Raw genomic sequence first — 113164 nt, 5'->3', positions numbered from 1 at the left:
TCCAGCGCCTCGCCAAATCCAGGAGGTCGGGTTCCAAGATCCTCGGCAATGACGACGGAGGCTGCGCGCCAGGCCTCAAGCCTGACAAGGCGCAGCATGTCGTTAAAGGGATAGGAGAGATAGGCGCCCTCGGTTGCCGGACGACCTTGGGGAATGATCCAAAGACGCTGCAGTCCAAAGCCATGGTCGATCCGGATGCCTCCGCCGCGGGGCATATTGGTCCGCAGCAAAGCGATGAAGGGGGCAAATCCGCGATCTGCCAGGCCCTGAGGGCTGTAGCTTGTAAGGCCCCAGTCCTGACCCTGAGGTCCCAGCGGGTCGGGCGGCGCGCCTATGTGCAGGCCTTGGAGAAAGGCACCCGGATCTTTGCGTGCTTCCTCTCCCTGCGGATCGACGCCGACAGCAAGGTCTGTGATGACGCCGATCGCCATGCCCGCATTCTTTGCCTCACGCTGGACATCATCAAGCTTGGCACGGGCCTGCGCCTGTGTGAAAGCCTCGAAACTGTCGACTTGAGCGTCAGCGTTGCCCTTTGCCGCAGAACGCCTGAACGCTTCTTCAAGCGCCTTGAGCTTGGCCGGACCAGCGACGTCCCATTCAATCAGCGTGGCTGACGGCGCCACGCCCCGCCTGTGCACTGGTAGCAGCAGCGCGTTGAGTTCAACGCGGCTCGAGGGTGAGTAAGGCGCGAAGCGGCCGGGTGCGAGAAGCGATTGGGCATGGACCGGGCTGAGGGCTACTGCATCCGCGCCGCAGGCGCCCAGCCGTGTGACGGCCTCGATAAGAGTGTCAAAATCACCAAAATCCTTCTCTTCTTCGCGAAGCGAGGGAATCTGAACAGTGACGCCCCACCCTCGAGTCCTGATAGCAGGACAGGTGAGAGGCGCGACCGCCAGCATGACGCTGCCGTCATCCAGATCAGCGCGATAATAGCCAGGAACGGACAAGCCGCATTCGGAATCGATTTTCAGGACGGCATCCGTCTCGTCCCGGAGGGTGAATTTTCCGCCAGGCAGCGGGAGAGGCTCGCCGCAATCAACGGTCACCAATCCGGGGCGGGCAGAGCGTCGCTGGTGGAGCGCGGCGCGTGACACTGTAACAGCAGCGTCATTGTCGGCCGGAAGGCCGAGCGAGGCCAGGATCGCGCGCAGGCTATCATCGCTTACAACCTGCTCCATACCGTCCGCATCGGTCCACAGGCGCGCGATGCCGGCCTCCTGCGCGAGCTGGTGAAGCAGTATCATTGCGGTTGCCCGATCCAGATGGTGCAACTGGCCGGCGCGCCCGGATCCCCTGTCGAGAAGCAGGGCTGCGTGCTTTCAGAAAGGTCGACCGCCACGCCGCCAAGGTTGATGAGGATGGTAAGCAGGCGACCATTGCCAAGCATCCATCTCGCCTTGACAGCGCCGCTGGAGAGCGCAGTTGCGCCAAGCGCCCGTGCGCCAGCAATCCCCGGCATGACCGCCTGGCGGCGGAGGGTTAAAAGCGTGGCATAGAAGGATCGCCAGTCCGCGGCGTCCTGGCCTTGCATAACCCTTGCCATGTTGAAGGTTTCGAGCGCGTTGGGATCGGGAATGCGTTCCCTGGCATCGCTGCTCGAGAAGCTGGCAAAGCCCTTGAACTCAAGACGCCGGCCCTCACGGACGGCATCGGCAAGATCATCGCGAAAATCCGTAAAAAACAGGAAGGGACTTTTGGCGCCCACCTCCTCGCCCATGAACAGCAGGGGGATGTGCGGCATGAGGAGCAGCAGGCTCGTCGCGGCCCTGAGCCGTTCTACAGATACAAGATGGATCAGCCGCTCGCCCAGCGCGCGGTTGCCGGTCTGGTCGTGGTTCTGCAGAAATGCGATGAAGGCGTGAGGGGGCAGGTGCGTACTGGGGCTCCCACGCGGCGCACCTTTGTGATGCAGTGAGGGATCCCCCTGGTAGATGAACCCTTCGCTGAGGCAGCGTGCCAACTTCTGTGCGGGTTGGTCGGCAAAATCCTCGTAATAGGCATCATGTTCCCCCGTCAGAAGAACATGCATGACATTGTGGAAATCGTCATTCCACTGCGCATCATAGGTGTGGGGGGTTAGTCTGGCAGCATCGTTTCGCTCATTTTCGAGCATCAGATATATGCGGCGGCCCGGCGTGGCTGCGCGGATATCGCGCGCCAGACCGTCAAGAAAATCATCGTTGCCGATCGCATGGACCGCGTCGAAGCGAAGTCCGTCAAAGCCATAATCGTTCAACCACATCAACGCATTTTCGCGAAAATAGGCCGCGACCTGCGGTCGGTCGACCGCCACCGCTCCGCCCCATGGTGTATGGCGCTGGGCGTGAAAAAAGGGCGTGGCATAGTTGCCGAGATAGTTTCCATCGGGCCCGAAATGATTGTAGACGACGTCAAGGAAGATCATCATCTCCAGGCGATGAGCAGCGTCGATCAGCGCGCGCAGGTCCGCCGGGCCACCATAGGCTTCGGCCGGCGCGAAGGGGAGCACGCCATCATAGCCCCAGTTGCGAGAGCCGCTGAAAGCATTGATCGGCATGAGCTCGATCGCTGTCACGCCAATTTCTGACAGAGCAGGCAGTCTTGCCGCTACGCCTGCAAATCCTCCACACAGTCCGACATGCAGCTCATAGATGACAGCCTCCTCCCAGGGGCGCCCCTGCCAGCCGCTAGCGGGCGCGGCGATCGGAGTGACGACGCTCCAGCCATGAACGCCGCCACATTGTCGGCGCGATGCAGGGTCCGGGACGGCGAGGTCGGCGGTAAGGCGAAAACGATAGCGGTCTCCCGCTGTCGCTTCAGTCTCGAGATAGAACCAGCCTCCATCAGACGGTGCCATCGGCAGCGCCTGGGCTCCATCAATTTCCAGAGTGACATTGTCCCGGTTCGGCGCCCAAAGCGCAAAGCGCCATCGCCCCTCGCCAAGATCGCTCGGGCCCCATTGCGTCATATGGCTGGCCTTTCGCCAAGCCAGCATATCAACACTGCCGCATGTGCCTCCACCTTGTAGACGTCGCCGATAGCAAAGGGCGCTCGCTCGGGCTGCGCACTGTCGATGAGCACCTGTCGCGGAGCGGAGGGTGAAGGAAGCGTGAAGTCGATTGCATCCTCGCTTGCGTTGAGCAGCAGCGTCAGAGCCTCGACGCGCCCATCCTCCAGCAGGCTTGCCCGTCGCATGACAAGGGCGCGCCCTTCGGGATTGTGCCAGTCGTCGTGCGTCAACTTTTCTCCGCGCTCATCCCACCATTCGATGTCGTTGATGCCGAAGCCTGGCGAGTCCTGACCATAGAGGAAGGTTGGGGCACGCAGCACCGGATGGGCCTTGCGCAACGCGATCAATCTGGCGGTGAAATCGAAAAGCGCCTTCCCTTCCTCGCTTTCCATCATCGACCAGTCGAGCCAGCTGATTGCATTATCCTGGCAATAGGCGTTGTTATTACCGCCCTGCGTACGACCAAATTCATCGCCTGCTACCAGCATCGGAGTGCCAAGAGACGCAAGAAGGGTCGTGAGCATGGCGCGACGAACATTGTGTCGTCGGGCAATGATCCTCGGGTCATCCGTCGATCCCTCCGCGCCCCAGTTGCGCGAGAGATTATTATCGTGGCCGTCGCGATTATCCTCGCCATTGACCTCATTATGTCGCTCCTCATAGGAAACGACGTCGGCAAGCGTGTAGCCGTCATGGCTGGCCAGAAAATTCACGCTGGCCCAGGGGCGCCGCGCGCGGCGATCGAAAATGTCGCCAGAGCCTGACAGCCGCGCCGCCAGATCGGCTCTCTGCAGAGGATCCCCTCGCCAGAACCGACGCGCGGTATCACGATATTTGTCGTTCCATTCGGCAAAGCCGGGCGGAAAATTACCGAGCTGATAGCCGCCCATGCCCACGTCCCATGGTTCGGTGATGAGCTTGAGCCTTCCAAGTACCGGATCCTGTCGCAGGACGTCAAAAAGGCCTGCATTGGGATCGAACCCATATTCTGTACGCCCAAGCGTCAAACCGAGGTCGAACCGAAAGCCATCCACACCAAAACTGTTCGCCCAATAGCGCAGCGAGTCAGCTACCATCTGTATCACCCTGGCATGGGTCAGGTTGAAACTGTTGCCTGTGCCGGTATCGTTGAGACAATAACGCCGATCTTCGGGCAGGAGCCTGTAATAGGTTGCATTGTCGATACCGCGCCAGGAGAGGGTTGGCCCCAGCTCGCTTCCCTCGCAACTATGATTGTAGACGACATCCAGGATGACCTCGATACCGGCCGCGTGAAGCCGCCGCACGGCCACGCGCAACTCGTCATGCGTATCGCTCGCAAAATAGCTTGGCTCGGGCGCGAAGAAGCTCAGGCTGTTATAGCCCCAATAGTTACGCAGGCCCTTTTCCAACAGAAAGCGATCTTGGGTGAAAGCGTGGATGGGCATCAGTTCGAGCGCGGTGACGCCGAGGCGCTTCATATGGTCGATCACTTTGGGATGCGCGAGCGCGGCGAATGTACCACGTTCCTGTGCTGGCGCAGCCTCCAGGAGCTTGGTCAGGCCCTTGCTATGGGCCTCGTAGATGATGGTCTGCGACCAGGGAATATTGGGGCGTATATCGCGGGACCAGTCAAAGCTGTCATGTGTCACTACGGCCTTGGGCATGGCGCGTGCGCTGTCCCGGCGATCAAAACCCAGATCCTCTTGCCTGCCGCGGACCCGATAACCATGCAGCACGTCATTCCATCGAATATTGCCCGACAGGCGGCGGGCATAGGGATCGAGCAGCAACTTGTTGGGATTGAAACGATGGCCCTCCTTTGGCGCGTAGCGACCGTGCACACGATAGCCGTAAAGCAGACCCGGGCGCGCATCTGGCAGGTAGCCATGCCATACTTCATCCGTGCATTCAGGAAGGGTAAGGCGCGCCATTTCCTTTCGCCCGCCAGGATCAAACAGGCATAATTCTATCCGGTCGGCATTGGCGGAGAAAATGGCGAAATTGACGCCAAGGCCATCGAAGCTGGCGCCGAGGGGATAGGGCGACCCGCCCTCGAGACGATCAGCATAAAGGCTCAAGGGCGGTGTTGTCCTGTAGCTAAGTCAGGCAAAGGGTTTCAGCCCCGGGCTTTGGTTGATCTCTTTCCGGTAAGCGCTTGGGCTGCAGCGCCGCTTGCCAGGGGGTTTGGCAGTTGAACTGCCGCTTGTGCCTGGGCAATTTCGGCTTCCGCCTGGCGCCAATGTTCGGTTGCCAGGCCTTCAGGGTGACCCTGCGCTTCCCAGATGGCATGCGCGCGCTGGCGAACTCTCGCTTCATTTTCCTCTGTCATGATGGCTTCCTGGTTCGGGATCTGGAACAAAACCCAAATGCATCAGAGGAAGTTTGGATGCGCCTACTGATGTAGATCAGGCAGTTTGCGAGGCTGTACCGAAATAGGCTCAAGCGGTGGGGAACGCTGGAGCCATGGGGATGCTGGCATGTCGATGAGGTGGGGAGGCGATGACAGGTCAGTGCGGCGGACATGGTCGTGTCGAACAAGGCTCTCGGTTCATGCGGACGATAGGCTTCGCGCGGGCGGCCCGCCCATACGGCCCGGCCGCATCTTCCTCTTGTTTTTCTCACTGCATTTTGCCGCGCTGCCTATTGATTAAGGTAGGCCGCGACAGCCGCGACATCATCGCCTACTGCATCGACAGCCTCTTCCAACTGCACTTGATCAACGCCGAAATGGCTGGTCCAATATTGGATCTGGTCTTCGTTGCCCAAAGCAACATGATCTCGATCCACTGGATAAGCACGGTTGTCGTTCTCAGGCATGCATGACCCTCCATGGAGATGAAGGTCAACGCTGGTCCATGAACAATGTTGCGAGATCAGGGAAGGCTACCGATTTTGGATACAGCATCCAGGAGGGAAGCTTTGGCCTTAGCCCGGATGAAATTCCAAAAGCCGCGTTATCATCCAGGTGAAAAGGTGATGCGTGCATCGCAGTGCCACGAGAAGGTGATTTAATGCGACGCAGAGGCGCATGGTTGCCGCTGCGCGCAAAAAATTAGCCGGACTGGGCAGCCCGCTACATTCAGGCTGCGACTGCACCCGGAAAGGTTTGGAGAAGCATTTCGCGCGCCGCCTTGAGGCAAAGTTCGAATGTGGGGGCACCAATATGTGTTTGCGAGCCATCGAGATGTCGGACGCTTAGTTCCCACAAGCTGTTCGACCGTACCGCGCATCGGCGCATGTCGGCATCAACAAATGAAATCGGTTCCTGGATATGTTCGCGATGCAGCAGGTATCGCTCCACGCTTATGGCGCTTTCCCGGTGCGCATTATGCCAGAGCCGGAAATTTTCGGTGTTCGACGACAGCCATTCCAGTATCCGGCAATCTGACATCCCAGTCTCCACGAAATGCAACTTTTTTACGCCAGTTGCTGCTGGGAGACGCGCTGAAGTCATCAATGTTCCGGAAAAAATCCATAGATTAACCTGGCTCAATAAGAAAGCTCCGGACTTCGTCCGGAATGTGACGGCGGAGGAAAATCGCGGCGAGGTGCTCGACTTTGGACCTGGCTCGATCGAGCCGCAATTGTCAGCCTGAACCAACCATCACGTCTTGAATGTGGGATCGATGCGGTGAAGCCCCGGCCGTCAGGCGCGTGTTGGCGACGGCAACGCGAAAAGCTGGTGCTGTTCGGGCAACCGCGGCCCGTGCTGACCGTTTAGCGGCTGCTTCAATCTCTTGAGGAACCGCCATGTCGCAACGCACCCTGCTTCAATTCTTCCACTGGTATTATCCGGCAGGGGGCGGATTATGGAATGATGTGGCCGAGCAGGCTCGGCATCTTGCCGAGCTCGGCATTACCGATGTCTGGTTGCCTCCTGCATATAAAGGGGCGTCGGGAGGATTGTCTGTAGGCTATGACAGCTATGATCTTTTTGATCTGGGCGAGTTCGATCAAAAAGGAGGCGTCGCGACCAAATATGGAGATCGGGCTGCGCTCGAACGCGCCACCACCATGTTACGAAATGAGGGGCTGCGAATAATCCATGATGTCGTCTTCAATCACAAGATTGGAGCTGACGAGACAGAGTCGGTATCCGTGCGCCGGGCAAATCCAGACGATCGCACCCAATTGGATGACCAGATCATCAAGGCCAGGGCCTGGACGAAATTCACATTCCCCGGACGACGGGGGAAACATTCCCGTTTCATCTGGGATGCCCGCTGCTTCACCGGCATCGACCATATTGAGGATCCAGTGGAAGATGGCGTGTTTCGCATCGCAAATGAATATGGCGAAGGCGAATGGCACGATGAGGTCGATGATGAACTTGGTAACTACGACTATCTCATGGGTGCCGATGTCGAGTTTCGAAATCATGCAGTGTATGAGGAACTGAAATATTGGGGAAGATGGCTGGCAGATCAGGTCGCCTGCGATGGATTCCGCCTCGACGCTGCCAAACATATACCCGCCTGGTTCTTCCGAGACTGGGTTGGTCATATGCGCGATACGGTCAGGCAGGATCTGTTCGTAGTCGCTGAATATTGGCACCCCGATATGGATAACCTGCATCGCTATCTCGACCAGGTCGACAAGCAGCTGATGCTCTTTGATGTTGCACTGTGCCACCGCTTCCATGAGGCTTCCCTAGCCGGTGAGAGTTTCGACTTGCGCACGCTGTTCGACGAGACGCTGGTCGCGCATTCCCCCGATCATGCCGTGACCCTTGTCGGCAACCATGACACTCAGCCTCTACAGGCGCTGGAAGCTCCTGTAGAAGACTGGTTCAAACCGCTGGCCTACGCGCTGATCCTCATCCGCGAGCAGGGCGTTCCATGCATATTCCATCCGGACCTTTACGGGGCTTCATACACCGACACTGGTGGTGATGGTGACGAACATCAGATCGACATTTCCCCGGTAAAATGCCTGCCTCGATTGATCGAAGCGCGTCAGCGCTTTGCTCACGGCGCCCAATCAGATCTGTTTGACGATCCTCATTGCATTGCAGTGGTGCGTCACGGAACGGAAGATCATCCCGGCGCAATCCTTGTGCTTTCAAACGCAACAGCCACAGAAAAGAAGGTGGCTCTGGGAAAGGAACATTCAGGCGCATGTTTTCGCGACTTCCTGGGACATGTCGAAGGTGAAATCTTTGCTGACGAAGAGGGTAATGTTGAGGTTGCTTCACCCGCCGGATCCCTTAGCCTCTGGGTAAGGTCAGACAGTTTGTGAGCCCTGGATCTCGCTGCCGAGAGAGGGCGCAACACGCCGGGCGCGGACATTTGACAAGCGCTTTCCCAGCCAGGACGGGAGATGTTCGAGCATGGTCGTTTTCCCGGTTCCCCCGGCAGAAGCGCTGCATTGCATGAAGCCGTTCGCTCACGGAGAGGGACGTGCGCAAAGAAAAGTCGCGCATAGCTGTTATGGAATGATGCCCTTGTTGCGGGACAAGCGCAGCTGCCTGATCGAGGTCGGACGGGTCTTCAAGGGTAGCCCGGCCGAGGCTTATCTGATCCGCCTGTCCACGCCATGAAGATCGCAACCTACAACGTCAATGGTATCAACGGGCGGCTTGCGGTGCTGTTGCGCTGGCTCGCGCTTGCCGAGCCGGACCTGGTATGTTTGCAGGAGCTCAAGGCACCTGATGAGCGCTTCCCCGAAGCCGCCCTCCGCGACCTTGGCTATGAGGCGATCTGGCTAGGGCAGAAGAGCTGGAATGGGGTGGCGATTTTGAGCCGCGTCGGCGAGATCCACGAGACGCGCCGGGGGCTTCCGGGGGAGCCGGCGGATGTGCAGAGCCGCTACATCGAGGCTGCAGTAAACGGTGTGCTGATCGCCGGCCTCTATCTTCCCAACGGCAACCCGAGACCCGGCCCCAAGTTCGATTACAAGCTGCGATGGTTCGACAGGCTGCATGATCATCTTTCGACGCTTCTGGCTCTCGATGCGCCGGTGGTGATCGCTGGCGACTTCAACGTCATGCCGACCGATCTCGACGTCTATGTCCCTGACCGCTGGCGCGACGATGCGCTGTTCGCGCCGGAAGTTCGCGAGGCTTATGCGCGGCTGCTCGAGCTGGGCTGGACCGATGCCCTGCGGCATCTTCACCCTGACGAGCGCGTCTACACCTTTTGGAAATATTGGCGCAATTCGTTCGAGCGCAACGCGGGCCTGCGGATCGACCATATCCTTTTGAACGACAGGGCCGTAGCGCGGCTGATTTCGGCCGAGGTCGATCGCCGTCCGCGCGGCTGGGACAGGACCAGCGACCATGCCCCGGTTGTCGTGGAATTGGTCGACAAGCTCAAGCGCAAGCGAATGCCCTAGCCCTCCCCTTCAGGAAGGCCGGCATACCATTGTGCATAGGGGCCTGTGCGCGCGAGATGGCGATTAAGGTCGGGTGCGCCATCGCACCACCAGGCCGAGCCACGTTCGCCAAGCGCCACCTTGGCGCGATGGACCGCATCATGCGCGATTGCCTCGGCGGCAGCATCGGCTGCGCGCCGCGCCGCGCCGACGGCACGGCGAGCGTCCATCAGTTCCTTCACCAGGCGTTCACGCTCGTCAGGCTCGAGAGCAGGGTTGCTCATGCGCCAGAGCCGCCCGCGCACCGCGAAATACCGTCCGTCCGGCGTGATGGGATAGGAGCGGCTGCTCACAGCGTTCGGACCTTGTCAGAAATGCTGCGGAAGGTGATCGACCAGCGCGGCACCTCGATAGGGGCAATGCTATGTTCCCAAGCGTGACGTACTTCACCAGACAAATGATAGATGGAGCGCGGTGGCAGCGAGACTTTGGCGCGATCGAACCCGGCGGTCGTTCGACGGCGCAGGCGCAGAACAGCGTCATTGCCAAGCGAAATGCCCACGACATGCTCGAACACCGGCCTGTCCTTGTGCCAGCCGATGCCGGCACCTGGATCGTAGCGGATCAGCAGAGCCTGAGCGAGTTCGTCTGCTGCAAGCCCGGAAAAAGCAGCAGCGCGGCTTCGCACTTCGAGGAGCCAGTCCGGCATTGGTTCGGCTGGCGCGAAGCGGAGATGCTCGAAGTCATAGTTCCAGCCATAGCTATGGGTCAGGCGCTTCCCAGTCCATTGCTGGAACCGAAAGGGGGTGAGATTACTGCCATTGATATTAGCGATGAGCTCAGCTTCCTCCATTTTGGTCAGCAGATCGTCCCGCGCCGCAAGGCCAGGAACCACCGGCATGTCGAATAAATCTGACATCATCGTCATCCAGGCCATCGCGTGGTGGTGCATGAGGCGGTTGGGCTCATTTTGCTGATTGCGATATAGGATCGCTGGTTGCCGATTACAGTGGCGCAGCTATTTGCGACAGGCCACCGGTCCGAACGTGGCGAACACCCCCGCGGTGGGCAGCGTTCATCCCCATGGCGCGCGCCGATTTCCTGATCCAATGCAGTCACTGGCTGTCATTCGTGATCGGTCCCGCTGATTTCGCCTTGATCCTGTCTAATGAACGGAGAGGTTCCGCTCGTTGCTGCGCCCGGCTGGCTGTTCGAATTGCAGATATATGAGGAGAAATGACGATGCACCGTCAAGACGATGCCGCCTATTTTCGCAGGCGTGAGATTCAGGAGCTTGCCACGGCCGAGAAAATCGCAGGCCCTCTCGCCAAGCGGCTCCATTGTGAAATGGCGCAGCAATATGCGATGCGTGCGCGTTTGTCCGAGGACATGCCCCGCGCTCAGGGACCGCTATCGCAAAATGAGTAGGAAAGATCCGCCGATCGCTGCGGGGTTAACTCGACGACAGTTCCTACGGTAATATGGGGCCATGGAGGTCCATGTCGACGTCGCATTCGGGACGTTCGATTATATCATGGCTTTTGACTGTAGGATGGGCCGGTATGCGCGGTGGCGGCATTGTTGCCCGCTGCCTGATCTTCATTCATCTCCTCTGCTTGCCAGAAATTGTGGCACATGAAGATCGATAGTAAGAGAGAAATCACGATTCCCGCTATCAGCAAGACGGCCCTTCCCTTCTTGCGCGGCGACGAGGGGGCGGCCATCCATATCAAATCCTTCGGAAATGGCCTTTCTGCTCAAGCCCGTCCCTTGGTAACAGCCTGAGCTTTGTGCGCAGCACGCTTGCTTGTGTTCGTCTTGACAATGAATTGCGGGTTATCGCGGGAGGCTGCTACCTTGTGACCCTTGATATGGGTTGGGACCGTAACTTTCTTCGCCACAGTGCCATGCGCATCACCGCCAGGGCTTTTCCATGAAACCGCATCTCCAGCCTTCAGGGGCTTTTTCACCACGCCACCCGTGGATGCGATGATGATGAGATGTCCCGCTTGGCCATTGCCTCGATGACGGCCCGCATGAAGGGGGAAGCATTTTCGATCTCCTTCCCGGAGGCCGCCTCCCAAGTGTCGATCAGTTCCTTGTCAGTCATGAGCCCGACATCGTCCTCGTGCGTCTTTCGTACCGTGTCCGTCATGTTCCAATCCTTAGCTTCGCCTGGCTGTCAGCCGTCGTCCATGATGGCCCCCGCCATCCTGTTCCTCTTCGAGCAGGATGGCGGAATCGGCATTAGCCGACAGGCGCACCTGATCGTTTTCCACCGCAGCCACCAGGCCGGTCGAGATGAAGTGATGATGGTCACCATGAGAACCGCTATCGGCCTTCACCATTTTGATCCTGTGACCTTCAAGCCGGTGCACGGTCCCGATGTGGACGCCATCAGCGCCGATTATGTTCATACGCTCAACTATGGCGGTCAGATCTGCCATGATCGTCTCCTGCATTTCAGATGTGCAAAGCGGTTTTGCCGGGGGCAACCGCGGCTGCGCGTGCGCTTAAACCTTCGGGTACCAACCTGCTAACGACGCGACTGTTCCGATAAAATCGGTTCAGGTGCCTCCCGCTTAACTTGTGTTGGATGGATTCGCCCTATTTTGCTTTTCGATCATCCTGAATTGGGGGCATCTCAATCGGGGCGCGCACCCATGCAGGCTAACCAGGGGCAATCGATCACCGGCAGAAGCAAGCGCCATTTCTCCGCCCGGGAACGCCTTTGTGCCAGCATGGTTGAGAAGGAAAGATATCAGGAGAGTATGATGGCAACGCACAGCTATTTGTCACCACTCGCCAAAACATCGAAACCCATATGCGGGGCGAGGAGCATGATCTCTTTCCTCGTCTCGAGTTGGCCCTAAAAAAAGGCAGATGGCGATGATCCTATGCGCCAGATGTATCGGGAAAGGCTCAAGCTGGCCTGACCCAGGCGGAGATTCTCTCGCTGGCGCCAGGTCGGTTCTTCAACTGCTATTTCTGCACAGCAAAAGGCGAAACTCGAGGACGTGGCGATGACACAGTGGATTACCGAGCTTGTTGGCCGGCTTGGTTATTTGGCTATCGCTCTATTGATGATGTTGGAAAATATCTTTCCACCGATACCATCCGAGGTGATCATGCCGCTTGCGGGATATTCGGCGGCAGACGGCAAACTCAATATCATTTTCGTCATCCTCTCTGGCACGGTCGGCACAAGCGCCGGCGCTTTCTTTTGGTGGTGGATAGCCAGCAAATTGGGCGAGCGGAGATTGAAAGGCTGGGCCGGCAGTCATGGTCGTTGGCTCACGCTCTCACCGGCAGAAATCGATCATATTGACGGGTGGTTCGAGCGACATCGTATCTGGGCGATCCCGATTGCCCATGTCATTCCGGGTTTTCGCACCCTCATATCCATACCTGCTGGCCTGTTCGGCACAAAATTGCCGCGTTTCCTGATGCTGACGATCATTGGCGCAACCGCGTGGAACAGCGTGCTTGCTGGGATGGGATATTGGCTTGAAGGCAAATCGGGAGCCGTAGATCAGTATCTGGGGACCGCCGGCATGGTAATCATGGGGGGTATCCTCCTCTACTATCTCTACCGCGTCTTCACTTTCCAGGCTCGAACCGACAATGCTTGAAGACGATCTCATGACGACGCTCGCAAGGCTCGGCCTGGCCACTGCACTGGGTCTGGCACTCGGTTTCGAGCGTGAGCGCCGCGGCCATGATGCCGGTCTTCGCACGCACGGGCTGGTTTCGCTCAGCTCCAGCATGCTGACCTTGTCGGCGCTCGAACTAGTGGAAAATCACGGTGAAGGTGACCCCGTAAGGGTGATACAGGGGCTTGCTCAGGCGATCGGCTTTATCGCCGGCGGCCTCATATTCGTGCGCGGCGGCGATGTCCGGAACATGACGACAGCCGCGAGTTTGTGGATGGCAGCAGCCATAGGAATCACTGCAGGTGCAGGTCAGTATCTCCTCGTGCTGGCTGGGACGGTTCTGGCCCTTTTGTTGCTCGTAGCAGCAACCCTGGTTGAACGCCTGTTTCCCCATCGCGACCCGGTGCCAGATCACGCTGACGATGACATTCAGATGCCCAACCGTCGTGGCACTGTTTCGCGCGGCAAAGCTCGGGACCCCCGCGACGCACGAGACAAGGCCAACAGCGCGGAGTAATCGGCGCTTCATGCGTCATGCAATTCAGCGGCTGCGTAGCAGGGTCGAGCTTGGCGGCGATGCATCTGGCCGAAAGAAGCTTAAGGCCGATAATGGCGATCGCGTGGATAGGCGCGGCAAACGCGCGATCAGCTATTGTCTCCCCATCCAATTTCTTAGTGAAGCAGATCAGTGATGCGCTGCTTCATGGCTTCCATCGAAAAGGGCTTGGTGAGGATGTGCATACCGGGATCAAGATGCCCATGGCTTAATACCGCATTCTCCGCATAACCGGTGATGAAGAGGATTTTAAGGTCCGGCCTTTTCACGCGGGCTGCGTCTGCCACCTGCCTGCCGTTCATTCCACCAGGCAAGCCGACATCCGTGATGAGCAGGTCCACTCGTGCATCGCTCTCCAGAATTTTTAGTCCTGCCGCGCCGTCTACGGCTTCAATCGCACCATAGCCAAGACCTTCCAGAATCTCGACGACCAGCATCCGCACGGTGGGTTCGTCGTCAATCACCAGAACGGTTTCGCCTTCCCGTGCTTGAAGCGCCAGCGCCGGCTCGGCTTCCGGTGTTACAGGGCTGCCCGCTTCCCCCAGATGGCGTGGAAGGTAGAGGCATACCGTCGAGCCGCGACCGAGCTCGGAATAGATCCGGGTTTGCCCACCGGACTGGCGCGTGAATCCATAGATCATCGAGAGGCCGAGCCCCGTTCCCATCCCTATGGGTTTCGTCGTGAAAAATGGATCGAAAGCCTTGGAGATTGTCTCCTTGCTCATCCCTGTGCCGGTTTCCGATACGCAGAGGGATACATTTTGCCCTGGCTCCATGTCCCGCTCGACAGCAGTCCGGCGATCCAGCCATCGGTTTCCTGTTTCGATCGTGATCTTCCCGCCATCGGGCATGGCGTCACGCGCATTGATGCACAGATTGAGAAGAGCATTCTCCAGCTGGCTCGGATCCACAAGGACCGGCCAAAGCCCTACGCCGTTGACCGCCTCCACCTCAATGGAGGGCCCCACGGTGCGCATGACGAGGTCGGCCATGCCATTCACGAGGTCGACAACGCAGGTTGGTTTTGGCGCGAGAGTCTGGCGGCGGGAAAAGGCCAACAGCCTGTGTGTCAGCGCGGCCGCGCGACGCGCGGCACCTTGCGCTGCGTATACATAGCGGTCCACATCCTCATGCCGACCCTGCGCCCGACGCATCTGGATCATCTCGAGCCCGCCCGTGATCCCGGTGAGCAGGTTGTTGAAGTCATGCGCCAGTCCACCCGTCAACTGCCCGACCGCCTCCATTTTTTGCGATGGGCGCAACGCTTCTCCGGCGGCTATCAGGTCTCGCGTTCTCTGCTCGACCTGTTGCTCGAGTGAGGCCGCCAGCTCGCGAAGTTCGATTTCAGCCCGTCGCCGTTCGGTAGCGATTCGGGTTCGTTCCGCGACTTCCCGGACGAAAGCGATCTCGTCGTCGAGCCATTCGCGCGCGGTGGCATGGTTAAGGTAGAGCAACGCGACGAGGCCGCCCTGCTCGGTGAGCGGCATATTGACCACTGCCTGCGCGCTTATGGCCTTGAGTGCATCAGCCCCCTCCACCGACCGCGGATCAAGGTCAGCGTCGGCGATGATGACGTCTTTTCCGCGCTTGAGATCCTCGATGTAGGATCCATAGTCCCGGAACTGCAGCACCCCGGCCAGGGACGATATGCCCTCGGCATTCCAATCGCGCTTGATCGTGATCGTCTCAAGAGCCGGATCAATGACGCCATAGCCTGCCCTGCTGACTTCCAGTGCCTCGCCCAATATCCGGGCTGCCGCAAAGGAGATGTCTGCAGGGTCCTGCACGTCGCGCACGACATCGCTCAGTGCGACCAGCGCGATGCGCATTCGCTCAGCGCGCCTCTGCTCTGTAACATCGGAAGATATGCCTGCAAGCCGCAAGGGTTTGCCGTCGGCGTTGAGAAACGGCTGACCGCGAGACGTCAGCCAGCGAATTTCACCCTCCGGGGTAACGATCCGGTAGGTGACGTCGAAATCCCCTCCCGTACGCCGTGTCAGGTCGATCGCATCGATGTTAGCCGCGCGATCGGCGGAATGAATGGCCGCGAGGCGGTCATCAAATGTAAACGGCTTTTCCGTGTCTACGCCAAACAGCGCCCGGCACGCAGGAGAGGTTGTGAGCTCTCCGGTTTCGAAATTGATACTCCAAGTCCCGAACTTTCCGGCGCGAAGGGCAAAATCGAGCTCGCGTTCCTGCTCGTTCTGGCGTTGGAGCCGGCTGGTGATTTCAGCCATGAGGGCAGCGTTCGAATTTTCGAGCCCCTCAAGGCGTTCGCGCTCCAGCGTCACGTCGACCTGGCTGGCGAAGAAATATGCGAGCGTTCCTGCTTCGTCGAATACGGGGGCAAGAAGGAGCCGGTTCCAAAATGGCTCCCCGGACTTACGATGATTGCGAATGTCGATCTCGATAGGGCGTATCGCCTCCACCGCATCGTGAATGGCCTGGACATCCGCCCGATCCGTCTCTGGTCCCTGTAAAAATCGGCAGTTGCGACCCAGAATTTCTTCGCGCTCGTAACCCGTCAGCCGACAGAAGGAGTCATTGGCGAACACCACCGGATTATCGTGCAGACGCGGATTGGTTATGATCATCGGCATGCGCGTGGCCCGCACCGCAGCTACGAAGGGATCCGTCCCTTTGTCGAGGCCCAGAACTTCAGCTTCAATCCTTTGCGCGTCGGCGGTGCCGTGTCCATTCGTCACTGTCTCGCTCATTCTTATGTCGATCCCGCCTACGCTTTTCGTTTTTGCCAGAAGCGAGGGAAGTAGAGTGCGGTTCCATCTCCATGGCATTGGAAAGCTTGAGGGCGTGACAGATTGAGGCGCTCGTAATCCCTGCAGGCAGCGCCTTTGGCTTTTCCTCTATCGAGATGGGTTGCGGTGGAGTGGCCCTTTTTGGAAGAAACGCTGGCACGCTGATTTCATAGTTAAGCGCATACGGTCGAACATAGGCAAAATTGTCGTTCACCACTGTATAGATCGGCGGTCGCTTATTGCCCGTCAGCTTGGTCAGGAACCCCATGACTGCGTCAATGGGCACACAACTGGAACTTAGCGCGCCGGAGCTCCATTTAGGATATGGAGGTCAAGGCGATGGCAAATGGTTGGGCGCCCGATGGCGCAGTGCAAGGCCAGATTGACGATACGATCAAGGACGCGGTGCAGCGTGCGCGGACGATGATGCCTGCCGGCGAGAGCGCGGTATATTGCGATGATTGCGGCGAGGAGATTCCCGAGCGACGCCGGCAGGCCTTACCTGGCACCCGGACCTGTGTTGCGTGCCAGTCCAAACGTGATAGGGCTGCCCGTTCTGTCGGGATCAATCGCCGTGGCAGCAAGGACAGTCAGCTGAAATAATTCACCGCAGACTTTGTCAGCCAGACAGTGGTTCAAGTGCAGATGAGTCGGAACACAGGGGGCACGCCCTGGCACATCATGACTTTGCGGTTCGGCATCGAACCTTCTTGTCGCCAAGCTCGACCCACACCGGCGCATGGTCGCTCGATATCTCCCAACCCCGCATATGAGCATCAACCGGCGCATCAATGCGCTGAGGATCGCGAAGCTCTTCTGGCCATGCCAGATGGAAGGATAGCCAAGATCGCAAAGCGCGCTCTGCAGGAACCTCTCCTCCGGCGCCTTGAGTTCCTGGAGCATGACGATGGCTGGCCCGGCTTCTGCTAGTCAGCGAAGCGGGACCGGCAAACGGCCGTTCACGCCTTTTACATTGCAGGTGGCGATCTTCACAAATCTGGCAGGACCTGGTCGGCACGGCCCCATTGCGCGAGTGCCTTGGACCGTGCTCGCTTCACCATCTCCATGGCATCGCCGATATGCCAGTGGGCCGGACTGTCCAGATCGCGCAACTCCTCCCAGCTGAGCGGCACGGCGATCGGCGCAAAGGGGCGCGAACGCGCGCTGTACGGCATGACGGCCGTGGCGCCGCGCTGGTTGCGAAGATAGTCGATGAAGATGCGTCCGGTACGCTTGGCCTTGGCCAGGGCCGCAGTGAACCGGTCGGGATCGGCCTGCGCAAGGGCCATGGCAAAGCGGTGCGCAAAATCCTTGACCACTGGCCATTGGGCGGTCGGCGTGAGCGGCGCGATGACATGAACTCCCTTGCCGCCGGTCACCATCGGGAAAGTTGCGAGACCCATCTGACCCAGCACGTCCTGAAGATGGGCAGCCGCCGAGACCACATCCTTGAACTCCACCCCCTCGTCGGGGTCGAGATCGAACACCAGTCGGTCGGCCATCTCGACGTCCTCGATCCGAGCGCCCCAGCCATGGAACTCGATCGTGCCCATCTGGACGCAGGTCAGAAGTCCGGCAGGCGTGTCCACGAACAGATAGGGCTCGTCATGCCCATCCTTCTCGCGGATCGCGACATGCCTGACTGCATCGCCGAAGCTGCCTGCATCATGTTTCTGGAAAAAGCATTTCTTGTCTCGGCCTTGCGGGCAGCGCACCAGGCTGAGCGGCCGGCTGCCGCTCCAGGGCAGCATGATCTCCGCAACAGCTTCATAATATTCGGCGAGCTGCCCCTTGGTGAGCTTGCCCTCGGGAAAGATGACGCGGTCGCGATTGCTGATCTTGACGGCACTGGTAGCGCCCGGAGCGGTGAGTTCGCCGACCAGCGCTTCGGTTTCGACCACCACCGCTTCGGGCTTTTTGTCCTCTCGAAGCCCCAAATAACTCGAATGGCGCAGCACGCCTTCGTCGGTGAATTCGATGAAGGCGACCTCGGCGACGAGTTTGGGCTTGATCCAGTGAGCGCCGCGCACGGCTGCTCGCGGTGCCTCCACCGTCGCAGTCTTCTGTTCTAGCGGCGCCATCAACGCCATCAGGCGCTCGATCTCGTCACCGGTGAACCCGGTCCCAACCTTGCCTGCGTATCGCAGCACGCCCTTCTCGTTCACCCCCAGCAGCAAGGCGCGAAAGCCCCGCTGCTTGTCGGAGGGGGTCCATCCGACGACGACAAACTCCTGCCGACGGATGCACTTGGTCTTCACCCAGCCCCCTGAGCGCGAGCCTGAATAGCGTGCGTCGATGCGCTTTGAGATGACCCCCTCCAGCCCCGCGTCGCAGAATCTGTCGAAGAGCTGCTCGCCGCGCCCGACGATATGGTCGGAATAGCGCAAATGCCCCCGACCCTCGCCAATCAACGCGGAGAGAAGCGCCTTGCGCTCCAGCAAGGGCCGTTGCGTCAGATCTTCCCCGTCAAGTTCGAGCAAATCAAATGCGAAATAATCGATCGCGTTTGGGTCGTCCTTGAGCGCTGCCTGCAAAGCCTGGAAACTGGTCCTGCCGTCGGGCAACACCACGACCGCTTCACCGTCGATCAGGGCGCTTTCAGCATCAAGCGTGACGGCGTCGCCGATCAGTCCGGCGAACCGGTCCGACCAGTCCAACCCCGAGCGCGTATAGGCGCGGCCTTCGCCATTTCCGATCGCCAGCAGCGTGCGGTATCCGTCATATTTGAGCTCGTGCAGCCAGCGATCACCCGGCGGCACATGGTCGACAAGAGTCGCCAGCTGCACGGGCTGGAACGGCGGCAGGATACGGGCTGCTTTCCTACGCTTCGTTGCCCTGGCAGGCTTCCTGGCTTGCGCCTCTACTGAGGCTGAGGCCGACGGCGATGCCTTGGACTTCAATCTTGCAATCGGTTTGCCCGCAGCGATCTCCTCCATCGTGCGCCCGCTATCTATGCTGGTCAGGTGGAGCCCGACCAGATCGTCCGAGCCGCCGGCAAAGGCATCCTTTACCTTGCGCAATATCCAATTCTCCCCCTTTCCCCTGCCGCGCGGTTTCATGCGAAAAAGGATCCATTCGCCCTGCATCCGGCGCCCATGAAGGATGAAATGGAGATGGCCTTCGGTCAGGGTCGCGCGCGGATCCTTGCCCGCGATCGGTTCCCACGTTCCGTTGTCCCACAGCATGACGGTTCCGCCACCATATTCACCCTTGGGGATGGTGCCCTCGAACCGGGCATAGTCGAGCGGATGGTCCTCGGTCCGCACAGCCAGCCTCTTGTCATCCGGGTTGGTACTGGGCCCGCGCGTGACGGCCCAGCTGAGAAGAACACCGTCCAGCTCCAGTCTGAAATCATAGTGTAGACGGGACGCGGCATGTTTCTGGACGACAAAGCCATTACCGGCGGCGGGCTGTGTCGCCCCGGAGGGTTCGGCGGTGCGCGCGAAATCACGCTTGGCGCGATAGGTGGCGAGCCTGTCCTCCTTCCTGGTCTGTACGTTCGGCATGTCGATTCCGGATCCCTTCGCTCCCTTAATCCCCGGATGCCATGACTCGTTCCTGCGCGGCTCAGGTCTGACAAGCGCGGCGAAACCGGACAGCGATCATTAGCGGTCGATTGACCGCGCGAACCGGTAGCTGGTCTGCTCGAACTTCAACGTGCGAAAGAAATTGTGGGCATTCCTCACCTCGATGTCGCTCATCGCTTCAAGCCGCGTGCAACCTGCCTTGCGGAGCGACTTCACGGCCTCATCGACCAGAGCGGTGGCAATGCCCTTTCTTCGGTATGCTTGCGCAACGAGGAGCAACGTCAGTCTGCCGACCAGCCCGTGCTGGATCGTGGGTATGACGGCCCAGGCGCAGCAACCGACGACTTCTCCGAATTCAGCGACAGCCATGTCGGCCTCCGCCTTGAGCGCTGCTTTCAGATTCCGGGCGACACCGAGTTCGTCCAGCTTTACTCTGGACAGCTGTCGCACCAACGGGACAAGCGCTTCCGCGTCGGCTGCCTTTGCGGGGCGGATGAGCAGTTTCGGTTGGGGCACCGGCGCAGGGTCGGAGCTGCGGTCGTTTGGACGCGATGCTGACCTGACAGTCGCAGCCGCTTTGGCCTCGTGTTTGCACCGATCTATTGGCGGTCCTTCGGCTTTTTTGCGACCTTGCGAATATCCTCTGTCGGGATTTTTTGGCTGTTTCTTAGACCTGCGTGTCGAGCGCGGCCGAATGGCCGATTCCATATCCTGGCCGTCGTCGTTATTGCTGCCTGCGGGTCGGGCTGTCGATACTGGTCTGGCCGGGGTGCTTTCCGCCGATGCCTTCCAGGTGCTGGCGGCACCGGCCCGCAGATAGGCCTCGATATCTTGCGCCGTCGCTTCCAGCCCTTGTGCGCCAATGCCGAACAACGGATTGCCGGCTGCATCGGTAAGCCCGAACTTGCCATAGTCGCCGACACCCGGTTTGCGCCTGCGTGATTTCACGAGCTTGAGGCCACGATGCTCGGCCATGTCGCGCAGTTTTTGGTCGATCGCCTCTTCTGCCATCTTGAGATAACCCTTGAGCCGGCGCCCGGTTCACGGGGCCCCGCCCCCGTCTGGGCGAGACCATCATCCGGCCTTGTTTCTGATTCGGCTCGTCGGCCGGCAGGGAACGCGACATCGGTAATTTCGCTGATTGCTGATGCGCGCCTGCCGTTTCAAAAACTCTTCGATGATCGAGCGGGTCACGTTCGATGATGAGGAGCACACGCTTTACATCTCGTTCCGTCAGACCGGCAAATATCTCTACTATCACGTGCCTGCCATCATCTTCGACGAGCTGTGCAAGGCCGGCTCGGCGGGAGCCTTTTTCAACGAAAGGATCAAGGGTCACTTCGCGTGCCGTCGCGACCCCGAGCGCCGACGTTTCGGGCCGACAGATTAAGGGCGCTCAAGCCTCTCCGAGCACCCGGTAGACCGACATCAGATGCTGTCCTGCAATGGCGCGCGCGCGAGGCGATCGCACAGTTTCCTCATTGGTTTCGTGGAGCATCGTCAGCATGTCGAGAACCTCCTGGCGCGGCATACCAGTTTCGAGCAAATGCGTGCCGATCAGCGCCAGCAAATTGCTCCAGAGTGTGATGGCACCCTCCGCGAAAGCATCATCACCGTCATCGTCGCTGCCGGATGCGTTTGGGTCTTTACCGGGCATGAGGTCACGCCCGCTTGCGCGTCGTCTTCGCTGGAGCCTTCACTGCTGGCTTCTTATCGGCGCTCTTCGCTGCCGTTTTGGCTGGCGCCTTCTTCCCAGCAGGCTTGGAATCGCCACTGCCCAGCGATTTTTTAAGTGCGGCCATCAAATCGACGACGTTGCTGCCGCGCGGGTCGCCTTCGCTATCGTCCGCATCGATATTGAGGGTCTTTCCTTTCTTCTTGCGTTCGATCAGATCCTTGAGCGCATCGACATAGCGGTCATGAAAATCGCTGGCATCGAACTTGCCGGTTTTCTTGTCGATCAGGGTCGTGGCAAGATCGAGGAGTTCATCATCAGGATCGCCATCGCCGATTTCGCGGAAATAGCTCGCTGCCTTGTTGACCTCATCGGCATAACGCAGGGTTTCCATGACCATTCCGCGACCGCAGGCCTTGATGCTGACGACATATTCCCGCCCGCGCATCGCTAGCTGGCCAAGTCCGATCTTTCGGCTGCGGCGGAGCGCCTCCCGCAGCACGATGAAGGCTTCCTCGGCCAGGTCGTCGGCCGGCACGACATAATAGGGCTTTTCGAAATAGATCGCGTCGATCTCGTGGCTATCGACAAACTGCGTCAGTTCGAGAGTTTTCTTGCTCTCGAGCTTGACGCCCTCGATCTCCTTCTCATCGAGCAGGACATATTCGCCCTTGGCATATTCAAAGCCTTTGACGATCTCATCCAGATCTACCGGGCCGATGCCGGGCACGACTTTCTCATATTTGATGCGCTTTCCCGACGGCTCATGAATTTGATTGAATGCAATGGTCGCGCCGCTCTTGGTCGCCGAATAGATTTCGACAGGGATCGAAACCAAGGCCAGTCTTATCTGGCCTTTCCAATAAGGTCGTGCAGCCATGATCGTCTCCAACTCGTTCTTCCGATAACTTTCTCCGATGGAGAGCGTTCCCACGCTCGAGGGCGACTTCGTTTACCGCCGTCAACGTCGAGTTTTGGTCGATGAAAGTCTTGCGGACTGGGACTGACTGACATTGCAGGAGTTCCTATACCTCGCTCGCCTTCCGCCCTCGTCTAAGCGGCCTGCTCGGCCTTACACTGTCTGGCATCACTCCGGCCCTTTGGCGGGCTTCTCGTCGCTTTTAACATCCCTTGCCGAAATGTCAGTGCAGCATTCGGCGCAAGGTGGGCACTAGCCGCCGAACGAGGTCGGACTTTGAAATCAGGGGCGCGGCAGGATGCGCGTGGACGGCTTGATGATCGAATGCGCCCGCGCAGAAAACATAGGGGATGTCATACAGATCCAGGTCATCCGCCAGTAAACCGGAGTCGCCTTCACCAAGCCGCACATCGAGCACCGCGCCGTCGGGCATCTCATCCGCTACTGCGCTAATGCCATCGGCCAGAGTGGTGTGGGGGCCGTCGACGACATAATGCGCGTCTTCCAGGAGTTCAGCGATCATCGCCGCGACGGCCGGGTCGTCCTCGACCAGTAAGATTTTGCGGTCCTCGGGATATTTCTCGGGCATGTCGCCTTACTCTATTCCAAAATAGGCGCGGTAGCGCTCGAAGCAGCGTGCTCCGCATCGCAATCGGATCAGCGCGCCCTCGGCCATGGCCGTGGCGCGCCGGGGTTCTTCTGCGACCAGAGGCGCGATCGCTTCATCATTCCAATCTCGGCTATGCTTAATGTCGAGTACGGCATGAAGGTCGAAATAGCGCCGCTCACTTCCTGAAAGCCCAATCCTCCGCAGGCCGCGGGCGGTAAGGGCCGAGCGGTCGGGCGCGGTCAGTTCGATAACGCCCAAGGCTCCTACGCTATGCCATGTATAGGCACGTAAAGACGCCATGGCAGTCATGGCGTTCGCCAACGCTAGGCTTTCCCAAACCGTGCTCTCGATGCGCGTATCAAGGTCGAGAATTTCGACCAGTTGGTCAAGCATGGGTCCATGCATGCCCTTGGCATTACCCCGGCCCATCTCATCCCAATAATTACGGGCCAATTCCAGCTTCGCGCGCGCGGGCAATTTCACCTGCGTCATCGCTACGAGGTCGTCGAAACCAGCCTCTCCAGCGGCTTCCTGTGACAGGAACCAACGCAACTGATTCCGATCTGCCTTATCCGCAAGCCAAGGGAAAAGGCGATCCTGCTGCCCGGGCCCGATCGCCTTGAGTTGCTCGAACCACCCGATAAAGCCGTCGGGATCGGTTGGCGCATCCGCGGCTTCATCGATCACCTCAGCCCGCAGTTTTTCCAGAAAGGCTTGCTGCAGCCGTTGCATGGTCATATCGTCGCCAAACGACGCTACAGACACATCCTGTGGAAATGCCGGCGCCAGCCGCCGTCTATTCCAGCGGCTCAGTTCTTCCTGAAAGTCTTGATCGAGAAATTGCGGGACATGATGTTTAAGCTGGGTAGCCACGAGGATGCCTTCCGATAGGATATCCCATAGAAAGCCGAGAACCTGACATCCGTTCCAGAAAATCCCATTGATCAAGATTAAGCCAGGCCCTTGGTATCGGCACTGGCTTCCAGAATTCTTCTGTGGATATCGCCGACCTCAAGTAAGCATCGCCCCTTCTCGGACTCTCAGCTGCAAATTTCCCGTTCCCAGGTGCGGCCCGTCCGCTTTGCCGATCAGGACGCTCGAGACCGGCCGTTAGTGGAATGTCCGCTTCGGTGCCGCGTTGCGGCTATAGCTGAATCTCATCCGGCATGGCGCACCGACCAGATCACGTCGTTCCGAACGTGTATCGGAACGGTCCAGTTAGGCGAGAGCATTTCAATCGCTGCGTTTTTGATTGTCTACACCTTCAACTGCGGTTCGGGATTCTAGCGTCAAAGGCCATCATGGCTATCACGGCCGCAATCGCGGGCTCATCTTCCGTCCCCTAGTAGCCAAGCGGCCTAAGCTCGCGGATCAAATCGACCAGCAGCCGCAGACCCGTCGGCACGTTCCTGCGCGATGAATAATACAGGTGGAACGCTGGCCCGGTCGATGCCCAATCCGGCAGCGCGATCTCAAGTTGCCCCGCCGCGACCAAAGGCCTGACCAGTGGTTCGGAAAGATAGGTAAGGCCCGCGCCGGCCAGGACGGCGGGCAGCGCAGCGTCGGCATTGTTCACGGTGATCATGCCAGGCACGTCGATCGCCACGCTCTCGTCGGCCTTGTCCAGTTCCCACTTGTAGATGCTGTCGTCCCCCAGCCTGATGCGCAGGCAGCGATGTTCGGCGAGGTCGTTGGGATGCTGGGGTCTTCCGAACCGTTCAAAATAGGACGGAGCACCAACGATCACCCAGTCTATTTCGCCTGATAGTCGTTGCGCTATCATGTCCTCAGGAACAGTCCCGCCATACCTGATACCCGCATCAAAGCCGCTGTCGATGACATCGACGATGTGATTGTCGACCGAGATTTCGAGTTCGACGTCCGGGTAGCGCTCCATGAATACCGGCAGGATCGGGCTGACGAGAAGGGCGGCCGCATCCGCCATCATATTGATCCTGATGCGACCTGCCGGGGCGTCACGGAACCGGTTGAGAGTCTCGAAGGCATCGCCGATCACGTTGACCGGATCCGAGATGGCTTGCAGCAGTTGTTCGCCCGCGGCTGTGAGCGTCACCGATCGGTTCGTCCGGTTGAGAAGGCGCAGGCCCAAACGAGTCTCGAAGGCTTTTAGCGCATGGCTCAGCGCCGAGGAACTTACGCCAAGTTCCAAACCCGCCCGCCGGAAACTGCGGTGGCGAGCAATAGCGATGAAATACGCGCAGTCCGCCAGATCGGATCGATTGATTTGCACAGTGGGCTGCCGACCTCCAATTTACCGTCGAAAAGCCCTGCTGTTGTCTCGCCGGACCGACGAGCATCGAAACGTCGGTGTGAGCGGAGCTGCAGGGCACGGCAAACCTTACGCCACGTGCAGCCGCTTTGACGATGAGAATTTCTCACGTTGGCATCGCGAGATCCACCCCTAATCCTTTTTCGGTTCGTGCGTTAAATCCACCATGACGATGCGACGGCCGTGAGAGGCCAAGTCCCATCGCTGGCAACATCGCAGAGACAGGTAGCGCGCCGTGCTTCGTGGGCGCGGGCGGTCGTCTGCGCGCGTCGGGAGACGGTCAATGGACGACACGCAGAACGCAGGTATCGACGGCGCGACAGCGTCGGCGCTCAGCACCCCAAAGCTTACGATTGTGTCGGCAACTTCAGCTTTGCTTTTGACGAGCTTGCTCCTGGCGCTCGCCTCAAGCCTGTCCGCACTAGCGCCCTATCCCTATGCGCTGAACGCGTCCGCCCCGGTCCTGTTTGGCAGCATCTCGCTGGCGCTCCTGATCGGCGCAGGCGTCGCAATCGCACTAAGGAACTCGGTCGGCACCCCGATGATCGCGATTACCAGCGCGGTGTTGAGCGTCATCGCAGTCGTCATCGTCAACGGCAACCCGCAGTGGGGTCTTGCTGGCCTGTTTCTGCTTGTTTTGCTCTCAGGATTGGCATTCCTCTCCGGCGCACTTCGCGCGCTGGAAGCGTCGGCGTTAAACTCACTGATTGGTATGTTCCTCCCGCTGATAATTGCGGCGGCGGCCTTCACGGTCATCGCCCCTATTGCCGCGAAATCGAACGCGCTTGCCCTTTGTAGCGTCGCCACCTCCGCTCTTTCTGTGGTCACGGCTGCATTCACACTGCGTGTCCGTCATCGCGCCGTTCAAGACGGCTGAGGCAAATGTATCAAGAACATCAAGTGCTCGGCGCCGGAGGCGTGTTTGCCGCCAACGCCAGCGAGCAAAACACTAGATGGGGCGCTGTTTACGCGGTCGCTTTGAGTGTCGCCGGCATCATCACGGCTGAGCTTCTGCCAGCCAGCCTGCTCACCCCGATTGCGTCAGACCTCGCAATTAGCGCGGGTATGGCAGGTCAGTCGATCAGTGCAACCGCTGTGGCCGCGTTGTTTGCCAGCCTGTTCACCTCAAGGGTGATAGCGAAGGTCGATCGCCGGGTCGTGTTGTTATCCTTCTCTGTCCTTATGGCCCTGTCGAGCGCGCTGACGGCGATAGCCACCAGCTTTGCTGTGCTGATGATCGCTCGCGTAATATTAGGTGTCGCGCTGGGTGGATTCTGGTCGATGGCCGCAGCCGTCGCAGCACGGCTAGTCCCACCACAGGCGTTGCCGAAAGCGCTGTCGATCATCTTCGGCGGGGTCTCTGTCGCCCTCGTCGCATCAGCGCCGCTTGGTAGCTTTCTTGGCGGTATGCTTGGCTGGAGGGCTATATTCGCTGCTGCCGCAGTTCTTGGCAGCTTGTGCTGGCTCTGGCAGTGGGCGGCACTTCCACAGATGCTGCCAGGTGAGCAGGCTCAGAACAGCAGCATCGTCGCCGTGGCAAAGCGCCCACAGGTCGGCACGGCGCTCCTCGCTATCACGACAGTGTTCGCCGCGCAGTTCGCCTTCTTCACCTACATGCGACCGTTTTTTGAGGGCGTGACCCATCTCAGCCACACGTCGTTGTCCGCGATCCTATTGCTTTTCGGACTGGGCAATCTGGCCGGGACAGCCGCGTCTGGGCCGGCACTTTCCCGTAGCCTCAGGGGAACGCTGCTGTTTGCGCCAATAGCGCTGTCGCTATCCGCGGCGGGCTTGATCCTCCTGGGTGCCGCAGCCGTGGAAGCCAGCATACTCACGGCGATTTGGGGCTTCGCATTCGGCATGGTCCCAGTCGCTTGGTCGACCTGGATTGCGCGCAATCTCCCCGACGCCTCGGAGGCCGCAGGTGGCCTTCAGGTCGCGGTGATCCAACTCGCAAACACGGGCGGCGCTGTCGCGGGAGGGATGCTGCTCGATCGCAGTGGCCCGCTGGCCCCGCTCATCGTCTCCGCCACGCTTTTCGCCCTTACCGCATTGATCGTCGGACTGGGCCTCTACCGGACGCCACGTCCGGCAACCGCCAAAGGAATCTTGTAAGTGTTCTCGTTCAAGGATCAGGTTGCAATCGTCACCGGTGCAGCGTCTGGCATCGGCCTACAAACTGCACGCGCTTTCGCGGAGGCTGGAGCCAGCGTCACTATCGCCGATCTGGACGGTCAGGCGGCTGAACGCGCCGCTGCTGAACTTCGGCAAAACGGCCACAACGCGATCGGCATAGCTTGCGACGTTTCGGACGAGGCCTCCGTCGAGACGATGGTGCAGGCTAACCAACAGGCGTTTGGTCGCTTGGACTTCGCCTTCAATAATGCCGGCATCCACGTCGGGATTGCTGAGACGGCCGATTTGGAGGCCGTGGATTTCGACCGCATCATCGGCGTGAACCTGCGCGGCGTGTTCAACTGCATGAAGCATGAGCTTCGTCAGATGCGCGAACAGGGAAGCGGCGCGATCGTGAATTGCTCTTCGCAGAGCGGCACGGTCGGCATTCCTGGCCTGAGCGCATATACGGCGTCAAAGCATGGTGTGATCGGGCTGACGCGCGCGGCTGCGCTGGAATATGCCCCTAAGGGCATCCGCATCAATGCGATCTGCCCCGGCACCACGGAGACACCTCTGGTGCAGGGCTTGATGGAGCGCGAGCCGGGTCGGCTTGATGCAGTGATCGCGGACATTCCCGTTGGCCGCATGGGCAGCCAGGCCGAGATTTCCTCCGCCGTCCTTTGGCTGTGCAGCCCCGGCGCCGGTTTCATGATCGGCCAGATCGTCGCGCCCGACGGTGGTTACACCGCGCGCTGATCGCTTCCCACAATCTCATCTCAGAAGGAACTCGCCATGAATGATCAGCCTCATCTTCGCCTGAACACAGGCGCCAACATGCCAGCGCTTGGCTTCGGCACGTTCGCGATCAAACCAGAAGATACACGCGCTGCCGTGCGGACCGCTATCGAGACCGGCTACCGGCTGATCGACACCGCTGCCAACTACAAGAACGAGGCCGAGGTCGGCCAAGCCATCGCCGACAGCGGCCTTGATCGTGGCGAGCTTTTTGTGACCACGAAGCTCTGGATTGAGGATTATGGTCACGAACATGCGCTGCGCGGGTTCGAGGCGAGCATGGAGGCGCTGAGCCTCGAATACATCGACCTGTATCTTCTGCACTGGCCGCTTCCGATGGATTTTGAGCGGACGATTGCCGCTTTCAACGCGCTTGAGCCTGCGCTCATCAGTGGGCGCATCCGCGCGCTCGGGGTGAGCAATTTCAACCCTGAGCATCTCGACGAGCTATCGCATCACACGGACGTGGTGCCGGCGGTAAACCAGGTCGAGCTAAGCCCTCTGCTGAGCCAGCGCGTGGTCAAGGCTGCAAATGCTTCGCGCGGCATCATCACGGAGGCCTGGTCGCCTATCGGCGGTCAGAAGCGCGTCGGTGATGTGCTGAGAAACTCATCGATAGCGTCGATCGCCGAGAAGCATGGCAAGACACCCATTCAGGTCGTGCTCCGCTGGCACATTCAGCAGGGCAACGTCGTCATCCCCCGCTCGATCAATCCCGACCATATCGCCAGCAACTTCGACGTCTTTGGGTTCGCACTCACTGACAGCGAGATGCGCGCGATCGACGGCATGAACATCAACGAGCGTGGCGGCCCTGACCCCGAGACGTTCGACGTGGCAGCCTACCAGAAGATCCTCGCAAGCCGATCGTAAGCGCTGAAGTTCGACCAACCGGTCGCCTCTCCAAACGTAATCAAGAAGCGGAGTTCCCATGACCACGAGACGCAGCTTTTTGGCCGCCGCAACCGCGGCCTCCCTCACTCCCGCTATCTTGTCGGCACAGGCCCGGCATGGCCAGTCTCAGGGTGCGAATGGCACAGTTCCGCTGGTCACGCTCAACAACGGCGTGAAGATGCCGATCCTGGGTTTCGGCACCTTCCACGTAAAGCCGGTAGAGGCGGCGCAGATGGTTCAAACCGCCATGGGTGCGGGCTTTCGGCTGATCGACACGGCAAAAAACTACGGCAACGAGGCTGAGGTTGGCGACGGCATCGCTCGCAGCGGCGTCGCCCGCAACGAACTCTTCATCACCACCAAGCTCTGGATCGAGGACTTTGGCTACGATCAGGCGATGCGGGCATTCGACCTCAGCATAAGCAAGCTGAAGCTCGACTACCTCGATCTTTATCTACTGCATTGGCCCGTGCCGATGGATTTCGGCAAGACGATTGCCGCCTATAAGGCGCTCGAGAAGCTGAATGCGGACGGTTGCATCCGGGCAATCGGCGTGAGCAATTTCAACGAAAACCACCTCGACAACCTGAAGGCGGCGACCTCTGTGGTCCCGGCAGTCAATCAGATCGAAATCAATCCGTCGCTCAGCCAACAGCCTATGCGAGCCGCTAATGCCCGGCGCGGCATCGCGACCGAAAGCTGGTCGCCACTGGGCGGCGAAAAGAATGTCGGTCGGCATATTGCGAACTCGACCATCCGTGAGATCGCAACGAAGCACGGAAAGTCTCCCGTTCAGGTCATCATCCGCTGGCATATCGAACGTGGCCTGATCGTCATCCCACGTTCCACGAATCCTTCTCATATCGCTGAGAATTTCGACGTTCTCGATTTCACGCTCAGCGAGAGCGAGTTGGCGTCCATCGATCGGATCAACGTTAACGAGCGCAGTGGTCCCAATCCCGACACGTTCGACGTGGAAGCCTATCGGAAACTCATCGCAGGTCGCGCGCAACAGGCTCGCTGAACATCAATTTGAAAGCCGGAGATCATCTCATGCCAAAAGCAATAGGCGCGGTGCTCATTTCGTTGGGACTTCTGACGGCTGGTAATGCCGCAGCAAAAGGGCGTTCGGAAATGCAGATCAATCGAAAGTTAGAGATGCAGGCGACGAGCGCGCCTGCTCAGAACTTCACCGGGACGGTGACCATCACGGGACAGTTCAAGCGGGATCAACCCTCTCGCATCACCGGCGCGGTCGTCGAGTTCAAGCCGGGTGCCCGAACCGCGTGGCACTCCCACCCGCTTGGCCAAACCCTGATAGTTACCGAGGGTGTGGGCTGGACGCAGGTTGAAGGTGAGCCAATCGTCGAATTTCAGGCGGGAGACATCCTGCTTTGCCCGGCCGATAAGAAGCACTGGCATGGTGCAACGCCGACGCAAGGGATGACCCATGTCGCTGTTCAGGAAGCGCTCGACGGGAAAAATGTGACCTGGATGGAGAAGGTGACGGACGCTCAGTACCTGATCGGGCCGCCGAACGGCTGAGGCGTAGCCTCTCGGGCCTTCGCTCTTTACGATCTTGGCAGGCATGCTCGACGACATGATACTGCATGATTGATCTCGTAGCGGCGCGACGAGGCATCATCCCATGAGTTTCCGGCTGCAGCTGCGGATTTTCCCGGAAGCTGCCATTTATTGCGATCGACAGATTGCGCCTGCTGGTAGACCTACCCCTGCTGGATGAAGGTGACGACCTCGCTGATCGGCGGGCGCGCCACCGAGAGATCGGCCTCGACTCCCGCAGATTGGCGACGTTCTTCGTTCTAGCAGAAATCTGCGAGAATGTATCGAAGCTACAAGACCTTCAGCCCGCATGCTGCTACTCACCCCCAAAGGGAGGCCGCAAAAAGGTCTGCCAAAGGCTTATGAGGGTTTCCCGTGACGCAACATCTTCCCCGCCTTTCGACCGGGATCTCGGGTTTGGATACCATCTTCGGAGGCGGGTTTGTCGAGGGCTCATCTTATATTGTCCAAGGGCAGCCGGGCGCTGGTAAGACAATCCTGGGCAACCAAATCGCCTTTGCGTGCGCGAAGGAAGGCAAGAAGGTGCTTTACATCACGCTGCTTGCCGAAACGCATGACCGATTGTTCCAATCGCTATCCACGCTGACCTTTTTTGAGAAGGAACAGCTGGGCGGCAATGTCGTCTATCTGAGTGTCTTCCAGACTTTGAAGAATGAAGGGCTGGACGCGGTGGTCGACCTGTTGCGCAAGGAGACCAAGCGTCACGGCGCCTCGCTCATTGTTTTCGACGGCCTCCTCAATGCGCGAGATCGCGCCGAGTCTCAGCTCGACGTCAAGACTTTCGTCGCGGAGGTGCAGAGCCAGGCGGCCTTTGTCGGTTGCACGGTCCTTTTTCTTACGAGCGCGCGAGTTGAGGACGACAGCCCCGAGCATACGATGGTCGATGGCGTTCTTGAGCTGCATGAGGAGCTGGTCGGTGTTCGCACGGTCCGACGTGCCCGCTTGCGCAAAAGCCGTGGTAGTGCCGCGCTAGGTGGCTATCACCAATATGAGATAACCGACATCGGGCTCTCGGTATTCCCGCGGCTCGAGGCGGCGTTCCGCACACCGTCGGTCATAGATAGCCCAAACCCACAGCCGCTGTCATCCGGCGTCGAAGGGCTCGATCCGCTGACCGGGGGTGGCTTACCTCGCGGTTCGACCACCTTGTTGATAGGCCCTTCCGGGTCAGGGAAGACGTCTTTTGGCATCAACTTCCTTGCACAATCGACTGAGGCAGAGCCAGGCCTTCATTTTGGTTTCTATGAGACGCCCGATCGTCTCTTGCTCAAGGCCAAAGCACTAGGGCTTGATCTCAAGGCCAAAACCGAGGCCGGGCAAGTCGAAATCTTGTGGCAACCGCTCACCGAAAATCTGCTCGACAAGCTTGCTTACCGCCTCCTCGACGCCGTCACCGCACGGGGCGTGAAACGCCTTTTCCTCGACTCACTAGGCGGGTTCGAGCGTGCCGCGATCCAACGCGCGCGCTTGGTGGAATTTTTTGCGGCCCTGACGAACGAACTTAGGGCTTTGGGCGTTACAACGATCGGTACGTGGGAATTGCGTGACCTTTTCGCCTCCGAGGTAGCAGCCCCCGGACCCGAGATATCCAGTCTGCTCGATAATCTGATCATGATGCGACAAGTCGAAATCCGGTCCGAGTATAAGCGGGTCCTTTCCGTTCTGAAGATTCGCGACCAGTCCTATGAGGCGGCGCCGCAGGAGGTGATCATCGACGGGCATGGCCTGGCCATTAAAGGCCCGTTCGAGCTTGCTACCGGCATCTCGACCGGCCTCGCACGGCCACTCGAGGTTTGACCCATTTCCTCAATCTGAGCCGATTGGGGCGCAATTCATGAAAATTGTGGTAGCCGAAGACGAATTCCTGATCGCCGACATGCTGGTCGTATGCCTCGAGGACGCGGGTCATGAGGTGCGTGACGCGGCTCATGGAGCAGCCGCTCTGGAGCTCGTGCGACAGCAACGTCCCGATCTTATCATCACCGACTTCATGATGCCGTTGATGACCGGCCTTGAGCTCGCCGAGGTCGTACGCGCCGACGAAGCGCTACGTCGCATTCCCATATTGCTGGTGAGCGGCGCGCAAGGCGCTATCGCGCGTGATCGGACCGACCTGTTCGACCTCGTGCTCGACAAGCCCTATGATATTGAGCGACTGCTAGAAGCGGTGGAACAACTCGGCAGCTGTTAGGCTGGTCGCACTATAGGGACGCCGCTTTATGACGCTGAACGCCAAAATCTCAGAAGACGAGGTTCCATCGGCCGCGGCCAGCAGACTCGTTGCCATCGTAGAATCATCCTCTGACGCGATCATCGGCAAGACCCTCGAGGGCGTGATCACAAACTGGAATGCCGCTGCTGAGCGCATCTTCGGCTATTCGGCGGAGGAGATTATTGGCAAATCCATTCTCACCCTCATTCCGGACGATCGCCGCGCGGAAGAGGACGAGATCATCAGCCGCCTTAAAAGAGGCGAGCGGCTCGAGCATTTCGAAACGGTGCGGCGGCGCAAGGATGGGACTCTTTTCCATATCTCACTCACCGTCTCGCCGATCAAGGACGCCGACGGGACCGTGGTAGGCGCTTCGAAAATCGCCCGGGACATCACCGATCGCAAGGCGGCGGAAGCGCTAATCGCTCGCCAAGCGGAACGCCTCGAGACGCTTAACCGCGTAGCAAATGTCATTGCCCGGGACCTTGATCTCGATCGCATTGTCGAAGAGGTCACCGATATCGCCACTGAACTGACCGGTGCGAAATTCGGAGCCTTCTTCTACAACGTTATTAACGCTGCTGGAGAAGCCTACTATCTCTACACCCTATCCGGGGCGCCCCGCGAAGCTTTCGAAACGTTCGGCATGCCGCGTAATACGGCGGTCTTTGCGCCGACCTTCGCCGGCGAGGGCGTCGTGCGCTCCGATGACATCCGCCAAGATCCACGATACGGCCACAGTGCCCCGCATCACGGCATGCCTGCTGGGCATTTGCCTGTAGTGAGCTATCTGGCAGTGCCGGTCACCTCCGTTTCTGGCGAGGTGCTGGGCGGGCTCTTCTTCGCTCACGATCAGCCGGGCAAGTTTTCGGGCGACGCTGAGACTCTCGTCTCGGCTATAGCGGCCCAGACGGCCGTCGCCATGGACAATGCCCGCCTACACAAGGCCGCGCAACTGGAAATCGAACAGCGCCGACGTGCCGAAGACGCCAAAGAGCTGTTGCTTCATGAGCTCAAGCATCGCGTAAAGAACACGCTCGCCACGATCCAGGCCATCGCTGTGCAAACCTTCCGAGAGGCCCCGCCGGCTGAAGTGCGGGCATTTGTTTCGCGTTTGCTGGCGCTATCGGGCGCACACGATCTGCTCACCCAGCAGAACTGGGAGTTGGTCGATGTAGGGCATGTCGTGCACCGTGCGCTAAGTCCGTTCATCGAGGGCGATCGTCCCCGCATCACAATCGCCGGGCCCGAGGTCGCGGTATCGTCTGACAAGGCTCTGCAACTGGCGATGGTTCTTCACGAACTAGGGACCAACGCAGTCAAATATGGCGCCCTTTCCAACGAGGCTGGCAAGATTGATGTTGCTTGGTCGCGCACGGCCGAAAGTTCAGATAAGGCGATCATATTAGTTTGGTCGGAAGTGGGGGGACCGCCTACCTCAGCACCAGCCCGAAAAGGATTCGGTTCCCGAATGATCGACCGAGCGTTGCGCGGTGAAAGTAGCGGCGCTGACTTCGATTTCAGGCCCGAGGGACTGAAAGTGACGTTGCGTTTGGCGCTAGATGACATATTCGGTGCGAAACAGTGACGCTGAACCGGCTTCGACCCAGCCAAGAGCATCCATGGGAGTACAAGCACTGCGTATTAGGACCGAACGGGTCCCCAACCGTCGGACCCGTTCAACGGACCTGTAGCATGTCAGCGCGGTTAGTTTTTGTCGCTCCGGTTAAAACGACGGTGGGTTCAACGGGTGGCGGCAACACAAGCTTGAAAACGCTCAGCGGGCGTTTGATATTCGAGCGTTTTCCTTGGCCGTTCGTTGAGTTGGCGAGCGACGGCACTCAGCTTGGCCTGGCTGTATAGCGACAGATCGGTTCCTCTGGGGAAATATTGTCGCAGCAGGCGATTGGTGTTTTCGTTGGAGCCTCGCTGCCAGGGCGATTGCGGATCACAGAAATAGATTTCGACATCGGTAGCCAGCGATAGGCGCGGATGATCGGCCAGTTCCTTGCCGCGGTCCCACGTAAGCGACTTGTAGAGTTCGCGCGGCAGGCGCTGCGTCTGCCTGATCAGCGCCGACACGACGCTTCTTGTATCCTTGTTGGCGACCTTGATCAGCATCACATAACGCGAATGCCGTTCGACCAGCGTGGCGATGTAGCTGTTCTTCGTGCCGCCGATCAGATCGCCTTCCCAGTGGCCGGGAATGGCGCGATCCTCGACCGACGCGGGACGCTCGCTGATCGACACGGCATCCTTGATCTGTCCGAGGCCATTGCGCTTGAGGCTGGCGTGCCGCGACCTGCGAATGGTGCGTCGGGCGCGCAGATGCTCCAGCAGTTCCTTCTTCAGAACCCCGCGCGCCTGTATGTACAAACTTCTGTAGATGGTCTCGTGCGACACCTGCCTGTGCGGCTCCTTGGGAAAGCTGCGCCTGAGCCACCCCGCAATCTGTTCCGGTGACCATTTGCGACGCAGCTTGGCCGATACTGCCCGGGCCAGTGGCTGCGAGCAAGCCAGCTTGCAGGGCTTGGGCCGCAAGGCACGATCCCATGCCGCCTGATCGGACGCGGTCGCCCGATACCGTGCAATACCGCCGTTACGCCTAACTTCCCGACTGATCGTCGAGGGCGCGCGGCCCAGCCGACGGGCTATCGCACGCAACGGTTCGCTGACGCTCAGACCCCGCGATATCTCCTCCCGCTCCGCAAGGCTCAGCGCACGGCTGCCGCGCTTGCGATCGGCAGGCCGGATGCCCCCGGTCGGCGCGATCACCGAAAATACCGACGATGACGCTCGATCAAACCTGCGCCCAATCGAACTCATCGACTCCCCGCGCTGCCAACGATCCCATATCTCCGCTCGCTGGCTGGCCGTGTAATATATCCGACGACGCTGCTTCATCGCGACACTCCATCTTCCTCAAAAGATTAAAGTGTTGTCGCCACCCGTTGAACCCACCGTCGATGGGCGACAGACAGCTATCTCCGCCTGCGGTCGTGTCGACTGCCCGAAAGAGGTCCGGCGGCTATCGCCGGTTACCCGCCGGTAAGCCGACATTCCGAAGTCGGCCAGTCTGGTGCGTTTCTAGAGCGATCTTCGAGGCTTAGGGAATGGCGGGTGTTGGGATGGAACCCGCCAGTCCCGGCCAGGACGGCGTGATCTGCCCCCCGCTGAGTGGCCCAGATACTATCATAGTCTGGACCACGAAGGGACATTGAATGCCAAGCCAGAAGCACAAGTCGGAAGAGATTATCGGCAGGCTGCGAGAAGTTGAGATCGTGCTGGCGCAGGAGCCCTCGACGGCCGAGGCATGTCGACGGATCGCGGTCAGCGAGCAGACCTATTATCGCTGGCGGAAGGAATATGGCGGCCTAAAAACCGACCAGGCACGGCGGGTGAAGGATCTGGAGAAGGAGAACCAGCGGTTGCGCCGGGCGATCTCGGACCTGACGCTGGACAAGCTGATCCTGCAGGAGGCAGTCAAGGGAAACTTCTGAGCCCCGCGCGACGGCGACGCTGCATTGATCACGTGCGACGAGAGTTTCCGATATCCGAGCGACGGATATGCCGGGTTCTGGGCCAGCATCGATCGACGCAGCGCAAGGCGCCACGCGGGGGCGGATGACGAACAAGCGCTGACAGAGGATATCATCGCTTTGGCGAAGCAATATGGTCGTTATGGCTATCGCCGGGTGACGGCATTGCTGTGCCAGGCGGGATGGACGGTGAACCATCAACGGGTTGAGCGGATCTGGCGGCGTGAGGGGCTGAAGGTTCCGCTGCGCCAGCCAAAGCGGGGACGCCTGTGGCTCAATGACGGTTCATGCATCCGCTTGCGGCCTGAATATCCGGGGCATGTATGGGCCTACGATTTCGTCGAGGGGCGCACACATGATGGGCGCAAGTTCCGAATCCTGACCATCGCCGATGAGGCCAGCAGGGAGTGCCTGGCGCTCATCGTGGCGAGTCAGCTGAAACACGAGGATGTTCTGGCGGCTTGGCCGATCTGTTCATCTCGCGCGGTCCTCCGGCACATATACGGTCTGATAACGGAAGCGAATTTATCGCGACCGCCGTCCAGAAATGGCTGCGTCAGATCGGCGTGAAGACGCTCTACATCACCCCGGGATCACCATGGGAGAATGGATATAACGAAAGCTTCAACGGGGCGCTTTGCGACGAACTGCTCAATGGTGGATCTTCTACAGCCTCGCCGAAGCCAGCTTGCTGATCGAAGCCTGGCGGCGGCATTACAACACCGTCCGCCCTCATAGCAGCCTGGGATACCGACGACCGGCACCAGAAACGGCGACACCGCCATATCCGGCCTCCGGTTCCGCTTCGCTCCACCTCCGGCCGGATATGGCGGCGATCAGCTTAATGCACTAACAAACCTATCGGTCCACTCGGCGGGGGCAGATCAATTTTACGCGATGAGCATCAAACATCATCTATTTTGCTCACCAGCCGCAACCGTATCCTAAGTCGCAGGTTTGAAGTGGTCGGAGGCACGGCTTGTTTAATAGAGCGCGCGCCACCACCGTTTCACAAAAGGGAGCTTCTCATGGTCAAGAAACCAGCTGCACCTCGGAAAGGCGTTATTCCAGCCGACATCGCTCCCGGTGCACCGCTGTCAGGCGAATCTCCCCAGAAGGCCTCTCTCATTCCCGCTGACGCGACCGTTTCCGAAAGCTTTGCCGAGCCACAGAGTGATGGTGGCGAAACGCACCAGGCAGCGGAAGGCGACATTGCGGTACTCACCACGCAGCAGGGCGTCCCGGTCGCGGACGACCAGAACAGCCTCAAGCAAGGGGCACGCGGGCCAGTGCTGCTGGAGGATCCGCACTTCCGCGAGAAAATCTTCCACTTCGATCATGAGCGCATCCCTGAGCGCGTGGTCCATGCCCGCGGCTATGGCGCGCACGGCTTTTTCGAGCTCACCGACAGCCTAGCCGACGTCACCCGCGCAGACGTCTTCCAGCGTGTCGGTGAACGCACCCCCGCCTTCGTGCGCTTCTCGACGGTCGCCGGATCGAAGGGATCATTCGATCTCGCCCGTGATGTTCGAGGTTTCGCCGTCAAGCTATACACCAATGAGGGCAATTGGGATCTAGTTGGCAACAACATTCCCGTCTTCTTCATTCAGGACGCGATCAAATTCCCGGACCTCATTCACGCAGCCAAGCCCGAGCCCGATCGCGCCTTTCCGCAGGCGCAGACGGCGCATGACAATTTCTGGGACTTTATCACCCTGACCCCGGAAAGCATGCACATGGTCATGTGGATTATGTCGGACCGTACGATCCCCCGTTCCTTTCGCACGATGGAGGGGTTCGGCGTGCACACCTTCCGCCTCGTCGACGTCGAGGGCAACTCAACCTTCGTCAAGTTTCACTGGAAGCCCAAACAGGGACTGCAGTCGGTGCTCTGGAACGAGGCCGTCAAGATCAATGGGGCGGATCCGGACTTCCATCGTCGCGACCTCTGGGATGCCATCAACGGCGGCGATTTCCCTGAGTGGGAGCTTGGCGTACAATTGTTCGATCAGGCGTTCGCGGACAGCTTTCCGTTCGATGTTCTTGATGCGACGAAGATCATCCCAGAAGACATCCTGCCGGTGCGCGTGGTCGGCCGACTCGTTCTCGACCGCGTCGTCGATAATTTCTTCGCGGAGACCGAGCAGGTCGCCTTCTGCACCCAGAACGTCGTGCCCGGGATCGACTTCACAAACGACCCGCTGCTGCAGGGCCGCAACTTCTCGTATCTTGACACCCAGCTCAAGCGGCTAGGTGGACCTAATTTTACGCACATCCCGATCAACGCGCCTAAATGCCCGGTCGCCCACTTCCAGCAGGACGGGCACATGGCGATGACCAATCCACGTGGGCGGGTGAACTACGAGCCCAACAGCTGGGGTGCCACGATCGGTGGCCCACGCGAGGATCCGGTCCGCGGATTCACAAGCTTCGCGGCGACTGAGGATGGCGCCAAACTGCGGATCCGGCCGGAAAGCTTCGCTGACCATTACAGCCAGGCGCGCCTCTTCTATATCAGCCAGCTGCCGATCGAGCAGAAGCATATCGCCGATGCGCTCGTCTTCGAGCTGAGCAAGGTCGAACGACCCGACATCCGCGCCCGGATGGTCTCCCACCTGCTCAACATCGACGATGGCCTTGCCGCCACGGTGGCAGATGGCCTTGGCCTGTCGCAACTTCCTGTGCCGGCTCAGGCGGCCCGGCCAACCCTTACCGATCTGCCGCCCTCCGACGCCCTCTCCATCGTCAAGAACGGGCCGCCCAGTTTCAAAGGCCGTAAGCTGGGCATTCTGCTGAGCGACGGGGCCGATGCGGGCGTGTTCAACGGCCTGGTGAAAGCAATCGATAAGGTCGGCGCGATCTATGAAGTGATTGCTCCAAAGATCGGCGGGGTTACCCTTTCGGACGGCACGAAGGTGGCCGCCAAGCAGAAAATCGACGGCGGGCCCTCCACTCTGTTCGACGCGGTGGCGGTTGTCGTTTCGGGCGAAGGCGCTGCATTGCTCGCGACCGACGCTGCCACGCAGGACTTCGTGCGCGATGCCTTTGGTCACTGCAAATATATCGGCCTGACCAAAGAAGCCCAGCCGATCTTCGACAAGGGTGGCATCGCTGACGATCTTGACGAAGCCTGCCTCGCGCTTGCGACCGCCAAGGACGCGGCTGCCTTCGTGGAGGCGATCGCTGGTTTGCGCTACTGGCCGCGGGAGCTGAGGGTCGATCTCGATGCCAAGTGAGGCAATAGGCGGCCCAGCCAACGACGATCAGGCGCCTCCGTCACTGCCCTCGCCAGAGCGCATCCAGGAGTTGCTGTTCGATGCGGCGCGGCTAGGTCGCGACGACGTGATTGCTGCGCTACTTCAAGCAGGCGCAGACATCACGGCGCTGGACCCGAAGGGTTACACGCCCTTGATTCTGGCAAGCTATCACGGGCGTGAAGCCGCGACCGCGGCGCTTCTAGAGCGGCGCGCCGGTCGATCAACAGGATCGCGTTCGCGGTAACACGGCGCTCATGGGCGTTGCATTTAAGGGATATACGCAGATTGCCAAACTGCTGCTCGACGCCGGTGCCAACCCCCACGTCGCCAATTCGGCACGTCAGACGGCATTGATGATGGCGGCACTCTTCGGCCATAGCGCGATTGTCGACCTGTTAATCGATCGTGGCGGCGATCCTCATGTTCAGGATGCCGCAGGCAACAGCGCGATCTCGATGGCGGAGACACAAAGCAACGAATTGATGGTCGCGCGGCTTAAGGCCAGGCGCCCCGTACTCGCGTGAAGTGAGGCGACCACCAATGTGTAAGCAGCGCGTCACGCATAAGATGATCGACGTGGCGGTCCTCCGTCAGCGCAGTAAGAACCCGTCATGAAAGGCCACGGGTCCGGTGCCGCCAGCGCGGTACCGTTGCCCTGCAAGTCGAACCGAGAAAGGGCTTGCGGCCGATTGCGATGCTGAGCCTTGGCGATCAATCCGTTGATGTCAGAGCCGGTCATGATTTCCTCTGGCCGATAATCCGGCGTAGCAGCGGTCCCGACAGCGGAGGCATTGCCTTACGGCTGGCCCACTGCTGGGGCGGTTGCGCGTGCATCCGCCGGAGCTGCAAGCGATAGGGTGCCCCACTCGCCCTGGGCGTTGGAAGTGCGATCGGATCGCAGCAAGTGGCGCTCACTCCAACCGCGACGCTCTCGAAATGGTGCGCGTTACCAAGGTGCTGACGCCGTCCCAGCCGCTGCTCATTCCGTATCTTCCACGCGACCTCTCTGCATCGGGCACTCGCGACGCTCCACTCCATGCCCGGTCCGCGCCGACCCGCGCCAGCCGATGGTCGTGTCGAGGCCGCGCAGCGCATGCTGTTAACCTGTCGCCACCCCAACGTGCACAGGCATCACCCGCTTCACTCCTGGACAATGCTTACCGCCCGGTCTTGGGTCTAGCTTGGCATCGAACGGAATCTTGTCCAGCCTCGCCATAAGGTCGGCGAACATGTCGTTCCTCGCGATGGGAAAGTGGCGTCGAAACCAGTCCCCCAACTTTACCAAGTCCCGCTCAGTCAGGACCCTATCGGCACAATCCTTTCGGACATTTTGCGCTCTCCTCAATTCACCCAACAGCCGACATTGACGGACGTGCCCAGAATTTTCGTCTGCGATACTATCGGCACCGAGCTCCAGCACACCGATCCATTTTGATGCGCGCTCAGGCCCCCCCTCGCAGACGCCTGGACAAGCTTGATTCTGTTTGAGCTCAGCCAACGGCACCTGCGCTGGCGTCGGACGAGGCACCTGATGGGGACTCCCGGCCCGGCGGACGCGCGATGCGCAAGCTCAAGCCGCAGAGCACCGACGAGCACAGGGTCAGCGATTCCAAGCGTGGCCAACGCGTGTGCGGGAATGCCCCGCGAGACCGCGGCGTTACGTCGACGAAGACCCTGGAGGAAGGTCGACGTCTTCTCCCGCGCCGCCTTTCTTATTTTTAATGTCAGGCAGCGCCCTATGCCCTTTGCCGGCATCGAGTGGCGGACCGCCCCCCCCCTGCACTATCCGCGTCATAGTCTTCGGTGCCGATCGCAGTGCCGCCAGCACCCGCGCCGCTACCGGCAACAGCGCCGGATCCTTCCCGGGCTCTGCGCCCTCTGTCAGGTCCATCAACGTCAATAAGAGGAGTGATCTTCAACTGTTCCCCGGTCGTCTTCTCGTCCCCGTCATATCCCGGAGGCAAGAATGGCTTGCTGTCGTCCTTGGTCATGGCCATGAGTCCTTTGCAGGTCGAAAGGTCAATCTCGAGCCGTCGGACCATGGCGCTCAACTGGCATGCAGGGCGACGGATCGCTGATGGAAATTCCAGATCGCAGTGAGGCTGGAAGTCCCTGCCCGCTGCTTACGAGACTGGTGATCAGGATGCGACCGGGAACGCTCGCTCCCGGCCGCACAGTATCACAGAATGGCAGCCCGTGCCCGCGCAGCATTATGCCCGCCGTTGCGATAAAGAACGTCCCGGACGAGGTCCTGGTCAATCCCTGCATCGTTCACAGTGACCAATACTCTGCCATCCTTGAGGCCGCTGTTATAATAGGCTGCGTCTTCTTCCTCTATGCCATGCTTGGTCAGCACTTCGTTCAGGCTGCCCCCGACAGCTCCAAGAACAGCGCCGAGGCCGATCGCTTCGGGAACAGCCGAAGCGGCGATGGCGCCGGCGGCGGCCAGCGGACCCACACCAGGAATTGCGAGTGCCGCGACCCCCAGACCAGCTCCGAGTGCACCGCCTCCCAGGATGCCGCGAAGGATGTTTCGATGGTGCTCATCGGTGATCTCGCCATCCCCCGAGCGCGTCGTCGTGGTGCCACCATGGTGGGCAATGACCGATAGGTCGGTGTCGGTCACGCCTAGCGCGCGCAGGTCGGAAACCGCGCGTTCGGCTTCAGCATGGGTATCAAAAAGCGCTGATGCTTGAACCATTTCCTCGATCCTCTTCTAAAGTCTGGCCATCAGTGTGGCTGAGACCTAACGGAGCGGGCGCATGAGTGTTCCGCTGGGCACCATGGAGCGTGCAAATCTGCTGTCAAAGGGGAACGCGGCACTGTCAGACCATGCCCTTGAGTGGAAAGGCGAGGTGCGCAGCGCAGACTATGTGACTCTCCCTCCGATACACGCAATCAAACAGACGTTGAGATTGGCCGCATGCCAAATTCCCTACAGGCAGGCCAGTTGCCGACCGGAAGCTGCTGAACGCCCAATGTCGCTAGTCTTGGAAGGGCCGCCACGCCGCCGGGACGTCCCAAAGGGCCCGGGCGGAGGGACGTGGAGTTCCTTGCGACTATGTCTCGAGCGCAGGTCAGCCAGACGGATAGATGCCATGCAGAACGGTATCGAAATCAAATTCGATCGGGGTAGTGCATGCGCAGGCCGTCCGCCACAGCAAATCTTCATCCTTCACCGTGAAAACGCAGCGGGGCGTTGCGATCGTGCCTTCGTCACGAAGCTTCTTGACGACACGAGTTACAAAAGTACGCCCAATACCGAGCATTGGCCGGCTTGCCCTGAGCACGCGGATCCGGCGCGCAATATGTTCAGTCATTGTCCGATCATCCATAGACCCTCATGCGATCATCAGGGGTAGCATGGCTCGCTCAGGCAAGCTTTAATCCTTCCTGGTTCATTCGGCGGGTGCCGATGCTAAATTGTACGACGTGGAGGCGGTCGCTGCGCAGCCTGGGCCTGGACATACCCCAAGCCTTCGCCGAAACGACGCGCCCGCGGCGGATCACCGCGACTGACGCGCTTTCAACATGCTGTTCTTTCAGGATGGCAGTCATGTTCGGGAGAATGGGCCCCGCCTTTGCCGCCGCAGGCGATGCGCCTGCGAGGAAACCCACCATCGCAGTGCGTACATGTACTAGCCATGCCATCTGTGTTGGTTATGCAACACAGCTATCAAGCAAGAGGCGCCGTGGCAAGGTCTGCCATCCAGAACACGCTCGCCGAGCGTTTCAAAGGGTCAATCATTTCCTGATCAACGATGCTGCACTTGCTCTGGAATGCCGGCCGCTGTGCGAATGAGGCGATCGATATAAAGGCTATGGTGACGGTTCTTTGCTCCGCTAGGCGATGGAGCAGCGTCTTAGCGAATAATGTGATTCGGGAGGGCCATGCGGTAAAATCAGACGCTTGGTCGGCAGTCGACCCAAATTAGCCGTTCAAGGGACGATCTTTGGTCCCCAGAAGCAGACGGTCGGGTTTTCCGTTCCAATCGCGCGTCGAGCCAATCTCGAAATGCCAGCTTCCATTGGCAGTTGGTCCCAAGCTGCCCTCAAGCCTGACGATTAAAGCATCGGGAATATTCGATCTATTGTTGACGGTCCATATCGCATCGGATAATTACGATGCATGGACACCGATGACGCCCTTTCCATTCTCTCCGCTCTTGGCCATCCCACGCGGCTCGATGCGTTTCGGCTGCTGATCCGACATGAGCCGGATGGCTTGTCGACCGGCGAACTGGTCCAAGCGTCAGGACTGACCCAGAGCACATTTTCGACGCATCTGGCCGTGATGGTGAAGGCCGGCCTAGTGCTTTCCGAGAAGCGTGGTCGGCAACAAATCCAGCGCGCCGACCTCGACGCGCTGCGCGGACTGATGATCTATCTAGCCAAGGATTGCTGCCAGGGGCGCGCTGAACTGTGCGAGCCGCTGCTGGCCGAACTGACCTGCTGCTGAAGAGGCGATAATGACCGATATCGTGATCTACCATAACCCGCTTTGCGGGACCTCTCGCAATGCCCTGGCCATGATCCGCAATGCGGGCATCGAACCCCACATTGTCGAATATCTGAAGACGCCGCCAAGTCGTGCGCTGCTGGTTGAGCTCATCGAGCGGGTCGGCATTACTCCGCGCGCTCTGCTGCGCGAGAAGGGAACGCCTTATGCCGAACTGGGCCTCGGCGACAAGACCTTGACGGACGAGGCATTGGTCGACGCGATGATGGAGCATCCCATCCTCATCAACCGGCCGCTTGTGGTGTCGCCGCTGGGCGTGAAGCTCTGCCGTCCTTCCGAAGAAGTGTTGGATTTGCTGCCGACCGAGCAGCGCAGCACGTTCGTCAAGGAAGACGGCGAAGTCGTGGAAGCGCCCCGGCGATGACCCTTTCGGTTCGCAGCGCAACGATCGGCGATGCTAAGGCCATTGCCGCCATCTATGCGCATCATGTCCTAAATGGCACGGCGACATACGAGGTGGTGCCACCGACCGAGTCCGATACCTTAGATAAGATACAGATGGTGACCATGCGGGGCTGGCCGTTTCTTGTTGCCTGTGATGGATCTGCGGTGGTGGGCTACGCTTACGCCACGCAGTTCCGCGATCGACCAGCTTACGCCTATGCCTGCGAGAACAGCATCTACGTGGCGCACGACCGGCGCGGCGGCGGCATCGGCAAGCTGCTGCTCAAGGCTTTGCTGCAGGCAGCTGAAGCCTATGGCTTTCGGCAGATGGTCGCCGTTATCGGCGGCGGCGAACCTGGCTCGGTAGCGCTCCACGAATCCTGCGGTTTCGAGCATGTCGGCCGCCTGACCGGCATGGGCTGGAAGGCCGGGCGTTGGCTCGACACGGTTTACATGCAGGTCGCCTTGGGCGGCGGTACAGCGACCGCGCCTGTCGCTTCCGGGAAGGACTGACGGCCATGTCACTGTTCGAACGCTACCTCTCGCTGTGGGTGGCTCTGTGCATCGCAGTCGGGATCGGTCTCGGCCACTTGCTTCCGGGCGCCTTCGAGGCGATCGCAGCGCTGGAGATCGCCAACGTCAACCTCGTGGTGGCGGGCCTGAACGGGCTGATGATTATCCCAATGCTGCTGCGGGTCGATTTCGGCGCGCTCCAAAGCCTCTGGCAGCACTGGCGCGGCATCGGCGTCACCCTCGTAGTGAACTGGGCGATCAAGCCATTCTCCATGGCGCTGCTTGCCACGTTTTTCCTCAGCTATCTGTTCGCACCGATGCTGCCTGAAGGCGCATCGTCGTCCTACATCGCCGGGCTAATCCTGTTGGCTGCAGCGCCATGCACGGCGATGGTCTTCGTCTGGTCCAAACTCGTCGACGGCGAACCGAACTACACCTTGAGCCAGGTCGCGCTGAACGACCTGATCATGGTCTTTGCCTTCGCGCCGCTGGTGGCTCTGCTGCTGGGTGTGGCATCGATCACCGTGCCGTGGAACACGCTGGCGCTGTCGGTGGGGCTCTACATCGTCGCCCCGGTGGTCATCTCTCAACTGCTCCGCCGCGCGCTCCTTTGCGGCGGTGAGAAGCGGCTCCGGCGTTTCCTGTCCGCCATTGGCCCAATCAGCCTTGCGAGTCTGCTTCTGACGCTGGTGCTGCTGTTTGGCTTCCAGGGCGAACAGATCATCCGGCAACCGCTGGTGATCACGCTGATTGCCGTGCCGATCCTGTTTCAGGTCTATCTCAATGCTGGCATCGCCTATTGGCTCAGTCGCCGTTTCGGCGTGGCATGGTGCGTCGCCGGCCCTTCGGCGCTGATCGGTGCCTCCAACTTCTTCGAACTGGCTGTGGCCGCTGCCATCAGCCTCTTTGGCCTCAATTCCGGCGCCGCGCTGGCAACGGTCGTGGGCGTGCTGGTCGAAGTGCCGGTGATGCTGTCGATCGTCGCCTTGGTGAAGCGGACACGCCCCTGGTACGAGAAAGGTATTGCCGCATGAGACTGCGCGAACTCGCCGACCTCGATCATCTTCCTGCTTTGGACAAGACCTTCGCGCTTGCACGCCCCGCCAGCGGCCTTGGCCCGGATCAACCGGCTCCGCGCATCCTGCTGCTCTACGGCTCGCTGCGGGAACGCTCTTTCTCGCGCCTCGCCGTGGAAGAGGCCGCCCGCCTGCTGCAGTTCTTCGGCGCCGAGACACGAATCTTCGATCCCAGCGACCTGCCGCTGCCAGATCAGGTAGCCGGAGACGATCATCCTTCCGTTCATGAACTGCGCGAGCACGCGCTATGGTCGGAAGGGATGGTCTGGTGCAGCCCGGAGCGGCATGGCCAGATCAGCGGCATCATGAAGACGCAGATCGACCATCTGCCGCTCCAAATGCGCGGGATGCGGCCGACGCAGGGGCGAACGCTTGCGGTCATGCAAGTGTCCGGCGGCTCGCAATCTTTCAATGCCGTCAACTCGCTTCGCCTGCTGGGCCGCTGGATGCGGATGTTCACGATCCCCAATCAGTCCTCAGTCGCGATGGCCTACAAGGAGTTCGACGAGGACGGACGGATGCGAGCGTCCAGTTATTACGAGCGCATCGTCGACGTGATGGAGGAACTCGTGCGCTTCACGGGGCTGATGCGGCCGTATGCGGCCCAGCTCGTTGACCGATACTCTGAACGGAAGGAGGCCGGTGCGCCTATCGAAGCCAATGCGGACCTTTCTGCTATAGCGATAGCAGGCCAGTCCTGATTCCGCGGTCGACCCTTCTTTGCCGTTCCAAGGCGAGTTTTCGATCCCCAGGTCCGGAAGGGCAGGTATTTGATCTTCTCACCTCGAAGCTGGCGCTTGGCAGTCTCGCGGATCATCGGCTCATTTTTGATGACAGAGCCTCGGTCGGTTTCGATCGGATGACGGAGATGGCACTATTCGAAGGGCTTGTAGTCGTCCGGCCAGACTCGGTAGAAGCATCGTTAGGCTAAACAGGGGGGAATAGATGGCGCGTTGGGGGCTCGCCGCGACAGGCGGCATAATCGCGTTGATCGCCATATTCATCGGCGGTGAAAAGCCGCCGACCGGCACCAAGCCTGCGCCAGGGGCATCCTTCGTTGACGCAGCAGCTGCGCCCGGCCAGCATAGTGCGATGGAACAGCCCCAGATCAAGGGCGGCGAGACATATGCCGAATATGAAACTCGACGCGATTCGCTGGAAGGCTCGGCAGGTTCCTATGAAGGTTATGGCTGCACACAGGATTGCAGCGGCCATGACGCTGGATATCGGTGGGCTGAGGACAATGACCTGACCGACCCCGACGATTGCGGCGGTAAGTCCTGGTCCTTTGAAGAAGGTTGTCGCTCTTTCGCGGAAGAACGCCAGGAGGCAGAGGCTGAAGACGATTCGGAGCAATGAGGCCCTGGCATGTCGGCATGGTTGGGTTGCCCCAGTCCCAACGGCGCAGTGCTATGTTGCGTATTCCGTGATTGGCGAAATTGCCCGGCTATAGCGGATTTTTGCGGAGCTGAAGAAACCGCCGCATTCGTTCTTCGCCAAACAGCCTGTGCAGTCGGGCATGTATTCCTGTTTCCAGTCGCTGATTGAGCGACGAGCGAAGCGTCGGATCGACGGCGCAAGGACGCAGGTCTGGCTGTTGTAAATCGATGTCCTGAGCCCGGCCCGATCGAGGATTCCTACGGCTTCGGCCAGCTCTGCCTGGTAGTCGGCGGGATCAATCCAAATCTGCTCCAGGTTTGCGCGAGCAAAACCTGTCAATTCGAGGCCCATGAGCGCAACATGATCAATGAAAAGGAGGTTGCGTGCCAAGAACTGCGCCAGCGGAATTAGCCGCGCTATGGTCTGCTGTTGAAGCACGACGCGGACCTCTACGCGGACGCCATGCGCTTTCAGCGCTAGAATGCCGCGAATGGTTTCGTCAAATGCACCGTTTGCTTGCACCACATGATCATGGAGGTGAGCGAGATCGGCGTAAACCGGGATACCCATCATGAGGTCGTGATGCCGAACGGCGCCAAGGTCTCGCGCGAGTGTTCCTGCAGCAAATGTGCGACCGTTGGATAGGATGTGAAGGGCAGTAGCCGGAAGATGGGAGTTCGCGGCCCTTACAAGCTCGATAAATCGGTCCCCGAGCAATGTCGGCTCACCGCCGGTGAATCCGATTTCAGTGGCCTGTCGATCAATGAGCGGCAGCGCTTCGAGAATCTCGTCCACGATCCAGCCATCTTCTACCGCGCGGGGCGGCTGAGAGCACATCAGGCAATAGTTGTTGCACCGCTCCGTAAGCAGAAAGTGATTGTATGGCACTGCTTTGCGGAACAACGTGCGCAGGCCGCCTCGTGACGGCTCTAGCCGGACTACATCGCCATCGGCGAGGTGGTCGAATTCTGCAGGAAGCATCGCTGCGGGCACACCGACTGGCACGCGCGTCATCGCGTCAGGCGACCTTAGCAGATACCACCCGAAGCCATCGGGCATCTCACCGCCCTCGTAGACGAATGCCTCGAGCGCCCGCAAAGGCGTGGGTCGGGCGCGATTGGTCGTCAGGCGCAGCAGAGGTGATCCGCTTTCCATCGCGGCCTTATTGAATTCGACGGATCGTCCACGTAGCGTGATCATACGATATTCGCCCAGCGTTCGAATATGCGTCTGACCTCTGGGTCAGCCTCCATGCGGGAGATCAGACCCCTGAACACCGACATGTTGCGCGTACAGAAGGAGGAAAGTGGCTTCTTGCCAACGAAATCACCTTGGGTTGCATGATGGAATACCGGCTCTGCGCCACACCAAGGTTCGAAAGCGCACCAGGAACAACCTGGCACGCTGCCGGCGAAGGATTGTTCCAATGGATTGAGCAGCGCCTCACCGAGCATGATTTCGGCAAAGTTATTGTCATGCACGTTTCCGAGAGCGAAGGTCGTGTCGCCCATTTCAGCCAACATTCGGCTCTCGTCTGATGCATAGACAGTGCCATCGTAATTGTAGACTATCGCGCCGATTCCGATTCCCGCCGGGCTCATGAGGTCGACATAGCTGGTCTGTAATGGCGTCAACATCTTTTTGAGGACCATGGCTGCATAGTGCTCGATAAATTCGTGACCGGCCAAGTTAAGGTCGATGATGTAGTCCAGCCCCTCGAAATAAAAATTGAGCCACTTGCGCTGGTCATAGGCCGCATAGGTCTTCGTCTTGATAGCGAAGCCGTAAGGAGAAAGCGGACGGAGAAAGATGCCGCCGAAATCAAGGCGAATATATTCATCGATGATTTCCCGCGGCCGGGAGAGGCTCGCGGCCGTCGTTGTCATAAGAGCGCCAACATTATAGTGGCCTAGGGCGGTGCGCGCCCGCTTGATTCCGTCGATCGCCTTTTCATGCGAGTTTTTCCCGGGCCGTGGTCGGTTCCGGTTGTGGAGATCTGCCGGCCCATCAAGCGACGTCGACATCAAGATGCCGTGCTCGCGCGCGAAAGCCAATGTTTCCTCGTCGAGAACAGCCAGGTTCGTGGCGATAACGAAGGCCAGATTGCGCTGCGCTGTCGCGTTGCGGCGGAGCGCCTCTGCCACGATGAAACGGATCATCGGCATGTTCAAAAGGGATTCGCCACCTTGGAACTCGATCTTGATCGCGGGTGACGGGGATGCGAAGACAAGATCGAGCGCGCGCATCGCCGTCTCCTCGGTCATATCGAACTCGCGCTTATCATCGTTGGCGCGAGAGACCTGGCAGTAGGGACAGCTATGCTCGCACCGGAGCGTTGTCACGAAGATGTGCAGCCCGGTGAAGTTTGCCAAAGGGGCGAGTTTCGTCCTAACCTTGAGGGCAAGAAGGTCGACAGCAACATCAGTGTCAGCGTCGATCAGAAAGTGCCTCGACTTGAGATCAGTGTAAAGATCGTCATTAGCTGGCAGGCGACCAGATGCGAAGTCGAAGATTTCCTCGCGCGACATAGCCAGATATTCGCCGGCCATGTTGGTAGCAACATAGCGCTCGTCGTCGAGCGACGTGAAGCGCCATGGCAGCATGGTGTAGCCAGAGCTCGCTGAATCGTCGAACGCCGCTACATCGCGAAACTTAGCCATCTTGGAGACCGGTGCGGGAGAAGGCGAGACCGAGGATCGTATCGCGATAGGCCTCGGTCCGCTGCTCGATCGAGATTCGCAGGTCCTGGTCGACGACTTCACGTCGGAAATCGCGTTCTGCGGTGTCCATTGGCGATGCTTTATTGGCTGGCGACAATGTGCAGACGATATCATCGTCGGACACGGCGACCGACACATCATATTGCGCCATCAGGGAATAGGAGGCGCGCTTAACGGCCTCCATCGAAAAGGCGGCCCGCGACAGTAGCACTGTCCGGGCTCTACCGGTCACCGAGTCCATCAAGTAGTTCCGCGCCGAAGCGCGCCTCCTCAATATGCGCTGGAGGAATGCGAGCTGTGGCTCGAATGGGAACTGTGACTCGAATGAGAGCTATGGCTGCCGTGGCTGGCGAGCTGAACGGACGCGTCAGCCTTGGTGAGAACCAAATCCTGCGCGGCACCAGCCTGTTCGACAACCTTGGCGATGGAGGTGACGGTTTCAGGATGAACGACGGCCTGAGCCTGCGCGGTAGCCAACAGCGTGGCGACAGAGGCGGCGAAAGGCTTCAGAAATTTGCGGCGGTCCATTGTTTTCCCCCTGTAATGATGCGTCATACATGCCATCGACTTAATCGCGCAGTCAATGGGAATTTCTTATTAAAGCCCGGATTAACTTGCATTTGTTCCACGGTTAATTGGAAAATGACTTCCTATTCTGTGTGACCGTCGCTGAGAGAATTTCACATAGTGCAGTCCCGCGGCTGAGCCGCTCGAGAAAATGACCCGGCCGAGACGGCCGGGTCAGGTGAAGGAAACGGAGTCTCCTTCGGGTCGCAACATGGCTATGGCTAATGGAGCTCATCGCTCCTATCCGGGTTTTTCCCGGGGCCCAACACTAAAGTACGATCGCCTGAGGTTCCGTGGTTTCGGGCGCGGCAGGGGCATTGATCTTCACTGCAGACAGTAAGGCAGGCAGCTTCGTTGCGATGCCGCTCAACCCCTTCGCCTGCATCCCCACCAGTTCACCTGCCAGTTTGAGTTGACCGACGCGCTTGACCAACATGGGATTGCTGCCCACGCTTTTGACCGCTTCAGGGGCCTGCTTTGCCAGCACAAGGTTGCGCGCGACACCGATAGCGAGGTTTCCGACCGCCAGCGACAACATCTTCTTTTCCGCGGCAGAGCCCTTTTCGTAGCGTGCGCGCACATCGTCGGCCAGATGCTCATTATCGGCGATGGCGCTGAGGTTCGACGCGAATGTCGTCTTGGTCGCACCGATCTCCTTGATGTCCTGCATCCCGCTGATCGAAGCAATCTCTGCCTGGGCGCCTGCCTTGTCCTGCTTGAGCCCAAGCGCGTAGTTGAGCGCCACAGCCGAGATCATGACATTCTTGGTCGAACGGACGGCGTTGCCGAGGAAGGCTTCGGTATCAACGCTCTCGCCACTGCTCTCACTTCCGCCCAGGCCAAGGCCGCTCTTCAACTTGCCGATACCACCGAACTGCGCATGTACGGCCATAGGTACCGCGCACAGCAGCAGCGCACCTGCCCATTTGATGCTCATCTTGTTCAAGTCACTTCTCCTCATTCGTGGTAAATTGCGCTTCGACCGGAGGCTTGAGGGCCGCAGCGGCCTTGCTAGCCAGCGGCAGGGCCACAGTAGCGAAATCCTGTTCCAGTCGGGCGGCGCGCATCTCCGCCGCGCTGTCGGGTGTCATGGTTGTCGGGGTCATCTGCACCTGCATCGCACCGCCGCCGAGTTTTGTCGTGCCGTTGCGGAGCGTGTAGCCGATGACCAGCGGCCGCTGACCCTGCGCCGTTGCGCTCAGGGACAAGACCGGCGTGAAGCAATAATCGCTCCTGCGCGGCCGCGCGGCGGCCAGCTTTTCCCATCCCTTGAAGGAGGGTGCGAAGGGCGCCAGTTCCATGGGCAGGTCGGCGATGAAGGTCGGTCCAGCGAAGCTGCCGGTGAAGAGCGGTCCGGCGCCGATACGCCAGACCGCTGGCTGGGCGTCCCCACGCCAGTCCACGCTCGGCATCCCGCTCGCATCGCGGCATTGATCCACCGCCCGGCGCGTGCCGAGCGCCTGGCCCGCCGCATCGATTATGACCATGTCACCTGCCTTGAAGCGCAGTGGCTCCATGCCGATGTCGCTTGCCGCCAGTGTCTGCCCTGCCAGCGTCTGATCGACCCGGAGTTGGCCTACGGGCAGCCGTACATCCGCTACTGGGCCGACTTTGCCGATCCGGCGCAGCACGACAACCTGCTGCCCCAGGCTGAGCGCACCTCCCGGATCGGTGATGCTGAAGCCCTCACCATTGTGATTTACCGGCAACATGGCGGGAGACGAGCGCCATGCGGACACGGCATGCGCCGCCTTGGTAAGCGCATTGCGCACCACGGTGTCGCGCCGCTGATCGGCAGAAAAGCGGATACCGCGCGCGATCTGATCGACAATCTGATCGGCTGCATGAAAACTGGCGAGAACCCGGCCGGACGGATCGACAAGCTCGACAAAAACATGCGCCTCATGCTGCTCGATCATGACGCCGGGAACATTGCTAGGCATGGCGGAAGGCGCGAGCGCGTCAATGCTGATCCGCGCCACATAGTCCGGCAAACTGCGGCTTTCGTCTGACGTGGCGCCAGCATCGCCCATCGCGCGGGTGCGAAGGTCCATCATCGACGGATTGACCGGAACGGGAGCAAAATGTCCCGCCTTTCCCAAAGCGTCTTCGAAAATCTGGGTGAGATAGATGCGCGGATAGCCCGGCGGAATTGTCGCAACCACCGACAGCAGGCTCGGCCGCGCCAGCATGTCGACCGGCTGGGTCGCGGTGCGCGCTAGTTGCTGGCCTGTCCGGTAGGATCCAAGGACAGGCTTTACCACGGCATAGTCCGATCCGGCATGCAGGACTTCACCATCCTCACCGATGATGTCGCCGACGCGCAGGCCGGCGGAGCGGCCCTTGTCGATGATCCAGCGACCATCGTCCTCGGCCAGCACGGTCGCGCTTATCGGGTAGGGCTTCCACGCCGCTGCGGCCTGATCGACCAGTCTGACCAGTACGGCATCAATGTGGCCGGGTAGGTTTGCGGCTGCCTGTGCATCGACTTCACCCTCGGCATAGGTCGCGGCCGCGTCGTCAGATATGCTCTGCGTCGCCAGCACTTCGCCTGTCGCTATATTGCTGATGTCGAGCGTCAGGGTGACCGGCATATGGGTTTCGACCGACCCACCCTTGTGCACGCGCCAGATCGTCGCACGGCTGAGCCGCAGCGACGCCACCGCACTCCCGGCAAGCCGCGCCCGTGCCGTGGCGTCCGACGGCAGATGCGCGCCGAAGCGATCCTCGGCTCCGGGCATCCTTAGGGCGACAAGTTGGGTAAAACGCGCGGCAATCGCAGGCTGTAGTCGCTTGACCGCGTCGCACAGGGAAGGCGCGATCATCGCCGTATCGTCATCCGCCGTCCGGTCCGCTACCCGACCGCATGCAGACCCCTCCAGCCCGTAAAGCGCCGGCGAGGCCCAGATATGGAGAGCAGGCGACTGCGCGGCGGCGGGCGCCAGTCCCACCGCTGCCGGAACCAGAAGCAGTCCAGAATAGCAGATCCGGTTGCGGCTCACTGACCGCATCCCGCCAGGCACAGCAGCACGGAACGCCCGTTGACCGTCGATTGCATGCCGGCAAAGGCAGGGTTAGCGCGCAGCTTCTGGTAGAGCGCCAGCTGGAGCGGCGTAGACCCAGCATAGCGCACGGTGAAGCGCATCTCATTGCCCTGCTGCGACACGAAATTCTGCGCTTCAACGCCATTGGTCGCCTGCAGCGCGTCGAGAATGTCGGCCTGCATCGCCATATCGAGCCGGTTCGCACGCAGCACCAGCGCATAGTCCGCGCTCTGCCGACTATCGACCCCAGCGGCGGCGGCCGCCTGCGCGATTGTGCGCCAGCGCTTCTGCACCTGTGGGCCAACTGTATCCGCGACGGTCGTGACCAGCGTTTTCGTCAGCTTCGCCTCGCAATCGTCAAACCCGTCTCCGATCGCCGTGCCATTGGCGCTGCCGGAGCCGATTTCCTCGCTGTCAGCGGTGGCATAGGCGCTGGCTTCCAGCACGCCGCTGCATCGCACCCCTCCGCTGGGCGCGGCGCCCAGCTGGTTGACCGTGATGGTGCCTCCCATGAAGAAAGGCGCCTTGTCCCGGCTCAGCGATTGGAGGAATTGCTCATAATCCGGCCGCTGGCGCAGCGATTCAAATGACGGGATCGCTCCTCCGTAGAAGCGGGTAAGCGCGATGTCGGCGGTCGCGACTGCCACGCCATAATTGCGCAGCTGGCTGGTGAAGCCACTCAGCGCCGCGCGTGAGCCGCTGGTCTGGGCCGGGCGCTGATAGACGACATGCGAGCGGAATCGCTCATTGTCATGCACCTCCGCCTGGACATTCGACTTATCGATGAACGCGGCCGAATGGCTGCTCGCCGATGCGCTGCTGTTCGAATAGCCGCCCGCTACATTGCTGCGTGCGCGCCCGGCAGCAGAGCCATAGCCGTTGCTGACGCCGATCGCACTGGCAGCCGAGCCGCGATAGGCTCCGGCGCTGCGGTCGCTCGATGCCGAACGATCCTTTTCCGACGCGGCGACAACGGACTTGTCGCTGAAGGAGCCGCCAGTCTGGCGGTCATATTCGACCGTCACTTCGGCGGGCTTGCTGAAGTCGCGGCCCGGTCCCGTCTTCGGATCGATCATCACCATGATCCGCTGTTGGTCGCCGGAGGCACGTTGCGAATTGCTCTGGATGCCCTGATCGTCCAGCCGCTGGGCAAACCAGCCGCCGTCAATGTCGGCGGTCAGCTTCATGAAGAAGATATTGCCCTCGCGGCGCGGTTCTCGCGTCACGATCATCTCGGCGCCAATCTGGCCGGCGATGGAATCGATCTGCTGCTGGCCGACCTCGCCCATGCGCTGCTGACCGATCGTTCGCAGCAACATCTGCGTCACAATGGCGCGACGCGCCTCGCTTTCCGCAATGGTGCGCACGGATTCGATATCCTTACCGATTGGCGCGCGGCCTTCGCCGCTGGAGATCTCCGCAAGCGCGGCAGGCATGGAGAGAGCCAGCCCGGCACACGCGCCGAGCAGGAGACGCGACATATCGCGCATGGAAAATCCTTTCGAAGAATGATTATGATGTAAGGAGAGAGGCGGGAACGGTCAGAGATCGCCCTTGATGACCACATCCCCTGCGCGGATATAATCGTCGCTCACTTCGACCTCCGGCTGCTCATGCTTCTTCAAAGCTGGTGAAGCGACCGGACGAGCCCCGCTGGCATGCGCGGCAGGATTGGCGCGCTCTTCGATCGCGACGAAACGATCGCTATCACGGATAGCGCCGAAGGCGGGATCAGCAAGTGCCCGATCGGTATCTGCCAGCCCTGCGCGCACCGCACGGTCGAGCGCATCGAGCGCCGCGCCCTCATTGTCGGACAGCGCCTCGGCTCGCGCCAGCAGCAGCCAACTTTCGGCGTCCTCGGGCGAACTTTCCGTCAACTCTTTGGCCCGGCGAGCGGCCTCGCCAAAGTTTCTGGCGATGATGGCGGAGCGGATTGCAGCTTTCGAATCACCGGCTGGAGCCGATTGAACGGCTGGCTCCCCACCATCGCTGGTCTTTTCGCCACAGCCGCTCAGCATAGTCACCGTGCCGAGGCACAGCGCCATCATCGTCTTCAACCGCATTATGATCACCCCCTTACGGTCAGCGCCCCCTGCCGACCGTTCGCACCACATGCCCGGAACTGCTCCGGAGCACCATCCGGATTATTCCCGGATAACAGCCGCATATGTTGCCGCCCAGAGTAAAAGTTCCGTTACCGAAACTAAACATTCGAATGGGGCGACTCAGCCGCCCAGCGCGATTAACTGCGCCAACCCGTTCACGCCGGTTTTGGCCATGACCGAAGCACGATGATCCTCGACCGTCTTAGGGCTGAGGCCCAGCATGCCGGCAATCACCTTGTTGCTATGCCCCTGGATTAATAGTTCGAACACCTGCCGTTCGCGCGGCGAGAGTGCTGCGGTCCTGCTCATCTGTCGCCGGCGTTGGCGCGACCAGTCGACACCCTCGGCGACAGCGGCCAGCAGGCGCTCTTCGTCCAGTGGCTTTTCCAGATAATCGAGCCCGCCATAGCGTCGGACCGAATCCACTGCATTGGCCGTGGTCGGCCAGGCCGTCATGAAAATGATCGCGGTAGTAGGGTCGAGCGATCTTATCCGGTCGGCGAAGGCAAAACCGTCGAGATCCCCCATCTCGATCGGAACGCCGCCGATCGTTTCAAAAGCCTGCATATGACAGCGCAACAGAGTTTGGAGATCCTGATGCATGACATAGCGCGCGAACAAGAAGCGCGAATGCCCCAGCACCAGGCTGAACAGCCAGACGATCCGGCTGATGCCGGGTTCATCGGCAAAATCGACAACGAACCGGGCGAAGTCGACCTGCGCCTGTATACCAGGCGGCGTCTCGAACCGAACCTCGAAGGGCTTGGGGCCATTTTCTGGTCGGATCGCTGCTAGGAACCGCTTCACAGCGGTATAGGCACCCATATAGCCCAGCTCACGGATTTCACGCGTCAGGCGCGCTGCCGTCAGATCAGGAAAGGCCGTCACCCGCTCGCGTAGAAGTTCCAAATAGGGCGCCAGCTTGTTCGGCCGCCCCAATGCGCGTGGGCCATACACCGGACCTTCGACGCCCCGTTTGATATATTTGCGGATGGTCTTGGGATCGCGACCAGTGCGTCGGGCGATGGCGGATATCGATACGCCCTGCCGATGTAGCTCGAGGATCATCATCAATTCTCTAAGTCGGATCATCGGCCCCGTCTCCGCGTCTGCAAAGGAGATGAGGACGATGTCGGCTCATCTCATTCTGCCAGGGCTAGCCCCGGCAGAATGAGATGAAGGGGCCACCAACTAAGGAATTTTCAAAGCCCACTTTTGCGGAGAATTGCAGGACCGATGACACCAGCGTCTCCGACTGAACGACAGACCATCGGGGCTGACCGAACCTGAATGTGGCCAGTCGCAATGCGTCCTTTCGGTCCTCCGAACAGATTGACCAATGCGTCACGGGCTTGCTCCGCTGACGCTTGAGGACAAGGCTGATTAGGGCGGCATGTGCCATCGGCCTCTCGCGCAGCGATGCCGCTGATCCGAACTTTTGGACCCTCGGCACACCATACCGGTCCATCTCCGTCATATACGTGAGTGGGACGACACTGGAAAATCTTGCCAGAAGGCACAATCATCGCAGCGGCGGCAATCAATGATATCATAAAAAGGGGTTGTCCTCATCCGCATAGCGCTGCCCGATAAACTGGGTGTTTTGAGTGAAGGCATCTATGTCATGCTGAGCGAGATTGCGCAGGATTTCGTCGATCCGGCTCTGCATCTTGTCGAGGCTCTCATTCAGGATGAAGCTGGCTGATTTGCCGGTCTTGCGAAAGATCTCTGACCGGTGCAACGCCGGGATGTCGATGTAGCTTTTGACAAGCTTGGGCAGATGATGACTGCGCATTTGCTCGACATCGACGCGGGAGAAGCCGGGAATGGTTTCACGTTCCATCGCTGCCTCGACCTGTTGCAGACAAGCATGGATGCGGCGTATCCGGTCTTTGGCTGGGCCGGGTACGCGTTCATCTTCATAGTCGATGATCGCCGGCGGTAGCGGAGTGGCGGCGGCAGAAATGGCATTGGTCGGCTTCGTGGATGGGGAACTCTGGGCACCGAACAGGGCGCGGTTGAGCTTGTCAAAAATGCTCAATTCAGCCTCCAGCTCGCGTCTTGTTTCTCGCCATGACCTTCGTCCATCTTTCTTCAACCGCGCGTCATACGCCACCCATACTGCCCTACCAGCACGCTTATTGCGATACTGGTAGAGCAGCAACTGCAGGACGTACCATGCAGCAATCAGTCCAAAAAGGATTGCAAGGGCAGCGATCATGCGATGCTGAGAAGCGGATCCGTCCCGAGAGCGCGCTGCGATGCGCCTTCCGAGCGGGCGATATAGCCCTTGGCCTTTTCGGTTTCGGCCGAGAGGACATCGACCGTCTGCTTCATGTTCGACAGCGCCTTGATCTTGAATTCATCGACGGCGTCCATCGTCGCGTAGATGTTGGCAAAGGCCCTCTGAAGCGTTTCGACCTGAATGGTCGAGGAGGCCGCCTGCTCATGGATGCGTGCCGTGTTGGTCTTGAGCAGTTCGCTGGTGCTCTCGATCATGTTCGAGGTGGTCGTGTTGAGGGCCGTGATCTGATCCAGCACGAGCTTCTGGCTGGCGAGCGCGTGCGCTACCGTCACGGCGGTGCGCAGGGCTGCAATGGTCGTCGTTGACGCACGATCGACGCCCTTGATCAGCTCGATGTTGTTCTTCTTGATCAGGTCCATGGCGAGGTAACCCTGGACCGTGACGGCCATCTGGGTGAGGAGATCGGTGGTGCGCTGGCGAACGTAGAACAACGCCTGCTCGCGGATGGCCTTGGCTTTCGCTGGATCAACCGCGTCCAGTTCTGCCGCCTTGTCCTCGAGGCGGGTGTCGAGGGTCTTGGAGATATGGATCATCTGCTCCAGTTTCCCCATCATTTCCCACATTTTGCGACGCTCAGCTTCGATGGCGATGTTGTCCTGAAGCAAGCCATCCTTGCCTCGGGTCAAAGCCGTGAGAATGCCGTTGATGTGGCTTTGAGCAGACGCATATTTGTCGAAATAGGCCTTCAGCTTGCTGCCAAAGGGGATAATGCCGAACAGCTTGCGTGGCTGGAGCAGGCCGCCATCGCGCGACGGATCGAGCCCTTCGATGACATTGCGCAATTCGATCAGGGAGCTGCCGACGTCACCCTCACCGTCCATCGCCTTGGTTGGGCGATCGAGAAAGCGGTTGCTCTGGCTCGTGAGGGCAACGATCTCCTTCTGGCCGATGTTGGCCAGCTGGTTGACCTTGTTGCCGAAGTCCGGGCTGTTGGCGTCGAGCGATACCAGTTCGCCTACATATTGGTCCACCTTGACGTCGAGCTTGCTCTTAACGTCGGAATCAATCGGCACAAGGCCAGCAGCCTTTTCCGATGGGATAGCGGCTACGGGTTCCGGCGCTTTAAGGACAAGATCGTTCATGGTTACCCCCAAAATTCGTTCTGCATTCAGTAACTAGGCGATTTCTTGCGCGTGCTCCAGCCTATGCGACTCTGCTTTGCGCCTCTGTGACCGGTGTCGCGGTGCCATAGATTTGTGCCCGCTGAATGATCGTGCCGGCCCATCGTGAGTGCGTGGCAGGCTCGCACATGCTGCCATGGGCGCCGAAAACCGCCGGGGCGTCCTTTTCGAGGATCGCCCGAGCTTCGGCCATTTCTGCGCCGCTTGGACGGTACAGGCTCTGGATGGTTTCCATCTGCAAAGGATGAACCGCTGTCTTGGTCAGCAAGCCATGTTCGATGTCCTGTTCAACCTCAGCGCGGAGCAAATCGGTTGAGGAGAAATGCTCGAAAACGGGCGCTGCGACGCTGAAGCCGTAGGGCAGGAAGGTTCCAGCAATGTCGCGGATGACCGGCCCAAGCGGACCATCATAGGCGGTCCTCGTATTGGAGCGACGAACGCCTAGGATGTTGAGGATATCATTGCCGCCAATGCGAATAGCGGTGACACGGTCGGCATAGGGCAGCAGCTGGTCCCGCAGACGGCTGAGCGCCGTCCGGTCAAAGGCTTCCTCGCCCTCGATCGTAGGCATGAAGGCATGTTTTCCGTGGACGAGCACGGAAAGCCATTGGGGCAGGTTCTGAGTCGTGATCTTCGGGAGGACAAATCCCTGGATTGCTTCAATGCCCGGAAGGCGCAGCAAGCGGACCAGCATCTCGATATTGCGCGGACGCGCGAACACCAGAACAGGCGTTTCGCGCGCAGCAAATTGGGTCAGCGCTTCGGCAAAGCGCGCTTCAGCTTGCTCAACCTGATCCTCGCGAATGGCGTCCTCAAGGCAGATGACAATGGAACGAACCGAAGGGTTGGCTCCGTAGGCAGTGTCGAGGAGATTGTCCTTGATCGCGGGGACGTACAGGGTTGCCCCCAACTCAATTGCTTTCATTCCTGTTCCCCCTGCAGGCGCTTGATGATCGTCACGGCGCGGTAGTTTTTCAGGTCCATTTCTTCGACCACCAGGCCGACAGCTTCTGCCAAATGCCTGATATGCTGGACTTCAGGGTCATTGAGATCGCGGACGCAGACCCGATCAGGAACTCGGCGCAGGATCGCCCGGGTTGCTTCGGCGATGCCCGGCTTGATCCGGTTTACGTCGCTGATCTCACCTTCCACGGTGAACTTGCGGAGCAGGGCTTCGCGTCCGTCGCGTGCTGCTTTCGCTTCATTCAGCGACCATGGATTCCAAATTGCCTTCGGCATGGGCGCATTTTCGATGGCAGTGATGAAATCACGGCTGCTGTCGAATGGCGCGTGCTCTTCCTGGAAAAGGCAGGCGTGGAAATCGTCTGGACCCACGAAGTCATCGGTCAGGACAGAACGGCTGATGAGACCCGAGACGATGCCGTTCAGCAGGCCGCTCGGAATGACATAATCCTCGGTCGTGGCAGCCAGATCCGCGCAGCCGGCGGGATCGGCGATGACTGCAAGATAGGGCGAGAAGCCGAGCGATTCCTCAGCGAGCGAGCGCTCGAGCTCACCCTTGATCGCGCCCTTGCCGGTCCATCCGTCGAGGAAGATCGAGGTTTCCGTACCGTGACGAGCCTTGATGTAGCGAAGGGCATTGAGGTCGATGCCGCGACCGCGAATGATGCTGATCGAATAATGATGGGCATCAATGCCGATACGGACCAGAGCGCGCTTCAAAAGGACGCCGATGGGCGTCCCTGCCCGCGCCAGAGAAATGACGACACATTCCTTGGCGGTTTCCGGGCGCGCCGCGATCTTGCGCGCGAGGAACTCGATATGTGCCCGCAGCGACCCGCCATTACGGCGAAGCGCGTCGGCATAGAGCGTCATATAGCGCTCGTCCGGCACCTTTTCGGGTGACAGCATTTCAGAATAGTGGCGCGTGCCCGACTGGATCAGGCGCTCCTTCTCCTCGACATCGACATGCTGGATTGCGGCCGGCTTAAGCAGGATCTGGACGTCAGACGGATCGTAAGAGCCGGAGAACAGGGCGGGTTTTTCAGCGAGGATCGTGCTCATTAGCGGGTCCAATCATTGCCGCTGCGCACAGCGTTCCAGAACTGAGAATTGGTGGGGGCCATGGCAAAGTCACACAGGTCCATGAAGCCGACGTCCGAGGTGCTGTCGCCGACGCCGATGATCGGGGCGTCGGGCGCGATGGAGCGGACTTTCTCGATGAGGTAGGTGACCGCGTGCCGCTTGTTCAGCCACGAGGGCATGTAGGCGAGATTGTTGCCGTTCTTGTGGCGACGCCAGCCGAGCGGCGTAATCTCGGCATGAACCTCAGTCAGCTCATCCAGGACTTCGCCATCATCGATGTTGCTCTTGATGACGATGTAGAGTGGCAGGCCGTGCTCGGAGACGACCCAGTGACGGAACTGCTCTGCTTCAAGCGGTCGGGTCATCTCCCCGTATATCTCATGGATGCTGGGCTCTTTGGCGGCCGAGGCGATGAGGTGGCTGTGCCACTCTTCGTCGACCGACCCCCCTTCAAGGGTGATGCAGCCACCGTTGGAGCAGATCGCTGGCGCCTGCTCAATATCGACCCGGGCCATCACTTCGGTGCTGCGGGCGGTCACGGGGATGACCTTGCCGGCGCGAAACCAGCCGAGCAGGTTTTCCTGGCGCTTAGTGGCATAGCCCGACGGCGAACCATCGACGAGCGTGCTCATCAGGCGGAGGCCATCCGCCTTCTTGTCAGGGCACTTCCGGGCAGTTTGGAACAGGGTGTCATCCAGATCGGTGAACACAACAGGCGCGGTCATTCTTATTTTTCCTCCGCAGAGTGATATGCGCAAAGGACCATCTCAATCGGTATGTCCTTGCCAAGAGCGGCGACGGCCGCCTTCGCCTGGCGGATCTGTTCACCCGCAATCTCCGCAGTGATGATGATGCGGTCGGGCTGATGGCCCAGGATGTTATAAAGGTGGCAGGGGGCGCCGCTGCCGTAAGCATCGTCGAAATGCGATACGGTTTCCATGGCATGGCCCAGCAGCGCGGGCGTCCGGGTGATGCATTGGACGGCGGCGATCCCGCCCTTGGCTTCGATTTCCTCGGCGATGAGCAAGGCTTCATAGCTGTGTTCGCCGTCGCCAAGCACAAGGATGCGCTCTCCGGCCTTGGGTTCCACCGGCGCTCGGAAGGCGCACTCCGGGTCGAGAAGACCCGAACGGCTGCCCATGCCAGTGGCCGGCGCCGTGCCCACACCATTGCTTGTGCTGGCCAACTGGGGCGGCACCTGGTCCGGGTTCTTCTCCCAGTTCATCGCGCCCCGCAGGATCGCGTGCCCGGTGGTGGGAAGCGGCATGGCCGTGCAATAGGCCTGGCCGCTCCAGTCGGTGAGACAGCAGGTTTCGATGCGCTCAAGGTTCGGCAAGGCCGCCATCATTGCTTCCGCGCCGCCGATGAAGGTGTGGCCCGTGCTGCATTCGTCATCGATGATGACGAGGGTTCGGGCGGAACGCGCGAGCGCGATCAGCTGCTCATCCGCGATCTGGACGAGATGCGAGGTTGCATGGCTGTGCCCCTCTTCAAAGGTTGCGATGATCGTTGATCCGTCGACGCGCTGGCGGGAGGTCTGCAGGTAGAGAGCAGAGACATCAGGATTGTTGCGCCGATAGGCGGCAAACACGCCTTGCCCAAGAGCTGTCGCCGTCTCTGCCATGCCGAGGAAGGCGACCGGCTGGGGTAAGTCGGCGGGCAGCATAGCCCCCAGCTGATCCATGGAACCGCGCATGGCGGCCGGAGCCGCCGGCAGGTGGCGTCCGAGAACCTTCGAGACGATCAGGAACCCACGCTTAGGATTGGCGCGAGCTGCAAAGCCGCACAATTCGTCGATCGAAGCGTCGTTCTGAATTTTGAGAGTGAGAGTGCCGCTTTCAAGCGTCACGACGCGCGTGTCGTCGACCATGATCGTCATGGATCAGAAATTTCCTCTTTATCTGTGAACCCGATAGCCGGGTATGCCCTGCATATATTTGATCATGTCAGAGGCGTCTGGACCAGCAGTATTCCTCTGCTGTTGGTTTCTATTTTTGCCCCGAGATGCCGGAGCAGATTTTGAGGCTCAATCTCCGCTAGGGAGGCAAGATTGACCTCGCCCCATGCAGGCCGATCGACCGACAAGGTGGCCACATATTCGTCTCGTTCCTGCCCAATTGCCCCGCTTCTCTGCGTGTAGGCGGACAGGGCGACGGTATGGATAGGTTCAGCGACCGCCATAGAATGCCCTACGAGCCGCACCAGCAGCGAACAGACATGGTCGAGGTAAAGAGCTGCGCGCTCCTTCTGGGTCAGCTCTTTCGGGCGGAATGCCAGCTGTGTGAAGTCAGCCGACCATTTGACCGAGGGCATGTCCTCGATTTCCGGGAGGTCCACGTCGAGTAGTAGCCTGCCGCCGCTGAAGGAAATCGCGATATTGGTTTCGCGGGGCCATTCCAGCCAGCCGAGACGTTGCAGCAAAGCGTCTTCGATCGCAGCGAGATCGGGCCCCGCGTTCGCTTGAGCGGCCCGCCAAGCCATGAGCGCCGCCATGTGTTCCTCGCCAGAAGCAAATTGCTCGCGGCTTGGCTTTCCCGCGCTGGAGCCGGAGATCTGGCCCACGGTTTGGGGAATGTCGAGATGGATGGTCGTTAGAGAGGTGGCAGCGCCATTACGCGCATCGACATTTTCCTGAAGGAATTCGCGCAATTCGTCCTTCATGGTTCGCTTGATGAGCGGGATCAGTGCGGGGTCAATGGACTGGCCTTCCCCATCGAGAAACACCAGCTGATCCTCGACAATCCGAGCTACGAGGCCGTTGGGGATCTGAGGCTCCGGGGGCGTTGGCACGGCTGGTGGCCGACTTGGAATGGAGCTGCGGCTGGGCTTGTCGAGCCGCTCGCGATAGCTCAGCCCGGTTCCAGGGATGCCGACATTGCCATAAACACCGCGCTTACCCATCGTAATCGAGGCGCCGCGCGGCCCGATCGATAGCGAAGCACCAGAGCCGCTGAGGTTGAGCCGGACGCCCGGCAAGATTGAAATACGTTTGCTGAATCGAAAACCCACGAGACCCCCTCAGGCGCTGACGATGATGCTGACGACGCTGGCGCGCAGCCGGTTGACGACCTCCCGGCGATTATTCTCCGAATGGTGGCCAAGGGTTGGCGCGGTGAAGCCGGCGGCCGCGATCATTTCGAAAACAAAGCTGCTGCGGATGCCAAAGTTCACATTCTCTGAGATCGAACCGCGCTCGCGCATATTTCCATGGGCAAGGGACGCCGAGGTGACGCCGACCAGGTTCCCATATTCATCGACGATGGCGCCGCCAGAGGAGCCTGACCCGATGGGGGCGGTGAACTGGAAGCGGGAGATGTCGCCGTGGTTTCCGGTGAGGCCTGAGATGTTGCCGGTAGTCACCTTCAGATCAGCGCCCAGCACATCCATCAGGGGAAAGCCGGCAGCCATCACGCTTTCGCCGAGCCAGATAGGCGCACCGATACGCATGGGCAGAGGCTGGCCATTGGTTGAGCCTTCGAGCAGCGCCAAATCATGCTTGGGATCTACTGCGACCGGTCGGAGGAGATTTTGCGTCCGTCCCTGACGAAAGCTCTCTCCATCCTCGATGACATGGGCATTGGTGATCACGAGATCAGGCGCAACGATGATACCGCTGCCGGTGCCGATGACCTGTCCTGGGGCTGCGGACGGGCGATGCCGGTCGGGTTCAAACGGCGAAGTTTGGTCTGGCTCTTCCGTCCGCGCCCGCTTTTGCTGCCGGAAGGGCATGGTCACAGAGGCGAGATTGCGGGCGCGGAGATAGGCGTCGATGCCGAAGGTATAGCCTTCGTTCGAGACCTTCATCCGCCGAGTGCCGGCCTTCACGTAGATTTCAGAGAGGATGATGGCGGCGAGTTGGCCGTCTGGAGCCGGCAGCGCATATTGCTCGCCTGAAATCTCCATCTGGATGGGATAGCTCTGATTGACGAAGCCTCCTGACCGATCATCAACGATGTAGGCGATGATCTCGAACTGATCACCCAACGGAGCGAAGGAGGAGAGATACCAGCTCCCCTCCTGACCTTCCTCGAACGGCAGAACTGCGCCCTGCGAGTTGATCGCTGCGACGCCCAATCGCTCAGCATCGCGCCCCAGAATCCGGATGTGGCATTCTGGATTATTGTTAAGCTGGATGCGTTGACCAGGTTGCGGAGTGATCACCAGAGGCCCTCGTGCTTAGCTGACTTCAAGAACGGTGTTTGAGATGGCGATCTCAGTGTCGATCGAGCGACGGTCGATGCTGTCCGGGGTGAGACGGCTGGTCAGCAGTCCCGCCCAATCCGCAATGATGCGCGCGCCGACTTTCTCGCCATAGACAACGCCGCCGGCGGGACGGCTGTTGATCTCAAGCGCCTTCCAGCTACCGTCCTTGGCCTTGCGGAACTGGACATTCACAACGCCATGCAGGTTGAACAGCTCGATCAGCCGGGCGGCCGCGTCCTTCAGCGGATGCTCGGACTGGATACGCTGGCGGCCGTTCTCCTGTTTCGTGCGCGCGACTGCCTTCAGCAGCCGGCCGTGGTGCGCGAGAATGTCGAACGAGATCTCTGGGCCCGGCAGGAATTCCATCAGCACGAGTTCATCGATCGGGCCGTCCACCTCCTGCGCGCGCATGGCATCGAGGTAGAGGTCCACTCGGATCTTCCGCTCGTCTGGGTTGAGGAGATGGCTGGTCGGATTGACCTTGGTCAGATGCCAGAACCCGAGGCCATTGACGCCCTTGCGCGGCTTTACGCAGGGTTCGGCGTCCTCGCCATGGACTTCTGGAAAGGTGAAGATGCTGCTCTCCAACTGCCACGTGGTTTCGACGGGCGTGGTCAGCAGGTGGAAGGGTTCGTCGCGGATCGCCTCCGCGAAATCATATTTGTCCTCGAGAAGAGCGAGCGTCTCGATCGAACCTGGCAATTCCACCCGGCAGGGCAGGTCTGCTTGCGAGAGGGCTTTGCGGTACCGTGTCGGGATGAGGATATCGATGCCCCGGGCGATCACTATCTCCCGCGCCCATTCGACATATTGAGCCACCGGCAAATTGGGTTCGACCCAGGTCTCCGTCGGCCCCTCATAGGCCGGCATGCCTTCGCCCACGCTCGCGTAGACCTCCAGCGTCGGATCGACTGCGATCATGGCAGCCGAGATAGGAGCAAGGGAGAAGCCGCGATTGAACCAGATACGCATGGGAAAGTCCTAGAGGAGAGATGGTGCTTTTGTGGTTAAGACAGGCGGTCAGGGCATGATCCGTGCGGCACGCGCAGCCTTCAGCCAAGCTGGGAATTCGGATAGAATGCGGTCGTAAAGCTGATCGTCGCTGATGCGCGAGAGATCATCGACGCTGAAGAAGCCCGCATTGTCGACAACCCGGCCGTCGATGGTATCGAGCTTTCGCAAAACCCCGTAGTTCGCGTTGCCGACGCCCACGAACTGCCAGAAAATCGGGCGGTTCGAGATCCGCTGGAGTATCGCGATGATCTCTTTCGAGGTCGAACCGTCGATTCCGCCGTCGGTCAGGAAAATGATCACCAGCGGCTTGGTGCGGTGGCTCGGCTCGGCGTCCAGAATGGCATTCATAACCACTGGCTCATTATTGCCGTAGCCGATGGAGTCCCCGCCTTCCTTGACCGCGCCGCCGAAGAAGCCCTTCTTGCCGGTCTCGCGGGCGCCGATTTTCGCGCCGGGAGAAGGAAGTGTACGTGCGACGAAGCCTTCGAGGTTTTTTGCGGTCAGATCCTCGACCTGCTTGCAACGCGAGGCATAAAACCAGGTCGACATGGTGCCATCATCGTCTAGCCGCAGGGCTACTGGCGCGATGCGTTCCACCGTCTCCTGGACAGTGCCATTGCTGTAGAGTTTGGCCATGGAGCCGCTGCCATCGATGACGAACAGGACTTCGGCCTTCTCATGCTCGATCCCCAGCTTCTTGAGCGAGACGCCGACTTGCTGCTTGCGCAGATCGACCTTGCTCAGCGAGACAGGCGCGGATGGCGCGGCGGACGGAATGGGCGCCGGCGCAGGGGTGCTCGGTGCGGGGGATGAAGCAGATCCGTCATCGACCTCTCCGCCGAAGTGTGTGACCAAGGCCGCAAGACCACCGGCAAAGCCCTGCACGACAGCGCCGAGGCGCCAGGCACCATTATGGCGGTAGAGATCCAGCAGCATAACTGCTTTTTCGTCGCCGAGATGCGGCTTGGCGTCGACGGTCACAGCGTTGTTGATGGTCGCCTTCAACACGGTGGCTCGTTGCAGCGGGAGCGTGTCATGGGTCGCGGTGATCGTGATGCGGTCGATATGCCCCGGGACCTTCTCAGGATAGATCGAGAAGAGCGTCCCGCTGTCCAACCGGGACATAGTGATGGATTTGTCCGGGCTAGCGTTGTTGCTGAAGAGGACCGTATAGCGGTCGTCGGCAATCTTTTTCGCCGCGTCGAGTCCGAAGGCGGCAATGTCGATGTCGGCCGGATCATGGGCAACGATCACGTTGATGACATTGCTGTCAGTGAAATCCGCGATGGCACGCTTTTCGCCGGGGTTCATCAGGTTCAAGGCTCGATATCCTATGGACAAAAAAGACAGTTGAACCGCCGAAGGCAAGCCCCGGCGGTTCGAGAGGTAGCGGCTAGATGACCGGCCGCTTCATGGATATCAGCCGAGGTTAACGCCCATACCGCCGGCCAGGCCCGCCAGGCCCGATTCCCAGCCTTCGCCGATCGCCTTCACCTTGATCTCGCCCTGGGCGCTGCGATACAGCTCGACGAAGATCATGGCGGCGTTGGTGCTGCTGTCTTCCGACAGGTCGAAACGCGCGAGCTCCTTGCCATCGGCATCGTTGATGACGCGTGCGTAGGCGTTCGAGACCGAACCGAAATTCTGCTTGCGCTCGGCGCCTTCGTGGATGGTGACCGCGATCACGACCTTCTTCACGTCGGCCGGCAGTTTGGCGAAATCGATCTTGATGGTTTCGTCGTCGCCTTCGCCGTCACCGGTGCGGTTGTCGCCGCCATAGACGACCGAGCCGTCGGGCGAGGTTTTGTTGTTGTAGAACACGAAGTGCGCGTCCGAGATGACCTTGTCGGTTTCCCCGATGATGAAAGCCGAGGCGTCGAGGTCGAAGGCCTGGCCATCGGTCTTGCGCACGTCCCAGCCGAGGCCGACCGTGACGGAGGTGAGCCCCGGAGCCTCCTTGGAGAGCGAAACGTTGCCGCCTTTGACGAGAGAAACAGCCATTGAACACTCCTACTGGTGCTGTGTTTTTGAAAGGTGTGAAGTCAGGCAGGGGGCGCGGCTGCGCCCCCGGAACAGATCAGCCAACGTTGACGCCGTAATTGGTGGCAAGCGGACCCAGGCCGCCCTTGAAGCCCTGGCCGACGGCGCGGAATTTCCAGTCGGTGCCGTGACGATAGACTTCGCCGAGGATCATCGCGGTTTCGACCGAGGCGTCTTCCGACAGGTCGTAGCGGACAACTTCGTTGTTCGACTGCTGGTTGACCAGGCGGATGAACGCGTTCGAGACCTGGCCGAAGCTCTGCCCCTTGGCCTCGCCTTCGTGGATGGTGACGACGATCGCGACCTTGTCGACGTCGGCCGGCAGCTTCGACAGCGTGACCTTGATCTGCTCGTCGTCACCTTCGCCGGCACCGGTGCGGTTGTCGCCCTGATGCTCAACGCCGGCCACGACCTTGTTGTTGTAGAAGACGAAGTCGCTGTCGCTGCGGACCTTGCCGCTGGCGGCCAGCAGGAAGGCCGAGGCGTCGAGGTCGAAGTCCGAGCCGTCGGTGGCGCGCGCGTCCCAGCCCAGGCCGATCATGATTTCGTCGAGAGTTGGATCTTCCTTCGACAGGCTGACATTGCCACCCTTGGAAAGCGAAATTGCCATGTTTCAAACGTCCTTTCATTTTGGCGTTGGTGGTTCCGCGCGGCGCCCGCCCAGCAGCACGCGAGAGATGATCAAGCTACTTGCGCTTGAATTCGATTGCCCCCTTGCTGATGTCCCAGGTGCCATCCGCATGAAGGCGGGGCGCCCGTTCAGCAGCAACAAAGGCGCGGCCGCTCTTCCCATATGTCTCGACATGCTGGATCACGATCTCGCGATCGATATCGAGATGGGTGATGGCGACCCAGTAGGAGGTCCGGTTCGGATTGAGCAGTGGCACGGTGACCTCGCTGCCATCCTGGCCGTAGAAGATGAGCTTGGGACGATAGCTCTCGAAAGAGCCGGCGCCGTTGCTGACGGCGCTGTAAGCACCAAACAGGGCGTAGCGAAGCTCGTCCGGGCGATGCAGGACTATTTCTTCTTCACCAGCTACCTGAGAATCTCCCGACAGGCTGATGTAGGGCAGCGCGTGAGAGCGCCCCATGTCCTTCCAATACACCTTGCCGCAGGTCCCGTCCTTGAGGACGTAGAAGCAATAGAGGTCGAGGTCGCCCTCTCCCTTTCCACGTCCTTCCCATTTGAGCTTGGCGCGAATGCTGCCCGTGGCTTTCGACAGACTCACACGCTCATTTTTGGCGAGCGTGACCTTCTTGAGGGAGACAGCGCTCACTGGTGTTGACGGGGCGGAGACTGGCGTTGGCGCTTGTTCATTGGCGCCTTCGACGTCGACGCCGAAATTGATAGCAAGCGGGGCCAAACCGCCGTTGAAGCCCTGACCGACGGCCCGCACCTTGAGGGTGCCGTTGCGCTTATAGACTTCACAGATGATGAGAGCCTGCTCGGACATGCCGGCTAGTGGGATCTCGAAGCTGTTCGATCCCATCTGCATTTTGAGAGCACCAACGTCGGCGAGGCGGCGCGACTGATCGTGGCTTGTGTCCAGTGCCACGCAGAAAGCGATGGTCTCGATGGTCGCAGGCAGTGTGGCTGGGTTGATCTCGAAAACCGCTGCGCGCTGTTCCTGATAGATCGTGAGGTTTGCACCCGGGACGCTGCGCTGGCCATAGAAAACCATGCCAGCATCACCTTCGACCTTGCGCTCGCCGGTCAAAAGATAGGCTGAGACGTCCACCTCGGCTTTGCCGGGCGTGGCGTGCCAGCTGATTTCCACGATATTGCTATCGATCTCGGCGTTTGCGCCTTTTTGAAGCTGCATGGCTCTTGCGTTTGTCTGATGGTGATATGAAGGGGCGCCGTCGGGCGCCCCGTTGCTCGATCAGGCCGTCTGCGGACCAGGATTGCCGGTCGGCGAAGCAGCCGGGCTGGTCGGTTCGACCGTGTCGGCGCCTGCCGTATGCGCACCGACGATGACCTGGCCGGTGGGCAGGATCGCTTCGGCTTCACCACCCTCTTCATATTCATGTGGAAAGCGCTTGCGGTGGCGGACCGATGCCCAGAGCGAGAGCGCTAGAATGGCCGCGCCCAGCAGGCCGGTGACGACTTCCGGGGTTTCGATCCGGATGCTCAGAAGCATGATCATGCCCAAGGCGATGATCGCATAGAAGGCACCAGGCTCGAGGAAGCGGAATTCCGCCAGGTGGCCACCCTTCACCAGCGCGATGGTCATCGAGCGGACGAAGAAGGCGCCGATGCCGAGGCCCAGAGCAATCAGGATGATGTTGTTGGTGATGGCAAAGGCGCCGATCACGCCGTCGAAGGAGAAGGAAGCGTCCAGAACCTCAAGGTAGAGGAACGCGCCTGCGCCTGAACGAACGACCGCACCGGTCGCATCTTCTTCGCCGCCGACCAGGTCCCCGAACCATTGCACGAGGAAGTAGACCACAACACCGGCGAGGCCGGCAATCAGGAAGGTCTGCTGTTCATGACCGTGGACGAGGAAGGACAGGCCAGCAACGATCGCGACGGTCGCGATGTAGGGAGAATAAGGGATCTTGGCGAAAGCCGACAGCGGGCCTTCGATGAAGCCGAGCCAGTGATGCTCGCGCTCGTCGTCGAAGAAGAAGCTGAGGCCGACCAGCATCAGGAACGCGCCGCCAAAGCCAGAAATGCCGACATGGGCACCGGTGACGATCTGCTCGTAGAGTTCATGGTCGGTGACCGCGATGCGCGCGGCTTCCCACGGCCAGACGAAGGCCGAGAAGGAGACGATCAGGATCGGGAAAATGATGCGCATGCCGAAGACGGCGATGAGCATGCCCCAGGTGAGAAAGCGGCGGCGCCAAACCTCGTCCATGTCCTTGAGGACGGTCGCGTTGACAACCGCATTGTCGAGGCTGAGCGAGGTTTCCATAACGCCGAGCACCAGCGCAAGGAAAGCCATGGAAAGGGCGCCGCTGAGCAACCCGGACTCACTGTAACCGACCAAACCGGCTGCAATGAGGGCAAAGACGGTGAACGCCAATGACCCTGTGAAATTCTTCATTTATACCCCCCTGTGGGCTGGCTGGAACAGGTCAATCCTGCCGCAAAAATGTGAAACGATGAGGTGGCCGGCTCAATCCTTCGAGCCGGCTGTCCAGCGCAGGCGGATGCCGATGTCGTCGGCGAACTGCTTCTGGTCGCGATAATATTTCATATGGCGCTTCATCTGCAGGTTCCCCCCCACGTTATCGATGAGGGCGATACCGCAGAGACGGCGGTTATCATCCCCTTCATTCATCTGAACCTCGATCTCGGGCTGCCCTGGGATGTTCATCCGGACGATACCGTCGGTCTGGCGCCAGTTGGGGACGCCGTCGTAGATCAGAGCGAACACCCCGATGCGCTTGATCTGGTCGAAGAAGCGTCCGTTGACCCGGATCGTCTCGCCGGTTGCGACCGAGCCGGTGCGGTCATCGCCGGAGAGCTCAATCCAGGGCGCATAGTCAAACGAGCCGAAGCTCTCGCCGAGAGCCTGGATGCAACCCTTGAAGCCATCATGCATCTCGAACATGACGCCGAGGTCAAGGTCGACCTTCTTGGACCCGCCGCCGAAGAAGCCGCGCTTCGCTTCGCCCTGGTTCCAGTTCAGGTTAAGGATGATCTCGCCGAACGTCGAACCGGTCTTTTTGAGGCTGACCGACGGATTGGATTTCTCCAATGTGATCTTCTTCAACGAGACAGGCGCTGCCGGAGGCGGCGGAGGCGGAGGTGGAGGTGGAGGCGGCGCTGCGGGACGCGGGGGCGGCGGAGGCGCGGCCGGCGTCGGCGTGGGGGCAGGCGAAGGGGTTTCAGCGATTTCCCCGCCGAAATGCTCGATGAGAGCGGCCAGCCCTGCTGCAAAGCCGGCCGCCATCGTGCCAACCTTCCAGCCGGAGCTGTGGCGATAAAGCTCGATCAGCATCACGGCCTTTTCGGACGAGAGATGCTCTGCGACGTTGAACATCGCCTTGGAACCGTCAATCGTGACAGTGAGCGGCCTAGATTCAGCGACCGGGCGTGTATCATGGGTCGCGGTAAATACGATCCGATCCATGGCCGCTGGCAGTTGGTCGAGGTCGATGTTGAAGACGGCACTGTCGGATGTCGGAATGAGCGTGACTGCTCCCTCCGGCGTACGCGTGTTGGAGAAGAGAACGACATAGCGGTCGTCCCCAATCTTTTTTTCCTTGTTGAGGCCGAAGGCTGCGATATCGACACCTTCGAGGCCAAAATCCACCTTGATCGTCAGACGATTGCCGACGCCAAGATCAGACAGGCCGCGCTTTTCCCCCCGCTGCAGCTGCATGCGTTACTCCAGAATGAAGGCGGGGAGCTTTTTTCTCCCCGCCAAAAGGCATTAGATGTGGCGAGCGGCTTCCGCCGTCAGGTCATGAGCCGTGCGGCCGGTTGCCCGGGCGCCGATGGCCTTGAACGTCCAATCGCCACCATTGCGCGTGACGCTCGCAAGAACCAGGCCGGTGTGCGGGCCGGAGTCGGAGATGTCGAAGCGCGCCAGTTCCGTGCCGTTCGAGTTCACGACGCGGCCATAGGCGTTCTGGATCTTATCGAAGGTCTGGCCCCGGAAGGAGTTCACGGTCAGCACCAGCGTTTCGACCAGATCTGGCAGCCGGGTCAGATCGATGGCGATCGATTCATCGTCACCGTCGCCCTCGCCGGTGAGGTTGTCGCCGCTGTGTCGGACCGAACCGTCTTTGCTGTTGAGCTGGCCGAAATAGACGATGTCGAGCGGCTTGCCGCTGCCGTCGAAGAGAATGCAGGAAGCGTCAAGATCGATGCTTTCCGGCTGGCCGCCACCGAACAGCTTGCCCATGAAACCGCTGCCGCTGGTGGCAACATCCCAGCCGACGCCCAAAGTAATACCTGTCAGGGTACTGCCGGCTTGCTTCTGAAGGCTGACGCTCGAGTTCTTCCGCAGGGTTACCGTCATCGTTATACTTTCCTCGTGCTAATTTTTGTAGAAATCGCCAATCTTTGCCGCGCAAGGCGACTGCCCTCCGTCCGAAGGGCCGCAGGATTGCCAGAACAGCTTAAAAATTCACGAATTCCCCCTTGCAATGCATCTTAATCTTTAAATGAACATGGGGAAGCCCCTATGAAAATTTCGATGGTCTCGCTCTCTCAGTCGAATGCATGGTGCAATCCGGAAAATTTCCGGGATGAAAATGCCGGTTAGCTGGTTCTTGGCTGGAAGTGATTACCGCCATAGGCAGAGCAGACTTCATCGGGAGGGCAAATGAAAAAGCTACACTCAACTGCTATTTTGCTGGTGTGCATGGGCGGGCTTCCCGCGTGCGGATCCTCGTCAGACGAGCGAGAGGCCGTGCGTGCAGCGAATGAGACAGTGCTCGCGGAAGCTGCGGCTGATGAGGCGCTGAATCATGCAGACGCCGCGCTTGGCAAAATGGACAAGCCGGGAGCCGTTGCCCCCAGAGAGCCAACTACGCTGTCACGTAAGGATCAAGTCCGTGCCTGCAAAGCTGGGATCGCTATTCTGATGGGGAAAAGCCCGTCCATTATGAAGGCTTCTGCGGACGGAGATATTGTACACAATCAGTATAAGCGTCCGGATGACGGGAAGCTGTGGAAGCAGGACTGTCGGATTGTAGGGAATAGGATTCACTGGCGCGGCGTGGACTCCTTTGCTGGATCAGGCACTGGAAGGTGGCGTGATGGTCCAGAGGACGAAATCCTCACATTCTCGTTTGAGGGCAACAAGGTGCGAGTGATCGAGGCATATTCAGATGGTTCAAAGACTGAAGAAGTTTACACCATCAAGAGTTAGGCCATACGTAGCACTGCAGGTCCGGTTTAGACAGGCTTGAATTGCTTTGCTAAGGCGGTGAATATCATGATCGGCTGCATAGATGATGCGGCCGATCATCCATTCGACGGGTGGCGGATATCGGCTCACTTGACCCAGTCATAGGTTGCGCCTGAACATGGCTCAGCAATCGAGCAGATAGGGATCGTGACCACAACCTCGCTCGCCGGGCGCCGCCGCCGGCCGGAGCCGGATGGCGAGAGCAACGGCAACTCCAGTGTGAAGCCGTAGCCCCTGCAAGATACAATGCAACCGAGTGAAGCTTCGGCCCAGGCAGATCAGCTTCGGTCCCGCCACTTTCCAGATCGCCGAACAGTTCCTCAATGACCAGTTTTGGGCGCAATACGGTGGTGATGATAAAGGTGGCGAATGTCTGCTTCCTTGGATGAACGTCCGAAAGTTGACTGTCGCGAATGTCCCAACGCCGGTCAAAAAGCCGCGCGCCGATTGGCCTCAGGCGCTCCCGATATGCCAACCCGATCGCCTCAAAACGTCCTAACCGATGATAAGCTGGGGAACTGCCGATAACGGGTTTCGGTTGTCGTGGTCAGGAGATGACCATGAAAGTCGATTTCGGTGCATTTGATGGCGTCATGGCGGGCAAGGTGCCGCCGGCATTTCTTGAGAGTCATGTTGTAAGCGAGACTGACCGGCTGACCGACGTCATCCTCTGCCCGCCGCTTCATTTGACGCCCGTGCCCTGCTGCGCCGTCACCCGTGAGGCCCTGGCTGCCGGCTTTAAGACCGATGCCGCTGAGGCTCTGCGGCAGCATAACATGCTTGTAGAGGCGCTAGAGCGGCATCGCGTGCGCTGTCATAGCCTCGCCCCACTTCGCGATCTGCCGGACATGTGCTTCACCCGCGACATCGGTGTCGCGACGCCATGGGGCATGACCGCCCTCAATCCAGCCATGCCGCACCGCCGAGGCGAAGTCGATGCGCTGCTGGAAACCTGTGCTGAGTGGAATATACCTGTGCGGCAGATCACGCGTGGCACGATCGAAGGCGGGGACGTCTGCGTTGTGCGAGAGGGTCTCCTCATAGTGGGTATGTCGGGCGAACGCAGTTGCGCCGCGGGGGCGGAAGAGTTCGCGGCGCCGTTTCGGGCTGCGGGTTGGGATGTGCTGCTATGCCCCTTTCATGCCGACCATCTGCACCTCGACACTATTTTCTGCATGGTAGAAAAGGACGAGGCGATCGGCTGCCTGGAGCTGCTGGACCCGACGTTCGTCGAGGCTCTATATGAGCGCGGTATCAAAATCATCCCCATGCCCACGGCGCTCTCGTCCTCGCTCGGCTGTAACATCCTTTCGCTAGGCGGGCGCCGAATCCTCACAAGCGCCACCGATACGGTTGTCACGACCGCGCTGCGCAAGGCGGGCTACGCTGTGGACGAGATCGACATTTCTCAGTTCGCTGCGTGCGGGGGAGGCATACACTGCCTCACTCAGCCGCTGCGCCGCATCCCAGCCTGATGCCTGTTCATTTACAAAAGAGGAGTAACGATGAGCCAGACAATCGAAGCGCGCTTCGCCACCCGCGCCGAAGCTGAAAACGCGGTTGAACTGCTGGTGCAGACTCACGGAATCGAGCGCAGCGACATTTTTGTCGCCGCTGATGGACCCGAAAACAGTGTCGGGGAGGAGATTAGTGGCGGAGACGCAGCCGCACCGCTGGAAGAGGAACGAGACGATGCTGCTTTGCATTCGCCCGTCCTCGTTTCGATTGACGTGAACGACGAAGCGCAGCTGGAGCTGATCAAACAGATTCTGGTAGAGGCAGGAGCTGATTAGGAAGCCCTTCTTCCCAAAACCGGAATGCAGGAACGCTTGATGAACGACATTGGCGGCGAGCCCTATGCCTATTTCCATGGGAGCAAGGCTCTGCTCGGCGAGCTTTTTCGGCCAAGGCTCCAGCCCAATGGCCGCGCCGTACTGGTCATCCACGAAGCGGACGGAATTGGTGGCAATGTCCGGCGCCATTGCCGCAAACTGGCCAATCTCGGATATACTGCTCTCGCAGCCGACATGCACGGAAATGGCGAGCCGTTAGAAGGCGAGGCGATGCGCGATGCGCTGGATGCGTTTCGCAGCAATCCTGATCTTGTGCGCGGACGAGTGAGGGCGGGTTTTGACGCGCTTCTGTCCGCGACCGGGGTCAATCCTGCCGCCAGTGCCGCGATCGGCTTTTGCTTCGGCGGATTTGCCGCTCTGGAATTGGCGCGGTCTGGTGCCGAGATAGCAGCGGTCGCCAGCTTCCACGGCCTGCTGACCACGGCTCGACCGGCGCAAGCTGGTGAGGTGAAGGCGCGCATAGCGGTGTTTACCGGCGCGCGAGATCCGCTCGTACCTCACGAAGATGTTGCGGCGTTCCAGAGGGAGATGATGCAGGCACAGGCGCATTGGCAGATCACGACCTATGGCGACGCCTGGCATAGCTTCACCAACGAGGATGTCGATCGGCTGGGCGACGCGCGCATGGCCTATGACGCTACCGCACATGGGCTGTCCTGGCGCGCGCTGATCGATTTTCTCGACCTCAACCTTGCCTCTCAGAGTGTCGTTTAGGTTCCAGAAGCGCCCCCTTCCATAATTGGCCCCTGCCATGCAATTCCCAGGCGCTGTCGTCCACCGCCGTGCATATCGAATGCCGGGCAAACCCATGATATGAATGCTATTCGCCGCAGCTTCCATCGTCTCGCCTCATTACGACCATCTCGACGGCGCGCCTGAAATGCCGGCAGACCCGCTCCTCGCTCATCCCGAAACGCCGGGCGATCTGCGAGACGCTCATTTTCTGACTGACCACCAGGGCGAGAATGCCGCGTGTGAGGGCATCCATCCGCGCCACCGCCTCGTTGATACCCGGATCCCTCTCGCCCGCCGCTTTACGGGGCGGCTGGCCCTCTTCGAGCGCCGCCGTTGCCAAGTAGCGTTCGATACGCGCGGCGCAGATGTCATCAGCGACGCGGTCACGCATCCGCGTCACGAACCTCGCGAGACAGCTGCTTACATTATGATGTTGGGCCATGGGGGAAGACTCCTTTCAGGATGGCAGCCAGCCAATCTGGCGACCTCCACCCACCACCTCCCCCCTTCCCTTCTGAGGACCTGAGGGATGGCGACCACGGCTGTTCAGGGTCGCCATGTTCCACATGATGCCCCTTCCCGCGCCCCATTTGTTCTTATTAAAGCATCCGTTCTTGCGGCAGCGATCGCAGCTCGAAGGGCCGGGATCGGCGCAGCCGAGGCCGGCCGGTGCGGCGGCACGCCGCTCCGGCAAGAGCGCGGTGTTCGCGCAGCGAGCAGCCGCCCTCCCCCCTTTCTTCTCTTCCAGCCTGCCTGCGCAAAAACGTCACAAAGCGCGCTCTTTGGGGTTGCGTTCACCCTTCATTCCGGCAAATTGGTCGCGCTTCCCGTGAAAGCCGGGAAGCGGGGCGTCGAAACTCCTTGGAAACCAGCTCGGTCACAGTTTCACTGGGGCCGGGTGGCATGCGCGCATGTCCAGCCGGCAACGGTAAAGGCGCATGCGCCTGCGGTTTCCACAGGTTTCGAACATCCGGCTCACGGCCGTCGCCCCGAGATGGACATAGGTGCGACAGATGAGCCATGGCAGAAGCGAGGATCGCGTACGCGGTCCCGTCAGACACACGGATTCCGAAGCCGAACCCTTTCGCTTTCCGGAATTCTACAACAGGGAGAAGCCTCGCCTCATGCGCTTCTTCACGCGCCAGCTCGGTAACCAGGCCGACGCAGATGAACTGGCCCAGGAGGCTTTTACACGCTTCGTGCGCGCAGCGCCCGCCCAGGCGCTGGAAAGCCCTCAAGCCTATCTGACGCGCATCGCAACCAATTTGCTACGCGATTTCATCGCGCGCGGCTCGACGCTTCTATCGCGCCGCTCGACATTGCTCGATGACGATCTCGACCTCATTGCCGCCAGCGATACGCATCGCGAGACGCAGGCACGTCAGGACCTCACCCGCTGGAAGCTGATCCTCGACCAGCTCAAGCCCGACACGCTCGACATCTTCCTGCGGAACCGCGTCGAAGGGCAGACCTATGTCGAGATCGCCAAGGAGCTGGATGTGCCGCTCTGGGTGGTTCAAAAGCATATGCTAAGGGCCATCAAGCATGTGGTTGCCCACCGCGAGGCCAATGATGACTGACACTGGCGCTGCCCGAGCGGCGCGCGACAATCAGGAGGCGATGGAGTGGGCAATGCTCATCCTCGCTGATCACCATGCCGTTCCCGATCCCACCGCCCTCGACAGGCTGGGGGAGCATCAGGCTGACTTTTCAGCCTGGGTGGCGGCAGATCCGTCCCGCGAGGCCCGCTATCTCGACGCCGTTCGCGAAATGCTTGAGGCAGGCGGCGCCGCTGCAGAGCTCCGCATGCGTTCACGCCGGCTGCATGCGCCCAAGAACAAGCGAAGCTTCCGACCGTTTGTGCCCCTTGCCGCATCGCTCGCGCTCGTGCTCGTCGTGGGAAGTATCTGGTGGCGATCGCAAGATGACGCGCCAAGGTTGATCGCGCAAAGCGAAGCCCGCACGCCGATCGAGACCCGGGTGGGAGAAAAGCGTACCGAGCGGCTAAGCGACGGCACATCGGTGCTTCTCGACACCGACACGCTTCTTCTCGTGGAGATTACCGCCACAAATCGCAATGTGGCAATCAAGCGCGGACGGGCGCGGTTCAGCGTCACGCGGGACGCTCAAAGACCATTCGTCGTCAGTGCCGCAGGCACGACCGTGGCGAGCCAGGGCGGCAGTTTCGATATAACTTTGAGAAATGGTGTCCGCGTCAATCCCATCGACACCCCCGTCATGGTAGCCTTTACGCATTCGATCCCGGCCGATCAGGCGACGCCGCTTCAGCTCCAGCCCGGGCAGCTGCTCAAGCTGAAGACTAGACTCGCCACCGAGATTTCTGTCATCCCTGTGCCTCTATCCGAACAACAATGGGTGAGCGGTGTGAAGAGCTTCGACAATGTTCCCATCAGCGAGATCATCGCCGAAGCCAACAGCTATAGCGAGACCAAGATTGAACTGGCGACGCCGGCGCTCGGCAATCGCGAGATATTCGCCGATATCGACATTCGCGACATCGAGCGTGTCGCGCAGGGGCTGGCCAGCTTTCTTGATGCCACCATCGACCGATCGAAACCCAATAAGCTGATTTTGACCGAGAAGAAATAATTCGGCCAATCGGCTTTAGAAAAACAGATTCCCGTCTTCCCTATTGAACCTCAAAAAAGAGGCAGCATGAAATAGGGGCACATAATGGGAATCGTAAAGATTGCGCTGATGACCAGCGCTGCACTTTGCATGGGCGCTATTTGCAGTCAGGCACATGCGCAGGACGCGCAAAAGACTTACAACCTGCCTGAACAGGATCTTGCCACAGCCTTGCGAAGCGTCGCGCGCGGCAGCGATTACCAGCTCGTCGCCGACCCCAAGAGCCTCAAGGGCGCGCGCGCCCCATCGCTAGCCGGCGCCTACACGGTCGAAGAAGCCGTGGCCGCCCTCCTCGCGCCGTCGGGCCTCACTGCCGAGATCAGGGATCGTACGATAACCCTGCGGGGGCGAGAGGCACCGTCGCGCGAGGAGGTAACCGGCGCGACGGATGTGCTGTTTTCAGTTACAGGCACACGCATCAGGGGAGCGAAGCCGACAGCCCCTGTCCTTTCATCCTCGCGCGAGAAGATCGCTGAGCTTGGATATAGCGATCTGGGTTCTTTCGCGCGCAGCATCCCGCAGAATTTTTCCGGCGGTCAGAACCCGGGTGTCATCTCCAGTGTCCAGACCGGTTCGGAAAATGTGAACTCGTCTTCCGCGCTCAATCTGCGCGGCCTTGGCCCTGACACGACCCTGACGCTCTTGAACGGTCACCGGCTCGCCTATGACGCTGCCAGCCAGGGCGTGGATATCTCCGCAATCCCACTTGCAGCCATCGATAGGATCGAAGTTGTCGCTGATGGCTCCTCGGCACTTTACGGCTCAGATGCCGTAGGGGGTGTCGCCAACATCATCCTGCGGCGGGAATATGACGGACTGCTCACCAGCGTTCGCCTCGGGGCCGCGACAGAGGGCGGCAACTTCCAGCAGCAATATAGTGCAGTGTCGGGCGCCCATTGGTCGGGCGGCGGGATGATGTTGGCCGGCGATTTCAGCCAGGCTTCCGATATCACAGCCGCGCAGCGTGATCTGACAGCCAATATGGAACCCGGAACGACGCTGTTGCCATCGCAGCGCCAGATCAGTGCGATCCTGGCCGGGCATCAACGCCTGGGGGACGGGGCAGAGTTTGAAATAGACGCTCATTATAATAATCACCGGTCACGCGCTGCGCTGCCCTTCAGCGCCACCGCGCCAGTCACGACCGGTGGAAATCTGACACGCTCGGCTGTCGAGAGCTATTCCGTCAGCCCCTCGGTCACCTTTCATCTACCAGCCGACTGGGATGTGACAGCGAGAGCTACACGAGCCGTCAGCGATACACAGATTGATGGTTCCATCTTTTCAGGAGGAGTGCGTTTTGCCGAGAACCTCATTCGCTATAAAAATGATCTATGGTCGGCTGAAATCAGCGGCGACGGTCCGCTCTTCGCCTTTCCGGGCGGCGATGTCCGCCTCGCGCTTGGTGCTGGTCTTCGATCCAATGGCCTCGCGGCTTCGGTCCGCAGCGTCCGCGCCGCTGGCACCTTCAATCTGGTAAACTATCTCGATTCCCAAACGGCGATCTATGGTTTTGGGGAAGTCGTCGTGCCGCTGGTGTCAGATCGGAATGCTTTACTGCTCATCCAGAAACTCCAGCTGTCCGGGGCCCTACGCTATGAGCGCTATGACCATCTTGGCGGGCTAGCCACACCAAAAATCGGTATCCTGTACCAGCCAGTCGATGCGCTCATGTTCAAGGGCAGCTGGGGCAAGTCCTTCAAGGCGCCCACGCTCAGCCAGCGCAACACCGTGCAACAGGGCTATACCCTCGCTTCGAGCGAATTCACGCCTAGTCCCGCGACAGCCGGAGCCGTCCTTGTTCTCGCCGGCGGCAGCCGAAACCTCGCCCCCGAGCGGGCGACGACGTTGACCCTTACTGCCGAATTTGCGCCGAGAGCAGTCGAGGGGCTCAGCCTGCAGGCAAGCTATTTCCATGTCCGCTACAAGGGGCGGGTCGTCAGCCCGATCGCCGACGACTATCAATCTTTCCGCAGTGAATATGCAGACCTCGTCCTGCTCAATCCGAGCCTCACCGAGGTTTTGGCCGCCACCACCGACCTGCCGCTTGGCGTCAGCAATCAGACCGATGGCCCGTATGACCCGGCCGGCATTGTCGCAATCGTCCACAACCAGCTACAAAATGCTGCTCGGCAGAAAATCCAGGGCGTTGACGTCACGGCTTCCTACGCCTTCCGCAACGGCGCCAATGCGTTCAGTGTCGAGACGAACGCCAGCTATCTCAAGAGCGACCAACGCTTGTCAGCGAGCCAGCCCAGCATCGAGAGGGCTGGCACAATTTTCAACCCACCGCATTGGCGCGCGCGAACAAGCGCGGGCTGGCAACGGGGCAATATCGGGCTGACAGCGAGCTATAACTATATCGGCGGCACGACCGACGGAAGAACAACGCAGGTCTACAAGGTCGACAGTTTCCAATCGGTCGACCTCAGCGCCAATATCAAGTTCGACGGACCCGGGCTTCTCGGGGGCTGGTCGTTCCTTCTGTCAGCGCAGAATTTGTTCAATGAAATGCCTTCGCTCATCCGAACCTCTGGGGCGAACAGCCCGCCATATGACGCGACCAACTATTCAAGCGTCGGCCGCTTCGTCAGCCTAACGATTTCCAAGGCCTGGTAATGCTCCCGCTCCTTGCCCTAGCGCTGGCAGCAGCGGCGAGCAGTCCGACCCCTGCGTCGGATTGCAAGGCCGCGCTACAAATCAAAAGCCCAGGTCCAAGCCATTCACTTTCGGCCGGCGATCTCATTGAAACCCTGAACATGGGATCCATCCCCGATCTTGATGTAGATCCCATGTTTTCAGTCTCTCCCGATGGACAGGCCATTGCCGTCAGCGTTGCGAGAGCCAACATCGCCAGCAATGATTTTTGTTCGGGCATTTATGTCATCGCGCTGGGGAGCAGTCCGCGCCTTATCGACAGCGGCGCTGGCGCAGCCTTCTGGCGTTTTGACGATTATTACGGGATGACGGGGTTCCCGAGCGGCTTTCCCAAGGTCATCACACCCCGCTGGTCGCCCGATGGTAAACATCTTGCCTATCTCAAATATGTCGATGGCCGCCTCCAACTCTGGAGTTGGGACGGAAGTAGGAGCAAAATGACGGCGACATTCGACGATGATATCGTCGATTTCCGGTTCGACGGCGGTGGGTTATCGGTCATCGCGAAAGTACGGGACGACGCAAGCGCCAGCGATGCGCTCGATCAAGAGAGCTTGTCAGGATATCATTTTGATGAACGCTGGTTTCCTTACGGAAGAAACCGGCCGTTTCCGCGGGGGCCGGCCCATTACAGTTTTGTATCAATCAACATCTTAACTGGTGAACATCGCCTGGCCGCGCCCACACAGGCGCTGATCTTCTCAGCGTCCGACGCTCCATCCCGAGCACATCGAAAAGCGGCGACGCTGGCAGTCGACGTCGATGGCGTCAGCCGCCTCGCCCTTACAGATGGGACAGCGCAAATAATCTGCGCCGACAGTCGCTGCACGGATGTCGAGGGACAACCATGGATGGCCGGCGACGCTATCCGTTATGTCCGGCGTGAAGGCTGGGGCCGAAGCCTGACGGGAATTTATGAATGGCAACCGGCTCGCAAATCCGTTCGCAAAATCATGCAGACATCGAACCTGCTTATGAATTGTGGCGCTCTTGGCACGGACATTATCTGTGCCCGGGAGCAATCGGTAGCACCGAGATATCTCGATCGGATTGATCCCGAAAGCGGTCGGTCGCAGGTGATTTTCAATCCCAATCCCGAATTCGGCTCTCTCGCTCTCGGGCATGCGGAGCGGCTGCAATGGAAAAATGATCGCGATCTCGAATGCTATGGCGACCTCGTTTATCCACCAGATTACCGGGTCGGGCAGCGCTATCCTTTGATAGTCGTCCAATATCAAAGCCGAGGGTTTCTGCGCGGCGGTACGGGAGACGAATATCCTATCCAGTTGCTTGCGAAGGCCGGATATCTGGTTCTCTCGATCCAGCGGCCACCCGCGCCACTGCGCGATCAAAAGATCGACCCACATGAACGAGAGCGGCGCCAGCTCGACGGCTTCATGGAACGGCGCAGCATCCTGTCAGCCATCGAGACGAAGGTTCAGCAGCTCATTAGCGCCGGCCTCGTCGATCCAGCACGCATCGGCATCACAGGCCTGAGTGATGGCGTATCGACCGTGCAATTCGCTGCTCTTCACAGCACGCTTTTCAAAGCGGCTGCGATCAGCAGTTGCTGCTGGGAAGGGTCGCAAACCTGGCTCCTTGGGCCTGCTATTCAGGCGGAATATGAAAAGCTGGGCTGGCCCGCCTCCCCTTCCGACAATCCGTCCCTTTGGGAGGGCCTATCCTGGGCGCGAAATGCAAATCGCATTCCCTTCCCGGTCCTGGCCCAGATGTCGGACGATGAATATCTTTCAGGCCTCGAAGCCCTCACAGCCCTTCGCCGCGCCGGCAAGCCCGTGGATCTTTATGTCTTCCCGGATGAGCATCATGTGAAACGACAACCTGCTCATAGGGTTGCGATCTATCGACGGGCTATCGACTGGTTCAATTTCTGGTTGCTCGACAAGTTGCCTGTTGGGGGAAGCCAAGCAGCCCAAGAGGCTGAGCGGTGGCAACAGATGCGAAGAAGCTGGAATCAGAGAGAGGCAAAACCGGGTGGATGACCCTGACCATTCGGGATTGCTTGCCAGCGCGTAATCCACGCCTCCATGTCGAGAAGCGCCATGAGGCGGACATAGTGACGATCAATGGCCGGCCCATGGACAAGCGCCTCGTCCAAGGCTGACCGACTGACAAGCCGGTGACGAACAAGTTCACCATCCATCAGCCGCTCGCGTATCTCGTCGAGGCGCTGGTTGACCAGGTCTACCGCGAAGCTGCTCGGACTTCCTTTGCGCCGACGGTCGCGGATGAGTGGCGGGAGAAGGTCGGCGTAGGCCCGACGCGCTATGGCCCGATTTCTCCCGCCCTCTATCATCTTCCAGGTCGGGATGGCCAAAGCCAACTCGACAATCGGTTGCGACATGAGCGGATCGATCATGGGCAAACCGAAGCCACGCAGATAGCCTTCGACATGGTTTTGAACGCGCAGGAGGAGCGCGATATGGCCCAGTTTTCCGGGCCGTGTGAGTGGTGCCTTCTCTAGCCAATCGTGCTGCGGCGGGTCTGCTTGCAACGCCTCAGCGGCGTCCGCCTCCATCAAATCAATGTCGAGATGCCATCGATAGGGCCGACGCATAGTGCGAGCGGCTTTGACGATCTGGCGACATACCTCCCATCGAGGGACCTGGGTCACCCTCCCGATATCGGCTATCGACTGAGCGGTTTCACGGTGGAAACCTCTGGCTTTCCACGCGTCGAAAAATGGCCGAACAGAACTACTATTGTAAAAGACGTTATCGCCGCCATTTCCGGTAAAGACGGCGTCTGCGCCAGCCTCGCCAACCGCGCGTAACAAGGCCGAATGATAGGCGAGTTCGTGAACGAATCCGATCGGCTTTGGGAATTGTTCTGCCACTGATCTGGACATATCCACATCCGCCAGATCATAAGTGGCCTCTATAAGGTTCATACCCGATGCCTGCGCCATTACGCGGGCATAGTCCCGCTCATCGCCATCACGGCTCAGGGTCGAAATCGTCACGCTGCTCGCACGCCTGCCTACTCTGGAAAGCGCCGCCGCGACGATCGAGGAATCGAGCCCTCCTGATAATGTGAGGATGGGAGCCAGCGAGGTAGATGCCCAGGACGCAACGCAATGATCAACTGTGCGGCGCAGGCGCTCGGCAACCTCCTCGCTATCCCAGAAAAGCGGCTCGGAAACAAAATCCCAAGGGTTCCAGAACTGCCACGCCCGAGCTTCTCGCTCGACCAGTTCCACCGCAGTACCAGGAAGCAATTCCGTAACGCCATCGAGTGCCGTCCTGGCCTGTGGCAGGTCCTTGGCGCCCAGATAGCGTGGAATTTCCGCCCAACTCACCGACGGTCGAACCAGACCTGCTTCGACGAGAAGCATGATGTCTGACGAGATTGCCCATCCTCTTGGAAGCATCGTGAAATAACTTGGCAGCGCGCCGCCGGGGGAACGCGCGACCAGCATCCTATTCTCAGGCGTGAGCAAGGCAACATAGCCGCCCCAATAGCGCTCAGCTAAAGTCGCGACTGGATCACCATGGAGCATATCATCGGGAAAGATCCTGTCGCTCGGCAATATGCGCGCGGCAGGACCATGGCGCGGAAACACCGGGCCGATCACCGCGCCTCGGTCGGCCGGGAGCGTGAGCAATTGCGCGGCACAGCCGGTCAAAAGCGCGCAGCTTTTTCCGGGTAGAACGCTTTGGAACCCGGAGGCCGCTAGGAATTCGGAGGAGAGCCTCTCAAGCGGCGCACCGCTATAATCAATGATTGCGAGGTAGCGTTCCAGCATCTCAGATCGCCAGGATCGGCTCAAACGCCGAAATATTCTCGAGGCGGTCGTTTAAGACCGTATCACCTGCCTGAACCCAGCAATGGGCGGAAAAGGGCGATGCGCTGACGCCCAGGATCAGTTTGGCTGGCAACCGCGCCGACAAAGCCATGTCCATGAAGGCGATCGAATTGGTCAGACAGTGGGTATTGCGGGGACGCAGCGGCGCGGAGGCCGCAAAGGCGCCCACAATTGGTCCCCACTCGCGCAAATCAGGACAATTCCAACCGACGACACCGAGTCCTCGCGACCGATCGGCAATCCCAGATACGATCCTGTCAAAGCGGCGTAACCGCAGGTCCAGCATCGCCCTGAACTGGGCAAGAATGAACAACAAGCTCCTGCCGCTCAGGCGATGGCCGAACTCAGCCAAGACCTCCCGGCGAGCCGGCGGGATCACAGCCTGCTGACTAAATGGTTCACATTCATCTGCCATGACGAGAATCTGACCACGCAGCAAGGGCTCGATCCCGGGACCGTCCTCCTTGTCTTCAAGATATCTCCTGAAAGCTGCATCCCATTCCGGCCGCAGGCCGAAATAGCGATCAGCCGCGACGTCCAGGAAGATCGTTCTTCCGCCAGTGACGCAGAAGGCCAGGCCATTCCTCAGCTTGTACCGCATGGGTCCGCCCCTCTTTCGAAGACGCGATTACGGCGCGCGCCCTTCAAAAGGACGCGCGCCTCATCGATCAGTCGTCAGCGATGCCCATCTGGTTCAGCTGACCACCGGTGAGGTCGAGGACGCCACGGATGGCGCCCTGGGTTTCGACGGAAGCGGCACCCAGATCGACGATATCTTCGTCATGTTCGATATTGGACATGTTCATCTCCATCATTGCGCCGCAGGAATTTGCGGCAACGCTGATGGTATGAAAGAAAAGCCATATATCCGATCATATATGCTCTCATTTTGAGAGCATATATGATCGCCGTCATAATCGAATGAAATATGGCAACGCCTTGGCAGGCAGCGAAGCGAGGCTTTCAAGGCTTTTCAGGATTTACCTCATTCGTGTCGCCGCTGAAGAAATTTGATCAGCTCGTAACAAACGTCGACGGTGATATTGCCACATAGCGATCCGTGTTGCGTTTCTGTTTCCCGAACGGGTTACATTCCATAGCGTCGCGAGTTCCTCGCCTTGCCTACCGATAGGGCCTTCGTGCAGTCGGAGAATAGCGAGCCGCTCGCCCGCCTGTACGATCGCATCTAAATGTTCGGGGTTAGGGGAGCAGGATGCCAGCAGCGAAAAAAACTCCGCGGTCGCATAAGCCAAAGCCAGGCCGTGCGCTGATCTGTTGACGACGAAAGCAGGTGGCGAACCCATTTCCTCCAGTCGAACCATCACCTTCACGATCGTCCGGACAAGGTCGGCATGGTAGCTGTAGAGATGGTAAACGTTACGCTTGGTGATTTCCGGCAAAGCAAACCCACCGCCGCCCTGCGTTTCAACGAGACGCTCGCCCACCAGCCGATTGAGTGCATCTCGCACAGGAGACGTACTCGTCCCAAATTCGTCGGCGAGCGACTGGACGGTCAGCGGCAAGCCGGGCGTGAATTTGCCGGCCATGATCAGCTTCTTTATCTCGCGGTGAATGCGATCGGCGGTGAAGGCGTCGGGCGACATAAGTCCGCTCTACCTTGCCGAGCCGGCGCCGCCCGGCCCCTTGTGTCCATTACCGGCCTGAAGGAATGTCTTGAGGCTGAGATTTGAGATGAATTCGACCAGCAGCGTTTCCAGCTTCTGCATGTCGTCGAGAAAGAAATGGCGAGGAAAGTGCATGTTATGCTCCAGAAACAGCATTGGAATGATAAGGTGCGCTGAGGAGAGCCCAAGGGCATGAGCGCAAGCGATATGATCATCGACACGGGACTTCGGGTTGCCCGCCTCGATTTCACGAAGCCACCGCACGCCGATCCCGACATCGGCAGCAAGTTGCTTTTGCGTAATGCGATGGCGTTTGCGCCGTTCTTCTATGCGGCGACCTGAGATCGTCTTGACCTCGGCCAGTATCGACGCCCCCTCTTCAAAGGCGCCGCCTTGAGATGAGATCATCAGGGCCTCCCTGATCGCGTCTCAAAGCTCCCATGCACATTCCGACTCGATCAGGGTCGTGTGAAATGTGCCGTGGGTCAAATTTTTTGACTCCCATTTTGAGAGTGAGCGAGATTTACCTATCCTGCGTGATTCAGCAGGAAAATCAGGCGCGCGGCCTCAACTTCAGGTGCAACAGATATTATGACGGAACGACGCCAGGAGACCCAACCAAAATGAGGTCAATATTCACGCGTGCAGGAAGTTTAATGGGCGTACGCGTGGTGAGTGCGGCGCGCGTTTCAGGCGGCGACCTCAGCAACGTGTTGCGTCTCAGCCTTGCGGACGGACGATCGATAATCGCCAAGCGCGGACCGCTGGTGGAAGAGGAAGCCATCATGCTTGCCGCTATTCATGCAACGCAGGCCCCGGTCCCGTCGGTATTGGCAGTCGAGAAGGGACTGATGCTCCTTGAGGATTTGCCTGGCTCGGGCCAGATCGCGCGCTCCTGGGCGCAGCTGGCCGAAGTCCTCGATCATCTTCACCGACCCACTCGGCAGCAATCGGGCTGGGACAGGGATCATGGTTTCGGGCCGGTCGCCATCCCCAACGGCAGAACTGATAATTGGGTCGAATTCTGGGCGGAGAGGCGCCTGTGCTGCCATCTTCCCCATATCGAGCCACATCTGGCGGATAGGGTCAGTCGGCTCGCCGACCGCCTGGCCGACCATATCCCAACTGGGCCTCAGGTTGCGCTGCTCCATGGAGATCTCTGGGGCGGGAATATCCTTATAGAGAAAGATCGGGTCTCGGGGCTGATCGATCCGGCTTGCTATTTTGGTGACCGCGAGGTCGACCTCGCGATGCTCAGCCTGTTCGATCAACCCCCGGCAGCTTTTTACGATGCCTGCGGCCTTGAACAGGGATGGCAAGAGCGACAGCCCGTCTATCGGCTCTGGCCGCTCCTGGTCCATGTTCGCCTCTTTGGTGGGGCCTATCATCAACAGGCCAGCGCCTGCCTGGATATGCTCGGCCTTTAGAAAATCGCGCTTTATTCGGGCTTACCCGCCAGGATTATCCGCGCAGAACGGAGATAATGGGCAAGTTCGGCATCGTTCGCCATGAGCCGATCGGCGAGATCCTTCATGTCGGCGGCATCGGAATCAGGGCGGAACGGACCGTCAGGCTGCTGTTCAATCACAGCGATGCTCAGGCACAGTGCTTTCTTTACCAGGTGAAGATCGCGGTCGGTGATCTGTGCCATTGCCAGTTCCCCCAAAAGGTCCGCGCTGCGCTATGCGCCGGAACGATCGGTGATGCCACCGACTGTCGATGAACAACATCCCGGCTCAACCGGGCGTCTCAGGGCTCGGTGGCGCGAACGCCGTCCCGATGCGGCGATAGGCTCGCTCAATTTCGCTGTCTTCACTTGCGGACATGAGCGCGATGGCGGTCATGAAAAGCCGGGCGGCCGTGACGGAGGGCCCGCCACCCGGTGCAATCTCGATGTGGTCGAGCATCTTTGCCGCTGCTTGGGCGAGACAGGGCGAAGCACCGACAAAATGTTCGATCCGTCCGGCCAGGCGGTTCACTACCGGGGCGCAAAGCTCATCGGACAGTTCCGGACCTTCTAGCGCCTCGAGGAGCAGCGTGGCGACGGTCAGCGTGGTTCCATAAGGAATGAACCGCCTGGCAATGCGTGCCAACCGGGAATGGCATTCGAGAAACGTGTCGGTCCCCTCCTCCGATAGATGCAGCCGGTAGGTCCGAGACTTGGGTGTCACCATCGATAGCCTTTCTGATTCGCAAAATCCGCTTGTCTCCTGACGACCGAATTCGATTTTGAAGCTGTCCATGCGCATAAAAGCGGCACTGAAATGCCGATTTCGGCACCTCAGTGCCGCTTACGGCATCTCAGTGCCCTCCCCATTGCCGAGTGTGCAGCATTGGATGCATCGCTTGTCCCACCCGATCAGAGGTCGAGACGCCGCTCGAAGAGAACGCAACGACTCAGCCCAGACCGGACCGCAAGGCCAGAGCGCGAATGCGCCCGGCAATAGGGAGACCTATCCAATGTCAGCGTCACGCCTGGCTATCATGGCCGGATTGCTCACACTCGTCCTCGCTCCGGGTTCTGCGTCCGCAGCCCGGAAGATACGCCCCATTGGGCCGCCGCTGGCTCCACAAAAACTGGCGATTGCCCAAATCGGCGCCGATTTCTTCATCGGCGAGCCTCGCACTGCGTTGCCTGCAGAGGAAACCATGGATCTGGGAAGCACGGTGAGGATCGATCAGCGCCTCCTCTTGAGGAAAACACGTCCGGACGCAGGAAGCGATCAATGACCCGGCATCTCGACAGACCGAGCCTGATTGCAGCGGTTCTGATGCTCGGCATCGCAGCACCAGCGCTCAGTCAGGGGCCAGTCGACCCGGACCTTTCCCAAGTCGCAAAATCTGCAGAGGCCCAGCTGCGCCAAAGCTTCGCCAATCTTCAGTTCGAGGATTTTGCGCCATCTCCCATCCATGGCCCGCTTTTCCAGGCCAGCGCCGGCGGCCGCATCCTCTATTACGCGCCGGAAAGCGATCATCTCCTGTTCGCGACCATCTACGACAAGAATGGCGTCAACCTCACGGCCCTGTCCCAGGATGCCGCGGCTCGAGCCAAACTCAAGACCCTTGATCAAAGCCAGGCGCTCCTGATCGGACCGCCCGGCGCCCCAATGGTGATCGAGTTTACCGACCCCGACTGCCCCTATTGCCGCGCGCTCGATCGCTTCTGGGCTACCAAGGCGGCCGAAGGCAAACCGGTGCGCCGCCAGATCTACTTCGTGTCCGGCATCCATCCAGAGGCAGCCTCGAAGGCCGAGCATATTCTCTGCGCGAAGGACCGCGAGGCAGCGTTCCGCGCGACCTATGCCGGTGAGCCACCAAAGCCCCTCAACCGGTGCACAGATGGCGCCGCCCAGGTTCAGGCCCATCGCCAAGCGGTCAAATCCATGGGCATATCGGGCACGCCGACGCTTATTCTCGATGGGCAACTCATATCCGGCTTCCAACAGGCCGAGATTGAAGCCTGGCTCGCCAAGCAGCGGCCGTCAGCTAAGCCGCCGACCTGACCCTAATTCTGGCGGGCCTCAAGGCTGCATGGCAGCCCAAGGCCTCGAGATGCCGACGACGGCGCCCGATCTTCGAGGAGCCACCCAGCCTGTCGTCGGCCGACAGCGAACACCCAGTCGGTGCCGGCAGGCATGTCTTGGGGCGGCTCCTCTCGTTTCTGGAGACCTAAACAAATGATCAAGCTTGCACATCTGCCGCGCCTGCGCCGCCCGTCTTTTTCGTCGGCCGATGCCGTGGGAACATTCGTCGCTGCCCTCGCCCTCGCATCGGCCGCCCACGCTTTCCAGGCACCGACCGCGGGCGACCTTGGCTACGACATTTACGATATCGTGGTGAACCAGGGCGTGAAGGGACCGCTGGGCTTTGTGGGCGGTGTCGCCGCCTTCCTGTTCGGCGTCTCGCGTCTCTTCTCGAATATCATGATCGGCATTCCCACGATCGTGGCCGCCGTCTGCCTCATCCGCGCGGACTCCATCCTCCAGACCTTCGGCATGATCGTCTGAAGAACCGGCCAAAAGACCAGCGCGGGGCTTCATCGGCCCCGCGCCGGGCGGAGAGCGAACCGCGCTCTTCGTAACCCTCACATCTGTTCAGATGTGGGTGAAGCAAGGGAGAAGGACGTGGACGAGAGACTTCCACAATTTCTGCACAAGCCGGTCCAGATCCTCTGGTTCGACGCGCAGGAGTTCATCCTCGTGGTCTCCACCATCTTCGTCGCCGTCATCGTCGGCGGGCTGGTGGGCTGGTCGCTCCTCGGCGTCCTTCTCCTTTTCATTCCCTGGAAGCGGACGAAGCCCCGCGGTTTCGTGCCCCATCTGGCCTGGCGCTGGGGGTTGCTCCGCCTCCCCCATTATCCCGGGCCAACCCAGACCCGCTTTTGCGAGTGAGGCATATCATGTTTCGTCAGAAATCACCCCAGGAGGCGCCCGACCCGCTGCTCGGCAAACCGGCAAGCTTCGGCATTCACCGCTACCTCCAGGGATCGTCCAATCTGTTCGAGGAGAACAGGCTGCTCAAATTCTCGATTGTCGGCTTGTTCGGCGTGACCGCAGTGCTGGGCATTACGCTCTACTCGACGTCCCAGAACCAACGCACGATCGTCATTCCCTTCGGCGCCGGCGGCGATCTCTACGTGACCGGCGGCAAGCCATCTTCTGCCTATCTGCGCGCCATGACGCGCAATATCGTCGCGCTCTCGGGTACCTATTCTGCTCTGTCTGCCGACCGGCAGTTTCAGGAGCTGCTCAGCATCGTCCACCCGACCGCCTATAATGGCCTGCGGGACAGCCTGAATGGCGTGCTCGATGAGCTCGCCAACAATCCCACGCTCTCGATCGCCACCTATATTCGGCCCGATCAGCCCGTCACCTGGACCGATCGCCAGATCATCGTGCCGGTCGAGAAGGTCCGCGTCATCGGCGGCGTCATCCGCAAATTCCGGGGAAACTTGCGCATCCGATACACGATCGATGCCGGTCGCTTCTGGATCCTGTCTCTCACCGAGGAGAAATTCGATGCCGAGCTTGGGTAACCGAGCGCGCGCGCCTCGCGCCGCCCTGCCACTTTTGCCTCTCATCGCCTTAGCGTCGCCGGGACAGGCGCAATCGATCCAGGCATTGCCCGATCAGACCAGTATGATCCGGCTCTCGAACCGGGACGTCAATCATCTCATCTGTCAGGGCGGGGAGATAGAGGATGTCAAATTCTCCGCCGAGAAGGGCCTCGCGGTCGAGAAAGGCGGCGGTGACGCCTGGGTCAAATTCCTTGTCCGCGAAAGCGACGACAGCGGCCAGATCACCCGTAGCTATGTGACGACGCCGTCCGAGTTCTTCGTCACCTGTAACGGGGCAATCTACCCGCTCTACGCCGAGCCCTCCGAAATCCCGGCGCAGACGATCATACTGGTGCCCGGCGCCCGGCAGCGCGCCCGTGCCAATGAGGATCTGCTCGCCCCGCTTGCGCAGGAAGATCGTGCGGTCTCGATCACCCTGTCCCTTTTACAGGATCGGGTGCCGGCCAGCTTCACCGAGGTGGCGACCGCCAGCCGGCAAATCACCCTCCCCGCCGCACCCGCGCTGCACATCACCGAACACCGCCGCGTCACCGTCGAGGGCGCAGGCCTCAACGCATCGGAATATCGGGTCGACGCCATAAGCGACATGGAGGTCGACGAGCGCCTCTTCCTCGATACAGCGCTTGGCGCCCGCATCTTCAGCGCGACGCTTGATAGGCTCTCTCTCCGCACCGGGGAGACCGCTCGCCTCATAATCCTGCGCCGGGGAGACGGGCTATGAGCGATGAGCGACAGGATATGCCCCAAAGCCCAGACGAACCCGGTTCGCCCGCGCAGGGCAGCGGCGCCAGGGGCCATTCGCGGCCGAACCGCCCGTCGTCGGCAACGAGTGACATGGGCAACAGCGTCCTTCACCTGCGCGGCCCGGCCCTTCTCGATCTGAAGGAACGCTGGGCGACGCTCAGCCCCCACCAGCAATTGCGCGCACGCCAGGCCGCCATCGGTGTGCTGGTCGCCCTCTTTGGCTATGGCCTCTACTCGGCCTCGAACAGCGCGGAGAAGGTCACGCCCCAGGCGCCGGCGGCTTCGAAGCTCGACATGGGCGCGGGCCTTCGTGGCGACAGTCTTGAAACGAAGGTGCGCGGCGACCTCAAGAAAATCCTCGATGGGCAGAACCTGCTTGGCGACAGAGTCACGGCGATCGAGGAGGGCCGGATAGGCACCGCCGGTCCAGCATCGAGCGACGCACCAGACGACGACCTCCCAAACGCCATGCCAAGCGACATCCCGGCCTTTCCGCCCAGCCCTTCCCAAAGCGAACTTGAACGCGCTGACGGGAGCCTGCCTGCACCGCCCATGCCTAGCGCGCCGGCAGCGCCACCTGCCCCGCCGGTCGAGCGCCAGGTCGGCGCGATAGGTGCCGCGACCAGCGCAATCGTCGCGGAAGGATCCGCTGCTCCAAATGGCGCTAAAAAAAAGACCAGGACGATCTATTTGCCGCCTGGTTTCATGAAGGCGCGCCTATTGACCGGGATCGACGCGCTCGCCAGCCGGGACGCGACGAGCAATCCCGAGCCCCTCATCGCCCGCGTCCAGGCGCCCGTCGTGCTGCCCAATGATGTGAAGGCCAACCTTGCTGGATGCTTTGTCATCGGCAATGCCACGGGCAGCCTTGCCAAGGAACGGGTCGAGGTCCAGCTCATCTCGCTCTCCTGCGTGGACTTTGACGAACGCTCGGTCATCGATCAGCCGATCAAGGGCTTCTTCGTCGATACCGACGGCAAGAAGGGACTGTCGGGCAAGGTCGTTACCCGCGCCGGCGCTGCGCTCGCCCGCACCTTCATCGCCGGCACCATCGCCGGGGTCAGCCAGAGCGTCGAGAATACGTTTGGCAACACCTCGACCTCGGCGCTCGGCACCGTCCGATCCCTGGACGCGGGCGATGCGCTCAAGACCGGCATTGCAGGCGGCCTGTCCAAATCTTCCGACAAGCTCACCGACTTCTACCTCGATCTCGCGCGCCAGGCCGGCCCGATCGTGGAGGTCGGCGCCGCCAAGGATGTGGTGGTCGTGATCCAGGAGGGGCTGGCTCTGGAAATCAAACCCACCACGGCCACCAAATTCTGATGCCCACTTGTCGCCCCCAGGGAGAGTATCCCATGCCCACCCAGCACCCTCGCAACGCGGCACGACTGTCCAGCGCCGCTCTGCTCCTCCTGCTTGGCATCTTGCCAGGCTGCGCGGCGATCGGCTCGGCCATGTCGCCCTATCCTGAGAAGTTCAGCTGCAAGAACAGCGATCATGGCCAGTGCATCCATCCTGAGAAGGCCTATGCCGACGCCGTGGCCGGACGGGCATCGAAATCCGATCCCAAGGTCACGAATGGCAGCCGGGCCGACGAAACTCTCGGGCGCACCGGTGCGCAACGGAGCAGCCGAAATGCCGCCGCGGATGGCTATGTCGGCTACCGCAGCAGCGTCTATCGCGAACTTCAGGGCCTCGTCGAGGCGCCGGTCACGCCTATGCTCCGGCCCGGCCGCACGGTCCGCACGCTGATCCTGCCTTATGCCGATCGCGAGCGGCCCGACCGGCTCTACATGCCGCGCTACGTCTATTCGATCCTCGACAAGCCGCAGTGGGTGGTCGGCGACTATCTCGTCAATCCGACCGAACCGGCCGCGCGCGCGCCGATCCTTGAACAGACCAAGGCCAGGCCCACGCTGCCCGATAGCGATATCCCGGCGCCGCCACAGGAGCAGGATCAATGAGGGGGCTCGGCACACGCCATGGCGGCGGCATGACCATCAAGCGGCTGCAACAAAGCGTGTCGCGCGACGCTTATTCAGACTTTTTGCCCATGGTGAGCTGGGTCGAGGAAGAGGAAGCCTTCCTCACCATCGACGATGGCTGGGGTCAGGCCTGGGAGCTGGTGCCGTCGGCCTATCTCTTCGCCCATGTGCATCAGGCGCTGCTCGGCCTTCTCAACATCCAGTTCGGCACCGGCACCGTGGTCCAGCTCCACTGCTTTGCCGATCCGCTGATCGACCAGGCGCTCGATGCCTATCTCGATCTTAAATCCCGGCCCGATCCACTCGTCCAGGCATCGGCCCGGCGCACGGCACAATATCTGCGCCATGGAACCGAAGGACTCCCAGCCCTTCATGGCATTCCCGTCCGTAACTTCCGCGTGCTGCTCGCAATCAAATCGCGCACCCCGCTGGGCGCGGACCTGCGCCGCCAGATCGAGGAGCAGCTCTCCAAGCTCGGGATCGTGCGCATGGCGCCTGAAGCGCTAGTGAGTTTCTATCGCCGCATCTTCAACGGCGCCTTCGATCCGGCTCCGGGCGTCTTTGCCACGGGCGCCCCTGACCATCCCGCGCGCCCGGTGCGCAAACAGATCATCGATGCAGGCCCGGACCTGCTGTTCGATGGCCCGGAGCTTTATTTTGGCAATCAGGTGGCTCGCTGCCTGACGCCCAAATCACCAGCTCGCCGGGTTACGGCCGAGCGCTGCAACCGGCTGCTCGGAGGCATGCGCGGCGCGGCCGAGGATAGCGACCAGATTGGCGGCCCCTTCCTCTATACGCTCAACATCCTCTTCGATCACTCGGCTTTCGAGATCCACAAGCGCGCGCAGATCCTTTCCGCGCAAAAGGCGGCCGGAAGCTTTGCCGTCGAGGTCGGAAAGCAGATCGAGGAGATTGGCTGGGTGCTCGATGAAGCGGGCAACAGCCGCTTCGTCTCGGTCATCCCAACCGTCTGGGTCTTCGGCCGCGACAGCGCACAGGCCCGTGAAATGGCCGCCCGCGCCAAGCGCCTTTGGGAAAGCGAGCCGCTGCCATGGATGATGCAGGAGGAGAGCTATCTCAATCCCATCCTGCTGCCTATGAGCCTGCCCTTCGGCTTCTACCCTGAGCGCCGGACGCTGCGGATGCTGGAGCGCGATCTTCCCATGCCGGCCAAGGCGGCCGCATTGCTGGCGCCTGTCCAGACCGACTTTCGTGGCGGCGGGCGGCCTGCCCTTCTCTATGTCGGGCGCAAGGGCCAGCTCATCACGCTCGATCTCTTCGACCCGCGTATCAACAATTATAACTTCATCGTCTCGGCCGAGAGCGGCGCGGGCAAGAGCTTCCTCCTCAACAATCTCTGCCTGCAATATTATGCGCAGGGCGCGCTCATCCGCATCATCGATATCGGCGGCAGCTACCGGAAGCTCTGCACCCTTTGCTCGGGCCGCTATATCGACATTGGCGAGGAAGCGCTGGTCCTCAATCCCTTCGACATGGGCTTTGCGCTCGATGGCGATGATCGCCAGTCAGCCATCTCCATGGCCGTTGCGATCGTCGCTGAAATGGCCAATGCCGCGACCCGCAAGGGCGTCACGACGTCCGAATGGAATTTGCTCAAATCCGCCGTCCAGTGGACGATCGACAGCGGGCGCGCGGAAGCGGGGATCGATGCGGTGCGGGATTGGCTCGGTGCCTATCCAGCCGATGCCATAAGCGATCTCGACAAGGTCGACCATCTCGTCCCCGTTGCGCGTGAGCTCGCCTTCAACCTGCGCGATTTCGGCAGTTCGGGCGCCTATGGCCATTTCTTCAACGGGCCCTCCACCTTCGACATCTCGGCCGACGAATTTGTCGTGCTTGAACTCGAACGCCTGAAAGCCATGCCGGACCTCTTCAACGTCATCGTCATGGTGGTCGTGAATGCGGTGAGCCAGGAGCTTTACCTCTCCGCCCGGGACCGACCGAGATTTGTCCTGTGCGATGAAGCCGCCCAGTTCATGACCCGAACCGATGGCCAGGATCTCTCCCGCCTCGCCGAAGTGTTCGGCCAGGGCTACAGGCGCGCGCGCAAATATCAGGGGAGCTTCGGGGTCGTCCTCCAGTCGATGAACGATCTGCTGCTGTTCGGCGGCACAGGGCAGGTGATCCTGGAAAATGCCGCTACCCGCTTCCTGCTTCAGGGCTCCACCTATGAACGCGCGGTCGAGAACAAGATCCTGGATTACTCAGGCTTCGTCCTCGATCTCCTGAAGTCGGTCCGGAACAACAAGCCGCATTATTCCGAGGTTTTCATCGACTCGCCGCTCGGCCTCGGCATCGCCCGTCTGGTCGTCGATCCCTTTTCTTACTGGATCAACACCTCAGCACCCCAGGAGGTAGCCGCGTTCGAAGCGCGCCTGCGCGCCGGCCTCTCGCCGCTCGAAGCGGTCTGCGATCTCGCCGGCGTCGACCCCGCGGAGCTGCTCGGCGCGCCAAGATCCTACCCGTCGCAGGAGCTCTCATGATGCGAAATCCTCCCGCCCAGCAACCGCACACTAAGCCTACAGGCCCACAGCTGGACCTCGATCTCGATCCGACGATCGAAGCTTTGATCGAAGCGCGCGCCGCGAGCCTCGCCCAGCACCAGGCCCTGTTCTGGCGCTTCCGGCTCGTGACGATCGAAACCTTGATGATGGGCGCGCTCATCCTCTGCGCCGGCCTCGCCCTCCACCAACCTGCCGCCATGGTCCTGCGCGCCGCCATCATGGTGTCGGCCGGCTGCTTTGCGAGCGGCATGCTGCTCATCGGCCTCACCGGTGCCTTCGATCGCGGCCTCGATCATTTCACCCGCTGGCGGCGCGGCCAATGAGCGGGATCCTCACCTCTTCCCCCGCCCATGGTCCGGTCCGCCTGCTGCTCGGCACCCATCTCCTGTTGCTGATCCAGACGGTGCTGGTGCTGCAGGCATCGGATCCACTGCCCACATCCCTCCGCCTGTTCCTCGGTGTGACAGGTGTGCTCGGTCTCGCCGCGCTGATCGTCGCTGTGCGCGGGGAGCGTGATGACGAGGGCAAGCCATGGTGGGCGAAGCGTCATGTCCACTGAAACCCGCTTCCCCGCTCGCGCGCGCCACGCGCTTCTCGGTGCCCTCATGCTGGGCCTCGCCTGCCAGCAGGCACAGGGCGCGACCTCGACGATTGGCCGCACCTGGCCGATCGCTGAGCCTGACGCGATGAGCGAGATCGAGGCACGGGTCGCCAATGCGCCTCACATGGCGGCGAAGTTCGGCCCTCGCGCCAAATGGTCGGCGCTCAAGGCTGCGTCGCTGGGACCAGCTCCGGCCGATCGGACCCGGACCATCATTCCCTTCTACACGGTCGATGAGGATATCCGTCTGCCTGACGGCCGTGTCCTTTATCCCAAGGGCTTCACCTTCAATCCCCTCGAATATGTCTCGCTGCTCCAGCGCCTCATCATTGTCCATCCGCGCGATCTTGCCTGGGCGCTGAAGGCCGCGCGCTTCACCGATTTCATCCTGCTGACCGCTGGCGATGCGCTTGAACTCTCCGAACGCACCGGCCGCCCGCTTTTCATCCTGGAGGAGCGCGTAAAGGAAAGGCTCGGGCTTACCGTCGCGCCGGTCATCGTCGCGCAGGAAGGGAAGAAGCTCGTCCTTTACGAATATGCGCCGGAGCGTCCCGCAGCTCGGAGCGCCCGGCCATGAAGTGCCAGCCCCTCCTACGTGCCGCCGCCCTCTCTCTCGCGCTTGCGCTCGGCTCTGCCAGTGCGCCCGCGCGGGCCTCCAAATGCGAGGCCGGCACCATCTTCAATCCGCTGACCAAAGTGCGCTGGACCTGCATCTTCCCGATCACCATCGGCGGCGTTCGGGTCGGAAGTTTCGACAAGCTCGACAAGGAACTGGACGCCCAGTCAGCCTCCAAGCCGCTATGCGCCTGCCGCAAGGGCGCCACCTTCTGGTTCGGCGTGAAGGTCAGCTTCTGGTCGCCCAATCGCATGATCGATGTGGTGACCGAGCCCGGCTGCATGATGGCGCTCGGCGCAGATCTCCTGCCAACCGGCGGCAAGCTCCAGGGCAGTCAGTCGTCGATCGCCGATGGCACAAACAGCCAGAAAATGTTCGCGCAGATGCATTATTATATCTCGCCGGTCTGGAAGATGCTCGACATGTTCACCGACCTGCCCTGCATCGAGGACGACGGGTTCGATGTGGCGATGATCACCGAGGTGCTGCCGACCTGGCAGTCGGGGACGCTGGGCGCGATCATCCAGCCCGAGGGCATTCTCTTCGGCAACCCCGCAGCCGGCCTTGCCTGCATGGCCGACAGCGCCGCGGCGGCGGCCGGCAAAGTGCTCGATCCGCTTTTCTGGTGCATGGGCAGCTGGGGCGCCACCTATCCGGTCGCGGGCGACATCCATTTTGGTGACAGCGTCGAGGCCTGGGCAGGGCTTGCCGCGCGCGGGACTTATCTGATGGGCCGTCTTGGCGCGCTCACTATCAGTTCGGCTGACGGCTGCTCCTTCAAGGCGCAGCCCATCTGGACCAAGAGCCGTTACAAGCTCCAGATCATGGAGCCGGTCAAAGGCGGCAAATGCGTCAATATCGGGCGTCCCGGCGCCCTCTGGTCGAGCGGCAAACATGCGCCCGGCAAGGACAATGCCCAGTTCATGTCTTTTGAAAAAGTGATCTGCTGCGCGGGAGTATCCACCCCGTGAGCCAGATACCTCCCCCATCCCCCGTAGCGATCAACGAGCATTCCGGATGGTCTGCCCGCCTAGGCCATGCCGGCACGTTCGATCGCGGCGAGGGCGGGGCGACGCCGTTCTTCCACAGCGTCGCTCCAACCCCCATTTCCCTCGCGCGCCCGATAACCGCCAGATCGGGCCCAAGCGTGGGAAAGGTCAGCACGGTCGGTGAGCCCCCTGCTCGGATCGGGTGCCCCCCCTCTCTAGCGCCTGATCCGACATCGGCCGTGCTGACCACCTTTAAAAGGCCGTGCCTGCGCCCGCGTGAAAGCCAGCGGACAGGCCTTTCGTCTGCCCCCTGCGGAAATTTCGAGTTCGCCCGGAGGCTTCCGATGAAGAACATGATCCTCATCTTCATGGGCAGCGTGGCGCTCGCGCCGCAAGGTACCCAAGCGCAGGATATGGAGGCCCGCGCGCGCGCCGCGACGGCTGCATCGCGGACGAAGTCGAGCGACAGCGACGCGATCACCAGCAATTACGTCAATCCAGGTCTGTCAGGTGAGGCGATCAGCACCGTCGACAACAGCCGCACCTTCACTACCAGCCTGGCCTGCCAGAAGAGCGCGACGATGCTGGAGCTGCTGGTCCAGCCCGGCACGACCGGCGACATCACCCATTTGAGCATAGCGCGCGACAGCGATCTCGACGGCAGCTTCGATCAAAATTTGACCCTTCCCGTCCCGGTCTCGGGTATCTGCGCGAACGGCATCGTCTCCTGCGACCCTGGCAGCTGGAACAACTGCACCCCCTTCCAATGGGATGTCGCGTCGTCCGGCAACCTCAAGCTTACCCAGGTGCCGCTGACCGACCTCTCCGCCTGCTATTGCGTCAATGCGAGTTGCGGCAGCAACCTGGTGCTCGGCAACCTCAATTCTGTCCTCAAGGATTTGGGCGGGGGCATCATCGGCGCGCTCACCACGGCCGATCCCCGGATCGGGGTGGCGCAGGCAAGCATCGAAGGGCCTGTCATCCGTTATGTCGGCGCCCAGACGACGGCCTGTACCGCGTCGCCTTCTCTATCTTCGACCAGCTATCGCGCCGATCCAACCGCGATCAGCGGGGACGCCAGTGCGAGCGCGCAGGCAAGCAGCGTCTTTCAGGCGCTGGCCGGTTCGGCGTCGGCGACCGGCAAGGCCGAGGTCACGCGGAGCTGCTCGATCGATCGGGAGATCAGCGTCAAATCCTGGGACTATGACGACATATTGGGCGTTGCCGGAACGGTGACCTCCACCGCCTGCGGCACCGGCTGCCGTCGCTATCAGATCCGCGGTTCCGGCACCTGCGGCAGCGTTCCGCCCATTCATACAGCCACCTTCGACCCAATCGCGCCGGCACGCATCGTCTCCGCCCGGATCGTGGAAATGGGCGCGGACGACTGGGTCCAGGCACGGGTCAACGGCCAGATCGTCGGCTATGCCGGGAAGCGCCCCTGGACCGGTGAGGCCCTGCCATCTGGTGACTGCCGGATCAGCGGCGATCCCTATTATAATCGCACCGCCATCGACATCACGCCCCAGCTGCGCGCCGGCGCCATGACGGTCGGCGCGCGGGTGCGAGCCGGGGGCGATGGCAATTGGGGCTATGTCACTGTCGAGGTTCAGGTCGATACGGCCTGCGAGGTTTCCGAACGGCTGGTGGATCTCTGCGCAGGCTATGCCCAGGACGCGGCGTGCAGGCTGGACAGCGAGAGCGTCGACGGCGTCACGACCTTCGCCAATGGCGTGAATACAGGTCTCAAACCCCTCGCCCAGACCCGTCTAATCGGTACGGGCCATTGCACGTTCCAGTATAGCCGCGACTTTTTCGAGCGGGACCGCCGCTATAAATGCCTGATTGATAGCGGTGAGCTCAGCGCGCCCGATCTGTCGCGCAGCGCCTATATCATTGACCATTCGACCGAAACCCTGCTCGCTGATCGCACCCTGTCGAGCGACGGAACGATCTCGACCTCGACGCGGGCATTTTCCCTGCCCGATCGCGGGACGGTTCCGGCCTGCGAGCCGATCTGCAAGACCCGTGCGCCCAGGGCGAACAGCGACGTCGCTATCTCCGGTGTGGTCGGGGCTAGCCAAAATGATCCGGCCGGCTGGAACAGTTTCTATCATAGCTGCACCGCGGACAATGTCTGCCCCTTGGGCGAAGGGGAGGAACTGGTCACCGCCTGCGGCTGCCTCGACGATTTCCCTGAAGCCGCCGTCATGATGCAGACCGTGCGCCTCGCCGGCTCCGACCTTGCCTGCACTGCGGGGACGCCATGAGACAACGGATCATATTCGGACTGCTGAGCGCCGCGCTCGTTGCAGTCACCATTCCTGGGCCGGCATCGGCGGCCCAGCTCTGCGCCGCTGATTTGAACGGCAATGGCGATGCGGCTGACGAAGGCGAGATGGCGAGCTGCGTCACCATGGCTGGCGGCGCGACGCAGTGCCCGATCCAGCAAATACCCTGCGTGGTCGACGCCGCAGGCGCCTATAGCTGCCCGCTGGGGGCCGATCATCAATGCCTGGTGCCAGCAGCAGGCGGAACACCGACCTGCTCGCCCGTCGCCTGCATCGACACCGCGCTCAATCCGGTCGAGGATGAGCTTCTGGTCGATGACGCGGGACCGGACAATGACGGCCCGGTCGACGCCGATGGCAACTGCCTCGGCACGATCGAGATATTTGGCGGCCGGGCGCTGCGCTGCCGTCCGCCTGGCGCCAGCGTCACCTTCCAGAATTGCTGCAAGGATCGGGACAAGATCGTCAAGGACGGCATGGGCGGTTCGATCAGCTCGATCACGACCAAGATCGCGATCGCTAAGGGCGTGTTCACCGGCGCCAAGGCCGCCTATCTCGCCTTCAAGGCGGGCGCGACGGCGGGCCAGGCGGCCAGTGCCGGCGCCAACGCGATCATCGTCGGGCTCGATCCCACCTCGATCGCAATCAGCCTTGCCATCAACTTCATGATGGAGGTGCTGCTCCAGGGCTGTGACCAACAGGATATGGAAACCGGCATGCTGCGTGGTTCGGGGATGTGCCACGAGGTCGGCACTTATTGCTCCTCCTCGATCCTTGGCATCTGCATCCAGAAGGCCCGCGGCCATTGCTGCTTCAACACCAAGCTTGGCCGCATCATCCAGGAGCAGGGCCGACCGCAGCTCAGCGCCTTCAACGCCATGGGATGGGGAACACCCAAGCAGCCCTATTGCCGGGGCTTTACCGCTGAAGAATTCCAGGCGCTCGATTTCAGCCGAATGGATCTCTCGCAATATTATGCGGAGATCGAGGCGCGCGCCCAGTCCGACATCCGACAAGATATGGAGGAGAAGGTCGATGCCTATCTGCGCACCGTCAATCCCTGACAGCCATATGGCCCCGCTCATGCTTGCGTTCGCGCTTATGGGCGCAGCGCCAGGGCAGGCACGGGAGGCTCAACCGGCAGACCAAGGGACGTCCGCCATGGAACAGCTTCGGCAAGCCAAGGCCAGCGCTAATCCAGCGATACACGCCGGGCCTGACACGCTCCCTGCCCCCTCTTCGGATCTCAAACGACGTGCCTTCGAGGCCATGGGCAAACGGCGGGTCGATCCGCGGATGGAGGCGCAGGCACGCGCAGCGCAAATCCAGGCAGCCAATGCGCTCGCGACGGAGCAACAGGCCATGAGTGCCCGGCTTCATCAGGCGCTGGGCCTGGCACCGCCTGATGGCGCTCCGACGCCAGCACCCCCCGCTTCGAACGCATCGGCCAAGGCCTGGGTGCCGCTGCTGTTCGCTTCCTCGTCCATGCCAATCGAGACGTTGCGAACCTACGCAGGACAGCTCGAACGGGTCGGCGGGGTCATCGCCTTTCGCGGCGTACCCGGAGGTCTCACGAAGATTGGTCCGATGGCAGAGCTTACGGCAAGGATGCGGCGCGTCGATCCCGGATGCGAGGGGCCGGCCTGCACGATGCGCAACGTCCAGGTGGTGATCGATCCGATCCTCTTCCGTCAGCATGGCATAGCCCGTGTGCCCGCCCTCGCCATGGTGCCGGGCGATCCGACCCAGCCCTATTGCGAACGGGAGGACGAAACCGCGCCTCGTGCCGCCCATCTCGTGCTCGGCGACGCCGCGCTTTCTGGCTTGCTGGATGAATATGCCCGCCTCGGCGGCAAGGAGGAGGTGCGCGATGCTTCGGCTCGTCTGGCTGGCCGCTAACCGGCTTTCCCACGGATTGAAGACGCTCCCGCGCGAAGCCGCTCTGGCGCTGGGCGGCGCGGTCGGCGATCACAAGGCACGTCCCAGACGCTTCTGGCTCGCGCTGGGTATCACCGTGCCGCTGGCGACGATCACCTGGCAGGCGATCCCAGCCTTGACCATCGTGATGAGCCCGTCGATCGACGCCTGGGCCGTGCGCGCGGCGCCGGGGGCAATCCACAAGGGCGACCTTGTCATGTTCGCGCTGTCCCATCCGATAGCCGGCCCCCAGCCCGTCAGCGTCACCAAGCGGGCGATGTGCATGCCGGGCGAGCGCCTGCGCGAGGTCGAGCGCCATTCGGTCTTCGATGGCAAGGTGACGAACAGCAGCTATTATTGCGGTGACCGCCTGCTGGGAATCAGCCGCCCTATGGGCCGCAATGGCCAGCGCCTCGATCATCTGCGCTGGGGAAATCGGAACATTCCAGCCGGCTTTGTTTATGTGGGCTCCGACCATCCCGAAGGCTTTGACAGCCGGTACTTTGGCCCAGTGCGGATCGAACGCCTGACCCGCATGGAGCGGGTGCTGTGAGGCGGGGCATCGCCGCTGCCGCGATCGCGCTTGCGGCCGCCACCGCATCGGCAGACGCGCAACCCGACAGCGGCTCCAAGCTCGGCTATTGGTGGTATGCCCCCAAGCCCGCGGACCCCGGCGAAGCGGGCGAGGATCAATTGCCGCCCGCGCCCGTCATCCCGCCGATGACAGAGCTCGCCAGATGGAGCCCGCCCCGGATCGCCAAGCTCATCACCGAGCAGCGCGACTATGCCGCGACTGTGCTGACGGTCGATGCTGTCGCCGATTTCTGGCGGCTCCAGGATTTCGCCAGGCGCAAGGCCCGCGCTTTTGCCGGGGTTACCCAGCTCGCCATGCTCACCCATCCAGAACTGAGCGCCCGCTCCGCCTATCCGGTGGTGGGCGACGCGCGCGACGCCATGGGAGCGCAGAAAGACGCCACCCGCCGTGCCTATCTCCGGTCCAAGGGGGGCGAGTTCGCGCTCATCATGTTCTCACGAGCCAGCTGTGGCTATTGCCGCGTACAATGGCCGATCCTCCAGCGCTTCCAGGAGGAGATGGGCTGGCAGGTCAGTAGTCAGGATCTCGATCGCAAACCTGAGCTTTCCAGCCGCTTTGGGGTCGAGGTCACGCCAACCACCATGGTGATCCGCCGCGGTTCGTCCCAGCGCATGGTGATCGCCAATGGCGTCGAGGCCTATCCCAATCTCATCCAGACTGCCTATCAGGCCGTGAAACTGCTCTCCGGCGACATTCGTCCCGAGCAATTTCTGACCGGGGCAGGCGAAGAGAATGGCTTCTTCGATGCGCTCGCCAACGGTCCGGTCGCGGCCAGTGACCCGGCCGTCAGCCAGGGCGCCAAGCCATGAGATCAGCCATCATGACATTGGCAGCTGCGATGCCTGCGGTCGCTAACCCAGTGAGTGCCGCGGGGCCGCCGAGCCGAGCCGAAGCCGCGCGCGCTGCAGTCCATCCGGTCAACACCGAGCAGGCCATGAAAGGCTGGCTCGATCGCGTTCCGCGCACCAGCGTCTATCCTCCGGACTTCGAAGCGACTCTGCGAGGCCAGGCCGCCGCCTATGTGGTCGAAATGAGCACGGCACCCGGCTGCCTCCCCTGCAGCGATCTCTGGACCAAGCTTGGCTCGATGAAGGTCCGCCATGGCTGGACCATCCGGACGATTTCGACAGACGAGGCAATGATCCGCTCGGGCCGCCTCGGTCTCCCCTGGATCGGGCACCCGGTTGCATGGGTCCGACCACTGGCAGACCCCAATCGCATCATCCCGGTCGCGATCGGCACCGATCATGCGGTCAACATCAGCCGCAATCTCTACCTAGCGGCAAAGATGCAGACGGGCGTGCGAGTGGCCGTAGGGGTCCGCGCCATGTCCAAGTTCACCGGGATCGTCGGTGTGCCGGCGTCCTCCCCATCCACCCATCGTCGGAAAGGCTGAGCAATGGCGGGCGCAGTCGATCCTGATCCGTCACCCTATTGGAGCCCGCCATGCACCACGCCCCCACCCCCTGTCGTTCGCGCCTGAAGACCAAGGCGCTCTTTCGCCGGTTCGCCGCCTTTCTCACGCTCTGCGCTGCCAGCTGCGGCATGACGCCCGCCCCCGCGCAAGCCCAGAGCTGGGCGGAGCATTGGTTCGACAATGTCACCTATACCAGCCCGGGCAGCTTTGAGGATCAAACGCGCGGCTATGTCACCGCCGGCGGCATGTCGGGCCGGATCGACGTCCATAACGACTATCTGATGAGCCTGACGCTCCCCAAGGTGAAGGCAGGCTGCGGCGGCATCGACATGTTTCTTGGCGGCATGTCCTTTCTCGATCCCGACTATCTCGTCGAGAAGCTCGAGACTATTCTTCAGGCAGCGCCTGCCGTCGCCTTCCAATATCTTCTCGAAACGCTCGATGAGAAGATGGGAAACATCATTTCAAAGATGGAGGCGGCCACCAATTACCTGAACTCAATTCAAGTGAATGATTGCCGCCTCGCCAACCGCATGGTCCAGATCGCCAAGGGCGACGACAATATGTCCGGCATCATCGAGGAGATGACCGGCTACAAATCGGTCAAGGAAGGCTATGCCAAAAGCTATCAGCAAAGTCGCGAGAAAATCCAGTCGAATGGCAATAATCCGACCGAGGATCTGCGCGATGCGCTCGCCAACTGCCCGGCTGAGGTGACGGAGATATTCAGGACCGGATCGCTCATCTCTCACGCCGCAAACCGGGTCGGCGCGGCGGACTGGGCCGCCGTCATGCGCGCGCGGGTGGGCGACGTCTATATGCGCTGGGACGCGACCGACAAGGTGCCGCTTTTCTCTGCCATTCCGGCCTGCGCCGGCCAAGATAGCGAATCCTCCGACGACTTCCTGAGCGGCCGCGTCATGCGGCGTGCGCTTGGCATCCCTGCCACCAGCGCCGACTGCACGCGCGACGGAGCCAAGGGCGCGCTTACCCTTACGCGGGAACGCATGACAGCGATCGCCGAGAAAATCCGGACACGCGCCGCGCTGACGGCCGAAGAACGCCAGTTTGTCGCCAACGTCCGGACCCTCCCTGTCTATCGCATGTTGGAGTGGGGCGTCCGCCAGGATGTGGTGGACTCGGTCATCGCGGACACCGACGAACTGGTAGCGCTGACTCTTGCCTATCAGATGCTGAATGACCTCACGCGAAGCATCGATTTCGCGCTGACCAACGCCGAGCGCGGCACCAATGCGGCGGGCGCGGCGGACAGCAGCAACGCCAATATCTGCCAGACGCGGATCCTCACCAAAGGGATAGAGCAGCTTCGCGATCTGCGCGAAGAAGTGCTGCGGCAGCGCTCGCAGATGCGCCAATCCTATATAGCCGCCCTCAACCAAGCCAATCTCTCAACCAACTATGCCGGTCTCGTCCGCCAGCGCGACCGGGACGCCCGCGACGCCGCCGGCACCGCCACAAACCGCAATCGCTAAAGGGGAGCCTTTCCCATGCGCCTTGTCGTTCGCCTCTTTGCGATCCTGACCAGCCTTGCCCTCGCTGAGCCGGCCCTTGCTCTGGAAGCCAGTTTCCACAGCTATGACGGCTTTGCCGAGACGGTCGATGCCTTTCGCCTCGTCTCGATGATCTTTGCCGACCCGCGCTACGAGACGCTGGTACTGATCGTGGCGGTGGTCGGCATGGCACTGGGCGCGGTGCTCGCCATGGTCCGCGGCACGGGCATGGGTCTTGTCGCCTTCGGCTTCCAGATGCTGGTGGGGATCGGCCTCTTCGTCGGCCTGGTCGCAACCACCGGCACGGTCCATGTCTATGACCGCGTCCGCAACGCCTACCAGCCGGTGGGAGACGTTCCCAACCTCATCGTGTTGGTTGCCGGCGTCACCAACATGATGGAACGGGCGCTGGCCGAGACGATCGACGACAATACGCTCGATCCTCATGCCAAGCTCGAGTTCGGCGCGGGCGGCCATGCCTTCGATCTGTTCCTGAACGCCGTCTCGCCGCGCGGCCCCATGACCGACAGCTTCCTCGATGCAACGGTCAAGGACTATGTCCGCCAATGCTACCCAGTTGCGCGCGTGTCGCCGGCCTATGGCGTTGACGATGACCAGCTCTTCCGCGCCAGCACCGCCCTCCCTACCGCCTTTGCTGCCATGGCCGGGCTATCGACGTTCAGCACTGTCTTCACAGCCTCGGACAAGGGCGGCACGACGGTCAGCTGTCAGGAGGCCTGGGAGCACATCGCCGATCGCCTGTCCGATCCCGCCATCTTTGAAAGCTATTCGGCCCAAGTCTGCGCCCGCACCGGCTACGATATTGCAAAAGCGGATCAACTCGCGCGCTGCCGCGGCAATCTGGGCGAAATGGGCGACATGATGATGGGCGCCCCGCTCACCGCCCAGGCCTTCCTCACTAACATCCTGCTTGGGCATAGCGTGGGCGATGTTCTCTTCGAGGACAGCCCGGCGACGGCCTCGCGCGTGATGGCCAACCGGGCTGTCGTATCGAGCGGGCTTGCGACCATGTCGACCGCGAATGAATGGTTCCCGACGATCCGCGCCGTTGTCTTCGGGATCATGCTCTTCATGGTGCCGGTCGCGCTTCTCTTCATCCTCACGCCAATCAATCTGCGGGTCGCGAGCTTTGCGCTGGGACTTTTCGTCTTCGTAGCGCTGTGGGGCGTGATCGACGCCGGCATCTACCAGCTGACCCTTGGGCGGGCCACCGCGACGCTGGCGGAGATGCGGGCCAATCATCTGGCCGCCAATGCCTGGATGCTAGCCCCTTTCTCCGCCATGAAAGCGCTCGCCATATTCGGCAGCTTCCGCACCGCTGGCGCCGGGCTCGCAGGCGCCTTCGTGTTCACGGTGTTCCGCTTCTCGGGCAATGTTTTCTCGTCCTTCACGAGCGGATCGCTGGGCGTAACGGCGCAGGCATCCACCGCAGCGGCGACGGTCTCCACATCGGAAGGCTACGCATCGGCACTCGAGGCCCAGGCGTCTGCCGCCGGCACGGGCACCCGCCGCAGCGCCTCATCCTCATTCGGGGATTTCGGCGCGCGGTCCAGCTTTGGCGCCACGCGCAGCTTCGGCGCCGCCGGCGCCGTCGAAGGCGCGCATGGGGGCGTTCCAGGTCAGGCCGCGCTAGGGCTCGGCGGGATCGACGCCGGCCGAGAACTTGGCGGGCTCGCACCAGCGCTCGCCGGCCGCGACCTCGCCGATCCATCGGTCAAAGGCGCGGTCCAGGCGGCAGCCGCCACGGGCGCCATCCACAATTTCGCGGAAAAGGACGCGCTGAGGAAGCTGGGCACAGGCTATTTCGGATCGGGTCAGGGCGGCGAGAAGGCCTTTGCCGCCTTCACCCAGAACCTCGTCCAGTGGCGCGCCTTCGGCGACACCCGCGCCTACGACATGATGATGCAGGGCGCGAGCCGGCATTTCGAGCGCGCAGGCTATTCCCCTGAAGATGCGGCGCTCAAGGCCAGCGGACTGATCTCACAGGCCCATGCCGATCCGACCTTTGCCAAGCTCATCGCCAACAGTTTCTCCCAAGAGGAGATGCTCCGGAATGAGCTTACCGGCGCGCAAACGCAGGTCGGCGCGATGGAAGGCCGCCGCGACTATGCGGGCGATCAGGTTTCCGCCGTCGAGCGGGGCAATGTCGCGACCGAACAGGCTCGGCGGACTGGCGGGAACGAGGGACAGCGGTTCGCAGCAAGGATGCTTGGCGTGCCGGTGGATGAAATGAACCGCCGCATCTCCTTCATCAACGCCCTCTCCGGCGAGGCGCGCTCAACCGCCATTTCCCAACTCTCCCGCGCAACTAGACGCAGCGAAGCGCAGGTCATGCATGCCCTTGAAACCTACCGGGCGGCGAGCGAGGTCGGCACCGCCGACGGGGCGACGGCTGAAGCGGCCCGCGAAGGCACGAGCGTCTACGGGCGCACGCGCGAGGCCGCCGGTTATGATTTTGCCGAACGCTCAGGCAAGCTCGATGCGCAACGCGAGGTCGGCCATGATGGCACACGTGGCGCAGCCCGGATCGGCGAGCAACGACGCCAATCTGAGAATTTCGGCTTTGCGGAAGGTGCTGGCGCCGCCGGCATGTCGACGCGTGAGGCAGCCCGCCTCGACAGCTTCATCCGAGCTCTGTCAGACGGTGCCGGAAACCAGGTCGACATGGCTGAGGGCGGCGCCGAAGGCGTGGCTGATCGCGCGCGCAATGCCAGAATGACCAGCATTGTCGACAAGGAACGCCTGTCACGCGTGCAATCGATGCTCAAGGACAACGGCATTGAGATGACCAAGCGGCAGATAGCGATGGATCAAAATGGTGATTTCAGCCTCAACCTGACACCGGCGACGGCGGCCCAGATGTGGAAGGCTGGACTTCTCAACGAGAGTCAGCTTGGCGCTGTCGCCAATGGCGGCCATGCACGCTTCAGTCTCGCGCATAATGATCTTCTCGTCTCCAGCAGCGCAGGGTTCGAGAAATCGGCACGGAACGACAGCAGCACGAGGTTCGAGGCCGGCAAACAGGCCGGCCCCGACACGATCGAACATTTCATGGGCGGCGGCGACGAGGGCAAGGCGGCGATGGCCAACTGGCTGCGCGGCGGGTTCGAGATGGACCGCAAGGGCAACTGGCGCCTGAAACCCCAGGTGGCGGACACACTTCAGCGAGATGTGCAAGCTGTTATGGCTCAGACTGGGTGGGAACGTGCAATCGCAAGGACAGCGCAGGATCAGAACGCATTTCAAATATCTGTGAACGGAGAAGTGTCAGGAGGGACAAGTGCAAAAGCAGGCCGGACCAACAGGTCGAGACAAGGTGGAGCAGCGTTCGGTCAAGCTGGCGGGTCGCTGGGTATTTCGAGTCAGGAGGCAGGATCGACTAGCGAAATCGCAAGTGCCCAGCTCAACGTTGTGAACTTTGACGTACGACAAGCTCTGGCGAATGCCGAGCGATCAGCCGCCAGATCAGCTAATCCAGCTGAAGCATTCTCCCACCGCCTGGCGACAGAAATCCTTGGGCCGAATGGGCTGCGGAACAGGTATCTCGGCGACGCGGACAGCGCTCGGGGAACAGCCGATTTAATGGCTCCTGTAACGTCTAATGAGCAAAGCTCACTTCTCAACAGCGGCAGGTTCTCGACCGATCTGATGAATGGCCCCTTCGACGGAAATCCGTCATTCAAGAAGAATGACGGGGCCGAATAACATAAAATGGGTGCGACGGATTCAACGGACTCCCAATCCAGTTAGAGCCTGAGGCGGGGTCTAGCGGATCGAACTCACGCAGCATGCCAGAAGGGCTATTGCGCATTGGACTACGTTCCCAATACTCTTCTGTTTCATCATCCATTTCAAAATGTCCTGCCGCCAGCCATGCTTTAAAAAAGCCGTACGACAGAACTATAGCTACGATCGGCGGGAAGAAAAAAACATTAATGAATCCCGCGAGAGCCGAACCGTAAAAATCAGCAAGGAATTCTACGCGCGAGGACGCAAATAAACCGCCCCAGTACAGCGGGACCGCACTCCACCAAAAGCGCGCATACATCGGGCGCCACAGCCATTCACGAATTTTCAGTTGGCGGGCCATCACGCTTGTTCATCTCGATTTCGATGCTATTCAATTTCATTGGCAATAGTACCATCTTCTGCAGACACGGAAAAACATATAAACGCAGTCCACTCTCACTTTCTCGCCTTTCAGATATCCCCCCTTCCTCGTTCAAGACTTTAGTTCCTCGCTGGTTAAATATCGGCTCTGAAACGAACCCCGCGTAACGTCTTACATACAGCGTTACCCAATGGGTCACCGCTAGAGCCGAAATCCCGGCAACGCCCCCCCCCCGCGACAACCTTCTCTTCATAGCACCTTCAATCGTTGCACTGCCTTCCGACAGGGGGGAGGCAGCTTCGACGTCAAGGCACAGAGGAAAGTCAAAGTATCACCTCGCCACCCGAAAGGCATCGACGCTCCCGCCTGCTCAATCACTCCCCCAAACTTAGAAACATCACTTTATCAAGTTGATCGACAGCATGCGCGCATTCGCCATATGCTCCTCCTTCGCGCACCACGGTGGTGCCACTCCGCATCATTAAATGCCAAGCGAAGTGAGGCATCTACCACAACAGTTCAACGTTCGACGGCAGGGTCAAATTAACCAAGACCTACTAAACTATCCGAAATCCTTCTTGTAGGTCGCCGAATAGCGTTCGCGCATATGCCCTTCCACCGTGATCGGGGCATATTGGGGCGCTCCGCCGGCGGGCAGGCAGGATGGGATGCACGCGATCCGATGTTCGGGGTTGCCGGAAAAGAAGAAGGGCACCGAATAGCGTTCCCGGCCGGACCGGTTGATGACGCGGTGGATGGTGGAGCGATAGCGGCCGTTGGTCCAGCGCGCCATCATGTCGCCCAGGTTGATGATGAAGGATCCGTCCAGCGGCCGGGCCGCCA

General features: G+C 60.6%; 111 protein-coding genes and 3 pseudogenes (2 of these 114 only partly in view). 56 read left to right on the top strand and 58 right to left on the bottom strand.

What is annotated here, in order from left to right; translation table 11 throughout:
* The 5 genes from ACUCV3_RS00840 to ACUCV3_RS00820 form a co-directional block, all read right to left on the bottom strand.
* Positions 1-1271, bottom strand: partial view of a 4-alpha-glucanotransferase gene (locus ACUCV3_RS00840; protein WP_157228591.1) — the 5' portion only. The gene continues 523 nt to the left of window position 1, outside the view; only the first 1271 of its 1794 coding nucleotides appear in the window; it begins with the start codon at positions 1269-1271; the stop codon falls past the left edge of the window.
* Complete coding sequence (gene treZ, locus ACUCV3_RS00835; RefSeq protein ID WP_081600988.1) at positions 1241-2947, bottom strand: malto-oligosyltrehalose trehalohydrolase; 1707 nt, start codon at positions 2945-2947, stop codon at positions 1241-1243. The genes ACUCV3_RS00840 and treZ overlap by 31 nt, the downstream gene beginning before the upstream one ends.
* Entirely contained in the window at positions 2944-5049 is a 2106-nt protein-coding gene (gene glgX, locus ACUCV3_RS00830; protein WP_017503392.1) for a glycogen debranching protein GlgX, read from the bottom strand. The genes treZ and glgX overlap by 4 nt, the downstream gene beginning before the upstream one ends.
* Before the next feature lie 38 nt (positions 5050-5087).
* A complete protein-coding gene (locus ACUCV3_RS00825; RefSeq protein ID WP_081600987.1) occupies positions 5088-5330 on the bottom strand; it encodes a DUF2934 domain-containing protein in 243 nt (80 codons plus the stop codon).
* 281 nt (positions 5331-5611) lie between these two features.
* Positions 5612-5788 (bottom strand): DUF3606 domain-containing protein, encoded by a 177-nt coding sequence (locus tag ACUCV3_RS00820; protein ID WP_081600986.1) that lies wholly within the window; start codon positions 5786-5788, stop codon positions 5612-5614.
* Between the two features lie 533 nt (positions 5789-6321).
* On the opposite strand from ACUCV3_RS00820, the gene ACUCV3_RS00815 reads away from it, so the two are divergent.
* From ACUCV3_RS00815 to xth, 3 genes are all read left to right on the top strand, one after another.
* On the top strand, positions 6322-6567 hold the full coding sequence (locus tag ACUCV3_RS00815; protein ID WP_313326182.1) for a hypothetical protein: 246 nt from the start codon (positions 6322-6324) through the stop codon (positions 6565-6567).
* 154 nt (positions 6568-6721) lie between these two features.
* On the top strand, positions 6722-8209 hold the full coding sequence (gene amyA, locus ACUCV3_RS00810) for an alpha-amylase (RefSeq protein ID WP_038292947.1): 1488 nt from the start codon (positions 6722-6724) through the stop codon (positions 8207-8209).
* A 297-nt stretch (positions 8210-8506) separates the two neighbouring features.
* On the top strand, positions 8507-9304 hold the full coding sequence (gene xth / locus ACUCV3_RS00805) for an exodeoxyribonuclease III (RefSeq protein ID WP_017502211.1): 798 nt from the start codon (positions 8507-8509) through the stop codon (positions 9302-9304).
* Here xth and ACUCV3_RS00800 read toward each other — a convergent pair.
* Entirely contained in the window at positions 9301-9636 is a 336-nt protein-coding gene (locus ACUCV3_RS00800; RefSeq protein WP_017502212.1) for a hypothetical protein, read from the bottom strand. The two genes, xth and ACUCV3_RS00800, sit on opposite strands and share 4 nt — an antisense overlap.
* Positions 9633-10235 (bottom strand): alpha-ketoglutarate-dependent dioxygenase AlkB, encoded by a 603-nt coding sequence (locus ACUCV3_RS00795; protein ID WP_313337240.1) that lies wholly within the window; start codon positions 10233-10235, stop codon positions 9633-9635. The genes ACUCV3_RS00800 and ACUCV3_RS00795 overlap by 4 nt, the downstream gene beginning before the upstream one ends.
* A gap of 284 nt (positions 10236-10519) precedes the next feature.
* Here ACUCV3_RS00795 and ACUCV3_RS00790 point away from each other — a divergent pair, with 284 nt between their 5' ends.
* The gene (locus ACUCV3_RS00790; protein ID WP_017502214.1) at positions 10520-10711 is read left to right on the top strand and encodes a hypothetical protein; all 192 of its coding nucleotides are present in this window, start codon (positions 10520-10522) and stop codon (positions 10709-10711) included.
* 104 nt (positions 10712-10815) lie between these two features.
* On the opposite strand, the gene ACUCV3_RS00785 is transcribed toward ACUCV3_RS00790, so the two are convergent.
* From ACUCV3_RS00785 to ACUCV3_RS00770, 4 genes are read right to left on the bottom strand one after another with little or no spacing between them, the layout of a single operon-like run.
* Entirely contained in the window at positions 10816-11007 is a 192-nt protein-coding gene (locus ACUCV3_RS00785; RefSeq protein ID WP_017502215.1) for a hypothetical protein, read from the bottom strand.
* 33 nt (positions 11008-11040) lie between these two features.
* On the bottom strand, positions 11041-11253 hold the full coding sequence (locus tag ACUCV3_RS00780) for a hypervirulence associated TUDOR domain-containing protein (protein ID WP_081600939.1): 213 nt from the start codon (positions 11251-11253) through the stop codon (positions 11041-11043).
* On the bottom strand, positions 11250-11438 hold the full coding sequence (locus ACUCV3_RS00775) for a hypothetical protein (protein ID WP_017502216.1): 189 nt from the start codon (positions 11436-11438) through the stop codon (positions 11250-11252). Before ACUCV3_RS00775 ends, ACUCV3_RS00780 begins: the two co-directional genes overlap by 4 nt.
* A gap of 10 nt (positions 11439-11448) precedes the next feature.
* Positions 11449-11730, bottom strand: coding sequence for a DUF2171 domain-containing protein (locus ACUCV3_RS00770; protein ID WP_482240285.1), 282 nt, complete (start codon positions 11728-11730; stop codon positions 11449-11451).
* A 576-nt stretch (positions 11731-12306) separates the two neighbouring features.
* On the opposite strand from ACUCV3_RS00770, the gene ACUCV3_RS00765 reads away from it, so the two are divergent.
* The gene (locus tag ACUCV3_RS00765) at positions 12307-12915 is read left to right on the top strand and encodes a DedA family protein (RefSeq protein ID WP_017502219.1); all 609 of its coding nucleotides are present in this window, start codon (positions 12307-12309) and stop codon (positions 12913-12915) included.
* Entirely contained in the window at positions 12908-13453 is a 546-nt protein-coding gene (locus ACUCV3_RS00760) for an MgtC/SapB family protein (protein WP_017502220.1), read from the top strand. Before ACUCV3_RS00765 ends, ACUCV3_RS00760 begins: the two co-directional genes overlap by 8 nt.
* 155 nt (positions 13454-13608) lie before the next feature.
* On the opposite strand, the gene ACUCV3_RS00755 is transcribed toward ACUCV3_RS00760, so the two are convergent.
* Positions 13609-16209 carry a PAS domain-containing protein gene (locus tag ACUCV3_RS00755; protein WP_017502221.1) on the bottom strand — a complete coding sequence of 867 codons (2601 nt, stop codon included), beginning with the start codon at positions 16207-16209 and terminating at the stop codon, positions 13609-13611.
* Positions 16210-16587: 378 nt separating this feature from the next.
* Between ACUCV3_RS00755 and ACUCV3_RS00750 the strand changes: the two genes are divergently transcribed.
* Positions 16588-16851, top strand: coding sequence for a DksA/TraR family C4-type zinc finger protein (locus ACUCV3_RS00750; RefSeq protein ID WP_026109393.1), 264 nt, complete (start codon positions 16588-16590; stop codon positions 16849-16851).
* A 386-nt stretch (positions 16852-17237) separates the two neighbouring features.
* Here the strand turns inward: ACUCV3_RS00750 and ligD are convergent, their stop codons facing one another.
* Positions 17238-19754 (bottom strand): DNA ligase D, encoded by a 2517-nt coding sequence (gene ligD, locus ACUCV3_RS00745; protein ID WP_017502223.1) that lies wholly within the window; start codon positions 19752-19754, stop codon positions 17238-17240.
* A gap of 99 nt (positions 19755-19853) precedes the next feature.
* Positions 19854-20786 carry a GNAT family N-acetyltransferase gene (locus ACUCV3_RS00740; protein ID WP_017502224.1) on the bottom strand — a complete coding sequence of 311 codons (933 nt, stop codon included), beginning with the start codon at positions 20784-20786 and terminating at the stop codon, positions 19854-19856.
* A 136-nt stretch (positions 20787-20922) separates the two neighbouring features.
* Here ACUCV3_RS00740 and ACUCV3_RS00735 point away from each other — a divergent pair, with 136 nt between their 5' ends.
* Positions 20923-21165 (top strand): KTSC domain-containing protein, encoded by a 243-nt coding sequence (locus ACUCV3_RS00735; RefSeq protein ID WP_293919457.1) that lies wholly within the window; start codon positions 20923-20925, stop codon positions 21163-21165.
* Positions 21166-21171: 6 nt separating this feature from the next.
* Here the strand turns inward: ACUCV3_RS00735 and ACUCV3_RS00730 are convergent, their stop codons facing one another.
* The 5 genes from ACUCV3_RS00730 to ACUCV3_RS00710 form a co-directional block, all read right to left on the bottom strand.
* On the bottom strand, positions 21172-21432 hold the full coding sequence (locus tag ACUCV3_RS00730; RefSeq protein ID WP_017502226.1) for a hypothetical protein: 261 nt from the start codon (positions 21430-21432) through the stop codon (positions 21172-21174).
* 4 nt (positions 21433-21436) lie between these two features.
* On the bottom strand, positions 21437-22330 hold the full coding sequence (gene ku / locus ACUCV3_RS00725; protein ID WP_026109394.1) for a non-homologous end joining protein Ku: 894 nt from the start codon (positions 22328-22330) through the stop codon (positions 21437-21439).
* A 262-nt stretch (positions 22331-22592) separates the two neighbouring features.
* Positions 22593-22958, bottom strand: a complete 366-nt coding sequence (locus ACUCV3_RS00720) for a response regulator (RefSeq protein ID WP_017502228.1) — start codon at positions 22956-22958, stop codon at positions 22593-22595.
* Between the two features lie 6 nt (positions 22959-22964).
* A complete protein-coding gene (locus ACUCV3_RS00715; RefSeq protein WP_293919458.1) occupies positions 22965-23852 on the bottom strand; it encodes an iron-containing redox enzyme family protein in 888 nt (295 codons plus the stop codon).
* Between the two features lie 469 nt (positions 23853-24321).
* Positions 24322-25230, bottom strand: coding sequence for a LysR family transcriptional regulator (locus ACUCV3_RS00710; protein WP_026109396.1), 909 nt, complete (start codon positions 25228-25230; stop codon positions 24322-24324).
* A gap of 322 nt (positions 25231-25552) precedes the next feature.
* Here ACUCV3_RS00710 and ACUCV3_RS00705 point away from each other — a divergent pair, with 322 nt between their 5' ends.
* The 9 genes from ACUCV3_RS00705 to ACUCV3_RS00665 all read left to right on the top strand — a co-directional run bounded on the left by ACUCV3_RS00705 (position 25553) and on the right by ACUCV3_RS00665 (position 34460).
* The gene (locus ACUCV3_RS00705) at positions 25553-26146 is read left to right on the top strand and encodes a hypothetical protein (RefSeq protein WP_017502231.1); all 594 of its coding nucleotides are present in this window, start codon (positions 25553-25555) and stop codon (positions 26144-26146) included.
* Positions 26147-26151: 5 nt separating this feature from the next.
* Positions 26152-27384 (top strand): MFS transporter, encoded by a 1233-nt coding sequence (locus ACUCV3_RS00700; RefSeq protein ID WP_017502232.1) that lies wholly within the window; start codon positions 26152-26154, stop codon positions 27382-27384.
* Positions 27385-28143 (top strand): SDR family NAD(P)-dependent oxidoreductase, encoded by a 759-nt coding sequence (locus ACUCV3_RS00695; RefSeq protein WP_017502233.1) that lies wholly within the window; start codon positions 27385-27387, stop codon positions 28141-28143. It abuts the gene before it with no gap.
* 36 nt (positions 28144-28179) lie between these two features.
* Positions 28180-29055, top strand: coding sequence for an aldo/keto reductase (locus tag ACUCV3_RS00690; RefSeq protein WP_017502234.1), 876 nt, complete (start codon positions 28180-28182; stop codon positions 29053-29055).
* A 58-nt stretch (positions 29056-29113) separates the two neighbouring features.
* Positions 29114-30100 (top strand): aldo/keto reductase, encoded by a 987-nt coding sequence (locus ACUCV3_RS00685; protein ID WP_081600938.1) that lies wholly within the window; start codon positions 29114-29116, stop codon positions 30098-30100.
* A gap of 29 nt (positions 30101-30129) precedes the next feature.
* Positions 30130-30621, top strand: coding sequence for a (R)-mandelonitrile lyase (locus tag ACUCV3_RS00680; protein ID WP_293919453.1), 492 nt, complete (start codon positions 30130-30132; stop codon positions 30619-30621).
* Between the two features lie 393 nt (positions 30622-31014).
* On the top strand, positions 31015-32457 hold the full coding sequence (locus ACUCV3_RS00675) for an ATPase domain-containing protein (RefSeq protein ID WP_293919454.1): 1443 nt from the start codon (positions 31015-31017) through the stop codon (positions 32455-32457).
* A 37-nt stretch (positions 32458-32494) separates the two neighbouring features.
* Positions 32495-32851: a response regulator gene (locus tag ACUCV3_RS00670; protein WP_017502238.1), complete on the top strand. Its 357-nt coding sequence runs from the start codon at positions 32495-32497 to the stop codon at positions 32849-32851.
* A gap of 28 nt (positions 32852-32879) precedes the next feature.
* The gene (locus ACUCV3_RS00665; protein WP_017502239.1) at positions 32880-34460 is read left to right on the top strand and encodes a sensor histidine kinase; all 1581 of its coding nucleotides are present in this window, start codon (positions 32880-32882) and stop codon (positions 34458-34460) included.
* Positions 34461-34615: 155 nt separating this feature from the next.
* Here the strand turns inward: ACUCV3_RS00665 and ACUCV3_RS00660 are convergent, their stop codons facing one another.
* Positions 34616-35776 carry an IS30 family transposase gene (locus ACUCV3_RS00660; protein WP_026109398.1) on the bottom strand — a complete coding sequence of 387 codons (1161 nt, stop codon included), beginning with the start codon at positions 35774-35776 and terminating at the stop codon, positions 34616-34618.
* Positions 35777-36093: 317 nt separating this feature from the next.
* Here ACUCV3_RS00660 and ACUCV3_RS00655 point away from each other — a divergent pair.
* The 4 genes and pseudogenes from ACUCV3_RS00655 to ACUCV3_RS00640 all read left to right on the top strand — a co-directional run bounded on the left by ACUCV3_RS00655 (position 36094) and on the right by ACUCV3_RS00640 (position 40192).
* Positions 36094-37264 (top strand): annotated as a pseudogene (locus tag ACUCV3_RS00655) (IS3 family transposase).
* A 175-nt stretch (positions 37265-37439) separates the two neighbouring features.
* On the top strand, positions 37440-39647 hold the full coding sequence (locus tag ACUCV3_RS00650; protein ID WP_026109702.1) for a catalase: 2208 nt from the start codon (positions 37440-37442) through the stop codon (positions 39645-39647).
* Entirely contained in the window at positions 39637-39912 is a 276-nt protein-coding gene (locus ACUCV3_RS00645; RefSeq protein ID WP_313326164.1) for an ankyrin repeat domain-containing protein, read from the top strand. The genes ACUCV3_RS00650 and ACUCV3_RS00645 overlap by 11 nt, the downstream gene beginning before the upstream one ends.
* Positions 39913-39922: 10 nt before the next feature.
* Positions 39923-40192, top strand: a complete 270-nt coding sequence (locus ACUCV3_RS00640) for an ankyrin repeat domain-containing protein (RefSeq protein ID WP_017503561.1) — start codon at positions 39923-39925, stop codon at positions 40190-40192.
* Between the two features lie 1655 nt (positions 40193-41847).
* On the opposite strand, the gene ACUCV3_RS00635 is transcribed toward ACUCV3_RS00640, so the two are convergent.
* A complete protein-coding gene (locus ACUCV3_RS00635) occupies positions 41848-42369 on the bottom strand; it encodes a hypothetical protein (protein WP_157228602.1) in 522 nt (173 codons plus the stop codon).
* A 376-nt stretch (positions 42370-42745) separates the two neighbouring features.
* Positions 42746-42988 (bottom strand): hypothetical protein, encoded by a 243-nt coding sequence (locus ACUCV3_RS00630; RefSeq protein ID WP_293919436.1) that lies wholly within the window; start codon positions 42986-42988, stop codon positions 42746-42748.
* 809 nt (positions 42989-43797) lie between these two features.
* On the opposite strand from ACUCV3_RS00630, the gene ACUCV3_RS00625 reads away from it, so the two are divergent.
* From ACUCV3_RS00625 to ACUCV3_RS00600, 6 genes are all read left to right on the top strand, one after another.
* Positions 43798-44127: an ArsR/SmtB family transcription factor gene (locus ACUCV3_RS00625; RefSeq protein WP_017500791.1), complete on the top strand. Its 330-nt coding sequence runs from the start codon at positions 43798-43800 to the stop codon at positions 44125-44127.
* 10 nt (positions 44128-44137) lie between these two features.
* Positions 44138-44551, top strand: a complete 414-nt coding sequence (gene arsC, locus ACUCV3_RS00620; protein ID WP_482240284.1) for an arsenate reductase (glutaredoxin) — start codon at positions 44138-44140, stop codon at positions 44549-44551.
* The gene (locus ACUCV3_RS00615) at positions 44548-45084 is read left to right on the top strand and encodes a GNAT family N-acetyltransferase (RefSeq protein ID WP_010339349.1); all 537 of its coding nucleotides are present in this window, start codon (positions 44548-44550) and stop codon (positions 45082-45084) included. The genes arsC and ACUCV3_RS00615 overlap by 4 nt, the downstream gene beginning before the upstream one ends.
* A gap of 5 nt (positions 45085-45089) precedes the next feature.
* Complete coding sequence (gene arsB / locus ACUCV3_RS00610) at positions 45090-46118, top strand: ACR3 family arsenite efflux transporter (RefSeq protein ID WP_482240283.1); 1029 nt, start codon at positions 45090-45092, stop codon at positions 46116-46118.
* A complete protein-coding gene (arsH, locus tag ACUCV3_RS00605; protein WP_017500788.1) occupies positions 46115-46861 on the top strand; it encodes an arsenical resistance protein ArsH in 747 nt (248 codons plus the stop codon). The genes arsB and arsH overlap by 4 nt, the downstream gene beginning before the upstream one ends.
* A 244-nt stretch (positions 46862-47105) precedes the next feature.
* On the top strand, positions 47106-47519 hold the full coding sequence (locus ACUCV3_RS00600; protein ID WP_017500787.1) for a hypothetical protein: 414 nt from the start codon (positions 47106-47108) through the stop codon (positions 47517-47519).
* Positions 47520-47570: 51 nt separating this feature from the next.
* Here ACUCV3_RS00600 and hxsC read toward each other — a convergent pair whose 3' ends face one another.
* The 26 genes and pseudogenes from hxsC to ACUCV3_RS00470 form a co-directional block, all read right to left on the bottom strand.
* Complete coding sequence (hxsC, locus tag ACUCV3_RS00595) at positions 47571-48740, bottom strand: His-Xaa-Ser system radical SAM maturase HxsC (RefSeq protein WP_293919434.1); 1170 nt, start codon at positions 48738-48740, stop codon at positions 47571-47573.
* Positions 48737-50200 carry a His-Xaa-Ser system radical SAM maturase HxsB gene (gene hxsB, locus ACUCV3_RS00590; protein ID WP_017500785.1) on the bottom strand — a complete coding sequence of 488 codons (1464 nt, stop codon included), beginning with the start codon at positions 50198-50200 and terminating at the stop codon, positions 48737-48739. Before hxsB ends, hxsC begins: the two co-directional genes overlap by 4 nt.
* Complete coding sequence (locus tag ACUCV3_RS00585; RefSeq protein WP_157228484.1) at positions 50193-50492, bottom strand: hypothetical protein; 300 nt, start codon at positions 50490-50492, stop codon at positions 50193-50195. The genes hxsB and ACUCV3_RS00585 overlap by 8 nt, the downstream gene beginning before the upstream one ends.
* Before the next feature lie 38 nt (positions 50493-50530).
* A complete protein-coding gene (locus tag ACUCV3_RS00580) occupies positions 50531-50788 on the bottom strand; it encodes a hypothetical protein (RefSeq protein WP_048937974.1) in 258 nt (85 codons plus the stop codon).
* Between the two features lie 307 nt (positions 50789-51095).
* Positions 51096-51764, bottom strand: a complete 669-nt coding sequence (locus ACUCV3_RS00575; protein ID WP_017500782.1) for a hypothetical protein — start codon at positions 51762-51764, stop codon at positions 51096-51098.
* Between the two features lie 10 nt (positions 51765-51774).
* Positions 51775-53829, bottom strand: coding sequence for a hypothetical protein (locus tag ACUCV3_RS00570; protein ID WP_234415582.1), 2055 nt, complete (start codon positions 53827-53829; stop codon positions 51775-51777).
* Complete coding sequence (locus tag ACUCV3_RS00565; RefSeq protein ID WP_017500780.1) at positions 53826-55361, bottom strand: hypothetical protein; 1536 nt, start codon at positions 55359-55361, stop codon at positions 53826-53828. The genes ACUCV3_RS00570 and ACUCV3_RS00565 overlap by 4 nt, the downstream gene beginning before the upstream one ends.
* A gap of 51 nt (positions 55362-55412) precedes the next feature.
* A complete protein-coding gene (locus tag ACUCV3_RS00560; RefSeq protein ID WP_017500779.1) occupies positions 55413-55934 on the bottom strand; it encodes a tetratricopeptide repeat protein in 522 nt (173 codons plus the stop codon).
* A 162-nt stretch (positions 55935-56096) separates the two neighbouring features.
* Positions 56097-56510, bottom strand: a pseudogene (locus ACUCV3_RS00555) (response regulator transcription factor); the annotation flags it as partial.
* Positions 56511-57068, bottom strand: a pseudogene (locus ACUCV3_RS00550) (helix-turn-helix domain-containing protein); the annotation flags it as partial.
* A 457-nt stretch (positions 57069-57525) separates the two neighbouring features.
* Positions 57526-58197, bottom strand: coding sequence for a hypothetical protein (locus ACUCV3_RS00545; protein ID WP_199909665.1), 672 nt, complete (start codon positions 58195-58197; stop codon positions 57526-57528).
* Complete coding sequence (locus ACUCV3_RS00540) at positions 58194-59363, bottom strand: toxic anion resistance protein (RefSeq protein ID WP_017500775.1); 1170 nt, start codon at positions 59361-59363, stop codon at positions 58194-58196. Before ACUCV3_RS00540 ends, ACUCV3_RS00545 begins: the two co-directional genes overlap by 4 nt.
* Before the next feature lie 61 nt (positions 59364-59424).
* Positions 59425-60327 carry an HpcH/HpaI aldolase/citrate lyase family protein gene (locus ACUCV3_RS00535; protein ID WP_017500774.1) on the bottom strand — a complete coding sequence of 301 codons (903 nt, stop codon included), beginning with the start codon at positions 60325-60327 and terminating at the stop codon, positions 59425-59427.
* On the bottom strand, positions 60324-61427 hold the full coding sequence (locus ACUCV3_RS00530; protein WP_017500773.1) for a cysteine protease StiP family protein: 1104 nt from the start codon (positions 61425-61427) through the stop codon (positions 60324-60326). The genes ACUCV3_RS00535 and ACUCV3_RS00530 overlap by 4 nt, the downstream gene beginning before the upstream one ends.
* Positions 61427-62173 (bottom strand): HAD family hydrolase, encoded by a 747-nt coding sequence (locus ACUCV3_RS00525; protein ID WP_017500772.1) that lies wholly within the window; start codon positions 62171-62173, stop codon positions 61427-61429. Before ACUCV3_RS00525 ends, ACUCV3_RS00530 begins: the two co-directional genes overlap by 1 nt.
* A gap of 2 nt (positions 62174-62175) precedes the next feature.
* A complete protein-coding gene (locus ACUCV3_RS00520) occupies positions 62176-63327 on the bottom strand; it encodes a phosphoribosyltransferase domain-containing protein (protein ID WP_017500771.1) in 1152 nt (383 codons plus the stop codon).
* Positions 63328-63389: 62 nt separating this feature from the next.
* Positions 63390-64457 carry a DUF4236 domain-containing protein gene (locus ACUCV3_RS00515; protein ID WP_086027942.1) on the bottom strand — a complete coding sequence of 356 codons (1068 nt, stop codon included), beginning with the start codon at positions 64455-64457 and terminating at the stop codon, positions 63390-63392.
* 9 nt (positions 64458-64466) lie between these two features.
* Positions 64467-65609: a S1C family serine protease gene (locus ACUCV3_RS00510; protein WP_293919433.1), complete on the bottom strand. Its 1143-nt coding sequence runs from the start codon at positions 65607-65609 to the stop codon at positions 64467-64469.
* A 15-nt stretch (positions 65610-65624) separates the two neighbouring features.
* The gene (locus ACUCV3_RS00505; RefSeq protein ID WP_017500768.1) at positions 65625-66623 is read right to left on the bottom strand and encodes an ATP-grasp domain-containing protein; all 999 of its coding nucleotides are present in this window, start codon (positions 66621-66623) and stop codon (positions 65625-65627) included.
* A gap of 48 nt (positions 66624-66671) precedes the next feature.
* On the bottom strand, positions 66672-67976 hold the full coding sequence (locus ACUCV3_RS00500; RefSeq protein WP_017500767.1) for a VWA domain-containing protein: 1305 nt from the start codon (positions 67974-67976) through the stop codon (positions 66672-66674).
* A gap of 108 nt (positions 67977-68084) precedes the next feature.
* Positions 68085-68666: a TerD family protein gene (locus ACUCV3_RS00495; RefSeq protein ID WP_017500766.1), complete on the bottom strand. Its 582-nt coding sequence runs from the start codon at positions 68664-68666 to the stop codon at positions 68085-68087.
* Positions 68667-68742: 76 nt separating this feature from the next.
* Positions 68743-69315: a TerD family protein gene (locus ACUCV3_RS00490; protein WP_017500765.1), complete on the bottom strand. Its 573-nt coding sequence runs from the start codon at positions 69313-69315 to the stop codon at positions 68743-68745.
* Between the two features lie 76 nt (positions 69316-69391).
* The gene (locus ACUCV3_RS00485) at positions 69392-70528 is read right to left on the bottom strand and encodes a TerD family protein (protein ID WP_017500764.1); all 1137 of its coding nucleotides are present in this window, start codon (positions 70526-70528) and stop codon (positions 69392-69394) included.
* A gap of 60 nt (positions 70529-70588) precedes the next feature.
* Positions 70589-71755 carry a DUF475 domain-containing protein gene (locus ACUCV3_RS00480; protein WP_081261042.1) on the bottom strand — a complete coding sequence of 389 codons (1167 nt, stop codon included), beginning with the start codon at positions 71753-71755 and terminating at the stop codon, positions 70589-70591.
* A gap of 72 nt (positions 71756-71827) precedes the next feature.
* On the bottom strand, positions 71828-73039 hold the full coding sequence (locus ACUCV3_RS00475; RefSeq protein WP_017500762.1) for a TerD family protein: 1212 nt from the start codon (positions 73037-73039) through the stop codon (positions 71828-71830).
* A 51-nt stretch (positions 73040-73090) separates the two neighbouring features.
* Positions 73091-73681 carry a TerD family protein gene (locus ACUCV3_RS00470; protein WP_026109100.1) on the bottom strand — a complete coding sequence of 197 codons (591 nt, stop codon included), beginning with the start codon at positions 73679-73681 and terminating at the stop codon, positions 73091-73093.
* 306 nt (positions 73682-73987) lie between these two features.
* Here ACUCV3_RS00470 and ACUCV3_RS00465 point away from each other — a divergent pair, with 306 nt between their 5' ends.
* The 4 genes from ACUCV3_RS00465 to ACUCV3_RS00450 all read left to right on the top strand — a co-directional run bounded on the left by ACUCV3_RS00465 (position 73988) and on the right by ACUCV3_RS00450 (position 77142).
* Positions 73988-74536 (top strand): hypothetical protein, encoded by a 549-nt coding sequence (locus ACUCV3_RS00465; protein ID WP_017500760.1) that lies wholly within the window; start codon positions 73988-73990, stop codon positions 74534-74536.
* A 599-nt stretch (positions 74537-75135) separates the two neighbouring features.
* Entirely contained in the window at positions 75136-76050 is a 915-nt protein-coding gene (locus tag ACUCV3_RS00460; protein WP_157228481.1) for a dimethylarginine dimethylaminohydrolase family protein, read from the top strand.
* A 30-nt stretch (positions 76051-76080) separates the two neighbouring features.
* A complete protein-coding gene (locus ACUCV3_RS00455; protein WP_017500758.1) occupies positions 76081-76368 on the top strand; it encodes a hypothetical protein in 288 nt (95 codons plus the stop codon).
* Positions 76369-76407: 39 nt separating this feature from the next.
* Complete coding sequence (locus ACUCV3_RS00450; RefSeq protein WP_157228480.1) at positions 76408-77142, top strand: dienelactone hydrolase family protein; 735 nt, start codon at positions 76408-76410, stop codon at positions 77140-77142.
* Positions 77143-77248: 106 nt separating this feature from the next.
* Here ACUCV3_RS00450 and ACUCV3_RS00445 read toward each other — a convergent pair whose 3' ends face one another.
* Positions 77249-77605, bottom strand: a complete 357-nt coding sequence (locus ACUCV3_RS00445) for a sigma factor-like helix-turn-helix DNA-binding protein (RefSeq protein WP_017500756.1) — start codon at positions 77603-77605, stop codon at positions 77249-77251.
* 571 nt (positions 77606-78176) lie between these two features.
* Here ACUCV3_RS00445 and ACUCV3_RS00440 point away from each other — a divergent pair.
* The 4 genes from ACUCV3_RS00440 (at position 78177) to ACUCV3_RS00425 (ending at position 84473) form a co-directional block, all read left to right on the top strand.
* Positions 78177-78743, top strand: a complete 567-nt coding sequence (locus tag ACUCV3_RS00440; protein ID WP_026109097.1) for an RNA polymerase sigma factor — start codon at positions 78177-78179, stop codon at positions 78741-78743.
* A gap of 52 nt (positions 78744-78795) precedes the next feature.
* Positions 78796-79773, top strand: coding sequence for a FecR family protein (locus ACUCV3_RS00435; RefSeq protein ID WP_026109096.1), 978 nt, complete (start codon positions 78796-78798; stop codon positions 79771-79773).
* A 108-nt stretch (positions 79774-79881) separates the two neighbouring features.
* Complete coding sequence (locus ACUCV3_RS00430) at positions 79882-82431, top strand: TonB-dependent receptor domain-containing protein (RefSeq protein WP_293919432.1); 2550 nt, start codon at positions 79882-79884, stop codon at positions 82429-82431.
* Positions 82431-84473, top strand: a complete 2043-nt coding sequence (locus tag ACUCV3_RS00425; RefSeq protein ID WP_081600907.1) for an Atxe2 family lasso peptide isopeptidase — start codon at positions 82431-82433, stop codon at positions 84471-84473. The genes ACUCV3_RS00430 and ACUCV3_RS00425 overlap by 1 nt, the downstream gene beginning before the upstream one ends.
* Here the strand turns inward: ACUCV3_RS00425 and ACUCV3_RS00420 are convergent.
* The 5 genes from ACUCV3_RS00420 to ACUCV3_RS00400 form a co-directional block, all read right to left on the bottom strand.
* Positions 84446-86236: an asparagine synthase-related protein gene (locus ACUCV3_RS00420; protein ID WP_017500750.1), complete on the bottom strand. Its 1791-nt coding sequence runs from the start codon at positions 86234-86236 to the stop codon at positions 84446-84448. The genes ACUCV3_RS00425 and ACUCV3_RS00420 overlap by 28 nt on opposite strands.
* 1 nt (position 86237) lies before the next feature.
* Entirely contained in the window at positions 86238-86897 is a 660-nt protein-coding gene (locus ACUCV3_RS00415; protein ID WP_017500749.1) for a lasso peptide biosynthesis B2 protein, read from the bottom strand.
* Between the two features lie 67 nt (positions 86898-86964).
* Positions 86965-87096 carry a benenodin family lasso peptide gene (locus ACUCV3_RS00410; protein WP_232015888.1) on the bottom strand — a complete coding sequence of 44 codons (132 nt, stop codon included), beginning with the start codon at positions 87094-87096 and terminating at the stop codon, positions 86965-86967.
* A 180-nt stretch (positions 87097-87276) separates the two neighbouring features.
* Complete coding sequence (locus ACUCV3_RS00405; protein WP_017500747.1) at positions 87277-87900, bottom strand: GntR family transcriptional regulator; 624 nt, start codon at positions 87898-87900, stop codon at positions 87277-87279.
* Between the two features lie 9 nt (positions 87901-87909).
* Positions 87910-88329: a helix-turn-helix domain-containing protein gene (locus tag ACUCV3_RS00400; RefSeq protein ID WP_026109094.1), complete on the bottom strand. Its 420-nt coding sequence runs from the start codon at positions 88327-88329 to the stop codon at positions 87910-87912.
* Between the two features lie 248 nt (positions 88330-88577).
* Here ACUCV3_RS00400 and ACUCV3_RS00395 point away from each other — a divergent pair, with 248 nt between their 5' ends.
* Positions 88578-89348: a fructosamine kinase family protein gene (locus ACUCV3_RS00395; RefSeq protein ID WP_293919438.1), complete on the top strand. Its 771-nt coding sequence runs from the start codon at positions 88578-88580 to the stop codon at positions 89346-89348.
* 11 nt (positions 89349-89359) lie between these two features.
* Here ACUCV3_RS00395 and ACUCV3_RS00390 read toward each other — a convergent pair whose 3' ends face one another.
* Positions 89360-89572, bottom strand: a complete 213-nt coding sequence (locus tag ACUCV3_RS00390; RefSeq protein WP_081600906.1) for a hypothetical protein — start codon at positions 89570-89572, stop codon at positions 89360-89362.
* An 85-nt stretch (positions 89573-89657) separates the two neighbouring features.
* The gene (locus tag ACUCV3_RS00385; RefSeq protein WP_051035720.1) at positions 89658-90164 is read right to left on the bottom strand and encodes a hypothetical protein; all 507 of its coding nucleotides are present in this window, start codon (positions 90162-90164) and stop codon (positions 89658-89660) included.
* Between the two features lie 483 nt (positions 90165-90647).
* Between ACUCV3_RS00385 and ACUCV3_RS00380 the strand changes: the two genes are divergently transcribed.
* From ACUCV3_RS00380 to ACUCV3_RS00285, 20 genes are all read left to right on the top strand, one after another.
* On the top strand, positions 90648-91424 hold the full coding sequence (locus ACUCV3_RS00380) for a DsbC family protein (protein WP_017500740.1): 777 nt from the start codon (positions 90648-90650) through the stop codon (positions 91422-91424).
* A 174-nt stretch (positions 91425-91598) separates the two neighbouring features.
* A complete protein-coding gene (locus ACUCV3_RS00375; RefSeq protein ID WP_017500739.1) occupies positions 91599-91928 on the top strand; it encodes a hypothetical protein in 330 nt (109 codons plus the stop codon).
* Positions 91929-92045: 117 nt separating this feature from the next.
* Complete coding sequence (locus ACUCV3_RS00370) at positions 92046-92312, top strand: type IV conjugative transfer system protein TraL (protein ID WP_026109091.1); 267 nt, start codon at positions 92046-92048, stop codon at positions 92310-92312.
* Between the two features lie 8 nt (positions 92313-92320).
* Positions 92321-92956: a TraE/TraK family type IV conjugative transfer system protein gene (locus ACUCV3_RS00365; protein WP_017500737.1), complete on the top strand. Its 636-nt coding sequence runs from the start codon at positions 92321-92323 to the stop codon at positions 92954-92956.
* On the top strand, positions 92940-93719 hold the full coding sequence (locus ACUCV3_RS00360; protein ID WP_026109090.1) for a type-F conjugative transfer system secretin TraK: 780 nt from the start codon (positions 92940-92942) through the stop codon (positions 93717-93719). The genes ACUCV3_RS00365 and ACUCV3_RS00360 overlap by 17 nt, the downstream gene beginning before the upstream one ends.
* Complete coding sequence (locus ACUCV3_RS00355) at positions 93716-95065, top strand: TraB/VirB10 family protein (protein WP_293919430.1); 1350 nt, start codon at positions 93716-93718, stop codon at positions 95063-95065. The genes ACUCV3_RS00360 and ACUCV3_RS00355 overlap by 4 nt, the downstream gene beginning before the upstream one ends.
* Before the next feature lie 32 nt (positions 95066-95097).
* On the top strand, positions 95098-95706 hold the full coding sequence (locus ACUCV3_RS00350; protein ID WP_017500734.1) for a TraV family lipoprotein: 609 nt from the start codon (positions 95098-95100) through the stop codon (positions 95704-95706).
* The gene (locus ACUCV3_RS00345; RefSeq protein WP_017500733.1) at positions 95703-98231 is read left to right on the top strand and encodes a TraC family protein; all 2529 of its coding nucleotides are present in this window, start codon (positions 95703-95705) and stop codon (positions 98229-98231) included. The genes ACUCV3_RS00350 and ACUCV3_RS00345 overlap by 4 nt, the downstream gene beginning before the upstream one ends.
* Positions 98228-98575 carry a hypothetical protein gene (locus tag ACUCV3_RS00340; protein ID WP_038292639.1) on the top strand — a complete coding sequence of 116 codons (348 nt, stop codon included), beginning with the start codon at positions 98228-98230 and terminating at the stop codon, positions 98573-98575. Before ACUCV3_RS00345 ends, ACUCV3_RS00340 begins: the two co-directional genes overlap by 4 nt.
* Positions 98572-98811: a hypothetical protein gene (locus ACUCV3_RS00335; protein ID WP_017500731.1), complete on the top strand. Its 240-nt coding sequence runs from the start codon at positions 98572-98574 to the stop codon at positions 98809-98811. The genes ACUCV3_RS00340 and ACUCV3_RS00335 overlap by 4 nt, the downstream gene beginning before the upstream one ends.
* A 46-nt stretch (positions 98812-98857) precedes the next feature.
* Positions 98858-99430, top strand: coding sequence for a hypothetical protein (locus tag ACUCV3_RS00330; RefSeq protein ID WP_017500730.1), 573 nt, complete (start codon positions 98858-98860; stop codon positions 99428-99430).
* On the top strand, positions 99427-100440 hold the full coding sequence (locus ACUCV3_RS00325; RefSeq protein ID WP_017500729.1) for a TraU family protein: 1014 nt from the start codon (positions 99427-99429) through the stop codon (positions 100438-100440). The genes ACUCV3_RS00330 and ACUCV3_RS00325 overlap by 4 nt, the downstream gene beginning before the upstream one ends.
* A gap of 362 nt (positions 100441-100802) precedes the next feature.
* The gene (locus ACUCV3_RS00320; RefSeq protein ID WP_159366124.1) at positions 100803-102728 is read left to right on the top strand and encodes a hypothetical protein; all 1926 of its coding nucleotides are present in this window, start codon (positions 100803-100805) and stop codon (positions 102726-102728) included.
* Positions 102725-103813, top strand: coding sequence for a conjugal transfer protein TraN (gene traN / locus ACUCV3_RS00315; protein ID WP_017502987.1), 1089 nt, complete (start codon positions 102725-102727; stop codon positions 103811-103813). Before ACUCV3_RS00320 ends, traN begins: the two co-directional genes overlap by 4 nt.
* A 298-nt stretch (positions 103814-104111) precedes the next feature.
* Positions 104112-104648: a type-F conjugative transfer system pilin assembly protein TrbC gene (locus ACUCV3_RS00310; protein WP_482240282.1), complete on the top strand. Its 537-nt coding sequence runs from the start codon at positions 104112-104114 to the stop codon at positions 104646-104648.
* Complete coding sequence (locus ACUCV3_RS00305; protein ID WP_026109567.1) at positions 104620-105219, top strand: S26 family signal peptidase; 600 nt, start codon at positions 104620-104622, stop codon at positions 105217-105219. Before ACUCV3_RS00310 ends, ACUCV3_RS00305 begins: the two co-directional genes overlap by 29 nt.
* The gene (locus tag ACUCV3_RS00300; protein WP_017502984.1) at positions 105216-106070 is read left to right on the top strand and encodes a conjugal transfer protein TraF; all 855 of its coding nucleotides are present in this window, start codon (positions 105216-105218) and stop codon (positions 106068-106070) included. Before ACUCV3_RS00305 ends, ACUCV3_RS00300 begins: the two co-directional genes overlap by 4 nt.
* A complete protein-coding gene (locus ACUCV3_RS00295; protein WP_038293044.1) occupies positions 106067-106657 on the top strand; it encodes a hypothetical protein in 591 nt (196 codons plus the stop codon). The genes ACUCV3_RS00300 and ACUCV3_RS00295 overlap by 4 nt, the downstream gene beginning before the upstream one ends.
* A 149-nt stretch (positions 106658-106806) precedes the next feature.
* Positions 106807-108171, top strand: a complete 1365-nt coding sequence (locus tag ACUCV3_RS00290) for a conjugal transfer protein TraH (protein WP_234893287.1) — start codon at positions 106807-106809, stop codon at positions 108169-108171.
* A gap of 15 nt (positions 108172-108186) precedes the next feature.
* Positions 108187-111915, top strand: a complete 3729-nt coding sequence (locus tag ACUCV3_RS00285; protein ID WP_017502981.1) for a conjugal transfer protein TraG N-terminal domain-containing protein — start codon at positions 108187-108189, stop codon at positions 111913-111915.
* On the opposite strand, the gene ACUCV3_RS00280 is transcribed toward ACUCV3_RS00285, so the two are convergent.
* Both ACUCV3_RS00280 and ACUCV3_RS00275 read right to left on the bottom strand, forming a co-directional pair.
* Positions 111890-112300, bottom strand: coding sequence for a hypothetical protein (locus ACUCV3_RS00280; protein ID WP_080993653.1), 411 nt, complete (start codon positions 112298-112300; stop codon positions 111890-111892). The two genes, ACUCV3_RS00285 and ACUCV3_RS00280, sit on opposite strands and share 26 nt — an antisense overlap.
* A 583-nt stretch (positions 112301-112883) precedes the next feature.
* On the bottom strand, positions 112884-113164 hold the 3' portion of the coding sequence (locus ACUCV3_RS00275) for an isopenicillin N synthase family dioxygenase (protein WP_048938654.1). Its footprint extends 718 nt past the window's final position; the window shows 281 of its 999 coding nt (coding positions 719-999); its start codon lies off the right edge, out of view; it ends in the stop codon at positions 112884-112886.

The sequence above is a fragment of the Sphingobium sp. VMM genome (genome assembly GCF_056790315.1).
This window is presented reverse-complemented; position numbering and strand designations above follow the sequence as displayed.

What these genes read in the sequence shown, in the direction of transcription:
- arsH (WP_017500788.1), top strand. Translation starts at nt 46,115, where the DNA reads ATGAGACTGCGCGAACTCGCCGACCTCGATCATCTTCCTGCTTTGGAC.
- ku (WP_026109394.1), bottom strand. Translation starts at nt 22,330, where the DNA reads ATGGCTGCACGACCTTATTGGAAAGGCCAGATAAGACTGGCCTTGGTT.
- ACUCV3_RS00285 (WP_017502981.1), top strand. Translation starts at nt 108,187, where the DNA reads ATGCGCCTTGTCGTTCGCCTCTTTGCGATCCTGACCAGCCTTGCCCTC.
- ACUCV3_RS00670 (WP_017502238.1), top strand. Translation starts at nt 32,495, where the DNA reads ATGAAAATTGTGGTAGCCGAAGACGAATTCCTGATCGCCGACATGCTG.
- ACUCV3_RS00435 (WP_026109096.1), top strand. Translation starts at nt 78,796, where the DNA reads ATGCTCATCCTCGCTGATCACCATGCCGTTCCCGATCCCACCGCCCTC.
- ACUCV3_RS00405 (WP_017500747.1), bottom strand. Translation starts at nt 87,900, where the DNA reads ATGTCGCCCGACGCCTTCACCGCCGATCGCATTCACCGCGAGATAAAG.
- ACUCV3_RS00455 (WP_017500758.1), top strand. Translation starts at nt 76,081, where the DNA reads ATGAGCCAGACAATCGAAGCGCGCTTCGCCACCCGCGCCGAAGCTGAA.
- arsC (WP_482240284.1), top strand. Translation starts at nt 44,138, where the DNA reads ATGACCGATATCGTGATCTACCATAACCCGCTTTGCGGGACCTCTCGC.
- ligD (WP_017502223.1), bottom strand. Translation starts at nt 19,754, where the DNA reads ATGCCGAACGTACAGACCAGGAAGGAGGACAGGCTCGCCACCTATCGC.
- ACUCV3_RS00395 (WP_293919438.1), top strand. Translation starts at nt 88,578, where the DNA reads ATGGGCGTACGCGTGGTGAGTGCGGCGCGCGTTTCAGGCGGCGACCTC.
- ACUCV3_RS00760 (WP_017502220.1), top strand. Translation starts at nt 12,908, where the DNA reads ATGCTTGAAGACGATCTCATGACGACGCTCGCAAGGCTCGGCCTGGCC.
- xth (WP_017502211.1), top strand. Translation starts at nt 8,507, where the DNA reads ATGAAGATCGCAACCTACAACGTCAATGGTATCAACGGGCGGCTTGCG.
- ACUCV3_RS00480 (WP_081261042.1), bottom strand. Translation starts at nt 71,755, where the DNA reads ATGAAGAATTTCACAGGGTCATTGGCGTTCACCGTCTTTGCCCTCATT.
- ACUCV3_RS00545 (WP_199909665.1), bottom strand. Translation starts at nt 58,197, where the DNA reads ATGATCGCTGCCCTTGCAATCCTTTTTGGACTGATTGCTGCATGGTAC.
- ACUCV3_RS00335 (WP_017500731.1), top strand. Translation starts at nt 98,572, where the DNA reads ATGAGCGGGATCCTCACCTCTTCCCCCGCCCATGGTCCGGTCCGCCTG.
- ACUCV3_RS00310 (WP_482240282.1), top strand. Translation starts at nt 104,112, where the DNA reads ATGAGTGCCCGGCTTCATCAGGCGCTGGGCCTGGCACCGCCTGATGGC.
- ACUCV3_RS00565 (WP_017500780.1), bottom strand. Translation starts at nt 55,361, where the DNA reads ATGCGCGATATGTCGCGTCTCCTGCTCGGCGCGTGTGCCGGGCTGGCT.
- ACUCV3_RS00465 (WP_017500760.1), top strand. Translation starts at nt 73,988, where the DNA reads ATGAAAAAGCTACACTCAACTGCTATTTTGCTGGTGTGCATGGGCGGG.
- ACUCV3_RS00485 (WP_017500764.1), bottom strand. Translation starts at nt 70,528, where the DNA reads ATGCAGCTTCAAAAAGGCGCAAACGCCGAGATCGATAGCAATATCGTG.
- ACUCV3_RS00685 (WP_081600938.1), top strand. Translation starts at nt 29,114, where the DNA reads ATGACCACGAGACGCAGCTTTTTGGCCGCCGCAACCGCGGCCTCCCTC.
- hxsB (WP_017500785.1), bottom strand. Translation starts at nt 50,200, where the DNA reads ATGGCTAAGTTTCGCGATGTAGCGGCGTTCGACGATTCAGCGAGCTCT.
- ACUCV3_RS00795 (WP_313337240.1), bottom strand. Translation starts at nt 10,235, where the DNA reads ATGCACCACCACGCGATGGCCTGGATGACGATGATGTCAGATTTATTC.
- ACUCV3_RS00365 (WP_017500737.1), top strand. Translation starts at nt 92,321, where the DNA reads ATGTTTCGTCAGAAATCACCCCAGGAGGCGCCCGACCCGCTGCTCGGC.
- ACUCV3_RS00470 (WP_026109100.1), bottom strand. Translation starts at nt 73,681, where the DNA reads ATGACGGTAACCCTGCGGAAGAACTCGAGCGTCAGCCTTCAGAAGCAA.
- ACUCV3_RS00600 (WP_017500787.1), top strand. Translation starts at nt 47,106, where the DNA reads ATGGCGCGTTGGGGGCTCGCCGCGACAGGCGGCATAATCGCGTTGATC.
- ACUCV3_RS00775 (WP_017502216.1), bottom strand. Translation starts at nt 11,438, where the DNA reads ATGACGGACACGGTACGAAAGACGCACGAGGACGATGTCGGGCTCATG.
- ACUCV3_RS00490 (WP_017500765.1), bottom strand. Translation starts at nt 69,315, where the DNA reads ATGGCAATTTCGCTTTCCAAGGGTGGCAATGTCAGCCTGTCGAAGGAA.
- ACUCV3_RS00350 (WP_017500734.1), top strand. Translation starts at nt 95,098, where the DNA reads ATGCCCACCCAGCACCCTCGCAACGCGGCACGACTGTCCAGCGCCGCT.
- ACUCV3_RS00445 (WP_017500756.1), bottom strand. Translation starts at nt 77,605, where the DNA reads ATGGCCCAACATCATAATGTAAGCAGCTGTCTCGCGAGGTTCGTGACG.
- ACUCV3_RS00540 (WP_017500775.1), bottom strand. Translation starts at nt 59,363, where the DNA reads ATGAACGATCTTGTCCTTAAAGCGCCGGAACCCGTAGCCGCTATCCCA.
- ACUCV3_RS00290 (WP_234893287.1), top strand. Translation starts at nt 106,807, where the DNA reads ATGACGCCCGCCCCCGCGCAAGCCCAGAGCTGGGCGGAGCATTGGTTC.
- ACUCV3_RS00755 (WP_017502221.1), bottom strand. Translation starts at nt 16,209, where the DNA reads ATGAGCGAGACAGTGACGAATGGACACGGCACCGCCGACGCGCAAAGG.
- ACUCV3_RS00410 (WP_232015888.1), bottom strand. Translation starts at nt 87,096, where the DNA reads ATGTCCAATATCGAACATGACGAAGATATCGTCGATCTGGGTGCCGCT.
- ACUCV3_RS00280 (WP_080993653.1), bottom strand. Translation starts at nt 112,300, where the DNA reads ATGGCCCGCCAACTGAAAATTCGTGAATGGCTGTGGCGCCCGATGTAT.
- ACUCV3_RS00385 (WP_051035720.1), bottom strand. Translation starts at nt 90,164, where the DNA reads ATGGACAGCTTCAAAATCGAATTCGGTCGTCAGGAGACAAGCGGATTT.
- ACUCV3_RS00790 (WP_017502214.1), top strand. Translation starts at nt 10,520, where the DNA reads ATGACGATGCACCGTCAAGACGATGCCGCCTATTTTCGCAGGCGTGAG.
- ACUCV3_RS00560 (WP_017500779.1), bottom strand. Translation starts at nt 55,934, where the DNA reads ATGCGGTTGAAGACGATGATGGCGCTGTGCCTCGGCACGGTGACTATG.
- traN (WP_017502987.1), top strand. Translation starts at nt 102,725, where the DNA reads ATGAGACAACGGATCATATTCGGACTGCTGAGCGCCGCGCTCGTTGCA.
- ACUCV3_RS00400 (WP_026109094.1), bottom strand. Translation starts at nt 88,329, where the DNA reads ATGATCTCATCTCAAGGCGGCGCCTTTGAAGAGGGGGCGTCGATACTG.
- ACUCV3_RS00295 (WP_038293044.1), top strand. Translation starts at nt 106,067, where the DNA reads ATGAGATCAGCCATCATGACATTGGCAGCTGCGATGCCTGCGGTCGCT.
- treZ (WP_081600988.1), bottom strand. Translation starts at nt 2,947, where the DNA reads ATGACGCAATGGGGCCCGAGCGATCTTGGCGAGGGGCGATGGCGCTTT.
- ACUCV3_RS00750 (WP_026109393.1), top strand. Translation starts at nt 16,588, where the DNA reads ATGGCAAATGGTTGGGCGCCCGATGGCGCAGTGCAAGGCCAGATTGAC.
- ACUCV3_RS00305 (WP_026109567.1), top strand. Translation starts at nt 104,620, where the DNA reads ATGCTTCGGCTCGTCTGGCTGGCCGCTAACCGGCTTTCCCACGGATTG.
- ACUCV3_RS00630 (WP_293919436.1), bottom strand. Translation starts at nt 42,988, where the DNA reads ATGACTGAACATATTGCGCGCCGGATCCGCGTGCTCAGGGCAAGCCGG.
- ACUCV3_RS00420 (WP_017500750.1), bottom strand. Translation starts at nt 86,236, where the DNA reads ATGCTGGAACGCTACCTCGCAATCATTGATTATAGCGGTGCGCCGCTT.
- ACUCV3_RS00380 (WP_017500740.1), top strand. Translation starts at nt 90,648, where the DNA reads ATGACCCGGCATCTCGACAGACCGAGCCTGATTGCAGCGGTTCTGATG.
- ACUCV3_RS00690 (WP_017502234.1), top strand. Translation starts at nt 28,180, where the DNA reads ATGAATGATCAGCCTCATCTTCGCCTGAACACAGGCGCCAACATGCCA.
- ACUCV3_RS00345 (WP_017500733.1), top strand. Translation starts at nt 95,703, where the DNA reads ATGAGGGGGCTCGGCACACGCCATGGCGGCGGCATGACCATCAAGCGG.
- ACUCV3_RS00325 (WP_017500729.1), top strand. Translation starts at nt 99,427, where the DNA reads ATGAAGTGCCAGCCCCTCCTACGTGCCGCCGCCCTCTCTCTCGCGCTT.
- ACUCV3_RS00640 (WP_017503561.1), top strand. Translation starts at nt 39,923, where the DNA reads ATGGGCGTTGCATTTAAGGGATATACGCAGATTGCCAAACTGCTGCTC.
- ACUCV3_RS00575 (WP_017500782.1), bottom strand. Translation starts at nt 51,764, where the DNA reads ATGAGCATCAAATGGGCAGGTGCGCTGCTGCTGTGCGCGGTACCTATG.
- ACUCV3_RS00475 (WP_017500762.1), bottom strand. Translation starts at nt 73,039, where the DNA reads ATGCAGCTGCAGCGGGGGGAAAAGCGCGGCCTGTCTGATCTTGGCGTC.
- ACUCV3_RS00415 (WP_017500749.1), bottom strand. Translation starts at nt 86,897, where the DNA reads ATGCGGTACAAGCTGAGGAATGGCCTGGCCTTCTGCGTCACTGGCGGA.
- ACUCV3_RS00700 (WP_017502232.1), top strand. Translation starts at nt 26,152, where the DNA reads ATGTATCAAGAACATCAAGTGCTCGGCGCCGGAGGCGTGTTTGCCGCC.
- ACUCV3_RS00635 (WP_157228602.1), bottom strand. Translation starts at nt 42,369, where the DNA reads ATGGTTCAAGCATCAGCGCTTTTTGATACCCATGCTGAAGCCGAACGC.
- ACUCV3_RS00740 (WP_017502224.1), bottom strand. Translation starts at nt 20,786, where the DNA reads ATGGCAGAAGAGGCGATCGACCAAAAACTGCGCGACATGGCCGAGCAT.
- ACUCV3_RS00785 (WP_017502215.1), bottom strand. Translation starts at nt 11,007, where the DNA reads ATGGCCGCCCCCTCGTCGCCGCGCAAGAAGGGAAGGGCCGTCTTGCTG.
- ACUCV3_RS00355 (WP_293919430.1), top strand. Translation starts at nt 93,716, where the DNA reads ATGAGCGATGAGCGACAGGATATGCCCCAAAGCCCAGACGAACCCGGT.
- amyA (WP_038292947.1), top strand. Translation starts at nt 6,722, where the DNA reads ATGTCGCAACGCACCCTGCTTCAATTCTTCCACTGGTATTATCCGGCA.
- ACUCV3_RS00375 (WP_017500739.1), top strand. Translation starts at nt 91,599, where the DNA reads ATGATCAAGCTTGCACATCTGCCGCGCCTGCGCCGCCCGTCTTTTTCG.
- ACUCV3_RS00645 (WP_313326164.1), top strand. Translation starts at nt 39,637, where the DNA reads ATGCCAAGTGAGGCAATAGGCGGCCCAGCCAACGACGATCAGGCGCCT.
- ACUCV3_RS00625 (WP_017500791.1), top strand. Translation starts at nt 43,798, where the DNA reads ATGGACACCGATGACGCCCTTTCCATTCTCTCCGCTCTTGGCCATCCC.
- ACUCV3_RS00500 (WP_017500767.1), bottom strand. Translation starts at nt 67,976, where the DNA reads ATGAACCCCGGCGAAAAGCGTGCCATCGCGGATTTCACTGACAGCAAT.
- ACUCV3_RS00650 (WP_026109702.1), top strand. Translation starts at nt 37,440, where the DNA reads ATGGTCAAGAAACCAGCTGCACCTCGGAAAGGCGTTATTCCAGCCGAC.
- ACUCV3_RS00430 (WP_293919432.1), top strand. Translation starts at nt 79,882, where the DNA reads ATGACCAGCGCTGCACTTTGCATGGGCGCTATTTGCAGTCAGGCACAT.
- ACUCV3_RS00360 (WP_026109090.1), top strand. Translation starts at nt 92,940, where the DNA reads ATGCCGAGCTTGGGTAACCGAGCGCGCGCGCCTCGCGCCGCCCTGCCA.
- ACUCV3_RS00535 (WP_017500774.1), bottom strand. Translation starts at nt 60,327, where the DNA reads ATGAAAGCAATTGAGTTGGGGGCAACCCTGTACGTCCCCGCGATCAAG.
- ACUCV3_RS00530 (WP_017500773.1), bottom strand. Translation starts at nt 61,427, where the DNA reads ATGAGCACGATCCTCGCTGAAAAACCCGCCCTGTTCTCCGGCTCTTAC.
- ACUCV3_RS00730 (WP_017502226.1), bottom strand. Translation starts at nt 21,432, where the DNA reads ATGCCCGGTAAAGACCCAAACGCATCCGGCAGCGACGATGACGGTGAT.
- ACUCV3_RS00440 (WP_026109097.1), top strand. Translation starts at nt 78,177, where the DNA reads ATGAGCCATGGCAGAAGCGAGGATCGCGTACGCGGTCCCGTCAGACAC.
- ACUCV3_RS00580 (WP_048937974.1), bottom strand. Translation starts at nt 50,788, where the DNA reads ATGGACCGCCGCAAATTTCTGAAGCCTTTCGCCGCCTCTGTCGCCACG.
- arsB (WP_482240283.1), top strand. Translation starts at nt 45,090, where the DNA reads ATGTCACTGTTCGAACGCTACCTCTCGCTGTGGGTGGCTCTGTGCATC.
- ACUCV3_RS00660 (WP_026109398.1), bottom strand. Translation starts at nt 35,776, where the DNA reads ATGAAGCAGCGTCGTCGGATATATTACACGGCCAGCCAGCGAGCGGAG.
- ACUCV3_RS00735 (WP_293919457.1), top strand. Translation starts at nt 20,923, where the DNA reads ATGCGCGCCTGCCGTTTCAAAAACTCTTCGATGATCGAGCGGGTCACG.
- ACUCV3_RS00680 (WP_293919453.1), top strand. Translation starts at nt 30,130, where the DNA reads ATGCCAAAAGCAATAGGCGCGGTGCTCATTTCGTTGGGACTTCTGACG.
- ACUCV3_RS00320 (WP_159366124.1), top strand. Translation starts at nt 100,803, where the DNA reads ATGAAGAACATGATCCTCATCTTCATGGGCAGCGTGGCGCTCGCGCCG.
- ACUCV3_RS00520 (WP_017500771.1), bottom strand. Translation starts at nt 63,327, where the DNA reads ATGACGATCATGGTCGACGACACGCGCGTCGTGACGCTTGAAAGCGGC.
- ACUCV3_RS00450 (WP_157228480.1), top strand. Translation starts at nt 76,408, where the DNA reads ATGAACGACATTGGCGGCGAGCCCTATGCCTATTTCCATGGGAGCAAG.
- ACUCV3_RS00425 (WP_081600907.1), top strand. Translation starts at nt 82,431, where the DNA reads ATGCTCCCGCTCCTTGCCCTAGCGCTGGCAGCAGCGGCGAGCAGTCCG.
- ACUCV3_RS00705 (WP_017502231.1), top strand. Translation starts at nt 25,553, where the DNA reads ATGGACGACACGCAGAACGCAGGTATCGACGGCGCGACAGCGTCGGCG.
- ACUCV3_RS00390 (WP_081600906.1), bottom strand. Translation starts at nt 89,572, where the DNA reads ATGGCACAGATCACCGACCGCGATCTTCACCTGGTAAAGAAAGCACTG.
- ACUCV3_RS00615 (WP_010339349.1), top strand. Translation starts at nt 44,548, where the DNA reads ATGACCCTTTCGGTTCGCAGCGCAACGATCGGCGATGCTAAGGCCATT.
- ACUCV3_RS00770 (WP_482240285.1), bottom strand. Translation starts at nt 11,730, where the DNA reads ATGGCAGATCTGACCGCCATAGTTGAGCGTATGAACATAATCGGCGCT.
- hxsC (WP_293919434.1), bottom strand. Translation starts at nt 48,740, where the DNA reads ATGATCACGCTACGTGGACGATCCGTCGAATTCAATAAGGCCGCGATG.
- ACUCV3_RS00765 (WP_017502219.1), top strand. Translation starts at nt 12,307, where the DNA reads ATGACACAGTGGATTACCGAGCTTGTTGGCCGGCTTGGTTATTTGGCT.
- ACUCV3_RS00495 (WP_017500766.1), bottom strand. Translation starts at nt 68,666, where the DNA reads ATGGCTGTTTCTCTCGTCAAAGGCGGCAACGTTTCGCTCTCCAAGGAG.
- ACUCV3_RS00330 (WP_017500730.1), top strand. Translation starts at nt 98,858, where the DNA reads ATGCTGGGCCTCGCCTGCCAGCAGGCACAGGGCGCGACCTCGACGATT.
- ACUCV3_RS00720 (WP_017502228.1), bottom strand. Translation starts at nt 22,958, where the DNA reads ATGCCCGAGAAATATCCCGAGGACCGCAAAATCTTACTGGTCGAGGAC.
- ACUCV3_RS00460 (WP_157228481.1), top strand. Translation starts at nt 75,136, where the DNA reads ATGAAAGTCGATTTCGGTGCATTTGATGGCGTCATGGCGGGCAAGGTG.
- ACUCV3_RS00340 (WP_038292639.1), top strand. Translation starts at nt 98,228, where the DNA reads ATGATGCGAAATCCTCCCGCCCAGCAACCGCACACTAAGCCTACAGGC.
- ACUCV3_RS00525 (WP_017500772.1), bottom strand. Translation starts at nt 62,173, where the DNA reads ATGACCGCGCCTGTTGTGTTCACCGATCTGGATGACACCCTGTTCCAA.
- ACUCV3_RS00505 (WP_017500768.1), bottom strand. Translation starts at nt 66,623, where the DNA reads ATGCGTATCTGGTTCAATCGCGGCTTCTCCCTTGCTCCTATCTCGGCT.
- ACUCV3_RS00820 (WP_081600986.1), bottom strand. Translation starts at nt 5,788, where the DNA reads ATGCCTGAGAACGACAACCGTGCTTATCCAGTGGATCGAGATCATGTT.
- ACUCV3_RS00665 (WP_017502239.1), top strand. Translation starts at nt 32,880, where the DNA reads ATGACGCTGAACGCCAAAATCTCAGAAGACGAGGTTCCATCGGCCGCG.